The organism is Magnetospirillum molischianum DSM 120, assembly GCF_000294655.1.
GTDB classification, from domain to species: Bacteria; Pseudomonadota; Alphaproteobacteria; order Rhodospirillales; family Magnetospirillaceae; genus Phaeospirillum; species Phaeospirillum molischianum.
Genome location: NZ_CAHP01000042.1, coordinates 1 through 87267 on the forward strand (window position 1 = coordinate 1; position 87267 = coordinate 87267).

Consider the following 87267-nt stretch of genomic DNA (forward strand, 5'->3'; position numbering starts at 1 on the left):
CTGTCGGCGGATCGGCAGCGGTGCCGTCACCGCTACGACCACATCGACCTCCCGGTGATCCGCCCAGTGGTGACCCGAATCGAACTGTTCGGCGGGCGCTGTGGCGGCTGTGGACGTCGTGCCCGGGCCGAGGTGCCGACGGGGATGGGAACNCCGGGAACGCCGTTCGGACCGGGCGTCCGTTCCCTGCTTCTGTATCTCCACCACAGCCACCATGTCGGCTTCGAGCGATTGTCGCGGATGATGAAGGACCTGTTCGGGTTGGCGGTCTCGGAAGGCGCCATCGCCAATGCTTTCCGTCGGGTCCGGACCGGGCTGGACGAGGCACGNGCGGCCATCAAGGCCAAATTGCTGACCGCCCGGGTGATCGCCTCGGATGAAACCACCACCCGGGTCGATGGCGTCACCCACTGGCAGTGGGTGTTTGTCTCGGATCGGGCGGTGCTGCACGACATTGCGCCGCGCCGGGCCAAAAGCGTCGCCGAGACCGTGTTGGGCGACTACCGCCCCGGGGTCTGGGTGTCCGACCGCTACGCCGGACAGCAGGATCTCGCCCTGGCCCATCAGGTCTGTCTCGCCCATGTCCTGCGCGACGTCCAATACGCCATCGATTGCGGCGACACCGTCTTCGCCCCGAAAATTCGTGATCATCTCCGTTGGGCAATCCGTGTCGGCAAACGACGAACAGAGCTCAAGGACTCTACGCTGGTCGCTTATGCCGCCAAGGCAGAGCGCCGCCTCGACACCCTGCTCGCCATCCCGGTCGCTCATCCAGCTGGGCAAATCCTCCAGCGCCAGATCAAGGCGTGGCGAACGAAGTTCTTCGTCTTCCTCACCGATCGCGAGGTCCCGCCCACCAACAATGTGTCCGAGCGCGAGATTCGGCCCTCCGTCGTTTTCCGCAAGGTCACCAATGGATTCCGCTCCGACTGGGGTGCCCAAGTCCATGCCGGATATCGGTCTGTCACCGGCACGGCGCGCCTCAAGGGCCAGACTGCCCTTCAGGCCGTTCGTGACCTCGTCAATGGCACCTTCGTCGTCGCCTGACAAAATCGACGCCAACCCCGTGAGCAATTACGATCGCCGAGGCGGTCGATCTGGTGGTGTTCATCGCCGGGCGTGGCACCGGCCGCCGGATCGAGACCATCGCCGAGGTCACCGGGCTCGACGGCAACGGCGATTACGCGGTCAGGGAGATGCCGGGCTGCCGCCCGCTCCCGCTCGGGGACGTGTTCCCCGAACCCCTTCCCTTGATTTCAGAAACCGGGTCTGGGGCCGTGCCCCAGGCGGGGGCGGGCGGCAGCCCGCGAGACATCGACTCATCATGCGCTATCTCGCCTTCGCCGCGTGGATCCCGGCCCAGGATTATCCCGAGCCGTTCTTCGTTTCTGGAACATATAATGAACAAAAGAGTTTTGTGTGCCTCCTCTCTGTGGTACACAGGGGGTATCAACATCCGATACTGCGCCCGGACCGTCCCCAGCGGTTCCGGGCGTTGTCGTTTCGACCCCTCGCGCAGGATTGCCGCCCCGGTTATGGCTCGGGCGGGTGATGCCGCGCGCCCATCCCAAGGAGCCCGTCATGTTTTTCGAGTCCGAAGACGACCCCCTCACTCCCGGCGGTGCCGCCCAGCGGCGGGGCAGCCAAAGAGCGATCCTGCCCGGCGATCAGCCGCTTGTCGGCGGTGACAGCCTCTTCCCAATCCCCGATCCCTCCGACCCCTTCGGCATCAACCGGCGGCGGCGGCCCAGTCTGCTCGATCTGGCCATACCCCCCACGGAAAACAATCGCGGGCTTTTGTGGGATCCTGCCGACGGTTTCGCCAAGGGACCGCAGCCGAGCCAAGGCTTCGACCTGCCCAAACTGCCGAAGCTGACCGGCCTGGACGACGATACCGATCCCACCCAGACTGCCGGGGGGCTGAACCGGGGCGGCGATCCGGGGCGCGGCGAAGGGTCCGATCGGACAGTCAACCGGCCGGGCGCGCCCTTCGGCCCCAGCGATGGCGCCGATCCCTGGGCGGCAGGCAGCATGGCCGACGTGCTGCTGCGCAAGAACGACTATGCCGACGCCGTCACCCATTATCAGGGTCAGGCCAAGACCGATCCCGCCGGCACCAGGGCGGAACTGGCGGCAGTCCACGACAGGATGGCGAGCGCCGATCCGGCTTCGGCGGCGAAGTTCGTCACGCAGATGGGCGCCGCCGGCCTCACTGCGGCCAAGACCGAACCCCCGGCCGAGGTGGGCCTGACGCCGCTGTGGATCGATATCTACAACACGCATCAGGAGGATGATTCCTTCGATCCAAAAGAAAGCGACACCATCCAGGTCGCCGATGCCAGCGAGCGGACAAACGCCCCCTTCGTCGCCAAAGCCGGTCCGGACGAAATCATTCAACGCGCCAAGGCCAATGGCGGGTGGCTGTCGACCGGCGGCGACACCGCCATCAATGGCGGCAAGGAATGCGTTGCCCTGATCAAGGCCGTCGTTCCCGAGGTTGGCGCGACGAAAACCTGGTACCGTGGTGAAGACATCCAGGGTGATGGCAATCCGCCGCTCAAGCCCGGCACCGCCATCGCCATCGCCAGCGGCTGGAATGCCCAGGGCGGCTACGACAGCAAGAGCAGAGGCAATCACGCTGCGATCTTCGTGGGCTACAAGACGAACGAAAATGGCCAGCCCGGCATTGAGATTATCGATCAATGGGCCGCGCGGTCTGATCAGCCGGGGCAACGAGGTCGAGAGGCACGAATGGCCGAAAGAAACTGGATTCCGCTTGATCAAGCACGAAAGTATTCTGTAATAAAAAGGAAGTAGTGTGTGCTTTGAGCGGGCGGCAGCCATAGGAGGCGAGTGGTGGCGAGACGACGCAAAGTCCTTGGTACCGTCACGGCTCTGGCCTGCATGGTTGCCGTCCATGCCTACGCCTATGACGAAAAAACAGGTATTGATGAGTATCGGGTGGAGTGCCCGGCTTTTTGGTATGGCCCGAATGGCCTAACTAAACCGCTGACCTATGCCCTCGAATGGCTTGGGCCGTTCGAGGCCATTAGCGCACCGGATTTTGATATCAGTCGTGCCCCATTCGGGGGGCTACTGATCGACTGCGCTTATGGCGACAAAGACAATCTCTCACCCTTCCGGATCACGGTCCAGGTTCCCGGTAAGGCCAGAGTATGCTTTTCCAAAGGCCACGGAGCAAAACCTGGCCAGACCAAGGGGTTCGTCTGCCTGACCAAGGTCGACGATGGCGGCTTCCTTGGGCCGGTGAAGATGTTTGTGGCCGAACCGGTCAGCCGGCGCACCCGGCTGTCCGGGTTTGGTCTCCGAACAAGCAAGGCGGATGTCTTCGCCGTGGCGGAGCGCGACGGCTGGTCGATCCTCGGTCAGAGCGACGAGGATCTCTCCCTCACCCGCGAGGGGCGTGACATCCGGATCCTGATGGGGGCGGATGGGCTGACGCGAGAGATCATCGAGATCATCTCCGACGACCCGACACTCCGCTCGGCCCTGTGTGATGGCGTGGTGACGCGGTTCGGGCTGAGGCGCCGGTGGCCGCAAGGAGACGATGTTTGGCCCAGCTTCAGCGATCCGGGCGTCACCATCGAAATCCACAAAAACGCCAAAGGCATGGCGTCGGGCGTCCATCTGATCGATGGTGCGGCAAAAGCCAAATGAAGTAGCGGCCACAAGGGTGATCGGGTCAGAGTCTCGATCAATACGCACCACGCGGTGGTGATAACCCGCGTAATGGGCAGCCTGCCAAGATCCACTGGATCCCCATCGGGAACCCGCGCCGGGACGGTGGAACTGCGCATCCCCAGACTGCGCAAGGGCAGCTACCTGCCGTGCTTCCTGGAGCCGCGCCGCCTATGCCCGCTTCGGTCTCAATGACCGCCAGATCGAGCTGATCGCCCAGGCCATTCCCAAGCGGCACTACTACCTGCAATCCCGGCGCGGCAACCGGCTGTTCGACCTCGCCCTCGGCCCGGTCGCGCTGGCGCTGTGCGGCGCCTCGTCGCCTGACGACCAGAAATTGATCGACCGTCTGTCGGCCGCGCCGGACTCGTTTCTCGAGTCCTGGCTGGTCGCCAAGGGGCTGCCCTGGGCGGTCGATCTGATCCGGGAGTACGTCCCATGACACTCATTATATATGGAGTGGTTCCGCAGGGTGGGGTCTCCGCCCCACGCCCCGACCGGGAAGCCGGGCTTCCCGGACCCAACCCATTTTGGGGGTCTGGGGCCTCCAGGCCCCAGCGGGTCATGGGCAGGGCCCATGTCTTTGCCGCCGTGCTGGTCCTCTCGCTGCTCGGCCCTTCGGCACGGGCGCAATGGGCGGTGTTCGACGCCTCCAACTTTGCCGAGAACGTGCTGCAGGCGGCGCGGTCGCTCGAGCAGATCAACAACCAGATCCGCTCGCTGCAGAACGAGGCGGCGATGCTCGAGACGATGAACCGCAATCTGCGATCGCTCGACAGCTCATCGCTGGGGCAGATGACGACGGCCCTGTCGCGGATCAACGGGCTGATGAGCCAAGCCACGGGATCACCTTCACCCTCGACGCCACCGATACCGCGTTCCAGCAGCAATTCCCGTCGCAATACGGCGCGGCGATGACCAGCGATCAGTCGCTGGCGGCGGCGAGGACTCGCTGGCAGAGCGCGATGAGCGCCTATCGCCAGACGATGCTGATCCAATCCCAGGTCAATCAGAACGTCCAGGCCGACACCGCCACTTTGTCCGATCTGGTCAATGCCAGCCAGGGGGCGGCCGGCAGTTTGCAGGCGCAGCAGGCGGCCAATCAGCTGATCGCGCTCTCCGCCAAGCAGCAGATGCAGATCCAGACCCTGATGGCGGCGCAGTACCGCGCCGAGGCGCTCGAGCAGGCCCGCAAGGCCCAGTCGGAAGCGTCCGGGCAGGCGGCGACGGCGCGCTTTCTTGGTTCGGGGACCGCCTATTCGGGACGGTGACGCAAGATGGACGATCTCTCGGTCATCGACAACTTCATGGCGGCGTTCAGCCACGCGATCGACAGCGGCTTCGGCTTGCTGTCGGGCGATGTCGCCTCGTTGACCACGATCCTGATCGGAATCGATATCGCCCTGGCCGGGCTGTTCTGGTCAATGGACGGCGAGGCCAACATTCTGTCGCGGCTGATCCGCAAGATCCTCTATGTCGGCCTTTTCGCCTTCTTCCTCAACAATTTCAGCAGCCTTGCCGACATCGTCTATCGCTCCTTCGCCGAACTGGGTCTGCATGCCAGCGCCAACGCGCTGACCGCTGACGATCTGCTGAAACCCGGCAAGCTGGCCGGGATCGGCTATCAGGCGGCGTGGCCGCTGTTGAAGCAGGTCAGTGCCCTGATGGGCTTCACCAGCTTCTTCGACAATTTCCTCACCATCGCCGTGCTGCTGATTGCCTGGCTGATCGTGATCATCGCCTTCTTCATCCTGGCGGTGCAGATATTCATCACCGTGCTGGAATTCAAGCTGACCGCGCTGGCCGGGTTCGTGCTGGTGCCGTTCGCGCTGTGGGGCAAGACCGCCTTTCTGGCCGAGCGGGTGCTGGGCAACGTGATTGCGTCGGGCGTCAAGGTGATGGTGCTGGCGGTGATCGTCGGCATCGGCTCGGGCTTCTTCGACCAGTTCATCTCCGCGCTGCAGGGCCAGGAGCCGAATATCGGTCAGGCGATGTCGCTGGTGCTGGCGGCGTTGGCACTGTTCGGACTCGGCATCTTCGGCCCCGGCATCGCCGCCGGGCTGGTGTCCGGCGCGCCGCAACTCGGCGCCGGGGCGGCGGTCGGCACTCTCGGCGCGGCAGCCGGGGCGGCGATGTTGGTCGGTGGGGCCGCCCTGGGTGGGGCCGGGATGCTGCGTGCCGCCGGAGCGGCCGGTCTGTCGGCGATCAGGGCTGGAACCGCGATGGGGGCGGCGGCCTCGACCGCCTATCAGATGGGGCAGGCGACTTCCGGGGCCGGCGGAATCGGGGGCGCCGCCGCCGGTCTTGGCGGCATGGCCCGGGCTGTGGGCGGTGCGGCGGTGCAGAGTGTCCGCTCGCTGGCGGATCGTGCGACGGAATCCCTGTCGCAGAGCGTCCAGGCCGGGCGCGAAAGCGGTTGGCGCGCCACCGGGGGCGGTCCGATTTCCGGCGCGGCCGGTTCTCCTCCGTCCCCCCGTTCGTTCGACAACGCCCCCCAATGGGCCCGTCAGTTGCGGTCCGAGCAGGCGTCGCGCGCCCATCGCCATGCCGCCCTGCAGGCGATCAAGGACGGCGACCGTCCCGGCGCTCCCGCCAATCCCGATCTCTCCAGCAAGGATGTGTGACCATGCTGTTCCGACGATCCCTCCAGCGTTACGGCGAGACCCCGGTGCCGGTGACGCCCATCAGAAAGCGGCGCAGCTCTGGGACGAGCGGATCGGCGCGGCCCGGGTTCAGGCGCGCAACTGGCGGCCGATGGCCTTCGGCGGCCTGAGCTTAAGCCTCGGCCTTGCCGGCGGTCTGATCTGGCAATCGGCCCAAAGTCGCGTCGTCCCCTATGTCGTCGAAATCGACACGCAGGGGCAGGTGCGGGCGGTCGGGCCTGCCATTGAGGCCTACCGGCCCAGCGATGCCCAGATCGCCTGGTATCTGGCCCGATTCATCACCAACGTCCGCGCCCTGTCGATCGATCCGGTGCTGGTGCGCCAGAACTGGCTCGAGGCCTACGATTTCGTCACCGACCGTGCCGCCCTGTTCCTCACCGAGCAGGCCTGCGCCAGCGATCCGTTCGCCCAGATTGGCACCCGCACCGTCTCCGTCCAGGTGACCAGCGTGGTGCGCGCCTCCGAGTCCTCGTTCCAGGTCAAATGGACCGAGCAGCTCTATGAGCGCGGCAGCCTTGCCGCCACCAGCCGCTGGACCGCGATCCTGTCGATCGTGATCCAGCCGCCCCGCACCGCCGAGACGGTGCGCAAGAACCCGCTCGGCCTCTACGTCACCGCCCTGGCCTGGACCCGCGACCTCGATCCCGGCGCCAGCAAACCGGAAGGGAAATCGCCATGAAACGCGCTCCCATCAGCATGATTGTTTTGCTCCTCATCTTGGCCGCCTGCACCGCCAAGGAACCCCCGCCGGCGATTGCCTATGACGGCGCCGCTTTCCATCCCGCCACCATCGCGCCGGAGCCGCCCCGTCCGGTGGAGGTGGTCGAGATTCCCACCCCGCTGCCGTTGCCCGGCCAGCTTCAGCCGCTGCCCGAGCCGGTCAAGCCGGACAAGCGGAAGCCGACAATGCGGGTTGCCGCCGCCAACCGGGCGGCGCTGCAGGAACCCTCAGCCTATGGCTACATTAACGCGATCCAGGTCTATCCCTACAGCGAAGGGGCGCTCTATCGCCTCTATGCCGCCCCCGAACAGGTCAGCGACATCGCGCTCGAACCGGGCGAGCAGCTCACTGCGGTATCGGCCGGCGACACGGTGCGCTGGGTGATCGGCGACACCACCAGCGGCACAGGCGAATCCAAACGGGTCCACGTCCTGGTCAAGCCGTTTGCGCCAGGGCTCAGGACCAACCTGATCATCACCACCGACCGCCGCTTCTATCACCTGCAACTGGAAAGCACGGTTCGCACCAGCATGGCGGCGATTTCCTGGACCTATCCGCAGGGGACCCTGATTGCACTGCAACGCCGCAATGCCGAAACCGAGGCGGCAACCCCGGTTGCCGACGGCATCGCCCTCGAATCGCTGCGGTTCCGCTACGCCATTTCCGGCGACAGCCCGCCCTGGCGACCGGTGCGTGCCTTCGATGATGGCGCCAAGGTCTATATCGAGTTTCCCGCCCGGCTTGATCAGGGTGAGGCGCCGCCTTTGTTCGTGGTCGGGCCGGACGGCGAGGCCCAACTGGTCAATTACCGGGTGCGGCGCAATTACTACATCGTCGACCGGCTGTTCGCCGCCGCCGAACTGCGCCTGGGCACCGATCCCCAGCAGGTGGTTCGGATCAGCCGAACCGATGGCGTGCCGAAGAGCGGGGGCCGGTCATGAATACGCATGACGTCACCGATCAGGCCAAGTCCGATCCTGAATCCCTGGTGCTGCGGGCCCCGCCGCGCAACGTACTGCGGTTCAAGCGCGCGTTGCTGATCGGCATCGCCGGGGTAACCTCGGCGACGATCTTCGGCGTGACGTGGTGGGGGCTGAAAGGTTCGGCACTCAGGATCGGGCAGCAGGCCCAGGAACTCTACAACACCGATCGCAAGACGACCCCGGACGGACTTGCCGCCCTGCCGGGATCGTATAGTCAGATCAAACCGGACACACCACCCTTGGGGCCGCCCTTGCCGGGTGATCTCGGGCGGCCGATCCTCGAGCATCAGCGCCAGATGGGACTCGTGCCTGGAGCCGAGCCGGTCGATCAGGCGGCGGCGGCCGAACGACAGCGGCTCGCCGCCCAGGCGCTCAAGGCCCGCGAGGCCGGGGTGATGGTCCAGATCGCCACCCGGGCCGGCACCGGCATCCGCCATCGCCGCCGCTGCGGCGCCGATGGCGGATGCCGCCCAGACGGAGTCAAATCGGTTGGCGCTCGATCCCGAGCGCGATCCCAACGCCCAGCAGCGCAAGCTCGATTTCCTCGGCCAGAAGCCGGAGGCGGGGATCTACAATCCGCATGCCCCGCAGCAGCCGGCCTCGCCCTGGCAATTGATGGCCGGCAGCGTCATCGCCGCCAGCCTGATCACCGGGCTCAACTCCGATCTGCCCGGGCTGGTGGTGGCCCAGGTGACCGAGAACGTCTATGACAGCGTTACCGGCCGCACCTTGCTGATCCCGCAGGGAGCGCGGCTGATCGGGCGTTACGACAGCGTCGTCGCCTTCGGCCAGTCCCGCGCCCTGCTGGTGTGGCGACGGATCATCCTGCCCGATGGGACCTCGATCCAGGTTGAAAACCTCCCCGCCAGCGATGAGGCCGGCTACACCGGGCTGGCGGACGAGGTCGATTACCATACCGGAACCCTGCTGAAGGGGATCGTCCTCGCCACCCTGCTCGGGGTCGGCACCGAGACCAGCACCGGCGCCAACGAGAGCGATCTGGTCCGCGCCCTGCGCCAATCGACCCAGCAGAGCGCCGATCGCGCCGGTCAGCGCCTGACCGAGAAGAACCTCAATATCCAGCCGACCCTGACCGTCCGTCCCGGCTGGCCGCTCCGCGTCATCGTCCACAAGGATCTGATCCTGCGCCCCTACCGGGGCTGAACGGAGGTCGTCATGTTAAAACTTGGCAAACTGCCCGACCGCACCCCGGTCCGCATCGTCATCACTGTCAGTCCCGACCTCAATCGCGATCTCGTCGCCTATGCCGACGCGTATCGCCAAGCCTATGGCCATGCCGAGGCCGTTGCCGACCTGATCCCCTCGATGCTGGAGGTCTTCCTCGCCAGCGATCGCGGTTTTGCCAAAGCTCGCAAGGATGGGGTGATTACGGCTGATGCCGCCGAACCGGCCCGGCGGCGGGGGCGGAAGGGAGCCGCGCCGGATTCGATCCCGCCGAGAGGGGAGTCTGGATAAGCATGAACCGTAACCAAGCCGCCAAGCTGTCTATACGGACCAGGCCACTTCATGATGTGCTGCGGGTGGTGATGGCGGCGGCGAAGAGATAGAAATTTGATCTCTTGACCTACATTGTCCGGAGGCTGCCCCTAGGTTAGGCTTGCTGCCCTGTCGCGTGGGGCCTGTTGGAGCGTTCAACTGAATGGTTATGTCGGCGCAACGCTGGTCGGCTATCGCCGAATCGGAATTCAAATGGGAGCAAGACGCGCTGGCGTTTCTGCGCGACCATCTTCCAGATATTGATCCTTGGCACGTTTGGTCGAATTTCGAGTTCATCGACGACCAGGGGCGGGTCAATGAAGTTGATGCCTTGGTCCTCTCGCCGAGAGGACTGTTCCTGGTTGAAATCAAGAGCCGTCCAGGCCGGGTTGAAGGAGATGCCCATAGCTGGACCTGGGTGCAAGATGGCCGTACCAGTACGTATGACAATCCTTATTTACTCGCCAACCGAAAGGCTAAACGTCTAAAGAGCCTTCTCGATCGCCAAGACGCGTTCCGACGGGCGCGGTTGCCCGTTCCTTTTGTCACTGCTGCTATCTTCTTGTCATCGCCGACTAACGATATTTCCGCGCTACCACTCTTCGTTGCCACCAATGTGTTCAATCGCGGACGGCCGGGGACTGTGCATGATGAGGGCATCATCGCTGCGTTGACCGGCTTGGTCGGTCCCGGTCGGGAGCGCAATCCTAACGGTGACCCCGCAGTCAGGCGAACGATGAAATCGGCCATGGAGACAGCGGGGATCCGCCGTTCGCTCCGCCAACGCCGCATTGGCGATTACGAGTTGGAGCGGCTGATCGAGGAAGGGGACGATTTTCAGGATTTCCAAGGCCATCATGTCGCAGCCGATGTTCGCCGCCGCATCCGCATTTTCCAAACGCCTCCGGGACGCTCGCGCGACGACGTGTTCAAGGCGGTGGCGCGCGAGTTTCAAATTCTAGAGGGGATCAGTCACCCCGGCATCCTGCGCGCCAGCGATTTTAAGGATACCGAGCGCGGTCCCGCACTGGTCTTTGATTTCGACCCCAAGGCAGTTCGCCTGGATTTCGTCCTGAAAGAGAAGGCTCTGGTTGATCGGCTGGACGTTGATCAACGCCTGCATCTTGTCCGCCAACTAGCCGAGACGATCCGTTACGCCCACGATAAGCGGCTCACCCACCGCGCCCTAGTGCCGCAGAATGTCCTGGTCCGCGATGTCGCGGAGCGGTTTCCTCGGTTACAGGTGATGAACTGGCAGTTGGCAACCCGCGAAGCCGGCAGCACCGGCGGCACGCTGCAACAGACCCTGGGTACGATCCATCCGGGAGACCATGTTGATGATCCGGCCAAGGTCTACATGGCACCGGAAGCGCTTCAGCATGCCAGCCCACCGATTCTGGCCGACATTTTTTCGCTGGGCGCGATCGCCTATCACATTTTCTCCGGCCAGCCGCCGGCCGGTTCGACAGTGGAATTGGTCAACAAGCTGCGCCAGGGGCAGGGTCTTATGGTGGCCGACGTCATGGACGGCGCTTCGGCTGCGCTGGTCGACCTTATCCGCCAAGCCACCCATCCCGACGTCAGCCGCCGTCTCGATTCTGTCGAAGAGTTTCTGGCCATGCTGGCCAAGGTTGAGGATGCCGCCGCCGGACAAGCCGACGAGCAAGTCATCGATCCGGCGCAGGCCAAGGCCGGGGATCGGCTCGACGGGGGCTTCACCGTCATTCGCCGCCTGGGGCGGGGAAGTTCCGCCGACGCGTTGCTGGTCAATAGCGACGGGTCCGACGAGCAACTGGTGCTGAAAGTGGCGATCGACTCCGCCTACGCCGACAGGCTGGGGGCCGAGGGCGAGATCATTGCTCGCCTGAATCACCAGAGCATCGTGCGTCACCGCCAAACTTTGAGCATTTCGGGTCGCACAGCCTTGCTGATGGAATTGGCTGGAGACGAAACATTGGCTGTCCGGTTGCGCCGGGGCGAGCGGCCTTCCCTCGATCTCGCCCGTCGCTGGGGTGAGGATCTCATTTCCGCCATCGATTACCTCGATGAGCAGGGCATCGCCCACCGCGACATCAAGCCCGACAACATCGGCATCCGCTCGAACCGCAAGAACACCCTGCATCTTGTGCTGTTCGATTTTTCCCTGTCGAAAGGATCGCTCGACAACATCCGCGCCGGAACCCGACCCTATCTGGACCCCTTTCTCAGCCTGCGGCGTCCGCCACGCTGGGATCTGCACGCCGAGCGCTTTGCCGTGGCCATCACCCTCTACGAGATGCTGACCGGCAGCATCCCCATCTGGGGCGACGGCGCTTCCGAACCGGCGGTGCTCGATTGTGAAGCGACCCTGGAGCCCGAGCGCTTCGATCCACAAGTGCGCGATGGCATGGTGGCGTTCTTCGCCCGTGCGCTCCGCCGTTCGCCGCTCGAGCGTTTTGATAATGCCGAGGAAATGCTGAAGGTCTGGCGCCAAGTGTTCGAGGACATGCGCACGCCCGTGGTCAGCGATGAGTCCTTTGATACCATTGCCCGGCGGGTCACTGTCCAGACACCGGTGGCGGAACTTGGGCTAGGTGTGGAGGCGCTCGATGTGCTCACCCGCATGGGAGTCGAAACCGTCCGCCAGCTTCTGGGGGTGTCTCGCCTCAAGCTCCGTTATCTCAGCGGCGTCGGCGATCGCATCCGCAAGGAAATTCGCCTCAAGGCCAAGCGGTTGGCCCATCTACGGCCGGAGCTGGTTCCCGGTGGAACCACCAGCCAGGACGAAGCGCCCTCGCTGGCTGGCAGCATCGACCATCTGGCCGCCTCGCTGCTGCCGAAGCGGCCGGCCGGAGAGGACCGCGCCGAGGATCAAGCGGTCTCCACTTATCTCGGGCTCGAAGAAGCGTCCGAGCCGTGGCTTGGCGTCGGCGCGGTGGCCGGCCGGACCGGATTGTCACGGGTGGCGTTGGCCGAGAGTCTGCGTCAGGCCCGCAGTCGGTGGCGGGACAAGGCCCCTCTGGCCAAAGTCCGAGACGATTTGCTCCGCCTGCTCGAGCAAGAGGGCAAAGCCGTCACAGCTATCGAGGCCGCCCGCGCCCTGTTGCTCCAGCGAGGCTCTTTGATAACCGACGACAGGGAGCGCATGCGATTGGCCCAAGCCGTCGTGCGGGCGGCGGTCGATGCCGAAGAGATGGGAGCCGAACCGCGATTCCGCTGGGTTTCCACTCCTACGGTGCCGCTGATCGCCAGTGACACCGTCATCGCGTCCGCTGCCGTGGCCTTGGGAGAGGCCGCCGATGAACTCGCCAGCCTCGATCCCTTGGCCTCGCCACAACGCGTGCGCGAGCGTTTGGTTGAGGGTGCCGGCCCCGATCTGCTGGCCGTCGCGGCGCCGCAGCGCTTGGTGCGTCTGGCCGTCGCCCTGTCGGCGCGCGCCGCACTATCGACGCGGCAGGAAATCTACCCACGCGGCATGCCCGCGGATCAGGCGATTCGTCTTGCCCTGAGTTCGTTGGTCGGGCCCGCCATGTTGACGAGGGACCAGATCTGGGAGCGTGTCCACAGCCGCTATCCGGAATCCCAACCCCTGCCGGACCGGCCCGCCCTGGATTCCTTGTTGCGCGCGGCCGGAGCCGAGTTGGACTGGCGTGAGGCGAGTGCCAACGGCCCCGCCGGTTATTGGCGGCGAACCATGGGCTTTGATCCGTCCGGTTCTGCCCAGACCCAATCGCGTCTGGGCACCTTCGCCCCACCGGATGAAGAGAGTCCGGACTTGGCAGACGCCCGTAAATTCGAGGAAAAGCTGGTGCGCGTCGTGGCGGACGGCGGATTCCTGGCCCTGGCCCTGGCGCCACGCCGGGCGCTGGCGGTGGCGCGGGAACTGGAGCAGCGATTCGGCATGATCCGCTTCAGCATCGATGCCCTGCTGTTGAGGGCAATGAAGGCGACCGCTGAAACCAACGAGGTCGATTGGCTGATCGTGCGCGAAACCGATGCCGCCGGTCCCACCACGGCCGAATGGCAGCACCTCAAAACGCTCGCCGACATGGCTTGGCCCCAGGTTGAAGCCGTTCTCCGTGCCGCATCAGGTCCGGTGCTGCTGACCGATGCCGGCCTGATCGGGCGCTACGATCTTGTTTCCCGCCTGGACGTCCTTCGCGGAGATTGCGCCACAGCCACAGGACCGACCGGCATGGTGGTGCTGGTGCCGATGATGCAGCCCGGCATGCCGGCCATCGAGGGCAAGCCGGTGCCGGTGATGCCGGCGCAATGGGCGATGGTGCCGGAGGCGTGGGTGGAGAATCGTCATCGGGCGGGGCGGGCCGCGTGATGGTAGAAGGTAGTGACCTCACTACCTTCTTTCTTGCTCCTGCGTCTCTGCGGCCTGATACTGCCTGTGACCCCACGCATCCAAGGTGTTCCCATGCGCAACATTTCCGCCGCCGATGCCAACCGCCATTTCTCTCGCATCCTGCGTGACGTGCAGGCGGGGCAGACGGTAACGGTTACCTCGCGCGGGACCCCCGTCGCCACCATCCGGCCGACGGGTGCCGGTTCCCCCAACCAGTGGCAGGCCAAACAGGCGCTGCTGGCGCGGCTTCGGGGGCAGGCGACCGCCGGTATTTCCTGGAGTCGGGACGAGTTGTATGACGACGGGACCCCTGCGTGATCGTCGCGCTGGACACCAACGTCCTGGTCTATGCCGAGGGCGTCAACGACCCTGTGCGTCAGGCGCGCGCCCTGGACCTGATCGCCGTCTTGCCCGAGGGCGCCGCCATCGTGCCCGTCCAGGTGCTGGGTGAATTGTTCCGGGTGCTGACCGCCAAGGTGAGGCGCCCCGCCGCCGAGGCGCGGGCGGCGGTGCTGTCGTGGCGCGACGCCCTGCCGGTCCATGACACCACCGATCAAGCCCTGCTGTCGGCCATGGATCTGGTCGCCGACCATGGCCTGCAAATTTGGGATGCTCTCATTCTGGCGGTCGCGGCCGATGCGCGCTGCCGTCTGCTGCTGTCCGAGGATTTGCAGGACGGCTTCACCTGGCGCGGTGTGACGGTGGTCAACCCCTTCATCACGCCCTCCCATCCCCTGCTGGCCGCACTGCTGGCCCCCTCTCGATCCTGAAGATTTCGCCATGATCATTCCCGCTGTTCTCCTCAAAGACCTCAAGCGCCTCGTTCGTGTCCTGGAAGACGATATCCGGGATGGCCTGCCGGGGACGGCGGCGGATGCACGGCTGCACGGTGAATGGCAGGCGGCGAAGGAGGCCGGGCGCACCGCCGCCACCTATGAATCGTGGCGCGAAGAGGAGATCACCCAATCCGCCGTCCATTGGGTGCTGGGCGGCGTGTTCCTGCGCTTCATCGAGGACAACGGCCTGGTCGAGCGACCGTGGCTGGCGGGGCCGAACCCGGAGCGCATGGCGCTGGCTCGTGACCGCTACGAGGGGTATTTCCGCGCCCATCCGCATGAATCCGACCGCGACTACCTACTGGCCTGCTTCACCGAGGCGGGACAGTTGCATGGCGCGGCTGCGCTGTTCGACACGCGCCACAACCCGGTGTGGGAACTGCCAGTCTCTGGCGATGGCGGTATCGCGCTCATGAATTTCTGGACCAAGGCCGACCCCGATAGCGGCCGGCTGGTCCACGACTTCACCGATCCGGACCTGTCCACCCGCTTCCTCGGCGACCTCTATCAGGACCTGTCGGAGGCGGCGCGCAAGCGTTATGCCCTGTTGCAGACCCCCGAATTCGTCGAGGAATTCATCCTCGACCGCACCCTCACCCCGGCCATCCAGGAGTTCGGCTTCCGCGAGGTGCGGCTGATCGACCCCACCTGCGGCTCGGGCCACTTCCTTTTGGGTGCTTTCCACCGATTGGTGACTGAGTGGAGCCGCGCCGAGCCAGGCCGCAACATCCGCGATGTGGCGCAACGGGCGCTGGACGCGGTGGCCGGTGTGGACATCAACCCATTCGCCACTGCCATCGCTCGCTTCCGCCTGCTGGTGGCGGCGCTGAAAGTGTGCGGCATCGGCAGGCTGGCCGACGCCCCCGATTTTCGTTTCGAGCTAGCAGCCGGTGACAGCCTGCTGCACGGCAAGCGGTTCATGGATATCCGAGGCGTCCAACTCAGCCTCGACCCGCATGACGGTGTCACCCATTACTTCCACACCGAAGACCGCGACGACCTTGATCGTATTCTCGGGCGGCAGTACCACGCGGTGGTGGGGAATCCGCCATACATCATCGTTAAGGATAAGGCGCTGAACGACGCCTACCGCCAGCGCTATAGCACCTGCCACATGAAATATTCGCTTGGCGTGCCATTTACCGAGCGCTTTTTTGATCTTACCCAGGCTCAGAACGGCCATTCCGCCGGGTTCGTAGGAATGATCACCGCCAACAGTTTTATGAAGCGAGAATTTGGCAGCAAACTGATTGAGGATTTTCTCCCGCGTGTTGATCTGACCCATGTGGTTGACACATCTGGTGCATTCATACCGGGCCATGGAACGCCAACTGTCATCTTGTTTGGTAGAAACCGTAGACCTCTTTTGGGTGACGTCAGGGTTGCAATGTCGATCATCGGAGAAAGCACTGAGCCGTCAAATCCGGCGGAAGGACCTGTCTGGCTCAGCATTTTAAGCCAGATTGATAGCGCAGGGAGTGAAGGTGCATTCGTGTCAGTAGCGGACATTGCAAGGATATCGCTCTCTAGACACCCGTGGTCACTCGGGGGTGGTGGGGCTTCTGATTTAAAACAAGCAATAGAATCGGCTGCGAAGTGCACCTTAGGTGAATATCCCGCAAATTCAGGCGTGATGGCTCTCACGCTCGAGGATGAGCCATTTATTGCTGACGACATGGTGTTTATTCGGAATGGAATTCCAAAAGAATTCATCAAGCCTTACCTCACTGGTGCAGATGTAAGAGACTACGCCTGTGGCGAAGGCAATAGCATTGTGTTTCCATATGGCCGTGACGTAAATCCATTTCTGGATGAAAGTATATTGCGCTGGCTGTGGCCACATAAGGCCAGTCTTGCAAATCGTATTATGTTCAGGAGAAATCAATTACAAAGAGGCCTTCATTGGTATGAGTACGGGATGTTTGTTAAAACTCGCTTTGGTGAGCCGGATGCGATTAAATTTGTATGCGTCGCGACACACAATCATTTCTCTGCGGCGAAATTTGAAGCCGTCTGCAATAGACATGCACCCGTAATTTCCGCTCCAGATCATGATTCTGCTGTCTGGATGTGCGCGGAGTTGAATTCATCGACAGCAGCATTCTGGATGCGATCTGTTTTTCACAATAAGGGTAGCCAAGGAATCTCGGAGGGCTTCAAAGCTGAAGTCTGGGAACGCTTCATCGAGGTTGGCTCTACAGGCCTGCAATCCTTCCCCCTCGCCGAACCCTACCCCCTCGACCTTGCCCGCGAACTGGATTCCCTGGCCCAGCAGCTTTCGGCAACCCTGCCCGCTGCCCTGCTAGCGGTCGCCGTGCCGGCTCGCGCCCAATTGGATGCGGCCCGTGAGCGGGCGCTGTCTATCCGCCGCCGCATGATCGCGTTGCAGGAGGAATTGGACTGGCGTTGTTATAAACTCTACGGCGTCGTCGATGGCCACGAGGCCGAAGGGCTGGAATTCGGGTTGGAGGCACCGGAAGTTGACCTTGGCCAGCGCGCCTTCGAAATCGTCATGGCCCGCAAGATGGCGGCGGAAGAATTAGAGACCACTTGGTTCGCCCGCCACGGTTCCGTCCCCACCGCCGAGATCCCCGACCATTGGCCGGTGGCGTATCGAGCCGTGGTCGAGCGCCGCATCGCCCTAATCGAGTCCCACAGCCATATCGGCTTGGTGGAAAAGCCAGAATACAAGCGGCGTTGGCAGTGGAGCGACGGCGGCTTCGAGGCCGGCTGGGCGGAGCGCGAGCGGGACGCGCTGGAACGCTGGCTGCTCGACCGGCTGGAGGATGGGTGCTATTGGCAGGGCGGCCCGGCGCTGAAATCGGTTAATGCCCTGGCCGACATTGCCCGTGCCGACGATGATTTCTGCCGCGCTGCCGCCCTGTACGAAGGCCAAGACCATCCCGATCTCGCCACCCTGGTCGCCCGGCTGGTGGCCAAGGAATCGGTGCCGTTCCTCCCCAGTCTCCGCTATGCCGAATCGGGGCGGCGCAAGCGCGCCCAGTGGGAGCAGGTGTGGGACCTCCAGCGCCGCGAAGATGCCGGCCAGGATGTGGGCACCATCGACGTGCCCCCCAAATACAAGCGCGAGGACTTCCTCAACCCCGATTTCTGGCGCCTGCGCGGCGGCCTCGACGTCCCCAAGGAACGCTTCATCAGCTACCCAGGCGCCGAGAAATCCGCCGATGGCGGGTTGATGGTGGCTTGGGCCGGCTTCGACCACCTCGCCCAAGCCCGCGCCCTGGCCGGCTTCTATCACGAGATGAAGGATGTGGAAGGCTGGGACGCACCCCGCCTGATCCCCCTGTTGGCCGGTCTCGCCGACCTAATCCCCTGGCTGAAGCAGTGGCACAACGCCTATGACGCGGATTTCGGCCAAGGCCCCGGCGACTGGTTCACCGCCTTCCTGGCCGAGGAAGCCCGCACCCTGGGGGTGACCGCCGACGACATCACCGCCTGGGAACCGGCGGCGAAGGTCAAGGCGAAACGGGGACGGAAGGCGAAGGCGACCGACCAGATTACGTTGGAGGATTTGGGACTTTAGGGTTTCGAGCCGGGAAACGCGGCCAATTCCCTCTCGATATAGCGCTCCAACCGCCGGATTTGCCGGCGGATCTGGGGTGCCTCAAGGGCGTCGGCGGATCGACGGGCATAGGACGAAAAATTCCTGACCGGAAGGGACGTGAAGCGGCGCCGTAGAGTCTTGGTGTAGATCTTGTCTGCGGTCCCGGCGGCGATTGCTTCCTCACCGGCCGCCTTAATGCGCTTCACGCTCTTGAGCAGCTTGCGCCATTGGCGAGACAGCGAACTCTGCCGGATAGTTGCCTCGTCGGGCGACAGGTTGAAGCCGAGATACTGTGCGTGGTCAACCCGGCTCGGATCGAATAGGTGACGCTCGGTCTTGTCGTCATTGACCGTCAGCTTTTCAGCCACCATGCAATCCTTTACGAATTTTTCGGCATCGGTAGCCATGTGCTTGGGGCAGACGATCAGGATATCATCGGAATACCGGCGGTATAGGGCTCCGCGCGCCGCGCAATAGGCCAGCAGAGCAGCGTCGAAATCGATCATGTAGAGATTTGAGAAGGCGCTGCTGATTGGCGTGCCCTGGGGGATGCCGCAATCCTTCTTGTTGCCGTTCAAGGGAATGCCGGCCGCGATGACCTCGGTAATGGTCGCCAGTGGCGCGCGGCTGCGGCGGTTCATCCGTTCGACAAAATCCGGGTGCTTCTTCAGTTCATCAACGTTGATATAGGTGAAATGGGTAACCTGCCGATAAACATTGTACCAGTCGGTCGGCAGTTCGGTGACGCCGAGGATGCGCTTGAGGCGGCCTTTCAGCAGGTGATGGTCGAGACTTCCGAAGAAGTCACTGACATCGAAGCAGAGAATTGTACAGGGTGCCTGCGTTCTTGCGAATTCCAAAACATCTGCGGAAAAATCATAATTGGCTTTGGCCAGCTTGCGGTACGCAATAACGCAATCCGACAGACCTGCCGCACTGTAGCAGGCGTTCAATGCCTCGCCCAGTTCCTGGGCATAGCGAGAGAGAATACAGGCATCCCGGTGAGACGCGTACATGATGTCCCGCTTTTTGACATCGGTCTTGCCCTTGGCACCCGGTTTTTCCTTCGGAGGCGGCCGGTAGCGCTTCGTTTCCTTGACGTAATGAAGGAGGGGCAGAAACGAATGGCGTGCGACGAAGTCGGGGGACTCGGCGTTGGCCGCATACGATGGCCCCACTGGAGCATCAAGGTGCCGATACCCTCTCGGCTTGAACCAGACAGGCTTCACGCACGTCCCCCAAGTTGCAAAGTTCGGGAGGCTAATCCTGACCCTGAATCTCGACCTTTCAGTCGAACGCCCCCCGAACGCACGCCGCAATCCGCCAGTCTATTCCTGGTGTGTCACATCAGGTGTCCACCAACGCGGGTCTCAGTACGCAAAGCGGTATAGTGTAGCCGTGGAGGTCCGAGCGATGCTCAGTGTCTCGATACTACGTCACCTCGCCGGGATGATGCGTCTCCGCATCGTCTGCGCCGGGATCATGCAACAGCTTGATAGTTCCAACGACCGTGCCGGCGGCCAATCCCGACGGCCTGCAAAAGATGGTGTTGCTACCACGTTCGCGCAAGCCTCCGGTCGCGAGTTTTTTTGTCGACAAAAACTTGCCACATTCCGCCTGATGGCCTGCGGCATGTCCGATATTGGCCACCCCACCTTGTTCCAGACGGAAAGTCGTGGCACAACTGGGGCTTGTCTATCAAGGCGCACTGTGAATGACCCTGATCCGCGACCTCATTGCCATCCCTGAACGGGTTCACTCGGGCGATTTCGTGCTGCAGCTCTCTGACGGCCTGACCCGGCCCGAGGAAACGGTGCGCGACTACGTGGTCACGCCGCAGCTGAAAACCTGCTTCGATGATGCGCTGGCTTTCATCCGATCCGCCATCGACGGCAGGAAAAGCAAGGCGTGCTATCTGCATGGCAGCTTCGGCTCGGGCAAGAGCCATTTCATGGCGGTGCTGGATTTGTTGCTGTCGGGGAATCTCGCCGCCCGGTCGATCCCCGAACTGGCCGAGGTGGTGGTTCGGCATAATGAATGGACACAGGCGCGCCGGTTCCTGATGGTGCCCTACCACATGATCGGCGCCACCAGCCTCGATGCAGCCGTTCTTGGTCAGTACGCCGAACATGTTCGTAAGCTGCACCCTGAGGCGCCGGTTCCCGGCTTCTATATCGCAGAATCGATGTTCGAGGATGCCCGCAACCTTCGGACGACCTTGGGTGACAACGAGTTTTTCGACCGGCTGAACGAGGGGCACGTCGCCACCGGCGGATCGGGGTGGGGCAAGATTGCCGGCGGACAGGGGCGCTGGGACAATGACAGCTTCGCGCTGGCCATGCTGGAAGGCCCCGGTGGAGAAGAGCGCCAACGGCTGATCGGCGACCTCATCCGCCAGTTCTTCCGTCAGTACGCCACCGTTGCTCACGACTTCGTGTCGTTGGACGACGGCCTGTCGATCATGAGCAAGCACGCCAAGTCGCTGGGCTATGACGCCGTCATTCTCTTCCTCGACGAGTTGATCCTGTGGCTGGCTACCCGCGCAGCAGATCCCGCCTTCGTATCCAACGAAGGAGCGAAGCTGTCCAAATTGGTCGAAGCCGCTAATGCCGATCGCCCCATTCCGTTGATCAGCTTCGTTGCCCGCCAGCGCGATCTGCGGGAACTGGTCGGCGACACCCTGGCCGGGTCGCTGCAGCTTCAGTTCAACGATGTGCTGCGTTGGTGGGAAGCGCGCTTCGCCAAAATTAATCTGGAAGACCGCAACTTGCCCATCATCGCTAACAAGCGGGTGTTGCGGCCGGTATCCGAAGAAGCCCGCGCCACCCTTGCTGAGGCCTGTGACCAGACGCTGAAGGCGCGCCAGGACGTGGTGGAGACACTGCTGACCTCCACCGGCGAACGCGACATGTTCAGGTTGGTTTATCCGTTCAGCCCGGCTCTGGTACAGACGCTGATCGCGGTGTCGTCGGTGCTGCAGCGCGAGCGCACCGCACTGAAATTGATGATGCAGTTGTTGGTCGATCGCCGGGCCGACCTTGAACTTGGCCAGCTCATTCCCGTCGGCGATCTGTTCGATGTGTTGGCGACGGGCGATGATTCGTTCTCGGACGCCATGAGCATCCATTTCGAGAATGCCAAGAAGCTGTGGCGGATGAAGTTGCTGCCGATCCTGGAGCGGCAACATGACATCGCCTGGGACCAGCCGGAGCCCGCCGATCGCGCGCGAAACCTCAGGAACGATGCCCGCCTGCTGAAGACGCTTCTGTTGGCCGCTCTGGTGCCGGAAGTGGAATCGCTGAAGGTGTTGAACGCCGTTCGGCTGGCAGCCCTCAATCACGGCACGGTGAAGTCCCCTATTGCCGGTGGAGAAGGGCGTGTCGTTCTCCAGAAATTGCGCGGCTGGGCGGCCGAGGTGGGCGAGATCAAGATCAGCGACGGTGATAACCCCACCATCTCCGTCCAGATCACCGGCGTCGATACCGACCCCATTATCGATTACGGCCGGCAATACGACAATCCGGGCAACCGCCGCCGCAAGATCCGCGAGGCCCTGTTCCAGGAATTGGGGCTGGAGGTTTCGGGAGATCTCTTCGCCACCTTCGCCTTCACATGGAGGGGCACCCGGCGGGAAATCCTGATCGGCTATGACAATGTCCGCGAGTTGTCGGATGATCGCCTGTCGGGGGACAGCGACCGCTGGACGGTGATGTTCGACTATCCTTTCGACAGCGCGAACTATTCGTCGGCCGATGATCTGGTACGACTGTCGTCCTTCCGGGAGCGCGGGCAGGCGGCGGCGGTGCTGGTCTGGCTGCCGTCATTCCTCAGCCAGAAAGCCCAGGATGAGCTGGGGCGCCTGATTATCGTTGAGGAATTGCTCAAGGGTGATCGCTTCAACGAGGCGGCCCGCCACCTCTCGCCGACCGATCGCGAGCAGGCACGCTCCCTGCTTCAGAATCAGCGGAGCCAGTTGCAGCAGCGCCTGCGCACCTGCCTGCATGCTGCCTATGGTATCGAAAATGAGCCGCGCGACGCGCTTGGAAGCTCGCCGATCGATCCGGCGCAGCAGGTGCAGTCGCTCGACGAGACCTTCCAGCCAATTCTCCCGGTGGGCCGGGATCTCAAATCGGCGCTGGAGCAGTTGTTAGGACAGTTGCACGAATATCTCTTCCCGGCGGCCCCACGCTTCGAGGCCGAGGTGAAGGCTGCTGTGCTCAAGAAGGTGCAGATCGAGGTCGAGAAGGCATTGTCGGAATCGGAGCATCGCGTCCTGGTGGCCGACAAGGGGATGCGCCAACTGCTGCTAGGGGTGGCCGGCCCCCTGAAGCTGGGCACCATGGGTTCGACCCACCTTACCCTCGATGTCCTTTGGCGCCAGCATTTCAGCCGATGCCAGGCCGCCGATGGCGTTGAGACGATCACGGTGGCGAGTTTACGCCGATGGATCGACGTTCCTGAGCGAATGGGCCTGCCAAAGGATGCGCAGGATCTCATTATTCTGACCTATGCCGGCCAGACCAATCGCACCTTCTTCCTGCGCGGAATTCCCTTTGCCGCCGGATTAGGGACTCTGGCCGACGATGCCGAACTTCGTGAGCAGGCATTGCCGCCGCAGGTGCAGTGGGATGAAGCCGTCGATCGGGCCTCCAAGCTCTTTGGCCTGACCATTCCGCGCTTGCTGAACGCCGCGAACGCGCATCACCTGACCGAGGAAGTCAGAAAGAAGGCGCGCGACTCTCGGCCTGCCATCGACGCCTATGCCGCGAGCTTGGCAACACGTCAGTCCGTCTTCGGCCCGGCGGCTTCGCCGCCATCAGACGTTAGGGCGCCTGCGCGCCCGGCCGGAACGACGAATCGGTCTATCACCGCCAAGTCGTGCCAGGCACTCCTGAAGGCACTTGACGAAAGTGCCGACGACGCTTTGATCCAGCGATTGGCCGAGGCGTCGCTGCAGACCTCGGACACCGCTATGGCGCAAACCATCAGCCGGGCACAGGCGCTGGATGAGGTTCTGCGCGGGGATGCTTGGCGCGTATTTGAAGCATTGCGCAAGCTGTCGGACGAGCGTGCCTCAGAGGCTCGTACAATCCTCGGACGGCTGGCGCAGGCCCTTGGTGCCGACGAGCATGTCGTCGCCCTGCGTTCCAGTATCCAGGACGACCATGGCAAAGCGGTCGAGTTGCTGACCGCATCTACGACGGCGCAGGCCCCATCACCACCACCTCCTTCTGCCCCACAACCGCTAAAGGGAAGGGTCATCGAGAAAAATGTGGTCACCGGAATCAAGGCGGCTGAGGTCCGTTCTGTGCTGACGGATTTGGCTGATCGCGTCGCCCGCGAGCCGGCCAGCCGTTTGGACATTTCCTGGACCCTGGTCCGGGACGAGGATTGAGATTGTGACGGTTGGCGCCCTTTCCCCCCAGCGCATCGTCGGCCAGGTCGATTGGGTCCTGAAGAAGCGGCGTGATGCCCGTTTTATCGCCATCCGTTCGCCGTCCCGTGGGGCTTGGCCACCGCACCTGGATTGCGGTGAACGCCGTTTCCAGATCCGGTGGTGCAGTTCTCCCCTGGAAATGCGCGAAGTGCTTTCCGAAACGACGGAGGACGGTGTCGTCATCCTAACCGACTTGCAGGAGACGGATCTGGGCGGCGATGTCCTCGCCCGACTGTGTCTGGAAAGGCTGTTCTCTATCGAGAGCTGGCGCATGTTGGGAGATGCCTTTCAGGCAAGGAAACTTGATCCCCGGCTGCGGGGGTGCGACTGGATGGCCGACCTGCTGCTGGAATATCGTCCGCCCGAGGGCTATGCCCCAGTACCCGGCGGCATTCTCGATGCCGACACCGCGTGGCGAACATTGCTGTCCTCCGTGCTGGGTATTGCCGAGGCACGGCCGGATATCGAAACGCTGCTGCACTGGACGGTCGTGGACGATGGGCCATACCGGTTCGTGCGGTTGCCCGATGCTGCACAAAAGGGGATTGCCGGTTATCTGCGTGGTGTCTGCGGCGCGGCTGGTGAACTGATCATTGACACCCTCTTGGCAGGAAATGGCGGTGAGGCGGTCGCACTCGGCCTGGTCTGCGAGGTGGTGTTTAGCGACGGCTGGACAAATTCCGATTTGCTCTCTGCTGCGGTCCGGCTGGAGCCATTGGTGGGACGATCCCAAATTCCCGCCCCGGCGGCTCGTCTTTGGGCGCAGGCCGCCATCCGCGTAGCTCGGAAGCAGCCGCAATTCTCACGCGTGATTTTTCAGCAGGCAGAAGATGTTCTCCGGGGTATCCATGCCTTTGATCATGTTGTTCATAGCAGCATGCTCCCCGCAGCGTTCGATGTTCGACTCAGTGAGGCGGCTGCAGCCATCGGACCCGTCCTGACCGGAGGGGGGAGTGGGGAAGCCATGGTCCGCGCCGAGCAGGCTGCATTTCGTGTCTTCGAGCACCACCAAGCGGCGCTGCAGCCCCTGCGGGGCGAACGCCTGCGAATGGCATTGCGGCTGCTGCGTTGGGTTGCTGCGACCAACGCGAGCGAGGCATCAAATTTTGAGGATATCGCGCTCGCCTATGTGGCTGAAGGCAGCTTTGTCGACTGGGCTCGCACGGCTCTGCTGGGCGGGGATGACCTTGCACCGGTTTCCGCTGTTTATGTCCGTCTCGCTCAGGAAATCCGGGCGAGGCGGGAACGCCAGAACCAGGCTTTCGCATCGGCGCTTGTCCAGTGGAACAGGCAAGCCAGTCCCGTCCGGTCTCTGACCCCTGTTGAAGCCATCTTGGATCGCGTGGTTGTGAGCGCGGCATCCTCGGCGCCAGTGCTGTTGCTGTTGCTCGATGGCATGAGTTTCCCGGTGTTCCGCCAGCTTGCCGGGGATCTGGCGGATGAGGGGTGGAACGAATTGGCCGTGGATGGTGCCCCGCTTCACGCGGCAGTCTCGATCATTCCGACGGTCACCGAGGTGGCCCGGGCGAGCCTGCTCTGTGGCAGGATATGCCAAGGCGCGGCTAACGTTGAGAAGAGCGGGTTCGCAAACCACCCCGGCCTTATGCGGATTACCAAGAGCGGCCCGGCACCGATCCTATTTCACAAGGGTGAACTCAGCAATGGTGGGGCACTGGCCGACGTGGTGCGCGCTGCGCTAGCCGATGCCCGCCATCGCGTCGTCGCTATCGTCTATAATGCCGTCGACGATCATCTGTCGGGTGCCGATCAGGCACGGCCACGGTGGTCGTTGGATGATATGCAGTTGCTTCGCCCCATTTTCCACGAGGCGAGAAATGCCGGTCGCATGGTCGTGATGACGGCGGACCACGGGCATGTGCTGGAGGACGGCAGTCGACAAGCTGGCAAAGGGACGGGTGATCGGTGGCGCCCTATGGATGTTACCGCTGACGGAGAAATGGCGTTTGCGGGCGCGCGCGTCCTCTCGCCCGACGGAGCCAAGGAGGTGCTGGTTCCATGGAGTGAGTTGCTCCGGTATGGCGCGAAGAAGGCCGGATACCACGGTGGTGCAACACCTCAGGAGGTGCTTGTACCTCTAGCTGTCTTCTCTGCCGCCAATGACGCTCCCCTCTGGGAGTTTTCCCCTCCGGCCACCCCTGAATGGTGGAATTCGGTGCCGTTGTCGATGGAAGTGCCGACGCCCAAGCCAACAGCAGAAATACGCCGTCGACCCAAGAAAGGACCACTTGCGGCCAGCCAACCGACCCTGTTCTCGGAGCAGCCTCCCCCCAATCCGACATTGCCGGAAAGCGGGTCTCCATCCCCTGACGCTGGCTGGATCGGTAGGCTGATGACCTGCGAGATCTACGAGGCTCAGTGCAAACTGGCTGGCAAGGGAGCGGCCCGCAACGAGGACGTTCGCGCCGTACTTGCGGCCCTGGAAGCACGGGGTCGGTTGCCGCGGACCGCGCTGGCGCGGCAGATCGGAATTCCTCTTTTCCGCCTAAACGGCCTGCTGTCCAATGTCCGCCGCCTCATCAACGTCGATCAGTCCCCCATCCTTGTGGTGGACGATACGGGAGACTGGGTCGAACTTGATGTGAGGCAACTCGCCGCTCAGTTTGAGATCAAGGTGTGAACGCATGCTGAGCCCCCGCCGCAGAACCGAGATCATCGATGCCCTTCGCCGAGGAACCGTGCCGAAATCCGGCCTCGACGTTCTCGCCGTGGGCATGGACCGGTTCGAGCGCGCTCTCGATAGCGAACTGGAAACAGTTTCCCTGGGTGGGGCGGCCTTCAAAGCAATTCGAGGAGAATACGGATCGGGCAAGACATTCTTCGGCCGCTGGTTCCAGGAACGGGCACGATCGAAAGGCTTTGCCACCAGCGAGGTGCAGATCTCGGAAACCGAGACACCATTACATCGGATGGAGACGGTCTACCGGCGCCTGATTGAACGGCTGGCGACAGCCGATATGGCCTCTGGTGCGCTGCATTCAGTCATCGATGGCTGGTTTTATCGTTTGGAGGAAGATCTTCTCGCTGCCGAACCAGCGCTTGGCCTCGATGCCGAGAGCCTTCACCAGCGTTCCGTCGACCTGATGGAACAGCGGCTGTCCGCCGTCAGCCGAACCGCCCCCGCCTTTTCCGCAGTGCTGCGAACCTATCGCGATGCGTTGCTAAAGGGCGACGCGCAACTGGCCGAAGGGCTGTTGGCCTGGCTCGGCGGTCAGCCCAACGTCGCAGCCTCGGTCAAACGGGCGGCTGGCATCAAGGGAGAGATCGATCACTTCGGGGCGGTCAATTTCCTCGCCGGATTGCTGACCATCCTGCGCGATTCCGGCTTTGCCGGCCTGGTGCTGGTGCTCGATGAGGTCGAAACCCTTCAGCGGATGCGGGCGGATTCCAGGGAAAAGGGATTGAACGCGCTGCGTCAGTTTATCGACGAACTGGACGCCGGACGTTTCCCAGGCCTGTACCTCGTGGCGACCGGCACGCCCGCCTTCTTCGATGGCCCCCAGGGTGTTCAGCGGCTGCCACCACTGGCTCAGCGTCTGCATGTCGATTTCACCACTGACCCTCGCTTCGACAATCCCCGCGCACCGCAATTGCGCCTCAAGGGATTTGATCTCGATCTCCTTGCCGCCGTGGGAGGAAAGGTCAGGGATATCTTCAGCGATCAGTCCGTGAAGGTGTCTCGGGTGCGCTCGGTGGTCGATGACGACTATATCCTGGACCTAGGCCGCGCTGTTGCAGGTGGCCTAGGGGGCAAGATTGGTGTCGCTCCACGGCTGTTCCTGAAGAAGTTGGTAGGGGAGGTCCTCGATCGTGTCGACCAGCATGACGATTTTGACCCGAGACAGCATTACGCCCTGACGCTGGCCGACAACGAGATGACCCTGGCCGAACGCGCCAGCGCAGGGGCTATGTCTGTCGACGATGTCGAGCTCGAGATGTGACCCCGTTCGAGCGCCTCCATCCCTCACTCCAATACCACATCGTCAATACGCTGGGCTGGCCGGGCTTGCGTCCGTCGCAAGCCGAGGCGATCGAGCCTGTCGTAACCGGAAAGAATGCCCTCCTGCTTGCTCCCACAGCAGGCGGCAAGACCGAGGCTGCATCGTTTCCGATCCTGTCGCGGATGCTGACGGAGAATTGGCGAGGGGTCTCCGTCCTATATGTCTGCCCGATCCGTGCGCTGCTCAATAACCTGGAGCCAAGGTTGGCGCAGTACGCCGGCCTAGTCGGGCGGCGGGCGGCGCTTTGGCATGGCGACGTCGGCCAAGGGCAAAAGCGGAAGGTCTTGCGCGAGCTGCCCGATTTGTTGCTGATCACCCCGGAATCCATCGAGGGGATGCTCGTCTCTCGCCGTGTCGAACACGAGGCATTATTCGCGGGCCTACAGGCGGTGGTGGTCGATGAACTGCACGCCTTTGCCGGCGATGATCGCGGTTGGCATCTATTGGCAATCATCGCCCGGTTGGAACGGCTTGTTGGTCGACCATTACAGCGTGTCGGGCTGTCTGCTACCGTCGGCAATCCTGAGGAATTGGCCGAGTGGCTCACGGTTGGTCGGCCAGTGGTGGTCGCAGGTCGGTCGACCGTATCGACGGACGCCGACGTCACGCTGGACCATGTCGGGTCGCTAGACAACGCGGCGCTGCTCCTGTCCCGCCTTCATCGTGGCGAGAAGCGACTGGTATTCTGCGACAGCCGCGGGAAGGTCGAACAATTGGCGGCCGGACTCCAAGCCGGCGGGGTAAGAACCTTCGTCTCCCACTCGTCTCTGGGAGCCGATGCTCGCCGGCAGGCGGAGGAAGCCTTTGCCCGCGAGCGCGATTGCGTCATCGTTGCCACCAGTACGTTGGAACTGGGCCTCGACGTCGGTGATCTGGATCGGGTCGTTCAGATCGATGCTCCCTCCACGGTATCGTCGTTCCTGCAGCGAATGGGGCGGACCGGGCGGCGGCCGGGCAGCCGCCGCAACTGCCTGTTTTTGACGACCTCGGAAAAGGCATTCCTGCATGCGGCAGGACTTGTGAGATTGTGGAGCGAAGGCTATGTCGAGCCGGTCAAACCGCCGGCCACTCCCTTGCATCTCCATGCCCAACAAATTATGGCGATGATCCTACAGGATGGCGGCTTGCCGGAGAGTGAAGTCCAGCCCCGTCTTGCCGGTGCATTCGGTGCCGTTGACGAGGGTGACACCCGGGCCATCCTGGGCCACATGCTGGTGACGGGCGTGTTGGCGAGCGATGGCGGGGTCCTGGGGATCGGTCCCACGGGAGAAAAGTTGTTCGGCCGCAGGAATTTCCTGGAATTGTTGGCCGCCTTCACTGCCCCGTCCATGGTCACGGTCATGCACGGTCGCCAGGAACTGGGGCAAGTCGATCCGGTCTCCCTGACGGCGAGGGCGGACCAGCCATCCGTCCTTCTCCTCGCCGGGCGTCACTGGCAGGTCGCCTCCATCGACTGGCGTCGCCGCATTGCCTGGGCAGAACCGGCAGCAGGAGCCGGCAAAAGCCGATGGTTGGGCAGTTCCCGGGCTTTGCATTTCGACCTCTGTCGCGCGATCCAGCGCTGTCTGGCGGAAGGGCAGGTGCCATGCACGTTGTCGAAGCGAGGGACCACACGACTGGCCACGTTGGTCGAGGAGTTTTCCTTCCTAGACGGACGGGCGCAAGCCATCCTCGCGGAGGAAGGCAGCATCCACTGGTGGACCTTCGCGGGTGGGCGCGCCAATGCGGCACTTGCTTTGGCAATCGCGAATGATCAATGCCGCGTGCGCCGTTCAGACGATTTTGGCCTTGATCTCGATGGCCATCCACCAAGTCTGGATGCAGCAGACCTGACCAACGCATTAGAAAATGCTGATGGCGTAGATCTCGGCCATGAGATTTCTGGGCTCAAGTTCTCCGCCTGCCTGCCTCTCATTTTGGCGCGTGACGTAGTTCTTCGACGTCGATTTGATCTCGATGGTGCGATGCAGGTCGTTGTGTCGAAAATTTCGTTTTGATGTGCGATCATTTATTTCACCCTAATCCCCGCATAACGCCGCGTGCAGTTTCGATCGGCATGATCAGGACGCGCGGCCCAAGCGGGGAGGGGATGAACCCGAGTCGTCGGTAGAATTCGACTGCCCCGTCGTCGATGGCATGCACGATCACGGCGCGGACACCAGCGATGTCCGAGGCGGCGAGGCAGCGGCGCAACGCGTCGGACACCAGGGCGCTGCCCAGGCCCATTCCCTGCCACGCCTGATCGATGGCAAGGCGACCGATCAGCAGCAACGGGATTTCGTCCGGTGTTCCGGACCGAAGTCTTGCGCTGGGTAGGACGAGCCGCTGCTCCATCGCGGTGGACAGCGCGTAATAGCCGACCACCCGCCCCGGAGGATCGGCGTCACAGACGACATAGGTCCGGGCCGACAGGCCTTCGCTGGCAAGCGCCCGACGTTTCAGCCAATCGTCCAGAGGCGGGTGCCGGCCGTTTTGGAACGCGGCCAGATCGTGGCTTGGGGTCAAACGCTCTGGCGAACGCACGCGCCGGGCCGGATCAGGCCCCCCTTTTCCCGGCATTACCGCTCCCAGGGCGCCGGGCGGGTCAGACGCTGACGGACTTCGTCGCTCGGCGCGGCGGGGGCGTCAAGGAGCGCCAGGAACTGCGCGTGTGCGTCGGGCTCCAGCAAGAACACCCGCTGATCCAGCAACGTTTCCTCCGCCTGACGCCGGGCACTGTCCAGCATGAATTCCGACAGCTTTTGTCCGCGCAGGGTCGCTGCTCGGTTCAGCAGCGCCTTGGTTTCGGACGAGGCGCGGATCTGAATCATGTCGCCCTTGCGGGAGAGACTTCTTCCTGTGTGCGGTTCGGCGGACGTCATGGTGCACCTCTCAATCTGAGACTCACCCTATCAAGGATGTACTGACATCGTCAACACGATGCGGACTATCTCGCCGATTTCCTTTGCCCTCTGGATTTGTGTTTTGGGGCACCCAGCAGGGCGATGCCGATCGTATCCGACACGCGTCCGGCGGCACGTTTGACTGGATCATTGGCAAGATGGGCGTAGCGGGCGGTGGTCTGGACCTGACTGTGGCCGAGCAGCTTGCCGATCATCGGCAACCCTTCCCCCAGCGCCAGGGCGCCGCTGGCATAGGAATGGCGCAGATCGTGGATTCGGACATCGCTCAGGCCGGCCTTGTCCCGAATGCGTCGCCAGGGGTGTTGCAGGTCGGTCAGCCGGGAGCCGGGCTTCTTGCCGGTAATGACAAAGGGGTTGTCGTCCAACCTCTCGATGTCGTCCAGGATGGCGGCGGCGGTTTGGCCGAAATGCACCACCTTCGCCCCGGTCTTGGAGTCGGGCAGTCGCAGTTCCCGGGCCCTGGTGTCGACGTACTCCCATTTCAGCGTCATGATTTCGCTCAGACGGCAGCCGGTCAGCATCAACAGCCGGATCGCGGTGATCGCCGATTGGGTCTCGGGTCCATCGGCCTCGGCCTCACGCAACGCCGTGCCGAGGGCGGCGAACTCGTCGGTGCTGAGAAAACGCTCACGCTTGCGCTCGACGTATTTCTTGACGTGCAGGCATGGATTGCTGCCGTCCGGCCGTAATCCCCACACCTCGGCGAGATTGAACATTTTCGACAGGACGCCGAGGGTCCGGTTGGCCTGGTAGGGGATGTGGCTGAGCGATTGGTGCATTTCCGCGATGTCGCGTCGCTCGATGTCGGTGACCTTGCGGGTTCCGATTTTCGGATTGATGAACAGCTCGACGGAACGCTTGTATTCGGCCTGGGTGCTCGGCTTGCAGCGCACCGCGACATGCTCTTTGAGGAAGCGCTCGCCCAATCCCTTGACGGTCGGGGCCTTCCGTGCCTGATCGAGTTCCAGGGCCAGGGCGGGGTCGCGGCCAGCCTTGGCTTCGGCGAGAATCTTGTGCGCCCGGATCCGGGCCTGCTCTGGCGTGATGGCGCCATGGGGGCCGATGGTGATCCGGCGCAGACGCCCCTTCACCCGGCTCATCACCATGTAGACCTTGCGCCCGCTGGGCCAGACCCGCAAGCCGAACCCTTTGAGCTCGTCGTCCCAGTGCATCGATTCTGTGTCGCCGGGAGCGATCTGGTCCACCACCCGCTTGGTCAATTTCGCCATCGAACCCCTCCCACCCGCGTCGCCCATCCTCAACCTGAAGGTCGGGTACAGGTAACGCATAGGTAACAGTAGAGAGCCGAAATCATGATGGGAAAGGGTATCATGATCGTAGGGTGTTTGGAATAATACTGTTTGATATCAGTATATTGTCGTATTTGCACGCAAGTGAGCGAAGGTCGCTCGGTGATGATTTATCAAACTCATAACCTGAAGGTCGCAGGTTCAAATCCTGCCCCCGCAACCACTGAAACCGACACTCCCGAGCCCCCAAGGCCGGGAGTGTTCGCGTTTTGGGCCGTCCATTCGAGGATGGCGGCCAAATCTCCATACAGCACCGCGTCGATCTGGCCGCGCTTGGGGCCGGGCGTCAGCGTAATCTTCTCAATCAGGCTCCGGATCGCGTCGGCGGCTTCGTCGCGTTCGTCGGTGTGGGACAGTGCCTCGGCGAGGCGGGCCACCTTGCGGACGTAGATGTCGGCGACGTTGGGGTGAATGTCGGGGATGTCGGCGGGGGCCTGGGCAAGGCGCGCGTTGATCTCGTCTTCCCGGGCTTCCAGTTCCCGCAGGCGGGCCATTACGGCACGGCTGCCGCCGCCGTCCTCGACCTGGGTGACAAGTTCCTTGATGGTGCGGGCGATCTTGTCCAGTTCGCGGCGCTCGGTCTCGCCATCGGCGCGGCGCGTGTGGTTGCGGCGGTTGGTTTCCTCGACATAGGCGCGGATCGCCTCGGCGGCGGCCTCTGGGGCCATCAGGCGGTCCTTCAGTCCGATCAACACCCGTTCTTCCAGGGCGTCGCGGCGGATGGTGCGGCTGTTGGCGCAAGTTCCGGTCATGATGTGGGTGGAGCAGCCATAGCGGTCCTGGCCGCGCAAGGCGAAGGGACCGCCGCAGCAGCCGCAGACCAGCAGGCCGGACAGCAAGGAGCGCGGCCGGTGGGTGGCGTTGAGGGGATTGGCGGCCCGTTCGGCGGCGCGGGCGGCGAAGGAATCGCGCACGGCGGTAATGACGGTGGCGTATTCCGTCGCCAGGGATTGTTGCCGGGCCTTGGCGGCCTGCCACAGCGTGTCGTCGATGATCCGCAACTCGGGCACCTCGGTGACGATCCAGGCCCCGGGCGGATTGATCCGCGACACCCGTTTGCCGGTGGCAGGGTCCTTGACGTAGCGCTGGCGGTTCCACACCAGCCGGCCGATGTAGAGTTCGTTGTTGAGGAAGCCGGTGCCGCGCTTGGCGTGGCCGCGCAGGGTGGAATCCGTCCACAGCGTGCTGTCCGGTCCCGGGATGCCCTCGTTGTTGAGGCGCCGCGCGATGGTGCGCGGGCTGATGCCGACGGCGAAGTCGCGAAACACGCGGCGCACCACCTCCGCTTGGGCCGAGTTGACGGTCCTTTCCCCCCTTACCGGCTCGCCGGCCGCGTCGAGGCGTTTCACCACGTCGTAGCCGTAGCACACAGTCCGCCGCCGGCCTTGCCGGCTTCGACCCGGCCGCGCAGGCCCCGGTGAGTCTTGGCGGCGAGGTCCTTCAGGAACAGCGCGTTCATCGTCCCCTTGAGGCCGACATGGAGTTCGGAAATTTCGCCCTCGGCCAGGGTGACGATGGTAAGGCCGGCGAAGGTGAGATGCTTGAACAGGGTCGCCACGTCGGCCTGGTCACGGGAAATACGGTCCAGGGCCTCGGCGACAACCAGGTCGAACTTGCCGCACCGGGCGTCGGTCAACAGGGTCTGAATGCCGGGGCGCAGGATCGTGCTGGCCCCGGAAATGGCGGCGTCATGGTAGCAGGCGGTGACGGTCCAGCCCTGGCGTGCCGCGTGTTCCCGGCAGATGCGGAACTGGTCTTCAATCGACGCGGCCCGCTGAGTGTCGGAGGAATAGCGGGCGTACAGCGCAACACGGGGCATGGCAATCACTCCATGATCAGACGTGGGTCTCGCCGATGACGCGAATCCGACCCTGCGCGCGATTGCGCGGTTTCGTCTTGACAGTGATCTCGACATCCTGGCCGAGCGCTGTCAGCAGCCGCATCAGTCGTTCGCTGGAGAAGTTCGCAAGCCGCCCGTTGATCAGGGCCGAGACCTTCGGCTGATCGATGCCCATGAGGGCGGCGGCTGCGACCTGGGTCAGGCGCCGACGCTTGATGACCTGCCGGATATGGCTTGCAAGTTGGGCCTTGGTCAGTTCTTCCTCGGGCTCGGCCAAGCCGATATCGGCGAACACGTTGCCGCTGCTTTCCGTTACCGGGATTTCGGCTTCTCGCTCTTTGACCATTGCTCGTAATCCTCTTTCGCTCGTTTGAGCCGTTGGTCGATCAAGTCCAGTTCGGCCTTGGGCGTGGCGATACCGCGTTTGGATTTCTTCTGGAAGGCGTGCAGGACATAGACCGCATTGGCGAAGCGCACGGTGTACACGGTACGGAAGGTGTCTCCGTCGAAGTCGTCCACAACCTCCAACACGCCAGCATCGCCAAAGCCTTTCAGTGGCTTCGCATAAGGGGCTTTGCGACCGATCTGCGCTTCCCAAAGGGCGCCGCCAACCCGCCGCCGCGTCTCTTCCGGAAAACCGCTCAGATCTTCCTTGCTGGTGCCGACCCAGCGCACGGGCTTGGGCTGATTGACGCTGGAACGTTCCGCCATGACTTCTAACCTCTCCTCAGAGTATGCCTTTTCGGGCATAAGGTCAAGTCCCTTTGCGGCGAGGCAATGGGAGAAAGGGGGCAATGCAGGATGCGGATGGCCGGCGGAAGGGGCTGCGCCCAGCCCCATTTTGCCAAGCGGGCAGGGCAAAATCTCAAGGCACGTCGTCATCCCGGTTGTCGTTGGCGGCCGTGATGCGCCGCTCGAAGTCATCGCGGGCCATCTGTCGTCCGATCAGCCGGGCAAGGCGCAGGACCACGGTGTCGATTCGTTGCCAAGCGTTCCGCTCCGCCTCGCTCATCCCTTCCAGGGAGTCCGGTCTCTTTTCGCTTCCCATGGCAAATCTCCAGAGACTTACGACTCCTCGCCCAGGGCCTGGGCTTCGGCACCGGGGGCGGGCAAAGCGGCGGCATAGATCAACTGGTGGCGGATGAAGCGGGCGAGGCTGTGGCTGATGAGGAAGGATTCGCTGTTACCGCGTTCCACGGCGCGGGCGATGCGGTCGAGCCGGACCAGAATGCGTTCATCGACCTCGGGTGCTGCCCGCCGGTTGAGATAGGTTTCCACCATCTCCAAGAGCAGGTCGGAGCGTGCCCGCTTCTGGCTTTTGGCCATCTGGGTGAGGCGCTTGCTCAACTCGTCGGGAAGAAAAAGCTGGTGGCGGGTCTTGCCCCGGATCATTGCGCATCCTCCGGTTACAATCCTTTCTCAAGGATGCGCCGTAACCTGGGATGAGCGTGATAGCCTTTATTCTGCGCAATGGCACGCTCTCGCGTTTACAGGGCCGGTCCGCCGCGCCCGCGCCCGATGGTCCAGTCGATGGTGTCGCCTCGGTCGATGCCGGAGATATGGCGGCCGATATGCCGCTCCAGGTCCCTCCGCCAGGGCACCAGGGTGAATTCCAGCGATTTCTCGACCACGGCATAGCGCCCGCCCGCGCTTTCGACCGAGCGGCGGAAGATGCCCTCGACCCGCTCGCCCTTCGCGGCTTCGACGTAGGGCAAGCCGATCTCGGCGGACAATTGCTTGCCCAGGTGCTGGAGTTCTCTGCGCTGGAGTTGGGCGAGGATGTCGGTGCGGTAGATCACCTCGTGGCCGTCGCGCTCCATCAGCTTCTGATCGATCAGCCATTGTTGGCGTCGCACCATCGCCTGATAAACGTCCCGGCCGAAGCCATGCGAGGCGAGCGGTTGGGTTTCCTCGTGGATGATGCGGCGGTCCAACCATGTCGGGGCGTCGGCGCCGATCTGGCGTTCGATGGAAATGGAGGACAGGGTGTCGATGGCGACGGGACGAAGCGCGGTCAATTTCCGCTCGTAGGCTCTTACCCGGTCGAGGTGATCCGGTTTGATGATCCAGGTGCCATCCGCCTCGCGTTCGACGGCACCCGTCGCGCGCCGGATGGCTTCCAGCCGGCGGACATGAGTCTGGGCGAACGTTTCCGAGGCGGTGGGGTCGTGGAACAGGTGTCGCTCGATGCTATAGCGCCCGTCGTGAGCCCTCGCGATCTCGGTCACGGTGCGGTCCACCGTGCGAGGTTCGGTGGTGGCGTTGGAAACGCGGAGCACGCTGCCCACGGGGAAGCTGCCCTCGGTCTCGCCGATATCGACGTAATGGCTGTACCCGTCGATGCCGTCGAGCACCAGATAACGGCGCACGCCCATTTCGTCGGCCAGCCCGCGCGCGACGACGCGGCCGATCACGGGCGGGCTGTCGGGATCATGGACGAGGTAGTAGTGCGGCGGGCGGTCGAGCCCGGCCTCGGTCATCGCCCGGTGCATGGTCTTGATGATGTCGCCGCGCTCGCCCATGCGGCGCAACACGTCTTCGGTGTTCTCCGACAGCGACCAGGAGAGCGGACCGTCCGGGGTGGCAAGGCCCATCCGTTCGAGCCGTCGTGCCCGCGCGATCAACAGTTGGTGATGCCTGCGGCCGAAGTCGGTGGTGGCCGTATCCAGGCGCAAATCGATGACGCCGTCCTCGGCGCGTTCGATCAGCGTCTTGTCGAGGCGGGTCAGGCGCTCGGCCTCGACTTCCTGTTCGAGCTGGCGTCCGACCTCCAGTTCGGTTTGGGGGCCAAGATCACGGGTCAGGATTTCGCTGGCGCGATGACGGATGCCATGGGCGATGTAGTCGCCAGCGATGTTGAGAATCTTGCCGTCCTCGGTGATGCCGCGCACCACAATATGGACATGGGGATGGCCGGTGTCGAAGTGCTCGGCCGCCACCCAGTCCAGCGTGGTGCCGAGGTCGGCTTCCACCTTCGCCATGACATCGCGGGTGAAGGGCATGAGGTTGTCGTAGGCGGCGCCGTCCTCGGGCGAGAGGATCATGCGGAACTGGTGGCGGTCGTCGGCTCCACGCTCGGTAAAAGCGTCGCGGTCCACCTCGTCGGCGAAGGTGGAAAAGAGCCGTCCCGGCTCGCCCGCGCGCGTCACCCCGTCGCGTTCCAGATAGTGCAGATGGGCGTGGAGGCCGCCAGTGTTCCCGCCAAGCTTGACGATGCGCACCTTGACGGTGACTCGGCGGGGCCGCACCCGCATTCCCGACGCCCGGTCGAACGACCAGCCCGAGCCGCGAGGAAAGGTCGCTGCGATCTTGGCACCTCGGCCTCGCGCATTGAAGCGTCCGGTCCGGGGCGTCCGGGGCTTTGACGCCAGACCGTGCAAGTGCCGGGGATTGCCGCCGGCCTTTGCTAAGCGGGGCAGGATTTCGGCGCGCAAGCCCTTCGCCGCGTGCCCGCCATCACTGCGGGGGCGGCCGGGACGGTAATCCCCCCTGGAAATAAGGGGGTGGGGACGTAGAATTTTCTCGGTCTTGCGAACGAGGAGATTCGGATGAAGAAGAGTCGGTTCACGGACGCCCAGATCATGGGGATCCTGCGTCAGGCGGAGGACGGTATCCCGGTCCTGACGCTGTGCCGCGATCACCAGATGAGCAGCGCGACGTTCTACAAATGGCGGGCAAAATACGGCGGCATGGACGCCTCGATGATCTCGGAGATGAAGGGGCTTGAGGACGAGAACCGGCGGCTGAAGAAGATGTTTGCCGAGCTCAGCATGCAGAATGAATTGCTCCGCGAGGCGCTCGGAAAAAATAACCCGGCCATCCCAGCGCCGGGAGATGGCCGAGACAGCCGTGGCGCGACGAGGGATCAGTATCGCGTTGGCGTGCCGGACGTTTGGGCTGAGCGAGACGTGCTATCGCTACAGCCCGAGGCTCTCCGACGAGAACGAGCAGATCGCCGACCTTCTGATTGGGCTGACCCAGGCCAGAAAGACCTGGGGATTCGGCCTCTGCTTCCTGTATCTGCGCAACATTCAGGGGCATGGCTGGAACCACAAACGGGTCTATCGGATCTATCGCGCGTTGGAACTGAACCTGCGCATCAAGCCCCGCAAGCGGCTCAAACGCGACAAGCCCGATGAACTGACGGTGCCAGACGCCCCCAACCAGGTCTGGTCGATGGACTTCATGGCAGATCGTCTGGAGGACGGCCGGGCTTTCCGGCTTCTCAACGTGCTGGATGATTTCAATCGGGAGGGGCTCGGCATCGAAGTCGATTTCTCTCTGCCCGCCGAACGGGTCGTGCGTGTACTGAACCAGATCATCGAATGGCGCGGCAAGCCGGGGGCTATTCGGGTCGATAATGGCCCCGAATATATCAGCGGCACGCTGATGAAATGGGCCGAGACGCACGGCATCGCCCTTCAACACATCCAGCCCGGCAAGCCGCAGCAGAACGCCTATGTCGAGCGCTACAACCGGACGGTCCGGCATGAATGGCTGGGGCAAATCCTCTTTGAAACCATCGCGGAGGTACAGGATCACGCGACAGAATGGCTCTGGACCTACAACAACGACCGCCCCAATATGGGTATCGGTGGCATCACGCCCGCCCAGAAACTGAAATTGGCCGCATGAGTTCTATGTCCAACCCCCGCTAAAAATGGGGGGATTACCCAATTGTCCGTCAATTCGATCGCCCAAACCGGCCGATGGGATGGCCGGATGCCGTCGAAAATCAGCTCTCGCGCAAGGTGAAGGGCGCGTATTTTGGCTCGAAAATTGCGGCGTTTACCTCGGCGAAATCAGCAATACGCGACACGGGATTGCCATGATGACGGTGTTGCCGCAACCTTGTTGCTGTCGAAAACTCACAACCAATTTCGTTCCAGGATGGGGCCGTCGTGTTTTTTTGAGCGGCCTATGTCTGCCGCAAACGGCATGGCCACACGGCCCCCAAGCATCGAGGCAGTGTGGCCCAACTGTTAGACCATATCCATCTCAGAAAATGAGGGAGCAAAGATACTCAAGAAACAGCCTTAATCGCTCGGTAATTGATGTGTATTCTGGTATGTATAGTGATGCATAACTTATGCAGGGGAGATGTAGTCTCTTGTTGTTTTGATCGCCAAGTGGAGCTCACGTTCACTGCATCCAAAAAGACTTGCTGCGGTGTCGCGAGAAATCAAACCATTGTCCAATGCGCAAACAATGCAATAAGCGAAGCGACCGCGACGCGATATTGGAACGCTCTCTGGCTGAAAAAGGGGGACAGCCAAAGACTCTCTTCCCTCCCATTCACTGAAATCTGGATTGCGAATTTTTATATGGTCTGCATCTATCTGATGGTTGCTTGAGTTCGCCAAGTGATACCCAGCAGCCATTCTGCCGATCCCATATTTTGCAATGATGCTCTCAAGTCCCGTGCTCCCCTCACCGGCGGTCCTGAACTCATTTATAATGGCCGCTCCCGGAGCTAGAAACTCAATCGCAAAGGCGTTTGCGCGGCGCTCTACATGGTCGAGCGAAGTCTCTCCCACGTCTTTGTTAATGAGATTGTAGCCGTCGATCGTAATTTTTTGTAATTTTTCGTCGGGATCCCATAGAAGGTGGCCGAGTTCATGGGCCATCGTCATGCGGCGGATCAATGGATTTTTATTTTCTCCGGTCACATTGATTACTATGCCTCGATGATCTCCTGCGGCAACTGTTGCTCCGGCAAATGATGAGTGGAGCTCAAGTTGTATAACGGGAATCCTTAACCAATCCTCGATTACTTCTTTAATCGATAAGACGGGATCGCCTTCTTTTATTCCTAGTATTTTTCTTGCTTTTTGCGCAAGCTCATAACCAACTTTGTAATCTGGGTGCCATTTATCCCCATAATCTGGTTCTGGCGAGAAATCGCCCCTAGGGTCGTTGCGATTTCTCTCGTATAGAGCGGAGATTTCATTTTGCTTCTGGATGGTCCAGGCGGCTTCCGCAAGGCGGAGTGCCGTATTCTCCGTAAACTTCACGCTATCGCTGGAGCGCAGCTTCCTAAGACGAATTCCTAAAGTGTTGGCTTCTGACGAATTAATATTCTTCCCAAGATAGTCTTCATTGAGTCCAAGTGTTCTTGATATCTTTTCCAGGTCTCTAAATGAAACTTGCCTGCGTTCTTTAAATCTATTAATGCTTTCGTCCGTCCAGTGAATTTTTTTTGCGACAAAATCAAGCTCTAATCCAAGGCTATTAAGTTGATTTTGGATGGAGCGGTAGGGTTCGTCCTTGTTCTCAAGAATGGGTGTTGATAGTTTGTCCGCAAGGTGCTTCAGGGTATTCCAGCCGAAGAGGCGCAGTGCTTCCTTTGCATTGATTTTGCGTCCAGTTGCATTTTCTTTATAAAAAGACAATTGGTGCTGACTTCGGACGAACTGCGTTTGAGACGTGGACGCACGCTCTTCCGCTGTTTCTCCGTTGCTATCCGCGCCAAACACGGCCTTCAGCTCATCTACCGTCATATTGGGGCCTCCCAGGACGGCGCTCCGAGGAGAACGGAGTTCGGAACTGACGCATTGTCTATGTCAAAGCCCATCGACGCCACGTGGTATCCAGACTTCCTAAGGGAATCGACAATGACGCAAAATTCTTCGTTTGATGAAGCGCCGTATCTTCCTGAATTCGCATTCACTATTATTTTGTCTTTCTCAAAAAACCAAAGTTCACCCCCGGAGTGAGCTTGTTTTCCTCCTGTCAGATTGGAATGCTTTATGCATTTTCCTTCTAAAGCCTGTCCCCAGGGGCAGGCCTCAAGTGCGATCGGAAAATCTTCGGGTCGGATTACCCAAAGGTAGCGAGACGTTTCTGCAATTTTGGATGTGGTCGGCATCGATGTTATGCAGGGGAACCGTTCGACTGAAGCGGGAGCGCATGGGAACTCATGCATCCCATCCGCCATTTTTATTTGGATAGTCTCATCCGAATTGTTTGGTTCTCTCTGCATAGGTTTTACCGGATATTGCGCACGATATGTCTTGAGCATATCCGAAGGGCTAACGACAATTTCCGTATCTAAGCACTCAGGCAACATTCCGCACTCCACACCTATAGGGGGAAAAGGCTACCCCATGCCCCTATTTTTGTCATGTGAGAATCTTTGCGAGATATTGTCGCACATCCGTTGTCCCCTCTCCGTTATCTCGGCCAAGGTATCATACTCCCTCCTGATCCATACTTCAGGCTTCAGATTGAAGTCGTTAATGAATGCCTTTCTCGGCCATTGCCCGCCCCCGCAACCACTTTCGTTATAACTCGCTCCAATGCGAGATCTGATCCAAACCCCCGCAAGCTAACTCCTTGCGGGGGTTTCGTTTTTGACGTTTGCCATCTTCCTCTCGAGGAATTTCTGGCGGTGTAGGCGATAGCTTAACCAACCCGCCATTCTGTCCAAACGGACGGGGCCACCTCTCATCACCGATTTACCCGTCAATTCCCGCGAGGAGGCCATCGAGAAACTCAATTGGTATGCTCTGCGGTGGAAAATCGAGGTGTTCCATAAAATCCTGAAATCAGGCTGCCCGGCTGAAGACGGCCGAACGCCTGGTGAGATTGATCGCCGTCTTCTGCATCCTGAGTTGGCGGGTGTTTTGGATGACGATGCTGAACAGATCATCGCCGAGCGCAGATCCCGGTGTCGCCTTGACCAAGGAGGAGGCTGTCCTGCTCGACCGTCTGGTCCTCGACAAGCCGGCTGCGCATGAACCGCAAAAAACGCTCGATGCGTATTTGATCAAAATCGCTCGGCTTGGCGGTTACCTCGCCCGAGCCAGCGACCCTCCACCAGGAAACATGGTCATGTGGAGGGGCCTCTCCCGCCTGACCGATATAAAACTGGGCGCCATGCTCGCTCTCGATGGACTTGTGGGTAATTGAAAGCCGGTGTGGGCCGTCTTTTCGGCCGTGATTTAATCTGAGGTAATTTGGCATCGCTGCAAGCACCGGTGTTTGCAGCACTGCTAAAGACGGTGCGATGGCTCCGGTTCATGTGATGACGAGTGTCGAACGTCGACGCCGGTGGAATGACGATGTGATCCTGAGCATCCTCGCCCGCCGTCACCAGCCGCCCGTTCTGCCCAGCGTCATCACCCCCAATGCCCTGCGGCTGACCATCGAGTCCTTGGCCGATTGCGGCCGTTACGACAGCCTCTGGAGGGTCGCCTGATGGATCGTTCTGGAGGCCATGAGCGAGCTCAAGCTCTATGGCATGCGCGCCAGCTTCGATGAGATCGCCGGAAAGGGGCTGGTCTGCCGGGACGAGATCTATCCGCTTCTCGCCAGCCTGATCCGCGCCGAACGGGTCCATCGCCAAGCCAAGTCGATCAGCTATCGCATGCGCTGCGCCAGGTTTCCGGTCTTGAAGGATCTCGACAGCTTTGTCTTCGCTGACACCCCAACTCATATCTTCCTTGGTAAGTATGCCTATATCATGGGATTAATGCAGTCACTAAACCAAGCATTAGTGACTTGCATAATACTATAATAAATAGATTTTCCGCCGAATTAGCCATGATTTTTTGCTTATTTTTGTAAAAATCTCCGATGAATGCGGTATTTTGTGCAAAAAGAAGCTGAAATTACATCTTCGATACTTGTTGGGGCGGAAGCGGCTCGAGATGCTCTCCAAGCCAGGGCTGTTCAGTTCTCCCTATGAGACCCCGTACCCTCCGCCCGCCGAGCGGTAAGCGTTAAACGGCAGATCAGATCTATGGCAGCGGGGGTGGCGATAACGCAGTCCAACATGGCGGAAACCTCAGGAAGACTGAAATCCCTCCTTCAGCATGATCCGCATCGCATGTTGGACAAAAACCAGACCGTCTTTGGCCTAATCCCCACAGGCTCCGTCCACCGTGGAGGGCGCAACGCCATTTTCCCGCAGGTAAGCGATAACGTCCTTTGCGGCGATGGCGAAGCCAGCGCTGCTGGCCTGCTGGACCGAGACATTGATGTAGGTGTTAATGCCCACAACCCGGCCGCATTGATCCACCAGCGGTCCGCCGCTGTTGCCACCGGAGATTGGCGCAGAATGGGCGATGGTCAGTAAACGGTCTCTGTTCTGTAAAGCCATCACCGTGCCCTGGCTCATGGCCAATTCCGGCATGGACTTTAGGTCGCCCTTCAGCAGGGAGCGGAAAGCCATGTCGTTATCCAGCAGCAGGCCGGGATAACCGGCGGCCACCACTTTCTCCAACTCCTCGACCTTGTCGGTCAGGGTCAGAACCTGAGCCACGCCCGGCCCTTCGACCTGTAGCAAAGCATAGTCGCGGGCACCGAAGCCCTGTCCGGCCACATGAGTCAATATCTTGGCCGGACGGGGACCGGAAAGCCCCTGGCCGATGACCACCACCTCGGAGCCTTTGCTGGTCTCCACCACATGATTGTTGGTCACAACCAGATTGGGGGCGACGAAGAAGCCCGAACCAGTCCCGTGATCGGCGATCACCAACACCACCGCTTTGTGGAGCCGTTCCACCAAGTCCTGACGATCCAGAGCCTTGCCATTGGAGACCGGTTGAGGCGACGCCTTGTCTGGTGCCTGATAGGCCTTGTCAGCAGAAGGCTGGACCGCTGAGGAGGTGGGATCGGACATCAGCAGGGCCTGAGCCTCGACCGGCGTGGCGCAAGGATCTCCCTTGAGCATGGTCTGCAGCTTGCCGACATATTCCTGTAGGGCCTGATTGCGCTGCTTCTGGGCGGCGACTTCGGGGCCGGCCTCGGCCATTGCAGGCAGGGACAGGCCAAGTAGAAACGCCAAACATACGGCGAGCTTACGATCCATCATGGCCATCCCCGCTTCCATCCTAATCAGCGATGCAAGGCCATATCGACCTGGCTCTCAAGAGCCTCTTTCTCCTTTTGCAAGGTATCAAGGCGGGCCTTCTTCTCGGCGTCGGGCGTGAAGCTGTCCTGCTTGACCGTATCGACCTTGGCCTGAAGTTCCTCCACCTGCTGTTGCAGGTCGACGACGTCCTTCTTGGCCTTGGCCTTGGCGCTATTGGCCGAAGCCAGCTTCTTGCGAATGGCCGCCAGATCCTTGTTCATAGTGGCCAGTTTGGTTTCAGAGGCGGTGCGCTGGGCAGCGACGGCGTCGCGTTCGGAATTGGCGCGGTCCAGGCTGCGCTGCTGCTGAGTGTTCTGATCCTGGGCGTCTTCCAGGGTCTTCTTACGCTCGTCCACCCGCTGGCTATAGGTGCCATCGGTCAGGTTCTTAACCCCCGAGAAGAAGCCGCCCTTGGCCGGATCGTCGTTGGTGGCGCATCCCACCAAAGCAAAAGACAGGGCCGCGATGCAGACACCGGCGCGCAAAGCGTTGCTGTTCATCGTCATCCCCTTACCCGACGTTCGAAACTTTGCGGCGCGTCACCAGACTGCTCAACTGATCGTCCAGTTGGGCAATCTGCGTTTGCAAATTCTTGATCTCGCCGTCCATCTTGGCCCGCTCGGCGACCGAGGTTCCGGCCTGATTCTGCTTAGCGTTAGCCACATATTTGTCGCGGCGTTCCTTCAGAGAGGCGATGGTCTTCTGCAGATAGGCTGTATTTTCATCCACATGGGCCATACGGCTCTTGGCCTCGGCCATGGTGATCTTCTTGGCAGCCAGATCGGCATCGATCTGCTCGATACGGCTGCGGTCCGTGGCGATGGTGCTGCGCGCCGTCTGAATCAGCGCGGCCAGACGCTCGTTGTCCTTATGGACTTCGTCGATCTGGGCGTTATAGCGCTGTTCGGTGTTGGCGTACTGCTCCTGCTTGTTGGCAACCACGGCTCCGGTTCCGGCGCCGACTGCAGCACCAGCGGCACAGCCAACGGCGGCTCCCTCGCCCTTGCTGTTCTTACCTGCCACCAAAAGGCCAAGCAGCGTGCCGGCGATGCAGCCAACCACCGCGCCCTCGGCCACGGTCTGGTTGAAGGTGTTGGCCTGTTGACGCAGGCGCTGCTCATCGGGAGACAGCTGACCATTGGGATCGGCCCCTGGCTTATTGCCATCGGTGGCGCAAGCCGCCAGCAGGAAGCAGGCCGCCACAATGGCGGAAACGGGACGAAGAATGGACGCCTTGATCATGTGATCCCCCGGCTACATCGTGTTCCAATTTTTAAGCCACAGATTGCGGGCAACCTTGTGATCCTTTCGATAAGCCGTCAAGTGGCCCATGTGTTTTTCTACGAAAGGCTTCAGTTCAGCCAAGCCCAACCCTTGCAATTCCACCTGGAGAAGGTCGTACTGCTTGCGTACCACCTCTTCGCCATAATCATCGGCCGTGCGAAGAAGAGTATCGGCATAATAGCGCAGGATATCGTCGAGAACCGTCTGTTCTTTATCCAATTCGTCCTTGAAATTTTTGGTGCGAGGGTCGTCGGCCTGACCGGCATCGACGCGGGTTTTGTAGATCTTGGCCAGCGTTTCGACGGCCTTACTGTCATCGGCAAGTTTCCGCCCCAGGAAGGCCCCCAGACGCAGACTGGTACGCACCGCGCGGTCCCGTTGTTCATCCCGTGAGGCAATATTGGCGCGCAAGGTAAGGCTTACCGACTGCAGACGGGCCTGGGTGGCGGGGTCGGCCACCGACTTCGCGATCTTGGAGAGCTCCTCCACCGGATCGGCGGCAGGCGTCGCGGCGGCAGCCGAGACGGCGCCCAGTTTATCCCAGGCGCCCTGGACCTCTTTCAGCTTGTCGGCAGAGGTCAGCACCGGCCCGGCCACCACCAGACGAAAGCCGGTTGTCTTCGAACGGCGCGGTCCCTCGCCGTCATAGAGCGGCAGTTCCTGGCGATAGGAGCTGCGGATATCCTGCTCGGCGGTCAGATAATTGCCGCCCCGCACCACAAAGCCGCCGGGCTGGCCGTGATCGCGGGACAATTTGTTCAGGCGATAGGGCTCCAGCACGATCTGGTCCACATTACCCAGCATGTCGAACAGCCCGAGCGAATTGGGCTCCAGCAAGCCGACCAACTGCAGCTTGCCGTTGGCCGACTGGCTGCCGGCGTACCAGACCTGTTTGGACAGGCCTTCGGTCATGGGCGGCAGACGATCCTGGAACTGGGAGGGCGAGACCTTCATGCCGCCACGGGCGGCGAATTCCCACTCCACCTCGGTGGGCAGACGCAGATAGCCCACCTCGCCGCCGTCCTTGGGCAGCTTGGCCAAGGCATTCTTGCGTAGCCATTGACTGTAACGGTCGGCGAAGGAGACGGCGTCGAACCAGCCTATCTCCACCTTGGGCATGCGCTTGACCAGGGACGGCGTCGGGCAGTCCCCCTCCATCATTGCCGCCCATTGCAGGTCAGTAACGTCGTATTTAGCCATCAGGGTGTAGCGCAGAGTCTTGCCCGCCGGAAAGGCTCCGGCCACATAGGCGTTGTGCGCCCCCTCGCTGTAACCTCTGCCCTCGTCGGTCCCGCCGATGGAAATGGGATAATCGTCCAGGGGCCCGTTGGAAGGCACCTCGACCTTGCGGAAGACCATGCTGCCGCCGCAGGGCATGGGTAGCACCACGTCGTCGGCCAGAGGCTTGGGGTTGACGTATTTGTCTTCCCAGGCCGGAGCGTCGGCGGCCTGAACAGCCGTGGAGGTCAGCCCCAGCAGGGCCAGACTAAAGATCGCGCAGGCTTTCTGCCGGATCGATGAGCGATGCACGGTAGGCTCCTATGGTGGAAGCGGCCAGAACCAGGACCGCCGTCGCCACAACGGCGATGACGGCATAGAGCTGCGGCAGGCGGCAGACGAATTCATTGTCGGCCAGATTGCTGGATAAAGCGTGGTTGAACAGGAGCGAAACGCCCCAATAGGCCATCAAGGACAAGGCACAGCCGATCAGGGCCACCAGCAGGGCCTGGGTGGCGGGAAAGGCCATGACCGCTCCCCGCGAAAAGCCGATCAGACGGATCAGCGCCAGATCCTTGCGCTTGCGATCCACATTGGCCCACAGGCTGGCGGAAAGGGACAGGCCGTAGCCGATCACCGAGATGGCGGCGATGACCCCGAAGATGAAGCCCAGTACCCGATCAATGCTTTTGACCGTCTCGATCTCGGCGGCATGGGTGCGCACCTCCATCCCTTGCGCGCGCAGACGGTCGGCCAGAGGCCCCACATCGTCCAAGCCCTTGGCGAACAGCCGGGCGCTGGCGTAACTGCGGGGGCCTGTTGGCGGCGGCGGATCGTTCTCGGACGCCCCCAGCAATGGTGCGGCGAAACCGTCACGGAAATCCTCGGTGGCCACCAGAAGCGGGTTGAGTACGAAGACGCCATCCCGGCCAAAGGCGCTTTCCGGCACCACCCCGGCCACGGTCAGCACGAAGCGAGCGACCTGACGCTCGCCCTTGACGGTGCGGGCCACCACGGCGGTGACATGGCCACCAGCCACCACTCCCAGGCTTTGCGCGGCAGACTGGCTGAGCAGCACCGATCCGGGGCCGAACAAAGGCGGCAGCTTCGGCCCCAGCAGGGGATCGCCGTTGGCGGTGGGGATCATCTCGACGGCGGTCAGAGCCATGCCGCCGCCGGCCATCAGATCAAGGGTGGCCGAGAGGGAGCGGGTACGCGGCACCAAGAACCCCACCTCGGGCCGAGCCTGCAACGCCTCGAACCATGCCGGCTCCAGCCGCCCCGAGCCCACCAGAAGAACCTCCAGGTTATGGGGATCGCGCAGGAGGCGTTCGCTCATGGTGGTGATGACGCCCATCTTCAGGCCGAACAGCACCAGCAGCGGCGTCAGAACCGCCGCCAGGGCCAGCACCAGACAGGCGGTGATGCGCCATTCATGGAGAAGGTCTCGCCAAGCCAGCCCCATGGCGGTGAAAAGGGTCGAGCGGATGCGGGGAGCGACAGTCATGGCTTCAGCTCCGAAAGCGGGTGACGCCACCCGCCAGCTCGGCCTCGATACGGCGCAGACCGTAGCGTTCCATCAAAGCCCAATCATGGCTGACCACCATGGCGCTGACGCCCATCTTGGTCACCAGCTGAAGCAACAGGGTCATGACAGTATCGGCGTTGGCCGGGTCGAGGGACGAAGTCGGCTCGTCGGCCAGCAACAGGGTCGGCCGATGCGCCAAGGCGCGGGCGATGGCCACCCGCTGGCGTTCACCGATGGACAGAGCCCGCGGCAATTTGTTCAGCAAGGGCTCCAGCTTCAGCGCCGTGACCAAAGCCTCGGTCAGACCGTCCTCGGGTAGCCCCAACAATTTGCGCGACAAAGCGATATTGCCCCGCACCGATAGAAAGGGCAGCAGGCCGCCGGTCTGCAAGACATAACCGATGCGAGACGCCCGCATGGCTGCCAGGATGTCGGACTTTCCTCTCCGCCATAGGCTCGCCACATCTTGACCGTCGAAGCGAAACCCCCCTTCCCCGGCTTGAGGACGCAACACCAGCCCCAGCAAGTCCAACAAGGTGCTCTTGCCACAGCCGCTGGGTCCGGTGATCGCCACCGCCTCGCCGCCATTAAGGCTAAGGGCGGGAATCTCCAGGCGAAAGGCTCCAGGCCCCGAACCGCGCAGGCAGGTCAGGTCTCGGAGCGTCAGCAGACTCACGGCAGAGCATCCAGGGGCACCGGATAGACCGCTTCGCCCGGATCGGCGCCGCCGTCCAAAGCTACCCAACGATCCACGTCGTCATGGTAAATCTGATAGAGCCGCAGCTTGCGCTGCACCTCGTCCAGGAAGGCCTGCTGCTGGCTGATGCTCCAGCTGGACCAGAGCTGCTGGTCGATATCCAGGATCTTGCTGCGATAGGGCAGGCCGTCGAGATATTCGCCCATCAGCCCCAGATCGGCCAGTTTGGTGGCATTGGGATTGTTGATGGCGTTGGGATCGCGCCCCAGCACCGCCGCCGCCGAGCGCATCTTGGCGAAGAAGTCGTTGGGCGACAGCTGGGCCGCCTGCCCAACCTTGAGGATGCTTTGCAGCACCTGCTGCATGTCGGACAGCTGGTTCTTGGTCAGCAGCACCCGCACCTCGGTGGTGGGCACCTCGGGCTTGGCCAGATCGCGGTCGGAAATCCAGGCGTTGAACAGCGGCGGGGTGGTGGTGCCTTCGGTGCGGCCCAGATAGGCTAGCTGCATGGCATAGCCCAGCATGGCGGCATCGCGGCGCAGGCGGTCCGAAGAATCCTTGGCCTTGGCCTTGGCCTTATCGCCTTCGGCGGTGGCGCGGGTGTAGGAGGCGTCGGCGGTAGTGGCACTACCGGCCACGGATTCGCCGCGATAGGCGGCATTGACCTGATCGACGATGGCGTCGGCCAGAGTATCGACCATCTGGCCCATCCCCTCCACCGAGCCGCCCTCGACGGGATAATAGAGGGGTTGGGACAGCAAGGGATGAGTGGTCAAGGCCTTGTACTGCGCCTCGGCGCCGGCATGGTCGGGCTTGCTCTCGTCGGTGCGCAGATGCAGGGCGTAAAGGGCCACGCCGCGATGCTGGGCCTCCAGCCTGATCTGCTCGGCATCCAGATGGGTGCCGGACAAGGGATCATTGCCCTTCAGGGAGCCTGCGTCGGTAATCAGCACCACATAGCGCCCGCCGAAGCGGGTCCAGTCGATGCCGGTCAAGGCAGTCATGACGCCGGAATAAGAATCCTCGTCCACCCGGGCCGAGGAAACAGAGGCAGCCTTGACGTCGGCGACGCGGGCCAGGAAATCATTGCCGTCTTTCACCTGGGTGGGATCGGCATAGACCTTCGAGACATAATCCAGCTTGGGCACCGCCTGGATGTTGGAGCGAAAGGCCACCAGCCCGAACTTCACCCGATCATTCAACCCGGCCTTGCCGACCCGGTCATAGATACGCTTCACCGCCGCGCGGACCCGGTCGATATAGGGGTTCATGGATATGGTGGAATCCACCACGAACACCACCGAGGCGCTGAAGTTGCGCAGCACGCTGGCGTGATCCTTGGCGTCGGCGGCAGGCTTTTTGGACTCGTCTTGGGCCGAGACCGAAGCCACCTGCAGCACCCGCACCCGGTTGCCGCTGCCCGTCAGGGTTTCCTCGGCCTGAATGATCGGCAGCAGGTAGAAATGCTTCGAGATATCCACATAGGTCTCGGGCTCCACCGCGACCACGCGAGGATCGCCCTTGCCCGACAGAGCCGCCTTGCGCAGGGGCGACAGGACGGTATCGGGCTTGTCGGCCTCGACGATGGGCTGAAGATCCTTGCGCTCCTTGAACAGCAAGGAGCGTTCGCGACCCGCCGGATTAGTAAAGGCCAGAGCCATCTGCTGATTCCACGGCAGGGTCACATCGTCTTGCAGCCAGCCATCTGCATGCCCCTTGGCGGTCAGCCCCACCTCCAGCCAGGTCTTGTCACCCACCGCCTTACGCGAATAGACATAAAGCCGGGTCATGGCTGGCTGCTGCGCCCCCGGCCCATCGCCTGGCTCCCGCTTCAGCGAGGCGCCGGGACGGGTCAAGACCCGCTGATAGAGGGTTTTCTTGCCATCCATCAGCAAAGGTGTGTGATCTGCGGCGAAAGCCGGAATGGCCAGTCCCAACAGCATAACGCAAAGGGTGATGGAGGCCAGAATGCGCATGGGGATGCTTCCTTATTTCACGGCATCCAGAGCGGCCTTGGCCTTGGCGTCGCCGGCGGCGGCGGCCTTGCTGAGCCAGTCGCGGCCCTTGTCCCGCTGGAAGCCCGAAGGATTGAGCTGCACCAGAATCTGCCCCAAACGACGCTCGGCCTCCACATTGCCGGCCTGAGCGGCGGGCTCGTACCAATAGGCCGCTGTCTCGGCGTCGGCCTGGGGCATGGGGCTGGTCTTGGCGGTCCAGGTCTCGGGGTCATACATATGGCCCAAAGCCATATTGGCCTCCTGGCTGCCGCTCCGGGCGGCATGCTGATAAACCAGCATGGCCAGATCGAGCTTATCCTTGTCCGCCAGCTTAGCGGCGGCAGCCAAGGCGTCGGCGGAGCTGGGATTGGACTGGATGAATTTCGCCACATCCTCGCGGCTGTTGATCTCGCTCGGAGCCTGCGTCACCGGAGCAGGATTGACCGGAGCCTCTGCCATGGCCGTGGCCGGCGGCGGGGTCTCTCTCTTGTCGCCCTTGAACAGGAAAAAGCCCGCAGCCGCACCAGCCACCACCAGAGCGGCGACAATGCCGCCGATGATCAGCCCCAGGGGCGGCTTGCCCTTGGGCACAATAGGAGGCTCAACCGGCTGCATCGACAGACGATCCTCGACCGGAGCGGTCAGCACCATTGGTTCCGGCACAGGCTCCTCGTGGACGACCCGATCCCCTTCGCCGGCCGGCCGGCTGCCCGAGGCGGAAGAGGGCAGCAGGCCACGCACAGTGACGCCGCCGAAGTCATTCAGGCCCTTCACCTTCAGGCGCAAGATGCAGTTGGGCGGCAAAGAGGCGATGGGGTCCACCATTTCCGGTCCCACCGGCACCACCACGCCGGCACCATCGGCCCTGGCGTTCAGGGCATGCCAAGCCTCGGCGTTCTGCCAGCCGCCATCAGCTCCCAGGAATTGGCCCTTCTGGTTCGACTGAATCGAAACCTCCAACGGACCGGCGGCAACCGGCGCCCCTGCGATGCGCAGCAGCCCATAGCCCGGGCCGCGGTCCCGGTCGAGGCCGAGTTCGATCTTCAAAGCCATGTCAGGCCGCTCCACTGCTGGCCGGAGCGTGACCCAGGGTCGCTCCGGTAATCTGCTCCAAAATTACCCCAAGCCGATCGTTCTGCTCGGGAGGGATCTCGCTGCCCGCCGCATGTCCAGCATTGCCAATGGCCGTGTTGCGGAAGGCCTCGAACCAATCAAGGATATAAATGCCAGAATAGTTCAGCTGCTTAGGAGTCAGCTCGGGCAAGGCCCCAGACTTGACCGACACCACTGGACTGAAGACGCGGCGTTCGGCTCCGTCTGGAGAGGGAATGCGAGGATCGCCCTTGGGGCGCTCCGCCAGCGGCAACCGAGAGAAGCCGAGATAATCGACGAAATCGGTGATCAGGGTGTCGGCCACCAAGACCTGCTGCCCCGCCAGCTTGTTGCGGGTAGCGGCGGCATGCTCTTCGGCGGCCTGTAGGGCCGCGACCATCTTTTCCTCAAGGCGATAGCGCATGGCTCCGGTGATCACCTCTTCGGCCACCGCCTGTAGGATGTCGGCGGGTAGCCCCAGCATACGCAGCAATCCGTGATCATCGGGCAGCTCGCGCAGAGTGCCGATCCAATCGCTGATCACCGCCCGGCTGAAGCGGGCGGCGCGACCACTGCCGGCGGCGGTACCCAGCACCGGAGCCGGAGAGGGTTTGACCTCCTCGGTGCCGAACCCGAAATCATCCAAGCTGATCAGCCCGTCATCGACGGGCAGAACCATCACCTCTTCCGGCTCCGGCTCGACCACCAGCTGGTCGGCCCGCAGATAGAGGGAGCGTACATGCTCGGCAGTTGGCTGTAGGGCGTGCAAGAGCGCGCCGAAGGACGTAGGCCGCTGGCCCAAAGCCTTCAGCACCTTCTCGACGATCTGTTTCTTGCGCTCCACCTCGTCGGCGCCGTCGGCACGGAAATAGCTGCCCAGTACCGAACTGGACAGATCGAAGCAGAGGCCCTCCACCTGCTCTTCGATGCGGGAATATTTGGCCTCGGGGATAGCGACCCCCTCCAGATAGGAGGCCAGACGCCCCATGCCGCCGTCGTTCAGAGCCATCATGGCATCCCAAGCGGACTCCGGCTCGCGCACATGCTTGCGTACCGCCTCCACCTCGGAGAAGGTTCGACGCATCATCGCCATACGCTGCACCTGACTTTGCGCGATGCCGATCTCGGCCCCCAGCTTTCCATCGGCAGTCTCGATGATGCTGGCCGCCATGCTGGGCTTGCGCACCAGGAAGATGTTGTTGAAGGGGTCATTGCCCGACCAGTTGGACAGCCATTCCGAACCGCGGAACCGCTCCAGCAAAGCCGCCGTCAGCATACCGCTCCAGCCGCTGCGCAGATTGTCCTCGGACTCGCCCGGCGACAGGGCCAGGCGCATGTCGAACTTGGTAATGGCCCAGGCCAGACCGGGACGGCGCTTGGCCCTCTCCTCGGCGGATCCGCCCTGGGTGGCCCGCACCCATTTGTCCAGGGCTGGGCCCAAATCGTTGATGTTGTTCTGCTCGCTGGACGCACTGCACATCACAAGGACGTTCATTTCCTGATCGTCGGTGTAGCGTTCGAACAGATAGGCCACCTTGCCGCGCAACAGCAGAGCCGCCATGGGATCGTCGCCATCCAGCTTTTGGCGGATCTTGTCCATGGATTCCTCGCACAGACGTCCGCGATAGCCGGGAAAGTCGAGAAGATCCACCTGCTCCAACAGCTTGGCCTGGGGTGGGGCCTCAAGGGCGAAGACCATCTCGACGGTCAGAGCCGCCAGCAGCGAGCGGGCCAGTCCCACCTCGACGCCGGGCTTGCCGTCAAGGATGGGCATGACCCCCAGTCGGTCATGGTCGTCCTGACCGAAGCGGTTCAGAATATCGACGTTCATGATGCTGTTGGTCTGCACCCATTCGCCGGCGGACGATTTATTGACCAGGGCGGAGATGGGTGCATCCACCATACGGGGATGGCCAATGCGGTCCAAGCCTTCGCGCAGACGCAGGTAAGCGCCGGTCATCTCCGGGATATCGCCCCACAGGATGGCGAACAGCTGGGCCCGGTCAGCGGCCTGGAGATAGGGCGCCAGTTCGATGGCGGTGGGCCAATAATCGCCCTTCAGGGCCTCGGCCAGCTTGGAATGGCGCTTCTCGAAATAGTCCTTGATGTCGACCACGTCGTCTTCGCTCATGCCCCCGGTGTAGCGGGGCTGACGGCGGCCCTCCAGTTCGAATAGACGGCTGCGGATACGGGCGGCGTCCAGGTCGAACGACACCTTGGTCTGATCGAAGTCGTTCATGAAACTATTGCCCAGGATCTTCACCAGATCCGCTTCCGAGCAAAGCATCAGTCGCACCGGATAGCCCGGCGTGGTCTTAGGCGGCGTGCGGGTGAAGCGGGTCACCAGACCGGTAGCCTCCTTGCCCTTGCCCGGCGGATTAACGTGGCGGATGAAGTTCAGCCGCTCGCCGTCCATCAGGGTGTCCAACTCGCCCTTGTCGTCGCTGGCCAGGGACGAGATCAGGTAGGACTTGCCGGCCTGGGAAATGCCGAAGAAGCCAACCGACATGGGCCGCCCAGACGAAGCGCCCAAACGGCGCAGCATATTGCGGCTGCGACGCAGGCGGTCAATCAGGCCATCGGCCTCGCGGTCAAGCTGGGGCGAAACGGCGCGAACCTCCTTGACCCAGGACACGGCGGAATCGACGCCCTGTACCATATCGAGGCAACGCTTGCTCAAGGATTCGGGGGATGAAGTCACGTCACGTCTCCTTAGCGAACGATGCTGCCGGTATCGAGCCAATAGCTGTTCTCGCCGATGCCTGCGCTGTTCAGCGTATTCAGCCTGATCCTCAGAGCCGAGGGCGAGACCATGCCGCCCTCATTGGTGGCGACCCTGGCCACCGCGAAGGTCTCACGGTAGATGGGCTTGCCGTCGGGACCGGGCGGGCCGAGACGGCGGGTTCGCTTCAAGGTCACAGACAAGACGTTGCCCTGCTCGCTCTTTTCGGAATCGCGCCCGTAAAGCTCGTCCCTAGCCCGGCTGTTGTCAGCCGAGAAATCCAGCATATAGAGCGGACTCGCTCCCCAGCGGGCCGAGGACAGCTGGCGGAAGCCCAGAATCATACGACCGCGCATCTCAAAAGGAGTTTCTGGCAGCTCATAGAGATCATCGTCCAAATCGACATCACTGTAATAGACGTCGCTGTCCTTGATGGTCATGTTCTGATCCAAAAGGCCGATCTTGCGCACTGTCGACTGGATGCGAAAGGCATTAGAGCGGAAGAAGAAGTTCGGCACCCGTCCCTGTCCCAGCACGCAAAGCATGGCCCCCACCGCCGCCGTGGTCTTGGGATCGTCGATGCGCTCCTGGCGGTGGAAGGGATACCAGCTGCCGGTGCGGAAATTATGCAGGGGCACGATGCGATCCGGCGGTAGCGGCAGCAGAGCGCGGAACAGGGCCTGGATGCCCGGCAGCTGCGAGGGCCTGCCGCTGATCAGCAGCACGTCGCAGTCATAGAGATAGACCACCTCGCACAAGGCGCGGATGGTCTTGCTGATTTCGAACTCGTCCTCCAGGAACAGCTTGTGCAGCCGCCCCAGATCGATGGGCAGTCGTACCGACAGCAGATCGAAGGTCGGAGCCTGCGCCCCCAAGACTCCGCGCACCCCCTGGGCAAAGAAGGCCAACACCTCTTCCGAGGGACGATCGCCGGAGGGGATCAGATCGCCGATATTGGCCGCCAGAGGCGTCGCCCCCGAGGCCGGGTCGTAGTTCTCATATTCCTTCAGGATGCGCAGAGCCAGCGGATAGAACACCTGCAAGGACAGCTGCTGACGCAGCACCATATGCTGAACGATGCCGGCCTCGGCGCCCATCAGCTTAGAGAGCAACGGCCCCGGATCGGACAGCCCGGCTTCCTTCAAAGCAGTGGTGATGGCCGGCACCACCATCTTCTGGATGACCTGCAAGACGATATCGTCACCGGCCACCTTGAAGCCGTCATGGAAGCGCTGGCGCGGATTGATATAGACGTTGGCCCCGCGCCCGTCGTCGAGCACATAGTCGGTCACTACCAGATCGGTGGTGCCGCCGCCAATATCGATCGAGGCCACCGTCAGGGTCTTCTGATCGTCGCCAGCGCGAGGACGGCGCATGACCTGGAAGAATTCGTTGGGACGGCCGCCGAAATGGTTGACCGCCTGGGAATAGAGATAGACAGCCTGGGCGGCGGTGGCTTCGTCCCACTGGGTCTTATAGGTAGGCAGCGGCGGCCATGCTAGTTCGCGGCCATCGCCGTCGATAGAATCTTCCGCCGGATGCCAGCCCAAGGACTTCCACACCAGACCGATGGCCTGACGCATGCGCTCCTCGAAAACCTGCCGCTCGGCCTTGGGCATGGAGGGCGGAACCGTCAGGATCACCGACCGGAGCTGGCGGGCTGTATTGGCGTGGCTCTGCTTCATGCGCTGGCCGGGGCTGTTGCATTGGCCCAGGGCTTGAACCAGCACTTCCGCCAGCATAAAGGTCATCAGCGAACTGCGACTGTAATGAGGCATAAAGACCTGATAGCGGTCTTCGGGGGACAGAGTGAACAGCGCCTCGCCCACATCATTGATCAGAGCGCCGAAAGGTTGGGCGGTGGCATGGGGCTCGCTTTCTGACTTGTTGAAAGCGTCGTTGAAGCGCCAGCCCGGCTCATAGCGGTCTTCGTCCCATAGATAGCGCTTAGGGCTGGACAGGCCGGTGGCTCCCTCGGTTCCCCGGCGGCGGGCGGCCAGACGGGTGGCCTCGGGGCCGACCCGGGCGATGGTCGGCCACAGGAAAGCGTCATTGCGGCCCGAATGGCAGGACTGATCCACCTTACCGAACACCGCCTCGGCGAATTCGATACGGCTCTCAAAAGGATCGGCATAGACCTGATGGGGCCGCGTCAGATCGCGTAGCTCCATAGCGTAGCGATGGCTCATGCCGTCGGTTTCCTGAGGATGGTCCTCGATCAGAATGCCGCAGGTACGGGAATTGCCGACATCCAGGATCAAATCCACCTGGATGGGCTTTTGCAGATCGCCCTGACGGTTGCTGAGTATCTTGATCTTGGGCAGACGCAGCTTCGAGCCGATCAGGGCCAGCAGGTTCAGGTAATGGGCCTTGTGGGCGCGGAACTTGCGCTCCTGCTTCTCAATGTCTTCGGGGCTAAGGCGCAGCTTGGCCTGGGCACGGTCGCGGAAGACTTCGCCCAACCAGTTGGAAACCCAGGACTGTTCCAGGAACCAGCCCATGTCCTGGCCCTGCCAGGCCAAGGCGAAGCGGGCGCCGCCGGTGATGTCCGACAGGGTGGGGGCCAGATAGGCAGCCCCCTCGATATCTCCCTCGGCGATGTTCGTGTCGAATGACAGCACCAGACGGTGGGTATTGCCCTGCTCGTCGCTTTGGCCGGGAGCCAGGGATATCAGCCGGGCCCGCGCCCAATTGGTCGGCCCGGCCACGAAGACTGAGCTGTGCTGGCGCAGGAACGGCACCGGCAGCCACAGATCCTCCAGCAGCTTGACCGAGTCCTCCATGGTGGCCTCGAGATGGACTTGCGCGCTTTCACGGCTGCCGGGCAGGAAGGTCTTGCCGCTGGCCTCGTCATAGGCCAGTCGGGCCACGGTTTCGCCCAGTCCCAAATTGAACTGGCCGGGCATTTCCTTGCGCAGATCCAAGGTCAGGCCGAAATCCATGAACTGGACGCCGGTCCGCATGATCAGCGTGGCGTCTTCGCCGAATTCGATAAGTTGCGCAAGCATCTGCTATTCCCCAATCGTCACGGCCCCAAGCGGGAACCGAACACGTCCTACTTTACAATCTCGACCCGATAGCCGTCTTTGGTATTGGCGTTCTGCCCCTTGCAGTCGGCTTTGCCATTCTTGCCAGGAGTGCATTCAACCCGAGAGCGGTCGAACGTCCGGCCGTCAGGGCAGACCACGTCGCCGCTCTGATCGATCATCAGCTTGCTGCCGACCATGGCTGCGGTGGCTCCGGCGGTACAGGAGGTTCCATCGCTGCGGTGGATGGTCGCCGTCCCCTTGCCGTCCTTAAAATCATATTCCATGTCCAGAGGTCGCCCGGTATCGCTGTCCATAAGGCCAGTCCGCGAATGCCAGCGGCCGTTCAGGAAGGAAGTATTGCCGTTCTTGGCAGCTTCGTCCGGAATGGTCAGCGGCGGCTTGTCCGGGCGCGGCGGAACCACCGGCGGCAGGGTCTTGGCGTCAGCAGACTTGTCCTTTGGGTCCTTCTGGTCAGGGTGCTGCGGAACCGGAGGTTCGCTCTTGTCCTGCGGCTGGTCTTTCTCGTCCTTGGCGTCAGGCTGCGGCGGCTTGACGGAACCCTCCGTTCCGATAGGAGGCACGACCTGATCATCGGAACCAACAACGCCACCAGGAACCACAATCCCCGGCTCCGTCACCCCCGGCACCACCACACCGGGAATAGAGCCATCCGGACCCTGCGCCTGAGGCAGAATCAGACTGGCTCCCGGTACCGAAGCCACCCAGGCTGGCAGCGGCACCGCGCAGCTGTTCAGCCCGAACAGCAAAAACAGCAGCAACAACAGAAGGATCAGGGGCAAGAGGAGCCAGCGCAGGCAGCCCCAACTCCTTGATGCCGCCACCAACGGGACCGCCACTACCGCAGCCGTGGCCGCCGTCGCAGCAGGGGTGGCTGTCGCCAAAGACAAATCGCGGATGACATGTCCGCCGGGCGCGGCGTGCAGCAGTTCGAAGCCCCAGAAGGTCAGCACCGGGCGCCCGCCCACCAGATGGATGTGACTTTCGTCGGGAATATGCATGGCCAGGGGCAGCATGCGGGCGAAGATTTCCGGAGCCGTCTCGCCCCTGGCATTGCCCGCCAGCTGTGACCGCAGCTGGGCGCTATGGCCTTCGAAGCGGCTGCGCATGCGCTGCATGGCGTCAAAGGCCGCCGTTCTCTCCTCTGCTGTGGCTGCCGACCATGGCACCACCGGACCGTCGAAAGGAGCGTACCAATCAACCCGGTTCCCAGCCTCGTTGATCTGGGGAACGGCCAGCATTTCCGCCGCTTCTGGACCTAATTGACGGCGAACCGTGGCTGACAGCTGCGCCGACGCGCCGAACACCGGATTGCCTAAAACCCCAAGCGCGTTGTATTCGCGCAAGCTGCCACTGCGTAGAAGCGGAGTGCCCATCGTCCCCTGCCTTTATAGCTCTTTCCGCCCCGAAAGGCCTGTTGTGTAACCATCACGGCTTGCACCCCGGACCGCCCATGGGCTGCTCCGAGGACTTACGCACCAATTCAGGCAATTCGTCCACCTTGCGCATTTTGTAGACCTTGCCGCCGCTTGGGCCAACCACGCAGGCGCTGCTACCCTGGCCAGCGCCATTCACATCGATGAAGTTGATCTTCAAATTAGGCTTCTTTTGAGCCATAGCCCGAGCCGCCGCGCAAGGATCGCCCCCACAGCTTTCGTCGCCGTCAGACACCACGATCAGCACGCCGGGAACGGAATTTCCATCCATCATGTTCGCGGCGCGTTCGATTCCTCGAGCCAGGGGCGTTCCCTCATGCGGCCTCACGTTACTTAGAAGTTCGCCCAGGCGACCACGCTCATTGGGAGCAAAGAACTTGTAATTATCGGCCCCCTGACATTCGCCAACCACCACCAGCCCCACATCCACGTCGGAAGGCAACTGGGGCACGGTTTCCAGGATCGACTGTCGGGCAATGTCCAGACGGCTCTTGCCATTGGGCTGGATCATGCTCTTCAGCCGCATCAAGGCGGCACGGTCTCCGGCGCTGGCGCGACGATAGGCGTCCTCGATCTCCGAATTCGGAATACCGGCGGCGAAGGCCATGCTGCCGGACGCATCCAGCAGCAGCACCACCTCGGGCGCCTCCCACTTCTGGCGGGCAGGCGGGCAGTTCTGAGATTGCTTCTGGGGGGGGGGAGTTTGGGCCTTAGCCTGGGGCTGGAGCTTTGGCTCCGGTTTTGGCTCGGGCTTAGGCTCCAGTTTCTTCGGCTCGGCCTTCGGTGCCTCCTCTGCCTTGGGCTCGACCTTGAGAGGGGCGGCCTGAAGATTGGGCTTGGTGATCTCGGTCTTCGGCAAGGCCGGCGGCGCTTCGGCCCGTGGCTTTTCCTCCGGCACCGGGCAGGACTCCAGCCGCTGGCGCAGTTCCTTGCGCAAAGCCTCGGCTTGGTCGCGCAAGCGGCCTTCCTCGTCCTTCAGTCCGACGAGATCGGCCCCAGCCTCGGTCTGCCCCGCCAGCGGCAGGTCAAACAATCCGCAGCCGCGCAGGCCAAAGAGCAGTCCCAACAAAAGCAGCAGCAGCAAGGCCAGTATCAGCCAACGCAACCATACGCGCCGCCACCAGGGCAGCCCCGCAACCACCGCAGCGGCAGCCAAGGGAGCAACGACCGGCGTCGGCGCCGCTTGCCCCCACATCACCACCACGGGCTGCCCACCGATGACGAAGACATGCTCGGGTTTGGGCTGGACGGCGGCGCTTCGCAGGGCTTGAACAAGATTGTGCTGAGACGGATCGGCTTCCATTTCCATCCGCTCCGCCAGATTACGCAAGACCGCCAGCCGCTCGGCCAGCAAGGCCTCGGCCTGAGCGCGAGCGGGAGCTGCCAATTGGGTCAGGGGAACCGGCTGGTCGGACAGATCCGAATACCATTCGATGGTTGCGCCATCGGCTGTCGGCATGGGCATGGCCAGCACCGAGGCGATGATCGGCGGATGATAGCGCCTGATCAGCGCATCAACCTGCGGATGCCATGAGCCGGCGGGCTGCCCCCCGATTACAATCGGATGATATAGGGCGGCCTCGACGCGAGTAACACGAAGACGATGCCTCATTCTGGCGCCAACAAGGAAAAAGTTCGTTGCGGGCCAATTTGATAACATACTAAAAAGCGTCAGGCTACACGGCAGCTAAATTTTTCTATAGAAGGTTGCCGCATACCCCTTTCAAGGGAGCGAGCATGACTATCCGAGCAGTACAGCTAATCGAAAAGAATACCGTTCGGGAATATAGTTTCGTAGGCAATTGCGGCGAAGCCGTCACCACCAACGCCGAAAAGCTGCTCCAGCTTTTACGCCAGCGACGGGACGAGACCACGGCCGCCCTCTTTGCTCTACCCCGCTTCGACCCCATGCGCCAGAACGTCATGTGGTTCGGGCAAAGCACAGGCTCCTTGGAACCCTTCGGCGAATTGAGCGACGAAGAACAGGCCCGTTTTCTCGACGATCTCACCGTCATGCGTGAAAAGCTGCAGTCCTTAAGCGCCGAGATTCAGGCCGACGCCCGCAACCACAAGGGCGAGGCCAAAGTCTACGCCCAACTCTTGCCGCTCCTGCTGAACTTCCCCAAGCCGGTGGAATATCATCTGTTCCGCCTAAACGGACGGCCGGTCGTCATCAATTGGGGCATGAACAAGGGATCGGCCATCGAAGCCGCCGACACCGTCGGCCCCTTCATCGAAAATTGGCACAAGCGCCTGGAGGACCGCCGCCGTCAGGCCTTGGAACAGGCCGAGGCCAAAACCCGCGAGGAAAGTTTCCTGGGCCGCCTGACCCGCGCCGGCGCCAAAACTGGCGCGGTGACCGTGTCGCTCTTATGGAACGACCGCAACGATCTGGACCTGAGGGTGCAATGCCCGAATGGTGAGGAAATCTCCTTCTTCAACAAACAGGCCTGCGGCGGTATCCTGGACGTCGACCGCAACGCCCACCCCTGCGCCCTCACCGACAGTCCGGTTGAGAACATCTGCTGGAGCAAACGCCCCAGCCAAGCCGGAGAGTACCGAGTTCTAGTCAACCATTTCCGCCGTCATGATGAGCGGGTCGAAGTCAGCCCCTTCACCCTGCGAATCCAGAAGAACGGCAAGGTGAGCTTCCACTCCGCGGAAGCTGGCCTGGGAGAAACCAAGCTCGTCACCAGTTTTCATATCTGATCAGAGCCGAGCCTGGAGTTATCCGGGAGCATGAAAACCATGCCCCCTGGAGACGAAGAAAGCACCTCTCGACAGGTCAGCGCTGTTCCCCGACTGCAGGTATTCCGCTAAATAGCGGCGCGATCTGGTGTGGACCATAAAAGGACCATTGCCAGTTTTCGGCTGCGATTAGGTCTCGCCCACACTCGAAAGTTTGGGTATCCATAACGACTTCCGCCCGAGTTGGTGGGCTCCGAACGGGTTCGCCGACATCCCCCCGCCGCACTTGATCCGCCCCTCACGACGGCGTCTCCTGCGGTCCCCGCGCTCTATGGGTCCCCGGGTCCCCATTCTCCAATTCGCCCCCTATATCGTCGGCATCGACTGATCCAAGGATGACGCCGCCACTATTACCCCGAACTCCTTCAGTATCTCCGGGTGATTTTTGGAGAGTTATCTCTCTATTTTCGGGTTGGAAATCAACTTATCCAGATAGATCGTAGCAATGACTAAATGTAAAACGTCATCGCCGTATGAATCTTCCACGAATTTGTAATCATGCTGCAATTCCTCCATTTCACGTTCCATCCCAGGGCTGTTCAGTTCTCTCTATGACACCCTGTATCCGATAGCGTTGCCGATGTTAAGCGCGTTTACATGGAGTTCTCGGGCGATGTTGGTGATGCCGTTGGCCCGCAGGATGTTGAGGGCGATGCTGCGGAAACGGGCGAAATGTCCGGGTTTTGTGCGAATGCGGGCACTCCATCGGCCGTCACCGCGTGGCCCGGCTGATGCGCGAGAATGGCCTGAAAGCCTTGCAGACGCGCCGTTTCAAGAAGACCACCGACAGCGAACACGGCGGACCAGTTGCCCCCAATGTCCTGGATCAGGATTTCAGTGCTGAGCAAGCCAATGAGAAATGGGGCGCCGACATTTCCTAGTCGTCCGTGAATAACCCGAAGCCCGGCCTGTCACCTGGGTTTGGGGCTGTGGCGAAGTAATCGAATTTGCCAGATTCGGCGTCGTGTCCCCCCGATTCCCGGCAAATTTCGTATCCCAACCTTGCCCCTTTACGCCCCCCATCGGTTGTGATTGCATTCTCTCAGAGCCGCTCGGGGAGGAGAGATGACGCCGCACAAGAGACCGCCGCAGACCGAGGGCGACCTGTTCCGGTCGCGGCTCGACCAGATCATCAACCTGCGCCACGACTTGGTCCGGCTGGCGGGTTTGGTCGCCTGGGGCTTTTTCGACGAGCGGTTCGCGCCGCTTTACGCGGAAACGGGGCGCCCGGGTGTTCCGACCCGACTGATGGTGGGATTGCACCTGCTCAAGCACATGTACGGCCTCTCCGACGAGGCGGTGTGCGATCGCTGGGTCTGCGATCCGTATTTCCAGTATTTCTGCGGCGAACCCTTCTTCCAGCACGCCCTGCCGGTGGATCGCTCTTCAATGACCCGCTGGCGCCAGCGCATTGGCGCCGATGACCTGTCGGCCCTGGTGCAGGAGAGCCTGGCCGCCGCCCACCGGGCCGGCGCGCTTCAGGCCGACGACATGGAGCGGGTGACGGTCGATACCACCGTTCAGCCCAAGGCGGTGACCTTCCCGACCGACGCCAAGCTGATGCAGCGGGCCCGGGAAAAGTTAGTGGCCCTGGCCCAAGAGTGGGGCGTCGGCCTTCGCCAGAGCTACGCCCGCGTCGGCAAGAGGGCGGCGATGAAGCAGGGCCGCTACGCCCACGCCAAGCAGTTCAACCGGGCGCGCCGCGAATTGCGGCGGCTGAAGACCTATCTGGGGCGGGTGATCCGCGACATCCGCCGCAAGATCGCCGGCAACGAGGCCCTGACCGACGCCTTCAAGCGCCCCCTGTGGCTGGCCGAACGGGTGATGACCCAACAGCGCCGCGACCCCTTGCCGAAGGTCTATTCCCTCCACGCCCCCGAGGTCGAATGCATCGGCAAGGGCAAGGCCGCCAAGCCCTACGAATTCGGCTGCAAGGTCACCGTCACCACCACCAATCGCCCGGCTGCCGGCGGTCATTTCGTCCTGCATATCGATGCCCGCCACGGCAATCCCTATGACGGCCACACCCTCAAGGCCGCCGTCGAGGCCACCGAAGCCTGGACCGGCGTCACCCCGCGCCGCATCTATGTCGACAAGGGCTATCGCGGCCACGGCCTCGATCGCTTCAAGGTCTGGATCTCCGGCAACAAGGCCCCGACCAACGCCATTCGCCGCGAACTGCGCCGCCGCAGCGCCATCGAACCCGTCATCGGCCACATGAAAAACGACGGCCTTCTCGGGCGGAACTTCCTCAAGGGAAAGAGCGGCGACCGCATCAACGCCATCCTCTGCGGCGCCGGACACAACTTCCGCCTCCTGCTCCGCTGGCTGAGGCTTTTGTTGTCCATGATCCGGGCCGTCCTCAGGGCCGAAAGGCACAACCTGAACGCTCAGCTCGTCTGATCCCGGAGGGCTGAACCGAATTTTTCACGGACGACTTCCTAGAGCATTTTCCGTTCAATCGCGGTCATAACCTGCGGCTGCGAAATAGTTGATGCACTCGTCTGGTGTGAAGGTGCCGATGCCGTCGCCTATCGCCGCCCAGAGACCCTCCTTGGTCCTGGCTGCGACCTTCTTGAGGAAAGCCTTCAGCTTCGAGAAGGCCATCTCGATGGGGTTGAAGTCGGGGCTGTAAGGCGGGAGGTACATGACTTGGGCGCCGACGGCCTCGATGGCGGCGCGGACCCCGGCGAGCTTGTGAGCGGGCAGATTGTCCATGACCACGATGTCACCTCGGGTCAGGGTCGGCGCCAGCACCTGCTCGACATAGGCCAGGAAGGCTTGGCCGTTCATCGCGCCGTCGAGAACCATCGGCGCGGTCATGCCGCTCAGACGAAGACCGCCGACGAAGGTGGTAGTTTTCCAATGCCCATGCGGCACCGGCGCCCGGCACCACTCGCCGCGAGGGGCACGCCCGCGGAGCCTCGCCATCTTGGTCGAGGCACCGGTCTCGTCGATGAAGACCAGGCGCTCGGGATCAAGCTCCGGCTGGAGATCGAACCACTCATGTCGCCGCCGCAGAACGTCGGGCCGTTGCTGCTCGCTGGCGTGCGCCGTTTTTTTTGAAGGTCATGTCGTGGCGGTCCAGCAGGCGCCATACGCTGCTCGGGGCGATCTTGCCCCCGTGTACCGCTTCCAGGTGGGCCGCGATCTCGGCCAGGGTGATGTCGGGAGTCTGCTCTACCAGCCCCAGGATCTCTTCGGCCAACGCCTCCATCCGGTGCGAATGACGGTCGCCGCCACGCGGCCTCGACACGGCGTGTCCTTCCGATCGCCAGCGGCTCACCCATTTGATTGCTGTCGAGGCAGCAACCCCGAACCGCTTCGCCGCCGCACGGCATGATTGACCGCTCTCGACCGCCGAAATCAGAAGCTGCCGAAGATCCGTGGAAAGGGATGTCGCCATCAGGGCTGGCCTCCTTCACCAGCCCCAATCTTGAATCATACTTTTCCCTAATTGGGAATCCCCAATGATTCCATATGAGTGGATGATGCTCTAGCGCAGCAGGCCATCTCCGGGTGGGGCGCCCAGCCTTGAGGTTCTCGCAACTCTATGTGAACGGCGAAGATCGCACGACCGAACTCAATGAGATTGCCAGGATCATCCGCCTGGAAGAGTTTGTGCCGGGGCGCTACAGCAGCCCTGCTGCTCATCCAGCTGGCGACGTCCTATCTGTCCGGCGGGCTGAACTACCTCAAGGTCATGCGCGAGATCGACGCGCTGGAGCACGGCCAGCCGACAACCACGAAGCCGCCGACCATGTTCAAAGGCCCCTTTCTGTGAGGGCTGTGGCACACAGCACTACTTCGCCGACGGCATGGGCGCCATTATCAAGAACCTGATCAACGGCACGAACCGGCACGGGTTGCCGTGGATCGAGGAGCGTGCCCGCCAAGTCACCGAATCCGGCGAGGAGTATTATCTAACCGAGGAAGACGCCTCCCGCATCGCCCACGATGCCGTCATCGGCAATTGGGAACGGCGGTCGGCCGGGCGCCAGTTCACGGGCGAGTGGATCATCTATGCCCAACACGAAGGCCGGAATTACTACCTGTGCCTGGCCGACCACAATGACGGAGACGACCGGATCAGGGCGCAGATCGACGAGATCTGTGTCGCTGAATTTCCGTTCTTGAAAGGCCTGCTCGCGGCGAGCTAACCCTCGCTCCATCCGTTCGTCCTGATCCTTGGTGGTGGCACTTCCTTGGCCTTTCGGGACGGTCAGAGGGTGGCGCTCCGACCGAGGAGACGCAGTTCGTGCAGCGGAAACGGCTTGCGTGTGTCATCGCTGAATTGGGCGTGGACCTGGCGCAGCCGGTGGGTCAGCAGCGCGAGAGATTGGAAATCATCATCGGGCTGGCAGAAGACGACGCAGATCTCATCCAGCTGCATTAGCTGCCGCACGGCGTCATCCCGGCGCATGTTGCTGTCCTCGGTCAGATGCCGTGAGATGACGGAGTTTCCCTTCACCGTCTTCGCCGACCGGGGCGCAACCTTCAGAGCGTAGAAGGTCCGCTCGGTGCCTTCCCAAGCGAAGAAACCGGAGACGTCCTTGTTCTCTCCCTCATGATAGTGCGTGGGCTGCTTCTTTGGATCCGGGCTGACCCTGATGATACGGGTGTTGGGCAGCTTGCTCGGGGTGAAGGTTTGATTGGTGACTGGCAGGTGATCGAAGATCAGCTTGCCGTTCTGCAGTCCCGGCCACTTCTGGGCGATGGTCTCCGCCTCGGCGATCACGGCGCAGGCACCGTGGCTATCGATCTGCTCCAACACGTTGGCGAAGAAGGCCCCGTATTTCTGCTCGGTCTCGTCGTCGCGGGAGCGGCCGAACTTGCCGTAATTTCCTGACAGGATACGGAGACCGGCCTCGGCATAGGGGATCCACTCCGGTTCGCCGTTCTCGGTAGGCACCGCACATTCGAGCGCCCCTTGGCGAACACGGGCAGCCAGCGGGAAAGCATGGCTGGCTCGGCCACCGCCCACTATCTCCTTGTTCAACTGGATCACCGTGATCGCGGCTGGAGCGTAGTCGAGGGTTTCGTCATTGGTCGGCACCACGCCGAGCATGCGGACGCAATCCCGCACCGCCATCCGATACTTATCCGTCGCCTGTTCGGCTTCGACCAGGACCACCTGGGGAAGGATGCGGTGGCGAGCGAGTTCCCGCTTGGCCATCGCGTAGGGATCCGTCCAGGAGTCCTCCTTCAGTTCCGCATTCATCTCCAGGATCGCGCACGCCACGGCGGCGCCATTGCCACGGACTTGCCTTACGTGGTCGGTCATTGCCTCTTCGACCGTGCGGTTCCGCTCATCTTGCTTGTGGCGCCGCACCTGGGAAATCTGGGCGGCGGTGCGGCCAATCTTTTCATCCTCGGTGACTTCGACCTTGGGCAACTTCAGGCTCAGCGGACCGGCGGAGGAGGAAATCACGCTGATGGACAGCTGCTCGTCGGCCCAGCGCAACGTCGCGCCCTCTCGTCCGGTCGGCTCGCCGAAGAACTTGATGATTTCCTCGACGACGGCGGTCGGCGTGCCGTCCAGTTGATGAAGAACGAAGAGATCAAGGTGGTTGTTGGGATTGCCGAGGCGAGCAAGCGCCTTCGCCAACGCCTTGCGGCGATCGACATGCTCGCCCTTGTCTCCGAAGGGCTTCTCGACACCCAGGCTACGCCTCAGCCGGGCCAAGGCGCCGACGCGCTGGAACCCGGCCTCGGCGAAAGCACCATCGAGCGAATTGGCCATGTCCATGCGATCGAACCAACCGACGCCGCTTCCGCCTGGGAGATAACGGTCGCCGTGGACATTGCCGAGGCGGGGTAAGGCCCATAGCCCCTGATCGTTGGCGACCGGCGAGACGACATCGCCGCCGTCGACCTTGTTGCTCCCGGACAGGCGGCGGACCAGATCGAGGACTCGTTCATCTTCCTTGTGATTCCAATCGGCCACGATAGAGCGCTCGGGTTTGGTCTTGTTCTGCCTCGGCCGGAATTCGAAGGACGAATGCTGATAACAGGGCGCCATGTCATCATCACCCATCTGACCGGGGATGAAGACGTCCATGCGCCGGGTCGGATCCGAGTTGGTTGACCAGCGGCTAATTGTGCCCCAGTTCCGGATCGAGGGCCGGGCCAAAATGTGGATGCCGGGGCGTTCGGGGAAGGTTGCGGCTGAGACGGTGATGACCTCCGACCAGAAACAGTCGGGTTTGTTCGGGTCACGCTTGGGCGGAAACGCGACCAATTCGAGGCCCTCATACGGAGAGGCCTGGGCGGTCTCCAAGACCAACAGCTTGGTCTCACCTGACCTGAAGGTGATTCGCTTCCCCGCCAACGCTCGGGCGGCATGCGCGGTCAGGGCGTCGTACAGCATGCCGTCCTCGGGGACGGCACAGGCGCCGGGATGCTCCTTCAGCTTGGTCGAAACCTCGAAGGACACCCAGTTGGCCCTGTCGGCCACCGAAGCCGCAATGCTTGCGCGGATGTCCCCCGGCTTGTTGGGGTACAGAATGCCCAGCCACATCGAAAAGGCGGCTTGGACCTTGGAGCGCAATGCCTCGTCACCCGAGCGGTCGCCCAGGAAAAATAGATGAAGCCGCTTGCCGCGCTCCACCCGGTCGTAATCGTGCTTCATGAAGGCGACGTCTGGGACCAAGGTCGCTAGAATTTCAGACAGACCCTGGAGAACAACGGTGATCGGATCGCTCTCTCGGTTCGTCTTCTCGCGGCACCACTGGGCCAGAATCTCATGCGCCGAAGTCGGCATCTTGTACCGGGTCAAGACCAATTGCTCGACTTGGCCCGTGGGCACCCAGGCAGAGAGTTGAAGCGTATCAATATTAGCCATGCTTGAGACCCTCCGTTTGGCACAAGGCCCGGTAGAACGGTTCGTAGAGAAGGCGGGCGACACGATGTTCGTTCGGGTTGCTCTCGGGATCCATCGCCAGCTTCAACTGATGGATCGCCTGAACCAGAGCACTGGTCTTGCCGTTGTCGATGGGGGCGTTGTCCTTCCAGTCGAAGGACAGGGGCGCAAACTTGTAGTCGACGAAACCGATGAAGACTGGACATCCGCCGCGAANCCCCCGCCCGATCGTCTGCCAGAGCGGGGTTAGCATGTCCCAGGCGAACTGCGCCTTGAATTCGCCAGGTAGGTTCTTGTAGCCACCCCGGAAGTCCAGGCTGTAGCGGACGATGTTGGTGGCCGCGTAGCGCATCCGCCTTGCCCGGGCACCCAACGTCTCCGGGCGGTCGACCGGCTTCAGGCCCTTGTCGAACCTTTCCAAAGCGAAGCGGTTCAGGCGCCCGATGATTGGGCCAAGGTCATCAGGCCGGGGGTGGGGGCGGTGTAAGAAGTAGATGGCAGAAATGGCGGCCTTGCCGTGGCTATTCAGAATGTTATGGCCCCGCGCCACGATCTGCATTGGTGCAACCAAGATCGTTTTCTCGCCCTCTTCGCCGAATTTTTCGACCAGGGAGCGAGGCAGCGGCCGAGCCAGTCTCGGCCCGGTGCCCACCGTCTGGTTCGCATCATCGCCCCGGTCTCGGACCAGGCAGAACACCTTCCAGTCGGCAAAGCCATTGGTCTCCAGCGCCTGCATCAAGGCGTCGGCCACGCCCGCTGCATCCGCATAGGAGTTGACGACCAGCATCGCCCGGCGGCGGTCGGCCAGATCGTCGGCGCCCCAAGCCTGTTCCAGCCGCCGCCACTGCCTTTCGAAAAGGTTGGAGTCGTCTTGCCGAGCAGCGAACTTCTCGGCGATGAAGGCCAAGTTCTGGCGCCGCTCCTTCTCATTGGCACCCGAGATCACGACTTGGTTGCCGTCGCCGTTCCGGATGTTCACGAGGGCAAACTTGGACTTCTTGATCGCCTCCAACTCGGCCTCGGGCTGGACCAAGACGCCCTTGACCGGCACCTGGACGTCGAAGGTGGGAGAGGCGCTATCGATGGGCCTTTTGACCTCTGGATCGTAGCGCCGGGCGCTGCCGCCAGCCCAACTGGTGCCGGACAGCATCAAGACGTTGGGACCGGCCTGCCCCTCGCCCTTGAGCAGATCATGGAGGTGGGTTAGCAGATACCGGCCGACGCCCAAGTGGTTGATCATGGTGAGCTTGCCGCCCAATAGGTTCGCGCGCTCCTTGCTCGGCTCGTCGTACAGCAGACCGAAGATGGATCCTGCAGGATTGCTCGGCAGTAGGCTGCGGTAATGGCGGATCAGATTGTTGGCCTGGGTCAGCAGTTCCGCGTCGCCGATGCCGAAGTCGTCGGCGACGGCGGGCTGAGCTTTGACCAGCCAGTTGTAGTGGGCCAGCGCGAGTTCGGCGACCACCGCCAGGAGGACCACCAGCGTGTTCGAGCGCCGTTTTACCAGGACGACATCCCGTGTGGCCTTGTCGGCGCCGTTGCCCGAAAGAAGCCGGATGTCCTCCTCGGACAACAGGCAGAACGGCTCCAGCCGCTCGGTGAGCATGGTCTCGGCCATGGGTAGAATGTCGGCGTAGTAGTCGGCGAAGAGGACTTGCCGGGCGAGTTCTTGAAGCGCGTCGGCCGCTGTCAGAAAGCGAGGATCATCAAACTCCAGCCTCTCGCCGCGACTACCTTCCTCGTCCTCGGCTACGCCCGACATGGGGGAGAACTTGGAAATGGCCGAAGCCACGCGGATCAACTGGAGGAACTCGGTCTCCACCTCTTCATCAGTCCGGCTGGCGCCGGACTCATCGATCTTCTTGCGCCAAAGCTCATAAAGCAGGCTGGCGGCAGTGAACGGGGCGTTCTGATACACCTTGCTCAAGGACGCCTGCTCATTCTGCAACATGGCGTAGATGTCGCCGACTAGGCGAAAGAAGGTGTAGAAGTTGTTCTGCCAGCGGGCGTTGGTCGCCTTGCTGAATTGCAGTCCACTTTTTTCCCGGAGCTTCTCCGATGACCTCGTGCTGATCGAGGGCGCATAGACATCGCGTTCGTCGCCCATGATCTGCGAACGGGGTGCGAATGCGTCGTCCAGGGACTTCTGAACCGCATCGGCCTCGTCGATGATCACCAAGTCGGCGACATATTGAAGCAACTCCGGTATCGTCAGATGGTGATCGGTCGTCCACTTGTCCGGTGTCATGTGGACAAAGGCCTGCGGTGTCATGATCAACACCTGCGCGTCGACCGCCGCCCTTTGTTGGTCTTGCGCGGGACACGCCGCCCAGAGTGGACACGAACGCGCCCTACCGTCATCGACGAGTTCGCTGGTGGCGCCGTCGCCTCCCTCAACCTCGTCGTCGGGAACCTTCTGGTAGATGCGGTGGCACTGCTTCTCCTTGAACGACGGGAAGCCGACGTCACCGGCACCGCCACGAATGACCTGCGGATCGGAATTCTGAAGCCCGTCCAGCGGACATGCGACACCGAAATTCTGGGAGATGTCGCCGAGCGACGACAGTGCCCATCCGGTGCTGCTCAGCCCCTGCTGCCAATGGATCGAGTTGAGGTGGCGTTCGCGGTTGTAGAGGCTGGATACAACCGTCGCCTTTACGTCATGCTTTCGCAGGCGGGCAGCCAGAGTGGCACCTTGGATGGTGTCGGTGACTATGATCGCAATCCGCTTCCCGGTCCCACCCTTGGCCAGGGCGAAGATCAAGCCCATCACCAAGGTCGACTTGCCCGAGGAAAGCATTCCGACCAAGTGGTTGGCGCCTTCCAGCGTGAGCGTCTCACCGTCGAAGAAGCCCGGCGCCAACCCTTCGAGCTTGAGCGTCTTTTCCAATCGGCCAGCTAGATGCAGGGGAGGCAAGCTGGAGGGCCAGTCGCGCTGCGCCTCCTTCTCATCGACCTGCCTGGCAATAGCCTTCATCGGCGAGCCGTACCTGGATGGGTTCCTGGGCGGTCCGGGCGGCGAGGAAATGTTGCTGCACCGTCCGGTCCTGAACCGGCACCGAAGGAATGTCGTAGGAAAGCAGGGTCCGACCGCGATCGACGCGGACACGCGCGGCACCAGGATCGGCAACCTTCAGTGCCCGACGAACCCACGGCACTTGTTGGCGCAGGGCTTGGGAAAGGTGGGCAAGGACGCTGGGTGGCGCAGCGGCGCGGAGTGCGGGCTTGCGGCCCCGAATTTCGTAGCAGCGCATGGTCTCGGGAAGTTGAGCGTGTGTTCGGCAGGCATCCATCCAGGCCGAGATGGAGCCAAACCGCCCGCACAGGTGCCGAAGACTGGAGAGCGCCTTTTCGAGGTGGGGATTATTGGCGGCTCCGGGTACAAGGGCAGGGTAGCCGAGCATCAACGAGGGGACTGCGGCAATATCCTGATCCGGCAGGAATTCGGCGACAGCTGCCAGGCAGAGTTCCGTCATTCCAAGCGATCGGAGTTCTTCCTTCGACAGTCTCGCAGCCGATGGATCGACCGCCTTGAGCAGGTCCTTGTACTGGTCGATGAAGTCGTTGTCGGTTCTCATGCCGCCTCCAGTTCATCGATCAGACCGGAGACGGTCTGGAGGGCGACCGTGGTCTTGCCGAGCGAGGCGCGAAAGGCTTCGAACTTTGCCTCGAACCGGGCATCGACCTCAGGGATGTAATCCGGAATCACCAGATAGCATTCGTGGTCGGCGGTGAATTCCTTGAAGCCACTGAAGCGGGCGGCCAGGGTATTCGGCGAGAGGTAATCCTTCACGTCAATGGCGAGATGGCGCCCGCTGGCCGAAGTCGCCACCAGGTCAACGCGGTCGAGATTCGGCCAGAGTGTGGTCTGCCAACCCTTTTCGCGGAAACGCCGTTCCAATTCCAATTCGGCCCGACCAGGAAGGCACCAATAGGTCCGAAAGGCACGGCGCAACTGCATCATGCCCGGCCGGTAGCGTCGAGTGTCATGAACACCGGCATTGGCACGACGAATGGCCTCGGGATCACGGCATTCGGTGTGAAACCGGGTCACACCACTGTCTTCACCGACCCGTCGCAGGATAGTGCCGGAGATGGTACAGATGGGCAGTTGGCCATTCACGGCGACCGCATCAGGGATGCGCTGGTAGAAGGCTTCGACGATTTCATCGACACGTTCGACATCGGCCAGCCCAGGGTTGGCGATAATGGTTGCATACCCGGCGACGACCGGATTCTCGATCACCGTGCGGCGCCAAATCCGATAAAGGTTTTCGCCGTCCACTCGATCACGGCAAATGCCCATCAGCATTTCATAGCCGATGTTTTCCTCGATCTCGCGTTCGGGATTGCCGCTGGCCACAGCCAGCTTACGGCAGTCGGTGGAGATCTCGCCGTCCTCAACAAGGCGTGCGGCGAAGAATTCGTCGGCCTTGTCCCACGACATGTCGGGAACCCAGCGAAACAGCGGTTCCTTGGCCAAGGCCATGAGCCGGTCGAGGTCGGTCGGCCAAGAAGCCGTCTTGGCGGTGATGTTCCGGGCGGCGCCAAGGTCAAAGGCACGACGCAGTTCGGCCGGATAGGGGGAAGACAAGAAGCCCTTCTCGTCGATCTGCGCCTGGACCTTGAGCAGGGCGGACGCAAACATAGCCACCAGCGTCCGGTCGTCGAAGCTCGGTGAACTCGGCAGCTCCAGCCGCTCAAGCCTAAGCCAGATTTCGTCCGGAACTGCTGTCTCATCTTCGAAGTAGCGGTATAGGGTGGCGCGCCCGATCCCCAAGCCTTGAGCACACGCCGTCTTCCAACGACGGCCATTGCCGAGAACCTCAGCGAAAAGGGCTTGGCACCTTACTTGGAAATCTGAGAGCTCGATGGGCATGCGCCACCATTCGTTCCACATGTATCACGCAGAACGATAGTGTCTCATATGTCTCGCCGCAAGACATTTCGACGCGTAACACGCAACCAAAAGGACTTATCGGAGAATATATAGGGCCTCGTTGCGGCAGTAACACACCACATCTGGATAATGAGGTGGCCGTGCAGCCTTGCTGCGCAATGGATTTCTAGCTTTACTACCGGGATCGCCGCCGGAACAGCTTGGGCAACATTCCAATAACAGCCGTCATCCGCCTTTCACCCCAGACCATCGATGCGCTGGCCGAGGTTATTTCTGGCGGCAGCGCCAATGATCCCACGCCACCGGTCGGCCGGTATCGTAGCGGACCGCAGTTGGAGGAGTTCATGCGGGCCTGCAACGTCGAATTTCGCGCGGGCCGCCGACAAGCGGGTCCGTTTCGTCGGCATCGAGATCTTTGAAGCCGCCGGCGGGGTGGTGCAGCGCGACCTGTTCGAGCCCGATGGCGGCGGCTGGCTGTAGGACCCGGCCCTGCTCGACCGGCTGGCGAGCGAAAAACTCGCCGCCGAGGCCGAAACAGTGCGGGCCGAGGGGTGGAAATGGGTCGAGGTTGCTCCCGATTTTCCCTATGGCCATACCGCCCGGATGCGGCGGCTGATCGGCACTCCGATCCCGTTGACCGAGGCGGATCAGGCGGAGCGGGACCAGCTTCAGGCCGAGTATGACCGCTTGCGGGTCGATCGCGGTTATGTCCGGCCCGAGCCCGTCCCGGTGCCCGATGCCGAAGGGAGCGTTTCGGTCCAGGCCGGGACGATTCCGCTCGCGGTCGGCGCCACGAGCGTGACTGCCGATCCGTCCGAGGAGGAAGACGGCCTCAAGCCGCTGCCGGATCGTCTGATCACCGAATTGACCGCGCATCGGACCCTGGCGTTGCGCGACGCCCTCGGCCGTGCCCCGGGCGTCGCCTTCCAGGCGGTTCTGCACGCGTTATGCCTGCGCGCGTTTTACCGCCGTGGTGCCGAATCGTGCCTGGAAATCGAGACGAAGAGCGCGACCTTCGCCGCCCAGGCGCCGGGGCTGGCCGACACCGCCTCCGCCAAGGCGATCGACGCCCGCCATCAGAACTGGCTCGGGCAGTTGCCCGCGGACGCCGCCGATCTGTGGGATGCGCTGACCGGGTTCGACGGCGACAGCCAGGCGGCGTTGTTTGCCCATTGCGCATCGCTCACCGTCAACGCCATGCATGATCCGTGGAACCGCCGTCCGCGCGGTCTCTCTCACGCCGATCGCCTCGCCCGGGCGGTGGGGCTCGACATGGCGGCGGCGGGCTGGGTGCCGACCGTTCGACACCTATCTCGGCAGGGTCACCAAGGCCCGGATCCTGGAAGCGGTGCGCGAGGCCAAGGGCGAGGATTCGGTGCAGATGATTGATCACCTGAAGAAGCAGGACATGGCCCGCGAGGCCGAACGCCTGCTGGCCGGCAGCGGCTGGTTGCCGGAAATCCTGCGCTCTTTGTCCGAACCCGGGCCGCAGCCTCTATGTCCGCCAACCACCTCGCCGCTCTTGAATTCCCGCCCGGTTTGGTCCGCCTGTATGTCGCCCGTGACAACGATCCTGCCGGTCGCAATGCGGTGGAGCGGCTGATCGCACGCGGGGCCGCCCAGGGGCTCGAGGTCCGGCCGCTGCTGCCGTGGGGCGGGGATTTCAACGCCGATCTGCTGCGCTTCGGCCCCGATTGGCTCCGGGGGCATCTGGTCGGGCAACTCGTCCCGGAAGATGCGCGGCGGCTCCTCGGTCCTCACGATCGGGACTGATCGGGGGCGTGTGTCCGGTCTTCGGGCTGAGTAAAACGGACAGGGGGGACTCGTGGGCGCCCCGATACGCCTGGAGCCGCGGCCCACGGCCTTCCCGTGCGGGGGATCTGCCAGGGCGCGGACCGGGAGCGCAAGGACCGCCCCGCTTGCTTTCTTCCCCGGCCTGCGGCCTCCTCGCGCGGCAAGAAAGCGCGGGCCGCTCCTCCTCCGCCGTTGGCTTCGGCCCTCCGGGTGCGCCCCCGGTTCCAGCCCTGGCCGGCGATCCCCGTGAAGGACGCGATGGGCGCGGTCCCAGCGACGAGGAGCCCGCCATGACCACCAACTCCCTCCCGTTTCTTGATCCCGATCCCGAGAGCGAACCGGAAACTCACGCCCAATCCGCTACCGCCAGCCTGCTCGATGAACTGACCCTCTACTTCTATCGCCCCGGTCAGGACGAGCCCGATCCCTGCCCGAGCCCGAGACAGTGCGGGGCGAACTCGCCGGCATCATCGACTCCCTCGCCGCCCTGCTGGCCGACACCAGACTCGAGGACGATCTCGCCGACCTGCTGTGGTCATTCGTCGCCATCTTCCACCGCAAGATCGACCGGCTCGAGCGCGATCTCGACGCCAATGAATAGGCGCAGAACCGCTCCCGGCTGGAACAGAACGGCTCGGAGGTGCGCTCGGTCGAACTGGAGCGGCTGATCGAACAGGGCCTCGGGCTGATCGAGCGTCGCAACGCCTTCGAGTTCTTCCGCGACACCGCCGCCGACCGCTACGAGGCGGTTACCGGTTCTTCCTGGCGGCCGCGCGTCGGCTCGATGGTCAACCATCGCGCCCTCACCGTCGCGGTGATCGACAGCCGGGACTTTATCGCCGCCCGCCACCGCGCCGACCCCCAGCTGCTGTTGCCTCCGGGGGTCCGGATCGCCTTCACCGGCGGGGCCGAGTGGCAACGACCATCGCCGTATCTGGGACGTGCTCGACCGCGTCCGGGCCAAGCATCCCGACATGGTGCTGCTGCACGGCGGCAGTCCGAAGGGCGCCGAGCGGATCGCCGCCTGCTGGGCCGACTCGCGCAAGGTGGCGCAGGTGGTGTTCAAGCCGGACTGGACCCGGCACAAGAACGCCGCCCCCTTCAAGCGCAACGACCAGATGCTCGAGGTGCTGCTGATCGGCCTGATTGCCTTCCCCGGCTCCGGCATCAGCGAAAACCTCGTCGACAAGGCCCGAAAGCTCGGCATCCCGGTATGGAAGTTCGGCTCCGAGGGCGGCGCGTAAGCGCCGCTTCGGGCAGAAGCGGTCGCTTGCGTCGGGGTCTTGCTATGGCAAAGTTGGGCCTGAGGCGGAATGTCTCCTCTCCGATGGGGAAATAGGGTAAGCGGACGTGGCGCGGGATGCGGTGACCGCCGCTGGCATACAAGCGGGGAAGCCGGAGGATCGGGGGAGTAGAGCGCTGTGGGTGGTTGAAGGGACCCAGTGAAGAACAAAAGACAAACATCATGTTGCCGTCTCGTCGTTCCTTCTGATACGATTGCTCATCAACACACCAATTGCGCCCGGCACCAGCCATGGTTCCGGGCGTTTTCATTTTCCACCCCAGATCAGGCGCGCCGCCGGAGCCACGACTCCGCTTGCAGATGATCTGCGCCCGGACGCTCGCATAAGGAGAGCCATCATGAAATATCCGTTCGCCCTGACCGAGGCCAATCTGAAGACCGCCATGACCGACCCGCGTTACACCAACTCGCGTCACCCGGAATCCCAGTCCTGGCGCGACATGGTGTCCCAGGGCTTCGCCACCCTTTATCCCGATGGGAACCTGCGCGGCGACCACACGGATGCCCTCCCCCGCTTCCAAGACGCTGATGGACATATCTACGCCTCGGACGGGACCAAGGTGGCGAGTGGAAGGGGACGGCAAAGCACCGTGCGAACCATGGAATGGCGCAATGGAGAGAGCTATGCTGGAATCTGGGTGACGAGCCCGATCAGGCGGCGGTTTGAGAAACGGCCTCGGGGCTCTGGACACCGTCAATGAATTTGATGCCACTGATGAGCTTGGGCAACTGATTTTCGCCCTTGAGACGACGCCAAGTTTTGGCGGCGGCCATGACCAGCTTGAAGACCATCAGCTTGGCGGTCGTCGCCGACAAAGCCCCCTTGGCCCGGACGGTGCGGTGCCGGACGGTGGCAAAAACGCTTTCAATGGGATTGGTCGTGCGCAGATGCACCCAATGCTCGGCAGGGAAATCGTAGAAGGCCAGCAGGGGCATCCGGTCCTTTTCGAGGCATTCGACCGCCTTGGGATATTTGGCGCCGTATTTGGCGGCGAAGACATCGATGGCTTTCTCCGCCGCCGCCCGGTCGGGCGACATCCAGATCTCGGCGAGGTCCTTCTTCATGCCGGGCTGGACGGATTTGGCCGCCTTGTTCAGGATGTTGCGGGTCTTGTGCAGCCAGCAGCGCTGGTGGCGGGTCGAGGGGAACACCTCGTCCATCGCTTTCCAGAAGCCCAGCGCGCCATCACCGATGGCCAGTTCTGGAGCAATGGCCAAACCACGAGCCTTCAGATCGACCAGCAATTTCCGCCGAGCATTGGGTGCATTTGCGCACGACCAATCCCATTGAAAGCGTCTTTGCCACCGTCCGGCACCGCACCGTCCGGACCAAGGGGGCTTTGTCGGCGACGACCGCCAAGCTGATGGTCTTCAAGCTGGTCATGGCCGCCGCCAAAACCTGGCGTCGTCTCAAGGGCGAAAATCAGTTGCCCAAGCTCATAAGCGGCGTCAAATTTATCGACGGTGTCCAGAGTACCGAGGCCGTTTCTCAAACCGTCGCCTGATCGGGCTCGTCACCCAGATTCCAGCATAGCTCGGCACGTCCTCGTGACGCTAAAGATTGGGGGCCGACTCTTGAGAAAAACGGATTCACTCCCGTTGATGAGGGGACATACCGCCCCGAGAAAGGGGATGTGGCGGTCATCCAGCCCTATCCCGGCGGCAACGAGTCGGGCCACATCGCGGCCTACGACGGGAAGCAATGGATCTCCGATTTCAAGCAAAGAGATATGTGGGGAGGTCATGGCTACCGCACGCGGCAGCCACCTCATGTCGTCTATCGTCGCGGCAATTAGCATTGTGATCGCGCTGGGCTTTAACCCAGCACGGGCGCAATCAAACGGAACGGGGCCGGATTCTGTGGACTCTGCCCCGCCACCCCAAAATGGCTTTCATCAGGCCGCGTCCGATGCGGAACTCGCCCTGGACCACATCATCCGCCTCTCTGACCACGACGACAGCCTGTTTCTCTTCATAACCAAGCGTCCCGACCGCGATAAAGATCGCGACAAGAAATACACAGCCCTATTTTCAAAGGAACTGATGAAACGCGTCGCGGACGTGGAGCGTCGCTTTTTGAATAAAACATGTAACGGTGTTTACGATGGCGAGATTTGCGGCCTTGACTATAACCCGATCACCTGTGTGCAGGACTATAGCGACGTCGGATACGTCTATAGAACCGAAAACACAGGGCATGGGGCCGCCGTTGTTTCCCTCAAATGGCCTCGGTTGCCAGGGGTCGTTGCCACCTACCGCATGATCCGTTCGGGCAATCTCTGGATCATGGATGGCGTTTCCTGCGGGCCGAACACAAAATTCAATATGAAATAAGGGAGCAGAGGTAGCCCACGCCCAGGCAGCGTCAACGCAGCCCCCCCCTAACCGCTCTGCCCGGTTAAACCCTATTCGGGCCAAAACCAAAACCCCGCCACCGCTGGCGCGGGGCCATACTGGCTATTTAAATAAATAAAATGGCGCACCCGGGAAGACTCGAAGGTCCTGCCACGAGATTGGTAGTTTGACGTCCTGAGATGTTTCTCGTTGTCCGCTATCGAGCAACGAGAAAATCATCATTTTTGGCCGCCATGAGGCGCATCCGAACTGGATCGCTGGGACGCTGATATCGCCGAAGCGTCGCGCCGCTTCGCCATTCCCGAAGCGTGGATTCGCTCGGTGATCCGGGCGGAAAGCGGAGGCCAGGCCGAGCGCGATGGAAGCCCGATCACCTCGCCGGCCGGGGCGATCGGGCTGATGCAGTTGATGCCTGACACCTATCGCGAGATGCGCGATGCCCACGGTCTTGGTCCCGATCCGGCCGATCCGCGCGACAACATCCTGGCCGGCACCGCCTATCTACTGGCGATGTTCGACCGCTTCGGCCAGACCGGGATGTTCGCCGCCTACAATGCCGGGCCGGGGCGATACGAGCAGAGTTTGCGCGGCCGACCCTTGCCCGCCGAGACACGGATTTACCTCGCCACCATCGCCGAAAGCCGACCGGTGCCGCTTTCGGGGACTCGTCTGTTCGTTCCGTTGCACGCGTCCACCATGGGGACATTGACGCCGCCATCGGGGGGCCTGTTCGTGACGCTGACCACCGCTTCGGGCAGCCAGAAATGAGCGGCGGACTTCAATCGGAAGCAGGGGCCTCATCTCGGCCTCATGATTTTTCCGGCCAGGGCGACGGGGCGTTCAAGGGTCGAGCTATAGCTCGACGGGTCCCGCCCCACGCCCCGCTGCGCGGCGCCTGCGGCGTCCCTGACCGCCCCGTCTCCGGCTGCTCCTGGGAGGTGTCCTCGCTCAGGAGGACATCATTTCAGGAGGGTGCCATGTCGCAGACCTTCGTTCATCCGCACGCCGAATTCGATCGTTTTCCGGCGCTGGCCGAGGAATTCGGCGCCGATGTCATCGCCGATATCATCGCCGCGGAAGCCGCCGATTTCGCCTGGGACAGCCGCTTCGCCGAACGCAATCTCGGGGCCTGGGACGGCTTCGAGGACGAGGAATTCGACGCCGGAATCGTCCGCATCATCGGCTATTTCCGCAGCCGCTACATCGTTGCGACCTGCCTCGTTGATGCCAATCGGCGCGTCCGGGCGCTGCTGAAGCAGCGTCATTTCGACAGCTTCGAGGACGCCGAACAGGCGTTCCTGGACGGCGGGGGGTGACCCTCGTCGGGCTGGTTTTCCGGCCCTATTTCTAAGTCTCGGTCCGGAGAAGAGAGCGTAGGACAGCGCAGATGGAACAGGGGGAATCAGGGTTGTAAGCGTGTGGTCTGGACACGGGATCAGGTATTGACGTTCTGCGCGGCTTTCCATGCCCATGGCAGCAGTTTGTCGAGCCGGTTGACGGGATGCCCATTGAGCATGCGGGTCAATATGTCGGCGAGATAGGCATAGGGTTCGACGTCGTTCATTTTGCAGGTCTCGATGAGCGAGCCGAGGATGGCCCAACGTCCGCCTCCGCCCTCGGACCCGGCGAAGAGATGATTTTTGCGTCCCAAGGCGACGGGACGAATGGCGCGCTCGACCGGATTGGTGTCGAGTTCGATGCGGCCGTCATCAAGGAATCGGGTCAGCGCCGGCCAGCGTGCGAGGGCATAACGAATAGCGTCGGCAAGGGGGCTCTGTGCCGGCACAAGGGGCAGTTGGGTATCGAGCCAGAGGCGCAATTCCAGAATGAGCGGCTTCGATTCCTGTTGCCGCACGGCCAATCGATGGGGTGGAGGATGTCCCCGGACCTTTTTCTCGATGGCATAGAGTTCGCTGATGCGGCGCAAAGCCTCCAGGGCGATCGGCGATTCCGTACTCTTGGCGACGTCGTAAAAGTAGCGTCTGGTATGACTCCAGCAGGCGGCGAGGGTGACCTCCTTTCGTGCCGTCAGCGTCTCGAAACCGGCATAGCCATCGACCTGCAGAACACCTTTGAAGTCGGCCAGATGGGTCTGCGGGCGTTTGGCTTTGCGGTCGGGTTCGAAGAGATAGACGGACGCGGGCGGATCCTTGCCGGCCCAACCGCGCTGGTCACGGGTATAGACCCAGAAACGGCCGGTTTTGGTCCGGCCACGGCCGGGATCGAGGACCGGCACCGGCGTATCGTCGGCGAACAGGAGGCTGGACGACAAGACGCTGGTCTTGAGCCGGGTGTGCAGCGATTCGAGCCACCAGCAAGCGCCGCCGACCCAGCCTGCGAGCGTCGACCGATCGAGATCAAGCCCGAGGCGGTCATAGATTTGCGCCTGCCGATAGAGCGGCGTGTGGTCGCAATATTTGCTGACCAGCACTTGGGCGATAAGGGCGGGCGTGGCCAGTCCACCGGCGATCAGGCGCTCCGGGGCGGGGATCTGGACCGCGTTGTTGCAGGTGCGGCAGGCGTATTTGGGCCGGCGAATGCGCAGGACCCGGAAGCGGGCGGGTACCCAATCGAGCATCTCGCTGACGCTCTCGCCGATGCTGTGCAGGGGGCCGCCGCAGCATGGACAGACCGTGTCCGGAAGGTCGAGGATCTGGTCCTCGCGCGGCAGATGCGCCGGCAACGGTTTGCGCTTCGGCCGTCTCTTCTCCGGCTCGGCCGCCGGAGCGGGATGCTCTTCACGGATGTGGCCGATATCGCCTTCGATTTCCTCGAGAGCCAACTCGAACTGATCGGGATCGAGACGTTCGGAGCGACGGCCGAACTGTGCGCGCTGGAGCTTCTTGATGATCGAGCGCAGCCGTTCGATCTCCTGCTCGCGGGTCTCCACCGCCGTCGCCATCTCCCGCACCAATCGGTGCAGAAGGTCGATGTCCGAGGGCAGGTTTTCGAGATCAAAGCGCATGAGAAATTCTACCAGAATGCGCTTTCTGGTCCAAGCTTAAGTGCTGATTCAGAACGTGTTTCTTCCGTCCTTCGGTCGTCGTCAGCCGGCCAGGGAGGGTCGCCAGGTGCGTTCCGGCGAGCGCCAATCGATGCCCTCGATCAGCATGGCCAACTGGGCCGGCGACAGCGTCAGCGTGCTGCCGGGATCTTGCATCCTCGGCCAGACGAACCTTCCCCGGTCGATGCGCTTGGTGAACAGGCACAGCCCGTTTCCATCCCAGAACAGAATCTTCAGGGTGTCGGCCTTGCGGCCACGGAAGGCAAAAAGATGGCCGGAAAACGGGTCCTTTTTGAGGTGCTCCTGAACCAGGACCGCGAGTCCGTCCATGCCTTTGCGCATGTCGGTGTGGCCCAGCGCCAGATGCACCTTTACCCCGGCGGGAACGATCATCATCGGCAGGCCTCCATTTCCAGAACCTCGCGGCAGACCGCCGCCGGATCGCTGCCTTCGGGAACGAAAACCCGTCTTCCGTCGGGCAGGTCCACAGCCATCATCCCGCTCGGAGGCTGCAGCAGATCCTGCAGGATTACCGGCAGAGACGCTTCCCCGGGCACGCCATCGGACTGCATGACGGTCACCAAATCCGCTTTCTTCCGGCGTGTAAAACCGAACTGGACGCGCCAGCGGAAGACCATGCTCGTCACGATTCCATGGCGTCGGCAGACCTCCGCCACGCTCACCCCGGGCTGCTCCGTTTCCAACACGATCGATCGTTTTTCCTCGTCGGAAAAGCTCCTCCGGTTGGCTCGGCCATCGGCCTCGCACGCGTCTGTCAAGGGGAGTTTCGGCAGGGAAACCTTAGCAGCGCTGCTCCCATCGCTGCTTATTTGGGGGCGGGCACTGGGATGAAGATGCGCCCGCCAATCGATTTCCACCTCGCCGTCCTCCAAGCGGTTGCGCCATCGCCGCAGGCTGGTGGGGGACAGATTGAGGGCCGCGGCATAATCGCTCAGGCGCATGCCGCTCCAATTCATTGCCTCGACATGCATCGCCCAGAACGCCTGCACCGCGCGGCAATTCATGTCGGTGCGGGCGCCATAACGGGGATGCACGCGCTTGCCGCCCTGCTTTTTGCGCTGTTCCTGGTGCAATTTCCTGAGGCTTTCCGCGTGTTGGCGGATTTCTTCCTCGTCCATGAACCGCTTCAGCCAGTTCGAAAACCTCGGCCGCGGCATAATCGCTCAGGCGCATGCCGCTCCAATTCATTGCCTCGACATGCATCGCCCAGAACGCCTGCACCGCGCGGCAATTCATGTCGGTGCGGGCGCCATAACGGGGATGCACGCGCTTGCCGCCCTGCTTTTTGCGCTGTTCCTGGTGCAATTTCCTGAGGCTTTCCGCGTGTTGGCGGATTTCTTCCTCGTCCATGAACCGCTTCAGCCAGTTCGAAAACCTCGGCCGCGACAGACGGTGCTCGTCGCAGTAGACGCGTTGCGAGAGGCCACTCCGACGCCACGCCTCGATGTGTACCGACCAGAAAGTTCGATGGGCTTTGCTGTCATAACGTGATCGTTGCTGCATCTCATCAGATCCTCGTTGAACACCGTCGAGAACAATCTGCCGGGTCATGAGGAGGGAGAACAATCGTGCAACAGCCGGACGCTTACCACGGGGTGGTGTAAGGCAAGATTAAAGGGCTGTCTCGTCGAGACGCCAAGTCATTGTCTGCACATCGTTATTTTACGAGATAGACCCGGACGGTCGCGAGACGGCACCAAGCCAACGCCTTGATTCTTATATAGTCGCAGGAGAGCCGACCATGAATCAGGATGACGATTTCAAGCCGAAGCTCGGCAAGATCCGGGCCGGGGGCGGAACGCGCGGCCGCAAATTTCTGCATCAGGTACTGGCGGCGGCGAACCGTGCCGGCGGCCGATCCGCCGCGCCCAAACAGCGCTTCCACGGCAGCCAGATCGGACGTGGTGCCGGCATCGGCCGGATGCTGGTGTCGCGCGATCGCCATGCTGCCTTTCGCAGCCGCCGCGTCGTCGTCAAATCCCGCATTGTCAAACTGGCGGGGAAGGGCGTCGCCGGGGCGAAGGCCCATCTGCGTTATATCCAGCGGGATGGCGTGACTCGTGATGGCGCGCCCGGGCAGCTCTATGGTGCCGAGTCGGATCGGGCCGACGGCCGCGACTTTCTCGACCGCGCCGAGGGCGACCGCCACCAGTTCCGCTTCATCGTCGCTCCCGAGGATGGCGACCAGTACGACGATCTGAAGCCGCTGACCCGCCGGCTGATGGCGCGGATGGAGCAGGATCTCGACACCCGGCTCGAGTGGGTCGCGGTCGACCATTACAACATCGGCCATCCCCACAGCCACGTCATCCTCCGGGGGCGGGACGAACGCGGCCGCGACCTGATCATCGCCCGGGACTATATCGCCACCGGTCTGCGGGAACGCGCCGCCGAGATCGTCAGCCTCGACCTCGGGCCGCGCACCGAGCGCGAGATCGAGGACCGGCTGCGGCGGGAGGTCGAGCAGGAGCGCCTGACCAGTCTCGACCGCCAGCTGCTGCGCGACGCCGGTCCTGACCGCTTGGTGCAGGCGGGTGTCGACGACGCGTTCCGGCAGAGCCTGCGCGCCGGTCGTCTGCAAAAGCTGAAGCGGCTCGGTCTGGTCGAGGAGGTCGCGCCGGGGCAATGGCGGCTGGCCGATGACCTCGAGACCACCCTGCGCCGGATGGGCGAGCGCGGCGACATCCTCAAAATGATGAGCCGCGAGATGACGGCCAAGGGGCTGGCTCGATCCGGAGCCGATCTCGTCCTGCATGATCCGGCGGCACCACCAACGCGACCGATCGTCGGCCGGCTGGTGGCGCGAGGACTGGCCGATGAGATCACGGATCGCCATTACCTGATCGTCGATGCGGTCGACGGCCGCACCGTAAGCGTCGTCTGATGGCTGCCTTGTTGGTGGCGCCGTTATCGGCCTGAATATCGCGCTCGGATCGAGCGTGGCGTGACTGGCAGTGGTGGTGCTTATGACCGTGGGGGCAGCAAGGGCGTCGTTCACGTCTCGGAACATGACCGTTCGCCACCAGCGGGCGGTGGGGGCCAATCCTCCGGTCAAGGACGCAAGTCGTGGGAGAGCAAGGGCAACGGGACCTTCCGCCAGAAGATCGCCGAGGCGGAACGCAGTGCCGAGCACGCCAATGACGGTTATGGCCAGCGCCATCCCGGTGGTGCCCTGGGGCGCTATCAGATCACCCCGAACACCCTGCTTCAGACGGGGTGGAAGATCGGCGGCACCTGGACGGACAAGGCACGCCAGCATGGCGTGACCTCGGACGACGATTTCCTGAACAGCCCCGAGGCGCAGGAGGCGGCCATGTCCGACATCATGCGCGAGGCCGAGCTCCAGGCCGATTCCAAGGGCCTCTATGGGCATTCCGGCAAAACCTACAACGGCGTTGGCGGCAAGACGGTGAAGATCACCGACGGCGGTATTGCCGCTGCCGCTCATCGCCACGGCGCGGGCGCAACGAAGAACTATCTGCGCCGACGCGCGAACGGTCAGCAGGCGAAGACGCCCGAGGACCGGACCCGCGACAAGCAGATCGAGAAGCGATTGCGGGATTTCGAGAACGCCCCCTACACTCGCGGCAACTGGTAAGGGTGCTTGAGGGGGATTGAACCCGTGCGTCTGTTCGCATTGTCCATGACCGTGGCCGCCACGCTGCTGACCTGTCCCGCCGGTGCCGAGCAAGCACAGGAACGGAAAGTCGTCTTTTCCCCCGCGACCACACCCGAGGCCCGCGCCTTCGTCGAGACCTGGCTGCCCCGGCTGTCGGGCCTGGGCTCCGAGGAGTGGGCCTCGCGGTTGGATCAGGGCCAGGTGCGCTGGGCCGAGATCGACATCGACCGCGACGGTACGCCCGAACGGCTCGTCATGGCGACGACACCGCAGGATTGCGACCAATACGGCTGCCAGACCTATGTGGCCCGGTTCAGCACCGGGCGCTGGCGGCTGGTCGATGCGGAACACATGCCCGAAGCCGACGTCGGCATTCCCGAGGCCCGGCGCGGCCACTATCATTCGTTACGACGCGGATCGTTCACCACGCTCTTCACCCTTGAAGAGGGCAAGGACGTGACCTTCCGCACGCTCGCCAATGACGCCGAGCGTGCCTTCGCCCGCGACTGGCTGAGCCGGAACGCGAAAGACCACGAAGCGCCCGCGTTTTGGCGCAAGGCCGTGGACGAAAACCGCATCCGCATCGCCACTGCCGACCTGAACGACGACGGTGTGGTGGAACGCCTGCTGATGGTCGCCGACCCGGCCTGGTGCGGCACGGCGGGGTGCTCGACGTTCATCCTCAAGCACGAGCGCGGTAGATGGACCTGCCCGACCGAGACCAACATGCATGAGACGGTGGGGGTGTTGGACGAAAAGCGCAACGGCTGGCACCGGCTGATCGCGGGCACCGCCGTGCTGACCTTTGACAAGCACGGACGTGTGCTGGAAAGCGTGGACCCGGCAACAGGAGAGGTGGTGCGGTAATCCCGTGGCTCACGCACAGCATTGGGCAAAAGTATATCCCTGGGCCGCCGCCTCGGAAAGGCAGTCAAACCCGACCCGATTATTCTCTGCGATCTTTTCGATGTTCGCGCATCCATACCTATGCAGTGTGTGCGTCTTGGCATTCCCCGAAAACGGAAACAAGCGTATCCACCTATCAGGTGGCGTGACATGGGGAAAATGCTTCCGCATTTTCTTCCCGCTGAAGGCTTTGTAGGTCTTGTGCTGGTCATTCAACATCGCCTCGAACGACCCTTTTGGGAAGCCGATGCGATCCTCTAGCCCGGATTATTCATCCGGCTCCGGGTAATTGCTCACGGGGTTGGCAAAAGGGCTTGCGCCGAGGCGTGGAATATGGGTCAACCGATGAATGAAGTCTCCGATCCGCTACCGCCTGAGTGACGCCGATAAGGACGCCTTGCTGTTAGAGCAGGCGGCGTTGATCGAACGTCAGGCCGCCCGGATTGCCGAGTTGGAAGCGGCGCTGAGCAAGCCGAAGAAGACCTCGTCGAATTCTCATTTTCCGCCATCCAAGGACGGCCCCGGTCGGAAGAAAAGTTCGCCGCACGAGGACCGGTCCCGGAAACCGCGTCCGTCACGCCCCGGGGTATCGCGGCCATTGGCCGAGGACCCGGACAAAACCGAGCGCCGCCTGGTCGAGGTCTGCCCCCATTGCGGGATGCCGCTGTCGGCGGATCGGCAGCGGTGCCGTCACCGCTACGACCACATCGACCTCCCGGTGATCCGCCCAGTGGTGACCCGAATCGAACTGTTCGGCGGGCGCTGTGGCGGCTGTGGACGTCGTGCCCGGGCCGAGGTGCCGACGGGGATGGCACCGGGAACGCCGTTCGGACCGGGCGTCCGTTCCCTGCTTCTGTATCTCCACCACAGCCACCATGTCGGCTTCGAGCGATTGTCGCGGATGATGAAGGACCTGTTCGGGTTGGCGGTCTCGGAAGGCGCCATCGCCAATGCTTTCCGTCGGGTCCGGACCGGGCTGGACGAGGCACGCGCGGCCATCAAGGCCAAATTGCTGACCGCCCGGGTGATCGCCTCGGATGAAACCACCACCCGGGTCGATGGCGTCACCCAC

The 87267-nt window shown here is 62.4% G+C and carries 72 protein-coding genes and 5 pseudogenes; 42 read left to right on the forward strand and 35 right to left on the reverse strand.

The window, feature by feature from the left end; translation table 11 throughout:
• The 16 genes and pseudogenes from tnpC (PHAMO_RS15065) to pglX all read left to right on the forward strand — a co-directional run.
• Nucleotides 1–1047: IS66 family transposase (gene tnpC / locus PHAMO_RS15065; protein ID WP_040567510.1), on the forward strand; the 1047-nt coding region annotated here is incomplete at its 5' end.
• A gap of 534 nt (nt 1048–1581) precedes the next feature.
• Complete coding sequence (locus PHAMO_RS15070; protein WP_002730551.1) at nt 1582–2817, forward strand: BPSL0067 family protein; 1236 nt, start codon at nt 1582–1584, stop codon at nt 2815–2817.
• Nucleotides 2818–2904: 87 nt separating this feature from the next.
• Entirely contained in the window at nt 2905–3678 is a 774-nt protein-coding gene (locus tag PHAMO_RS15075) for a hypothetical protein (RefSeq protein ID WP_155801835.1), read from the forward strand.
• Nucleotides 3679–3789: 111 nt separating this feature from the next.
• Nucleotides 3790–3870: pseudogene (locus tag PHAMO_RS19600) on the forward strand (transposase); the annotation flags it as partial.
• Nucleotides 3871–4263: 393 nt separating this feature from the next.
• The gene (locus PHAMO_RS19880; protein WP_202801579.1) at nt 4264–4617 is read left to right on the forward strand and encodes a DUF4141 domain-containing protein; all 354 of its coding nucleotides are present in this window, start codon (nt 4264–4266) and stop codon (nt 4615–4617) included.
• On the forward strand, nt 4614–4970 hold the full coding sequence (locus PHAMO_RS19885; RefSeq protein ID WP_002730557.1) for a hypothetical protein: 357 nt from the start codon (nt 4614–4616) through the stop codon (nt 4968–4970). Before PHAMO_RS19880 ends, PHAMO_RS19885 begins: the two co-directional genes overlap by 4 nt.
• A gap of 6 nt (nt 4971–4976) precedes the next feature.
• Complete coding sequence (gene trbL, locus PHAMO_RS15085) at nt 4977–6323, forward strand: P-type conjugative transfer protein TrbL (protein WP_002730558.1); 1347 nt, start codon at nt 4977–4979, stop codon at nt 6321–6323.
• A complete protein-coding gene (gene trbF / locus PHAMO_RS15090) occupies nt 6316–7041 on the forward strand; it encodes a conjugal transfer protein TrbF (RefSeq protein WP_002730559.1) in 726 nt (241 codons plus the stop codon). Before trbL ends, trbF begins: the two co-directional genes overlap by 8 nt.
• Nucleotides 7038–8024, forward strand: a complete 987-nt coding sequence (gene trbG / locus PHAMO_RS15095; RefSeq protein WP_002730560.1) for a P-type conjugative transfer protein TrbG — start codon at nt 7038–7040, stop codon at nt 8022–8024. The genes trbF and trbG overlap by 4 nt, the downstream gene beginning before the upstream one ends.
• Nucleotides 8021–8776, forward strand: coding sequence for a hypothetical protein (locus PHAMO_RS20135; RefSeq protein WP_002730561.1), 756 nt, complete (start codon nt 8021–8023; stop codon nt 8774–8776). The genes trbG and PHAMO_RS20135 overlap by 4 nt, the downstream gene beginning before the upstream one ends.
• Nucleotides 8682–9230 carry a TrbI/VirB10 family protein gene (locus PHAMO_RS20140; protein WP_235720863.1) on the forward strand — a complete coding sequence of 183 codons (549 nt, stop codon included), beginning with the start codon at nt 8682–8684 and terminating at the stop codon, nt 9228–9230. Before PHAMO_RS20135 ends, PHAMO_RS20140 begins: the two co-directional genes overlap by 95 nt.
• Nucleotides 9231–9242: 12 nt before the next feature.
• Nucleotides 9243–9542, forward strand: a complete 300-nt coding sequence (locus tag PHAMO_RS15105; protein WP_002730564.1) for a DUF2274 domain-containing protein — start codon at nt 9243–9245, stop codon at nt 9540–9542.
• 184 nt (nt 9543–9726) lie between these two features.
• Nucleotides 9727–13875 (forward strand): BREX system serine/threonine kinase PglW, encoded by a 4149-nt coding sequence (gene pglW / locus PHAMO_RS15110; RefSeq protein WP_002730565.1) that lies wholly within the window; start codon nt 9727–9729, stop codon nt 13873–13875.
• 93 nt (nt 13876–13968) lie between these two features.
• Entirely contained in the window at nt 13969–14214 is a 246-nt protein-coding gene (locus PHAMO_RS15115) for a type II toxin-antitoxin system Phd/YefM family antitoxin (RefSeq protein ID WP_002730566.1), read from the forward strand.
• Nucleotides 14211–14666 carry a PIN domain-containing protein gene (locus PHAMO_RS15120; RefSeq protein WP_002730567.1) on the forward strand — a complete coding sequence of 152 codons (456 nt, stop codon included), beginning with the start codon at nt 14211–14213 and terminating at the stop codon, nt 14664–14666. The genes PHAMO_RS15115 and PHAMO_RS15120 overlap by 4 nt, the downstream gene beginning before the upstream one ends.
• A gap of 10 nt (nt 14667–14676) precedes the next feature.
• The gene (gene pglX / locus PHAMO_RS15125; RefSeq protein WP_002730568.1) at nt 14677–18276 is read left to right on the forward strand and encodes a BREX-2 system adenine-specific DNA-methyltransferase PglX; all 3600 of its coding nucleotides are present in this window, start codon (nt 14677–14679) and stop codon (nt 18274–18276) included.
• Here the strand turns inward: pglX and PHAMO_RS15130 are convergent.
• Nucleotides 18273–19526 carry a reverse transcriptase/maturase family protein gene (locus PHAMO_RS15130; protein WP_002730569.1) on the reverse strand — a complete coding sequence of 418 codons (1254 nt, stop codon included), beginning with the start codon at nt 19524–19526 and terminating at the stop codon, nt 18273–18275. The genes pglX and PHAMO_RS15130 overlap by 4 nt on opposite strands.
• Nucleotides 19527–19728: 202 nt before the next feature.
• Nucleotides 19729–19947: a hypothetical protein gene (locus tag PHAMO_RS15135; RefSeq protein ID WP_040567513.1), complete on the reverse strand. Its 219-nt coding sequence runs from the start codon at nt 19945–19947 to the stop codon at nt 19729–19731.
• Nucleotides 19948–20011: 64 nt separating this feature from the next.
• Between PHAMO_RS15135 and PHAMO_RS15140 the strand changes: the two genes are divergently transcribed.
• The 4 genes from PHAMO_RS15140 to PHAMO_RS15155 are packed head-to-tail and all read left to right on the forward strand — an operon-like array spanning nt 20012 to nt 29750.
• Entirely contained in the window at nt 20012–23692 is a 3681-nt protein-coding gene (locus PHAMO_RS15140) for a hypothetical protein (protein ID WP_002730571.1), read from the forward strand.
• Between the two features lie 4 nt (nt 23693–23696).
• Entirely contained in the window at nt 23697–26372 is a 2676-nt protein-coding gene (gene pglZ, locus PHAMO_RS15145; protein ID WP_002730572.1) for a BREX-2 system phosphatase PglZ, read from the forward strand.
• Between the two features lie 4 nt (nt 26373–26376).
• Complete coding sequence (gene brxD, locus PHAMO_RS15150; protein WP_002730573.1) at nt 26377–27693, forward strand: BREX system ATP-binding protein BrxD; 1317 nt, start codon at nt 26377–26379, stop codon at nt 27691–27693.
• Nucleotides 27690–29750, forward strand: a complete 2061-nt coding sequence (locus PHAMO_RS15155; protein WP_002730574.1) for a DEAD/DEAH box helicase — start codon at nt 27690–27692, stop codon at nt 29748–29750. Before brxD ends, PHAMO_RS15155 begins: the two co-directional genes overlap by 4 nt.
• Nucleotides 29751–29766: 16 nt before the next feature.
• Here the strand turns inward: PHAMO_RS15155 and PHAMO_RS15160 are convergent, their stop codons facing one another.
• The 10 genes from PHAMO_RS15160 to PHAMO_RS15200 form a co-directional block, all read right to left on the reverse strand.
• The gene (locus tag PHAMO_RS15160) at nt 29767–30312 is read right to left on the reverse strand and encodes a GNAT family N-acetyltransferase (RefSeq protein ID WP_002730575.1); all 546 of its coding nucleotides are present in this window, start codon (nt 30310–30312) and stop codon (nt 29767–29769) included.
• Nucleotides 30312–30614: a type II toxin-antitoxin system TacA family antitoxin gene (locus tag PHAMO_RS15165; protein WP_002730576.1), complete on the reverse strand. Its 303-nt coding sequence runs from the start codon at nt 30612–30614 to the stop codon at nt 30312–30314. The genes PHAMO_RS15160 and PHAMO_RS15165 overlap by 1 nt, the downstream gene beginning before the upstream one ends.
• Nucleotides 30615–30679: 65 nt before the next feature.
• Nucleotides 30680–31885: a site-specific integrase gene (locus tag PHAMO_RS15170; RefSeq protein ID WP_002730577.1), complete on the reverse strand. Its 1206-nt coding sequence runs from the start codon at nt 31883–31885 to the stop codon at nt 30680–30682.
• A gap of 200 nt (nt 31886–32085) precedes the next feature.
• Nucleotides 32086–33315, reverse strand: a complete 1230-nt coding sequence (locus PHAMO_RS15175; protein ID WP_328285757.1) for a recombinase family protein — start codon at nt 33313–33315, stop codon at nt 32086–32088.
• Entirely contained in the window at nt 33312–33785 is a 474-nt protein-coding gene (locus PHAMO_RS20480; protein ID WP_328285758.1) for a recombinase family protein, read from the reverse strand. The genes PHAMO_RS15175 and PHAMO_RS20480 overlap by 4 nt, the downstream gene beginning before the upstream one ends.
• A 16-nt stretch (nt 33786–33801) precedes the next feature.
• Nucleotides 33802–34152 (reverse strand): helix-turn-helix domain-containing protein, encoded by a 351-nt coding sequence (locus tag PHAMO_RS15180; RefSeq protein WP_002730578.1) that lies wholly within the window; start codon nt 34150–34152, stop codon nt 33802–33804.
• Nucleotides 34119–34517 carry a type II toxin-antitoxin system RelE/ParE family toxin gene (locus tag PHAMO_RS15185; protein ID WP_002730579.1) on the reverse strand — a complete coding sequence of 133 codons (399 nt, stop codon included), beginning with the start codon at nt 34515–34517 and terminating at the stop codon, nt 34119–34121. Before PHAMO_RS15185 ends, PHAMO_RS15180 begins: the two co-directional genes overlap by 34 nt.
• 154 nt (nt 34518–34671) lie before the next feature.
• On the reverse strand, nt 34672–34854 hold the full coding sequence (locus PHAMO_RS15190) for a hypothetical protein (protein WP_002730580.1): 183 nt from the start codon (nt 34852–34854) through the stop codon (nt 34672–34674).
• Between the two features lie 17 nt (nt 34855–34871).
• On the reverse strand, nt 34872–35198 hold the full coding sequence (locus tag PHAMO_RS15195) for a hypothetical protein (protein WP_002730582.1): 327 nt from the start codon (nt 35196–35198) through the stop codon (nt 34872–34874).
• A 95-nt stretch (nt 35199–35293) separates the two neighbouring features.
• Complete coding sequence (locus tag PHAMO_RS15200) at nt 35294–37240, reverse strand: DUF3363 domain-containing protein (RefSeq protein WP_202801580.1); 1947 nt, start codon at nt 37238–37240, stop codon at nt 35294–35296.
• 114 nt (nt 37241–37354) lie between these two features.
• Here PHAMO_RS15200 and PHAMO_RS15205 point away from each other — a divergent pair.
• Nucleotides 37355–38441 (forward strand): IS3 family transposase gene (locus PHAMO_RS15205; protein WP_155801837.1). Its coding sequence is split into 2 segments (ribosomal slippage): nt 37355–37611 and nt 37610–38441, totalling 1089 coding nucleotides; the frame shifts between segments, so codons are not numbered across the junction.
• A 452-nt stretch (nt 38442–38893) separates the two neighbouring features.
• On the opposite strand, the gene PHAMO_RS15210 is transcribed toward PHAMO_RS15205, so the two are convergent.
• Nucleotides 38894–40306, reverse strand: a complete 1413-nt coding sequence (locus tag PHAMO_RS15210) for an ImmA/IrrE family metallo-endopeptidase (protein ID WP_002730586.1) — start codon at nt 40304–40306, stop codon at nt 38894–38896.
• Nucleotides 40307–41435: 1129 nt separating this feature from the next.
• Between PHAMO_RS15210 and PHAMO_RS19890 the strand changes: the two genes are divergently transcribed.
• The 3 genes from PHAMO_RS19890 to PHAMO_RS15225 all read left to right on the forward strand — a co-directional run bounded on the left by PHAMO_RS19890 (nt 41436) and on the right by PHAMO_RS15225 (nt 42324).
• The gene (locus tag PHAMO_RS19890; protein ID WP_002730587.1) at nt 41436–41717 is read left to right on the forward strand and encodes a hypothetical protein; all 282 of its coding nucleotides are present in this window, start codon (nt 41436–41438) and stop codon (nt 41715–41717) included.
• A gap of 97 nt (nt 41718–41814) precedes the next feature.
• Nucleotides 41815–42006 carry a hypothetical protein gene (locus PHAMO_RS15220; RefSeq protein WP_002730588.1) on the forward strand — a complete coding sequence of 64 codons (192 nt, stop codon included), beginning with the start codon at nt 41815–41817 and terminating at the stop codon, nt 42004–42006.
• A gap of 18 nt (nt 42007–42024) precedes the next feature.
• The gene (locus tag PHAMO_RS15225; RefSeq protein ID WP_002730589.1) at nt 42025–42324 is read left to right on the forward strand and encodes a P-loop NTPase family protein; all 300 of its coding nucleotides are present in this window, start codon (nt 42025–42027) and stop codon (nt 42322–42324) included.
• 342 nt (nt 42325–42666) lie between these two features.
• Here the strand turns inward: PHAMO_RS15225 and PHAMO_RS15230 are convergent, their stop codons facing one another.
• Genes PHAMO_RS15230 through PHAMO_RS15285 form a run of 12 tightly spaced genes read right to left on the reverse strand, consistent with a single transcriptional unit; the run spans nt 42667 to nt 60295 of the window.
• The gene (locus PHAMO_RS15230; RefSeq protein ID WP_162136966.1) at nt 42667–43623 is read right to left on the reverse strand and encodes a S1C family serine protease; all 957 of its coding nucleotides are present in this window, start codon (nt 43621–43623) and stop codon (nt 42667–42669) included.
• Nucleotides 43624–43646: 23 nt separating this feature from the next.
• On the reverse strand, nt 43647–44162 hold the full coding sequence (locus PHAMO_RS15235; RefSeq protein ID WP_155801838.1) for a coiled-coil domain-containing protein: 516 nt from the start codon (nt 44160–44162) through the stop codon (nt 43647–43649).
• A gap of 10 nt (nt 44163–44172) precedes the next feature.
• Complete coding sequence (locus PHAMO_RS18690; RefSeq protein ID WP_002730593.1) at nt 44173–44904, reverse strand: hypothetical protein; 732 nt, start codon at nt 44902–44904, stop codon at nt 44173–44175.
• Between the two features lie 12 nt (nt 44905–44916).
• Nucleotides 44917–46476 (reverse strand): SUMF1/EgtB/PvdO family nonheme iron enzyme, encoded by a 1560-nt coding sequence (locus PHAMO_RS15245; RefSeq protein ID WP_002730594.1) that lies wholly within the window; start codon nt 46474–46476, stop codon nt 44917–44919.
• The gene (locus PHAMO_RS15250; protein ID WP_002730596.1) at nt 46433–47671 is read right to left on the reverse strand and encodes an ABC transporter permease; all 1239 of its coding nucleotides are present in this window, start codon (nt 47669–47671) and stop codon (nt 46433–46435) included. The genes PHAMO_RS15245 and PHAMO_RS15250 overlap by 44 nt, the downstream gene beginning before the upstream one ends.
• Before the next feature lie 4 nt (nt 47672–47675).
• Nucleotides 47676–48368 carry an ABC transporter ATP-binding protein gene (locus PHAMO_RS15255; protein WP_002730597.1) on the reverse strand — a complete coding sequence of 231 codons (693 nt, stop codon included), beginning with the start codon at nt 48366–48368 and terminating at the stop codon, nt 47676–47678.
• Nucleotides 48365–50365 carry a vWA domain-containing protein gene (locus tag PHAMO_RS15260; protein ID WP_002730599.1) on the reverse strand — a complete coding sequence of 667 codons (2001 nt, stop codon included), beginning with the start codon at nt 50363–50365 and terminating at the stop codon, nt 48365–48367. The genes PHAMO_RS15255 and PHAMO_RS15260 overlap by 4 nt, the downstream gene beginning before the upstream one ends.
• A 12-nt stretch (nt 50366–50377) precedes the next feature.
• Nucleotides 50378–51439, reverse strand: a complete 1062-nt coding sequence (locus PHAMO_RS15265) for an SEL1-like repeat protein (RefSeq protein WP_002730601.1) — start codon at nt 51437–51439, stop codon at nt 50378–50380.
• A 1-nt stretch (nt 51440) separates the two neighbouring features.
• Complete coding sequence (locus tag PHAMO_RS15270) at nt 51441–54179, reverse strand: putative virulence factor (RefSeq protein WP_002730602.1); 2739 nt, start codon at nt 54177–54179, stop codon at nt 51441–51443.
• A gap of 11 nt (nt 54180–54190) precedes the next feature.
• Nucleotides 54191–57208 (reverse strand): virulence factor SrfB, encoded by a 3018-nt coding sequence (locus PHAMO_RS15275; protein WP_002730603.1) that lies wholly within the window; start codon nt 57206–57208, stop codon nt 54191–54193.
• A 47-nt stretch (nt 57209–57255) separates the two neighbouring features.
• The gene (locus PHAMO_RS15280; RefSeq protein ID WP_002730605.1) at nt 57256–58623 is read right to left on the reverse strand and encodes an SrfA family protein; all 1368 of its coding nucleotides are present in this window, start codon (nt 58621–58623) and stop codon (nt 57256–57258) included.
• Nucleotides 58624–58675: 52 nt separating this feature from the next.
• The gene (locus tag PHAMO_RS15285; protein ID WP_002730606.1) at nt 58676–60295 is read right to left on the reverse strand and encodes a VWA domain-containing protein; all 1620 of its coding nucleotides are present in this window, start codon (nt 60293–60295) and stop codon (nt 58676–58678) included.
• A gap of 125 nt (nt 60296–60420) precedes the next feature.
• Here PHAMO_RS15285 and PHAMO_RS15290 point away from each other — a divergent pair, with 125 nt between their 5' ends.
• The 3 genes and pseudogenes from PHAMO_RS15290 (at nt 60421) to PHAMO_RS15300 (ending at nt 63834) form a co-directional block, all read left to right on the forward strand.
• Nucleotides 60421–61392 carry a hypothetical protein gene (locus PHAMO_RS15290; RefSeq protein WP_002730608.1) on the forward strand — a complete coding sequence of 324 codons (972 nt, stop codon included), beginning with the start codon at nt 60421–60423 and terminating at the stop codon, nt 61390–61392.
• A 698-nt stretch (nt 61393–62090) separates the two neighbouring features.
• Nucleotides 62091–62309 (forward strand): annotated as a pseudogene (locus tag PHAMO_RS15295) (IS3 family transposase); the annotation flags it as partial.
• A gap of 187 nt (nt 62310–62496) precedes the next feature.
• Nucleotides 62497–63834 (forward strand): IS5 family transposase, encoded by a 1338-nt coding sequence (locus tag PHAMO_RS15300; RefSeq protein ID WP_002730611.1) that lies wholly within the window; start codon nt 62497–62499, stop codon nt 63832–63834.
• A gap of 54 nt (nt 63835–63888) precedes the next feature.
• Here PHAMO_RS15300 and PHAMO_RS19145 read toward each other — a convergent pair.
• A protein-coding gene (locus PHAMO_RS19145; protein ID WP_235720864.1) for an IS630 family transposase occupies nt 63889–64837 on the reverse strand; the annotation gives its coding sequence in 2 pieces (ribosomal slippage) (nt 63889–64495 and nt 64494–64837; 951 coding nt in all).
• Between the two features lie 180 nt (nt 64838–65017).
• On the opposite strand from PHAMO_RS19145, the gene PHAMO_RS19605 reads away from it, so the two are divergent.
• The gene (locus tag PHAMO_RS19605; protein WP_002730615.1) at nt 65018–65215 is read left to right on the forward strand and encodes a hypothetical protein; all 198 of its coding nucleotides are present in this window, start codon (nt 65018–65020) and stop codon (nt 65213–65215) included.
• 34 nt (nt 65216–65249) lie between these two features.
• On the forward strand, nt 65250–65591 hold the full coding sequence (locus PHAMO_RS15315) for a hypothetical protein (protein WP_002730616.1): 342 nt from the start codon (nt 65250–65252) through the stop codon (nt 65589–65591).
• 62 nt (nt 65592–65653) lie between these two features.
• Here the strand turns inward: PHAMO_RS15315 and PHAMO_RS15320 are convergent, their stop codons facing one another.
• The 3 genes from PHAMO_RS15320 to PHAMO_RS15335 form a co-directional block, all read right to left on the reverse strand.
• The gene (locus PHAMO_RS15320; protein WP_002730618.1) at nt 65654–68275 is read right to left on the reverse strand and encodes an RNaseH domain-containing protein; all 2622 of its coding nucleotides are present in this window, start codon (nt 68273–68275) and stop codon (nt 65654–65656) included.
• Nucleotides 68276–71241: 2966 nt separating this feature from the next.
• Nucleotides 71242–71871 (reverse strand): pPIWI_RE_Z domain-containing protein, encoded by a 630-nt coding sequence (locus PHAMO_RS15330; RefSeq protein WP_002730620.1) that lies wholly within the window; start codon nt 71869–71871, stop codon nt 71242–71244.
• Complete coding sequence (locus tag PHAMO_RS15335) at nt 71868–73172, reverse strand: pPIWI_RE_Y domain-containing protein (RefSeq protein WP_155801840.1); 1305 nt, start codon at nt 73170–73172, stop codon at nt 71868–71870. Before PHAMO_RS15335 ends, PHAMO_RS15330 begins: the two co-directional genes overlap by 4 nt.
• Before the next feature lie 309 nt (nt 73173–73481).
• Between PHAMO_RS15335 and PHAMO_RS20330 the strand changes: the two genes are divergently transcribed.
• The 3 genes from PHAMO_RS20330 (at nt 73482) to PHAMO_RS19150 (ending at nt 74966) form a co-directional block, all read left to right on the forward strand.
• Complete coding sequence (locus tag PHAMO_RS20330) at nt 73482–73673, forward strand: hypothetical protein (protein WP_002730622.1); 192 nt, start codon at nt 73482–73484, stop codon at nt 73671–73673.
• A gap of 57 nt (nt 73674–73730) precedes the next feature.
• A complete protein-coding gene (locus PHAMO_RS15340; RefSeq protein ID WP_002730623.1) occupies nt 73731–74582 on the forward strand; it encodes a hypothetical protein in 852 nt (283 codons plus the stop codon).
• 108 nt (nt 74583–74690) lie between these two features.
• Nucleotides 74691–74966, forward strand: a complete 276-nt coding sequence (locus tag PHAMO_RS19150) for a toprim domain-containing protein (protein WP_002730625.1) — start codon at nt 74691–74693, stop codon at nt 74964–74966.
• 556 nt (nt 74967–75522) lie between these two features.
• Here PHAMO_RS19150 and PHAMO_RS20485 read toward each other — a convergent pair.
• Nucleotides 75523–75906 carry a hypothetical protein gene (locus tag PHAMO_RS20485; protein WP_456085343.1) on the reverse strand — a complete coding sequence of 128 codons (384 nt, stop codon included), beginning with the start codon at nt 75904–75906 and terminating at the stop codon, nt 75523–75525.
• Nucleotides 75907–75928: 22 nt separating this feature from the next.
• Between PHAMO_RS20485 and PHAMO_RS20490 the strand changes: the two genes are divergently transcribed.
• Together PHAMO_RS20490 and PHAMO_RS15355 are read left to right on the forward strand one after the other, a co-directional pair.
• The gene (locus PHAMO_RS20490; protein ID WP_002730630.1) at nt 75929–76231 is read left to right on the forward strand and encodes a DUF2493 domain-containing protein; all 303 of its coding nucleotides are present in this window, start codon (nt 75929–75931) and stop codon (nt 76229–76231) included.
• Between the two features lie 397 nt (nt 76232–76628).
• On the forward strand, nt 76629–76991 hold the full coding sequence (locus tag PHAMO_RS15355; RefSeq protein ID WP_002730633.1) for a hypothetical protein: 363 nt from the start codon (nt 76629–76631) through the stop codon (nt 76989–76991).
• Here the strand turns inward: PHAMO_RS15355 and PHAMO_RS15360 are convergent.
• Nucleotides 76942–77541: pseudogene (locus PHAMO_RS15360) on the reverse strand (IS256 family transposase); the annotation flags it as partial. The gene PHAMO_RS15355 and the pseudogene PHAMO_RS15360 overlap by 50 nt on opposite strands.
• Between PHAMO_RS15360 and PHAMO_RS18705 the strand changes: the two are divergent.
• The 4 genes and pseudogenes from PHAMO_RS18705 to PHAMO_RS15375 form a co-directional block, all read left to right on the forward strand.
• Nucleotides 77541–77795, forward strand: a pseudogene (locus PHAMO_RS18705) (IS256 family transposase); the annotation flags it as partial. The pseudogenes PHAMO_RS15360 and PHAMO_RS18705 overlap by 1 nt on opposite strands.
• Nucleotides 77796–78033: 238 nt before the next feature.
• Complete coding sequence (locus tag PHAMO_RS15365) at nt 78034–78624, forward strand: hypothetical protein (protein ID WP_002730637.1); 591 nt, start codon at nt 78034–78036, stop codon at nt 78622–78624.
• 291 nt (nt 78625–78915) lie between these two features.
• Nucleotides 78916–79413, forward strand: a complete 498-nt coding sequence (locus tag PHAMO_RS15370) for a lytic transglycosylase domain-containing protein (protein ID WP_268869808.1) — start codon at nt 78916–78918, stop codon at nt 79411–79413.
• A 209-nt stretch (nt 79414–79622) separates the two neighbouring features.
• Nucleotides 79623–79961 carry a hypothetical protein gene (locus tag PHAMO_RS15375; RefSeq protein WP_002730639.1) on the forward strand — a complete coding sequence of 113 codons (339 nt, stop codon included), beginning with the start codon at nt 79623–79625 and terminating at the stop codon, nt 79959–79961.
• Nucleotides 79962–80080: 119 nt separating this feature from the next.
• On the opposite strand, the gene tnpC (PHAMO_RS15380) is transcribed toward PHAMO_RS15375, so the two are convergent.
• From tnpC (PHAMO_RS15380) to tnpA (PHAMO_RS20430), 4 genes and pseudogenes are all read right to left on the reverse strand, one after another.
• Nucleotides 80081–81610, reverse strand: coding sequence for an IS66 family transposase (tnpC, locus tag PHAMO_RS15380; protein WP_002730640.1), 1530 nt, complete (start codon nt 81608–81610; stop codon nt 80081–80083).
• An 81-nt stretch (nt 81611–81691) separates the two neighbouring features.
• On the reverse strand, nt 81692–82045 hold the full coding sequence (tnpB, locus tag PHAMO_RS15385) for an IS66 family insertion sequence element accessory protein TnpB (protein ID WP_002730641.1): 354 nt from the start codon (nt 82043–82045) through the stop codon (nt 81692–81694).
• Entirely contained in the window at nt 82042–82788 is a 747-nt protein-coding gene (gene tnpA / locus PHAMO_RS15390) for an IS66-like element accessory protein TnpA (protein ID WP_051002454.1), read from the reverse strand. The genes tnpB and tnpA (PHAMO_RS15390) overlap by 4 nt, the downstream gene beginning before the upstream one ends.
• Nucleotides 82789–83014: 226 nt before the next feature.
• Nucleotides 83015–83221: pseudogene (gene tnpA, locus PHAMO_RS20430) on the reverse strand (IS66 family insertion sequence element accessory protein TnpA); the annotation flags it as partial.
• Nucleotides 83222–83411: 190 nt separating this feature from the next.
• On the opposite strand from tnpA (PHAMO_RS20430), the gene PHAMO_RS15395 reads away from it, so the two are divergent.
• The 4 genes from PHAMO_RS15395 to PHAMO_RS15415 form a co-directional block, all read left to right on the forward strand.
• The gene (locus PHAMO_RS15395) at nt 83412–84554 is read left to right on the forward strand and encodes a relaxase/mobilization nuclease domain-containing protein (RefSeq protein WP_002730645.1); all 1143 of its coding nucleotides are present in this window, start codon (nt 83412–83414) and stop codon (nt 84552–84554) included.
• Between the two features lie 60 nt (nt 84555–84614).
• Nucleotides 84615–85268, forward strand: a complete 654-nt coding sequence (locus PHAMO_RS15400; protein ID WP_002730646.1) for a hypothetical protein — start codon at nt 84615–84617, stop codon at nt 85266–85268.
• 24 nt (nt 85269–85292) lie between these two features.
• Nucleotides 85293–86156 (forward strand): hypothetical protein, encoded by an 864-nt coding sequence (locus tag PHAMO_RS18715; RefSeq protein ID WP_002730648.1) that lies wholly within the window; start codon nt 85293–85295, stop codon nt 86154–86156.
• Between the two features lie 388 nt (nt 86157–86544).
• The coding region (locus PHAMO_RS15415) for an IS66 family transposase (protein ID WP_040567521.1) at nt 86545–87267 on the forward strand (723 nt) is incomplete at its 3' end.

Coding starts and splice junctions, on each gene's coding strand:
- PHAMO_RS15165 (WP_002730576.1), bottom strand. CDS start 30,614: ATGACGTCCGCCGAACCGCACACAGGAAGAAGTCTCTCCCGCAAGGGC.
- PHAMO_RS15300 (WP_002730611.1), top strand. CDS start 62,497: ATGACGCCGCACAAGAGACCGCCGCAGACCGAGGGCGACCTGTTCCGG.
- PHAMO_RS15285 (WP_002730606.1), bottom strand. CDS start 60,295: ATGAGGCATCGTCTTCGTGTTACTCGCGTCGAGGCCGCCCTATATCAT.
- PHAMO_RS15180 (WP_002730578.1), bottom strand. CDS start 34,152: ATGGTCAAAGAGCGAGAAGCCGAAATCCCGGTAACGGAAAGCAGCGGC.
- PHAMO_RS15235 (WP_155801838.1), bottom strand. CDS start 44,162: ATGAACAGCAACGCTTTGCGCGCCGGTGTCTGCATCGCGGCCCTGTCT.
- PHAMO_RS15355 (WP_002730633.1), top strand. CDS start 76,629: ATGAAATATCCGTTCGCCCTGACCGAGGCCAATCTGAAGACCGCCATG.
- brxD (WP_002730573.1), top strand. CDS start 26,377: ATGCTGAGCCCCCGCCGCAGAACCGAGATCATCGATGCCCTTCGCCGA.
- PHAMO_RS15250 (WP_002730596.1), bottom strand. CDS start 47,671: ATGACTGTCGCTCCCCGCATCCGCTCGACCCTTTTCACCGCCATGGGG.
- PHAMO_RS15195 (WP_002730582.1), bottom strand. CDS start 35,198: ATGATCCGGGGCAAGACCCGCCACCAGCTTTTTCTTCCCGACGAGTTG.
- PHAMO_RS15395 (WP_002730645.1), top strand. CDS start 83,412: ATGAATCAGGATGACGATTTCAAGCCGAAGCTCGGCAAGATCCGGGCC.
- PHAMO_RS15160 (WP_002730575.1), bottom strand. CDS start 30,312: ATGCCGGGAAAAGGGGGGCCTGATCCGGCCCGGCGCGTGCGTTCGCCA.
- pglW (WP_002730565.1), top strand. CDS start 9,727: ATGGTTATGTCGGCGCAACGCTGGTCGGCTATCGCCGAATCGGAATTC.
- trbF (WP_002730559.1), top strand. CDS start 6,316: ATGTGTGACCATGCTGTTCCGACGATCCCTCCAGCGTTACGGCGAGAC.
- PHAMO_RS15225 (WP_002730589.1), top strand. CDS start 42,025: ATGAGCGAGCTCAAGCTCTATGGCATGCGCGCCAGCTTCGATGAGATC.
- PHAMO_RS15170 (WP_002730577.1), bottom strand. CDS start 31,885: ATGGCGAAATTGACCAAGCGGGTGGTGGACCAGATCGCTCCCGGCGAC.
- PHAMO_RS15190 (WP_002730580.1), bottom strand. CDS start 34,854: ATGGGAAGCGAAAAGAGACCGGACTCCCTGGAAGGGATGAGCGAGGCG.
- trbG (WP_002730560.1), top strand. CDS start 7,038: ATGAAACGCGCTCCCATCAGCATGATTGTTTTGCTCCTCATCTTGGCC.
- PHAMO_RS15075 (WP_155801835.1), top strand. CDS start 2,905: ATGGTTGCCGTCCATGCCTACGCCTATGACGAAAAAACAGGTATTGAT.
- trbL (WP_002730558.1), top strand. CDS start 4,977: ATGGACGATCTCTCGGTCATCGACAACTTCATGGCGGCGTTCAGCCAC.
- PHAMO_RS20330 (WP_002730622.1), top strand. CDS start 73,482: ATGATCCCACGCCACCGGTCGGCCGGTATCGTAGCGGACCGCAGTTGG.
- PHAMO_RS15290 (WP_002730608.1), top strand. CDS start 60,421: ATGACTATCCGAGCAGTACAGCTAATCGAAAAGAATACCGTTCGGGAA.
- PHAMO_RS15210 (WP_002730586.1), bottom strand. CDS start 40,306: ATGACGGTAGATGAGCTGAAGGCCGTGTTTGGCGCGGATAGCAACGGA.
- PHAMO_RS15140 (WP_002730571.1), top strand. CDS start 20,012: ATGACCCTGATCCGCGACCTCATTGCCATCCCTGAACGGGTTCACTCG.
- PHAMO_RS15275 (WP_002730603.1), bottom strand. CDS start 57,208: ATGCTTGCGCAACTTATCGAATTCGGCGAAGACGCCACGCTGATCATG.
- PHAMO_RS20140 (WP_235720863.1), top strand. CDS start 8,682: ATGGCCGGCAGCGTCATCGCCGCCAGCCTGATCACCGGGCTCAACTCC.
- PHAMO_RS15105 (WP_002730564.1), top strand. CDS start 9,243: ATGTTAAAACTTGGCAAACTGCCCGACCGCACCCCGGTCCGCATCGTC.
- PHAMO_RS19880 (WP_202801579.1), top strand. CDS start 4,264: ATGGGCAGGGCCCATGTCTTTGCCGCCGTGCTGGTCCTCTCGCTGCTC.
- PHAMO_RS15070 (WP_002730551.1), top strand. CDS start 1,582: ATGTTTTTCGAGTCCGAAGACGACCCCCTCACTCCCGGCGGTGCCGCC.
- PHAMO_RS15260 (WP_002730599.1), bottom strand. CDS start 50,365: ATGCGCATTCTGGCCTCCATCACCCTTTGCGTTATGCTGTTGGGACTG.
- tnpA (WP_051002454.1), bottom strand. CDS start 82,788: ATGGACGAGGAAGAAATCCGCCAACACGCGGAAAGCCTCAGGAAATTG.
- PHAMO_RS15185 (WP_002730579.1), bottom strand. CDS start 34,517: ATGGCGGAACGTTCCAGCGTCAATCAGCCCAAGCCCGTGCGCTGGGTC.
- PHAMO_RS15230 (WP_162136966.1), bottom strand. CDS start 43,623: ATGATGGATCGTAAGCTCGCCGTATGTTTGGCGTTTCTACTTGGCCTG.
- PHAMO_RS15365 (WP_002730637.1), top strand. CDS start 78,034: ATGGCTACCGCACGCGGCAGCCACCTCATGTCGTCTATCGTCGCGGCA.
- PHAMO_RS19605 (WP_002730615.1), top strand. CDS start 65,018: ATGAGATTGCCAGGATCATCCGCCTGGAAGAGTTTGTGCCGGGGCGCT.
- PHAMO_RS20480 (WP_328285758.1), bottom strand. CDS start 33,785: ATGCCCCGTGTTGCGCTGTACGCCCGCTATTCCTCCGACACTCAGCGG.
- PHAMO_RS15315 (WP_002730616.1), top strand. CDS start 65,250: ATGGGCGCCATTATCAAGAACCTGATCAACGGCACGAACCGGCACGGG.
- PHAMO_RS15375 (WP_002730639.1), top strand. CDS start 79,623: ATGTCGCAGACCTTCGTTCATCCGCACGCCGAATTCGATCGTTTTCCG.
- PHAMO_RS19890 (WP_002730587.1), top strand. CDS start 41,436: ATGACGATGCTGAACAGATCATCGCCGAGCGCAGATCCCGGTGTCGCC.
- tnpB (WP_002730641.1), bottom strand. CDS start 82,045: ATGATGATCGTTCCCGCCGGGGTAAAGGTGCATCTGGCGCTGGGCCAC.
- PHAMO_RS15265 (WP_002730601.1), bottom strand. CDS start 51,439: ATGGCTTTGAAGATCGAACTCGGCCTCGACCGGGACCGCGGCCCGGGC.
- PHAMO_RS15280 (WP_002730605.1), bottom strand. CDS start 58,623: ATGGGCACTCCGCTTCTACGCAGTGGCAGCTTGCGCGAATACAACGCG.
- PHAMO_RS19150 (WP_002730625.1), top strand. CDS start 74,691: ATGTCCGCCAACCACCTCGCCGCTCTTGAATTCCCGCCCGGTTTGGTC.
- PHAMO_RS15335 (WP_155801840.1), bottom strand. CDS start 73,172: ATGCCCATCGAGCTCTCAGATTTCCAAGTAAGGTGCCAAGCCCTTTTC.
- PHAMO_RS15320 (WP_002730618.1), bottom strand. CDS start 68,275: ATGGCTAATATTGATACGCTTCAACTCTCTGCCTGGGTGCCCACGGGC.
- pglX (WP_002730568.1), top strand. CDS start 14,677: ATGATCATTCCCGCTGTTCTCCTCAAAGACCTCAAGCGCCTCGTTCGT.
- PHAMO_RS20135 (WP_002730561.1), top strand. CDS start 8,021: ATGAATACGCATGACGTCACCGATCAGGCCAAGTCCGATCCTGAATCC.
- PHAMO_RS19885 (WP_002730557.1), top strand. CDS start 4,614: ATGACCAGCGATCAGTCGCTGGCGGCGGCGAGGACTCGCTGGCAGAGC.
- PHAMO_RS15330 (WP_002730620.1), bottom strand. CDS start 71,871: ATGAGAACCGACAACGACTTCATCGACCAGTACAAGGACCTGCTCAAG.
- PHAMO_RS18690 (WP_002730593.1), bottom strand. CDS start 44,904: ATGATCAAGGCGTCCATTCTTCGTCCCGTTTCCGCCATTGTGGCGGCC.
- PHAMO_RS15220 (WP_002730588.1), top strand. CDS start 41,815: ATGGCTCCGGTTCATGTGATGACGAGTGTCGAACGTCGACGCCGGTGG.
- PHAMO_RS15115 (WP_002730566.1), top strand. CDS start 13,969: ATGCGCAACATTTCCGCCGCCGATGCCAACCGCCATTTCTCTCGCATC.
- tnpC (WP_002730640.1), bottom strand. CDS start 81,610: ATGCGCTTTGATCTCGAAAACCTGCCCTCGGACATCGACCTTCTGCAC.